Raw genomic sequence first — 112,711 nt, 5'->3', positions numbered from 1 at the left:
ATTCATGGACAAGGTCGGTATCGGCATCATCGGATGCGGCAATATTTCGGGCGCCTATCTCACGGCGATGGCATCCTTTCCCATTCTCGACATCCGCGGCGTGGCCGACCTCAACCGGGAACTGGCGGAAGCGAAGGCTGCCGAATTCAATGTTCCCGCAAGGACAGTCGAGGAGCTCTTCGCCGACCCCAAGGTCGAGATCATCGTCAATCTGACCATCCCGAAAGCCCATGTCGCGGTCGCGATGCAGGCGCTTGATGCCGGCAAACACACCTACTCCGAAAAGCCGCTCGGGATTAATTTCGCGGAAGGGAAAAAATTGGCCGAGGCTGCCCGGGCAAAGAACCTGCGCATCGGCGCTGCACCCGATACCTTTCTCGGTGGCGGTCATCAAACCGCCCGCGCCTTGATCGATCAGGGCGTGATCGGTCAGCCGGTGGGCGGCTCGGCGACCTTCATGTGCCCTGGCCATGAGCGCTGGCATCCGAATCCGGCCTTCTACTACGAAGTCGGCGGCGGACCGATGCTCGATATGGGCCCTTACTATATTACCGATCTCGTCAATCTTCTCGGGCCGGTTTCTCAGGTGGCGGGTTTTGCGACGACGCCGCGCGCGGAGCGGCTGATATCAAGCGAACCGCGCAATGGCGAGCGCATTCCTGTCCACGTCCCTACCCATGTTGTCGGCATGATGGCCTTTGCAAACGGCGCCGTCGTGCAGACCGCCATGAGCTTCGACGTCGCCGGCCATAGACACGTGCCGCTCGAAGTCTACGGAACCGAGGGCACGCTCATCGTGCCCGATCCCAACAAGTTCGCCGGTCCTGTGGAATATCTGAAGATGGGCGGTGCGTTTGAGGACCAGCCGGTCACCGCGCCCTATGCCGAGGGCAATTTCCGCTCGCTCGGCGTCGCCGACATGGCCCATGCGATCCGTTCGAACCGCCCGCACCGCGCCAATGGCGACCTGGCACTACACGTGCTCGAAGTCATGGAAGCGTTCCACACAGCGTCCGAGACCGGCCGGATGATAACGATCACCACGGCGACGGAGCGCCCTGCCCCCTTGGCCGATTCCATTGTCGACGGCCGGCTGGCGAAATAAGTTTCAGGAGGAAAGAGAATGCGTGAAGCACTGATCGTTTGGGGCGGCTGGAGCGGCCATGAGCCGCAGGAATGCGCCGAAATCATCAAGACCATGCTCGAGGAAGACGGCTTCAAGGTCTATTCCGAGCACGGCACAGAGGCGCTTGCCGATCCTTCCGTTCATGACCTCAGCCTCGTCGTGCCGATCATGACCATGTCGAAGATCGAGAAGGAGGAGGTCAAAAACCTTGCCGCCGCGATCGAAAGCGGTGTCGGCATTGCCGGCTATCATGGCGGCGCGGGCGATGCCTTCCGCGATTCCGTCGACTATCAGTTCATCATCGGCGGCCAGTGGGTGGCCCACCCCGGCAACATTATCGACTACACCGTCAACATCACCCGGCCCGACGACCCGCTGATGGAAGGGATTGCCGATTTCCCCTACACGTCAGAGCAATACTACATGCATGTCGATCCCTCGAACGAGGTTCTGGCGACGACGAAATTCACCGGCGAGCACGCCTACTGGATCGATGGCGTCGTCATGCCCGTCGTCTGGAAGCGGAAATACGGCAAGGGCCGCGTCTTCTATTCCTCGCTCGGCCACCAGGCCAAGGAATTCGACGTCCCTCAGATGAAAACCATCTTCCGCCGGGGCGCCAACTGGGCTGCACGGTAGAGCGAATGAACGGGAGCTGGATGAGACCCAGCTCCCGGCTTCAGCGAATGAGCAAGGCCGTGCCGTAGAGTCCCAGCGCGAAAACCGTGTGGGCGACGAGGTTGAGAAACCGTACCTTGTTGGGGGTCGGGTGCTTGGAGGCGGCCCAGCCGATGCCGAGGCCCGGCTGCAGCAGGAACCATCCTGCGCCTACGGTGACGATACCGAAGATCCAGGCAGGAAGAAATGCCGGCGCAGCCAACCACCCCGCCCCCATGATGATTGCAAAAAACAGGCCATAGAGAATGCCGACGGCGTAGTGGCTGATCCAGCCGAGCGCCAACTCATGCGCATAGGGCTCGGCGTCGGCAATGGCCTTATGGAACACCTTGCCGCGGCCGAGGTGCCAGAACCACCGGCCGACCGGCGCCCAATTGGCCGGCGGCTGGTGGAAGACCTTTGCGAGGACGACCGCCCAGAGGTCCATAAGAATGGTTGCGCCGGCGCCGATCACGAGGCCGCGCCAGAGAATCTCGAACATTGAAAATCACCGGAAAGCGTTGAATTGCAGGAGCCTTACCAAACCACTGTAAACGCGCCGGCGCAATACTCCGGTGAAGGCATTCACCGTACATCAATGCTACGGATGCACGTCGCATAACCGAGACGGCTGTCGCTCGCCCTCACCCGCTCTCTCCCTTCGTTTCAGACGCGCCCGTCATGCTGCTATGGATATCGCCGCTGATATCGTTTGCGAACTTTCGCATGAGCCGCGCCAGTTCGTTGAAGTCGTGGTCGTCCCAGGTCGCAAAGATCGCGCGGCCCATCCGCTCGCGGGCGGCGTCGATGCGATCGGTCATCGCCTTGCCCTTCGGGCTGATGACCGCTTCGCGCACGCGCCGGTCGGCAGGACTTCCGCGGCGCTCCACCAAGTCGAGGCTCTCAAGCTTGGCGACCTGGCGGCTGACGGTGGTGTAGTCGCGCCCAGCGCGGTCGGCGAGCTCGACTACCCCGATGGGGCCAAGGCGTTCCACCATGACCAGCAGCGGAAACAGCGCGCGATCGAGCGAGATACCCGCCTCGCGGACCATCTGCTCATCGCGCTGCGGGCGATTCATGACGCTGACAATTTCGATCAATGCCCCGTGAAGTTCACGCAGTTGATTGCTGATATGTGTATTTTGCACATTCTTTATTGACATTATCATTCCCACCCTTCAATTATGTGCATAATACACACATAGAGGCGACAATGACAGAAAATTCTACGGTTGACGTACTGATTTGCGGCGCCGGCGCGGCCGGCCTGACGATGGCGATCGAATTGGCGCGCCGCGGCGTGTCCTTTCGTTTGATCGAGAAATTGAACGGTCCGTTTCGCGGCTCCCGCGGCAAGGGAATTCAACCGCGGACACAGGAGGTCTTCGAGGATCTCGGCATCCTCGACCGGATCGTGGCAGTGGGCGGCGCCTATCCCAAGCAGCGGAAATATCGCGACGACGGGAGCTTCACCGAAGCAGACGTCGTGGTGCATGAGCCTCCGACGCCCGCCGAGCCCTATCATCTTCCCCTGATGGTGCCGCAGTTCCTGACCGAAGGCGTCATGCGCGAGCGGCTGCTCGAATTGGGGCATCGCCCCGAATTTGGATGCGAACTCACCGGTTTCGAGCAGGACGAGACGGGTGTGACCGCTCGGCTCAATTACCAAACCGGCGAAGAGACAATCCGCGTGCGCTGGCTCATTGGGGCGGACGGAGGCCGCAGCTTCGTGCGTCGTGCGCTCGATATCGGTTTTCCAGGCAAGACGCTCGGCGTACGGGCCATTGTTGCAGATGTCATCCTAACCGGGCTGCCGCGCGATGCGTGGCATCGCTTTAGCGAGGGCGATATGGAGAAGCAGATTTCCGTGTGCCCGCTCGCCGGGACGGAGATGTTCCAGATTCAGGGGCCAATTCCGCTCGAGGGCGACATCGATCTTTCCGCCGAGGGCCTGAACGCCCTGGTGGCGGAGCGCAGCGGCCGCCGAGACATTACCATCCATTCGGTGTCCTGGGCATCGGCCTTCAACATGAACGCACGGCTTGCCGACCGCTACCGGCACGGCCATGTATTCCTGATCGGCGATGCCGCGCATACGCATCCACCGACCGGCGGACAGGGCCTCAATACCAGCGTTCAGGATGCCTATAATCTCGGGTGGAAACTGGCGGCGGTTGCTGCAGGCGCGTCCGACACGCTGCTCGACAGCTACGAGGAAGAGCGACGTCCGATCGCAGCCGCAATGCTCGGGCTCGCCACAACGTTGCTCGACGCGCTGAAGCGCGGCGAGATGCGGCGCGGTCGCGAGGTCCATCAACTCGACCTCGGCTATCCGGAATCCTCTTTCGCGCTGGAAAACCCGGAACGAAGCGGCGGCCTGCTTGCGGGAGACCGCGCGCCTGATGCGCCCCTGAAGGGCGCCGCCGGCCAGTCGACACGTCTGTTCGAACTGTTCAAAGGGGCGCACTGGACGCTGCTGGGCTACGAGGTCGAGCAAGCGGCGGTGCTGCCGCGCCCGGGGCTGCACATCCATAAGATCGGCTCGCGCGGAGATATGCTGGATGAAGGCGGGTATTTTCGCGATGCCTACGCCCTAGCGCCGGGAGACTGGGTACTCGTGCGTCCTGACGGTTATGTTGGCGCCATCGTCTCGTCCGCCTATGCCTGGGTGCTTGAGGCTTACTTCACCAAGATCGGCCTTGGCCCGACTCCGGGACAATCGGCGTGACGAATTGGGTTCAGGAGACCGTAAGGCCAATCGCCGCCCCTCGATATTGACAGGCGACGACGCTGCCCTGGTATTCAGAGAACGTCCCGCTCATATCGCGGCTTCCATCCGCGCGTCATGCCGCGGCTCATCGCCCTCTCCGCCAACGCCAGTTGCTGGCGGAGATGTTTACAGTCATCGAGAAGCGAACGTATCGCCGCTTTGGCATTGTCGTCATGCCAGGCAAGCACGGCTTCGACTTCCCAGGCGTGATCGGACAGAGCCTGATCATGCCCCGGCAGATTGGCCTCATTCAAATCGGATGAAGCCTGACCGGGTTCCAAGGTCTTTGCCGGTTGCATCAGTTCAGCGCCAACGGCAATTGAACCGGGCGCGGCAAGGGCGGCAGCGGCCGGTTGAGTTCGACCTTTTTCTGCCAGGCAGCGCGCCGCAACTGATCCCGCTCGCGCGCCGCGCGGGACGCTTCGACAAGGGCTAGGGCGTTGGCGATCACCTGTTCCGTATGCGTCATGATCATCTCCAATGTTCCTGTTTTGTTCTAATTTAAAACTTTGGCGGAGGAAGTCAAGCGCCGCGACGATATTGTCGCTTAAAGCAAGCGGCAAACCCGATGCATCGATTGTCAAACCGGAGGTTTTGATGGTGAAATCGGGGACTGAAGTATGGCTGGCATTCAGCCCGCAGCTTCTATCACGGCAATGCCGGCCTCCTGCGCAGCCCTGATGAACGCCACCCTAACGCACTCCGGGGAGAGATCGCCGACAATGGCATCGAGACACGCCTTCACGGCTTCGAAGTATTCCTCGCCATCGTCGACAGGCCAGTCGTGGAGGAGCGCGCGCGCGGCATCCCATACAGAGTTAACAACGGCATAATGAGCAAGCCCCACAGAGGCCAAGCCGACCGGTCGAAAGTTTGCCGCCTGTCTCACTTTGCTACAGCTTTTCCCAATTTCCGTGAGCCCATCAGTATCTTTGCAATTTCCGTGCCGGATGGGAAGCGATGTCGAAGCTTCGGAGCCTGGCGATATTCATTTTGATCGGTGATAGCGGCAGGCACGATTCCAGTTCCCTATAGACCCTTGTCGTCGGCACTCGAGAAAGCATGGGCGATGCGTGGAACGCCTTCGTCATGCTTCGGGTTCCATGCTCGATAGACGCTTTCTGATTAAAATTCAGGCTTTCATCCAGAGCTTGCGACAACTCACGGATCAGCCCTGTATCAATCCACTCAAGGTCGCATTTCGCATGTAGTTCATCGGCGAACGCGAAGAACTCCCTGCAGGCACCCCCGTGCTATTTGCTTCGCAGAATAGACCTCCCATAGTTCAATATTATTACTCGACTGTACCAGAGGTGGACGGAATAGCCTCCGGTCCGTACAATACCGCATGTCCACACGCGGCGGATCTGGGAGGAACGCGCGATGCCCATCTTCATGGACCGGCACTATCTTGAGGGAACGTCAGCCGCCGAGGTTGCTCAGGCGCATCGCATGGACCTCGATATTCAGGATCGCTACGGCGTCAAATTCCTCACCTATTGGTTCGATCAACGGCGTGGTACCGCCTTTTGTCTCGTGGATGCACCAGACAAGGAAACCGCACAGTGCGTCCATCGCGAGGCCCACGGTTTCGTCGCCAACGAGATCGTCGAAGTCGCTTTGTCGGCCGTCGAAGCTTTTCTAGGCCGAATTCACGATCCTGACCCGGGGCCCGGCCAATCCTCGGGTGAAGTCGATCCCGGCCACCGGGCGATCCTCTTTACCGATATCGTCGGGTCGACCGAGATGACATCGCGCCTCGGCGACCGCATGGCGACCGAACTCGTTCGGGCGCACGACGCCGTGGTGCGCCGATGCCTCAGCCACAATTCAGGCCGCGAAGTGAAGCACACCGGCGACGGCATCATGGCGGCCTTTGCCGACACGACTGCGGCGGTCGAATGCGCCATGGCGATCCAGAAGGAATTCAAGCATTACAACGGCGGCAATGCCGAGCCCATTCATATCCGCATCGGATTGGATTGCGGCGAGCCGGTCGAGGACAGCAACGACCTCTTCGGCTCGACCGTGCAACTTGCCGCGCGTCTCTGTGCCGCCGCCTCCAGCGACCAGATCCTCGTCTCCGAGAATGTTTTCCGGGAATACGGCGCCGCCGATCTATTTGCCCATGCGACGCGCCGGCGGCTCAAGGGATTTTCCAAGCCTATGCTGGTCTTCCAATGCGACTGGGCCGGCGCCGGCCTCAGCTAGGCGCCCGTCGAGATCGATACCTATCGTCATGCGGCAATGGTGGAATGCAAGCTGCGCGCAAGTGGTTCCGGGCCACGAGTGACAGATCTGCCGTCAACTGGCCCGGAAGCCGCCTTTCTCAGGCATTGCCGATATTCTGATCGCTGAGCACTCGATCGAATTTGGGGCCGCCCTCCAGCACACCCGACATCTTCAGAAAACGCCGGAAATTTTCGCGCGCGGCGCTGAGCGGGAAACGGCCATTCGCCGTGTCCCTGCACGCCTTCAACAGCGTGTCATATGCCAAGCCTCGTTTGTCCTCCGGCCATTCATCCAGAACATCGAAAATTTCATCGAGACACGTGATCTGATCGATGAAATGTTTTCTATGAAGAAAAACCGGGTCGAACCGAGCTTCTGACATAGTATCCTCCCATTTATAATACTTTTTATGCTATAAATTTACTGAAAAAACGTGATTTATTCAACAAAAAATTGGTTACAACAGATCGCCGTCACTATTGAAATCACTTCCACAGCGAGAGAATAACCCCATTAGATTATTGAAACGATTCATCTTGGCCGCATTCCCAGGCAGCACCAGTTGAACTGATCAATGTGCGGCTGTTTCGGATCAAATGAGCATGATCAACGCATGCCGCCGGTTTTCGTGTAGGTTTGTGATTCCATGGTCTCGCACCACTCTTCAAGGAGAGGCTGAAATGAACCGCTTTCTCACATTGGTCGTCGCCGGAACACTGCTCGGTGCGTCCGCGCTTACTTCTGCCTGTACCTCGCCTGCAAAGCACGACCATGAGGATTTTCAGTATCAACGCGATACCTCGATAAATCCGGCATGCGCGGACGGGTTCAGACCCAGCAACGCCCGCTCATGCAGCTATTGAAAAATTCGCGACGCCGATGCGGCGGTATTTGCTGCTTCGTGAGATCGTCGCCTGCTCTCATTTGGCCGAGTATGAACCTCAAGCATTTCATCGAAAAGCGGGCCTGACCGGCCAATCCGTTCGGATGGACCAGCCCTAAAAGGCTAGGTACGGCCGGATTTGCGAGAGGAGTCGGGCTGCGGCAATTGCTTGATCGGGAACCTCAAGCCCTGCGCCGCAGTTAGTCATCGGGCCACGGATGGCCCAATCGAACGGGAGAACGGTTTCCATGAACAACTTGATCTGGCTTGTCGGCGCTGTCGTTATTGTCCTCGCGATTCTGAGTTTCTTCGGCTTTCGCTGAGTGCAGAGTTTGCCGAAGCAAATTCAGCCGCGCCTTCCATTTACGGCGCACGGATAGAGGCGCCGAATTTCGATATCCCAGGTTGCTGCTCGACGGGTTGGAACTCCGAGCTGACCGGGGTGCGCAAGGCGGCAGACTTATGAGTTTCGCGGCGTTACGTTGCGCAATCCTGGTTTGGTCGCCACATGGCTGGTGTCAATATTTCCGTGAAGGTTGTTCAGGTGACCCGCCACTTACGGAACGATCGGTGCCGGATCTGGTTTTACCTATATTGTCGTCCCTCTGGCGGAGGCCACCATGTGGGCAATCCTGACTGGCGCCGCTCTTATCATCGGCGGACTTCTCTTTCTGTTTTCCTCGGCGCTTGGTCGAAAACCGAGCAATCCGCATCAAACGCCGCAAGGCGGCAGCACGCTCGAACCAAGGCATCAAGGCCTCAGGTTCCTGGGCTTATCTCGAAACTGGCCAGCCCTGTCCCTTATCGCGGTCGGCGCACTTCTATTGGCTTTCGGTGGATATTCATGAGATCCGACAGCGCTTGACCGTTCCAAGACGTTTTCATTGCCGCCCATCCATCCGCGCATCGCGGCTGGTTGACGTCGTTCAGAAAAGTGAATTTAGATTATGGTGAGAGCGTCGGGGTTCGAACCCGAGACCTACTGATTAAAAGTCAGTTGCTCTACCGGCTGAGCTACGCTCTCCCTCTCCGCGGGTGTGACGCACCCCGGCTGGAAGTGGGCGGAACATAGGCAGGCGACCCATTGCGGTCAACCGAAAAATTTGTCTTTTCCAAACGTTCGGCACATTTCTTGCGGGGCAACGGCGCATTTCCGCCAAGCTCAAAAAGGTGATTGGCAATGTTGAGCCCGCAAAGCTAGGAAGACCAAGCTGATTGCAGCTGGAGAGAATGCGTGTCGATTGCCGATATTTCCCTGTGGAGTGCGCTGATTGCCGGGGCGCTTTCCTTTCTGTCGCCTTGCGTGCTTCCCCTCGTCCCGCCCTATCTCTGCTACATGGCCGGCATTTCCGTGGAGCAGTTCCGCGGCGGCGGCGCGGTTGCGGTGGCGCCCGACATCAGGCGCGGCGTCCTGTTCTCCGCGCTGCTCTTCACGCTCGGATTCGCCACCGTCTTCGTGGCGCTCGGGGCCGGTGCTTCCAGCATCGGCATGGCGCTCCGCCAGCATCTCGACCTTTTGTCCAAGATCGGCGGGCTGATCATCATCGTCATGGGGCTGAATTTCCTCGGTCTCTTCCGAATCGGGCTGCTTGCCCGCGAGGCGCGTTTCCAAGGCGGCGGCAAGCCGGCGACGCTGACGGGCGCTTATGTCATGGGTCTTGCCTTCGCCTTCGGCTGGACGCCTTGTATCGGCCCGGTGCTCGGCGCGATCCTCGGCGTTGCCGCCTCGCGCGAGACGGTCGGCTCCGGCGCCGGGCTGCTTGCCATCTATTCGCTCGGGCTTGCCATTCCCTTCTGGATCGCCGCCGGCTTTTCCGGCGCCTTCATGCGGTTCCTGTCGCGCTTCCGCCGCCATCTCGGCACTGTGGAAAAGGTGATGGGTGTCTTCCTCGTGCTGACCGGCCTCGCCTTCCTGTTCGGATGGGTCAGCGATGTAGCGATCTGGTTCCAGCAGACCTTTCCGATTCTGATGCAGATCGGTTAGTTGAATTCGCTGCCTCTGATCGATTGCTTCCGCGCTCAGCACGCCATGGCGAAGAAAAGGGACCGGGACCTATGCCCTGGTATGGCTCGCCCTGTCCCTCGGCCCCACCCGCCTCTATCCCTCGACCCAATCGATCGCGAACACGCCTCCATGTAGCGTCGGCACTGCCGTGTTTAGGGCGGCGGTCAGAAGGAGACGAACATGAACGTTGAGACAAAGATGAGTCTGGAAAACACCGGACACCCCGGCAAACCTCGGCTCGACGAGCTGGTTCCGTCGCGCTACGCGCTTAATATCGGCGAGATTGAGGTGCTGGTGGTCAGTGATGGAGTGCTGCCGCTCCCAACCGCGATGCTGGGCCACAACGCCGATCCGGCCGTTCGGGCGGCCTGGCTGAAAGAAATGTACCTGCCGCAGGAGGCTTTCGACTGGGCGCTGAACGTCGTCGTGGTGCGCAGCGGCGGCCAGACGATACTCCTCGACGCCGGGCTGGGGATCGATCCGGACTTGCACCTGCCGCGAGCCGGGCAGTTGATCAAGCGACTGGAGGCCGCCGGCATCGATCTTGCGTCGGTGACCGACGTGGTGCTGACCCACATGCACATGGACCACATTGGCGGGCTGCTCGTCGACGGAGTGAAGGACCAGCTGCGTCCGGACCTCCGGATCCACGTGGCGGCCGCCGAAGTCAAGTTCTGGGAGGCGCCCGACTTCTCCCACGTCTCCATGCCGCCGGGGTTCCCGGACGCGCTTCGGGCAACTGCCAAGCGGTTCGCGAAAGAGTACAGCGGCTATCTCAGGCTGTTCGACGAGGAGTACGAAGTGGCGCCTGGTGTGGTCGTCCATCGCACTGGCGGCCACACCCCCGGGCACAGCGTCATCCGCATAGCGTCCGGCGGGGACCGGCTGATGTTTGCCGGCGACGCCGTGTTCGCCGTCGGGTTTGAACACCCCGACTGGTACAACGGCTTCGAACACGACCCCGAGGAGGCGGCCCGCGTTCGAGTTCGTCTTTTGCGTGAACTGGCGGAGACCGGCGAGCAACTGGTGGCCACGCACCTGCCGTTCCCGTCCGTCGGCCGGGTCGCTGTCGACGGCGATGCCTTTCGGTGGGTAGCAGCCTTCTGGGACTACTGACCGCTATCGGGTCAGAGCCGCAATAGAATTAGAGCGTTTCCGTCTTTCTTCGAATGATGAAAACGCTCTATCTCTTTGTTTTCACCGGATTCCAGCAAAACCGCTGTGCACTTTTGCTGGAATTGCTTTAAGTCAGGTCCCTACCCGCCTTTCACCTCCGTGCACTGGAAGACACTTGGCCGATATCGTCAGCCTGCTATTACCATTCTTCGGCCTGATCCTGATCGGTTACATCGCCGCCAAGGCGACCAAGCAGCCAGCTGAAGCGCTCGGCTGGCTGAACATCTTCATCATCTACGCCGCCCTGCCCGCCTTGTTCTTCAAGCTCGTTTCACGGACGCCGATCGAAGAACTGACGCGCGTCGATTTCATCGTCACCGATATCGCGGCGACCTATGCAGTCTTCATCCTGCTGTTCGCCATCGGCCGGATCTGGCGGGGCAATTCGCTCGCCGATTGCACCATCCAGTCCTTTGCCGGCGCTTACGGCAATATCGGCTATATGGGACCCGGTCTGGCGCTCTTGGCGCTCGGTGAAGGTGCGGCCGTGCCGGTGGCGCTGATCATTTGCTTCGAGAACGCGCTGCACTTCATCGTGGCGCCGGCATTGATGGCCGCAGCCGGTGACGACAAGCGGTCAGCCGGCCAGCTAACCGCCGATATCGTGCGGAAAGTGGCTCTGCATCCCTTCATCCTGTCGACGGCGGCAGGCTTTGCCGTTGCCGCCCTGCATATCGACCAGCCGCTGGCGTTTCAGCGCCTCGGCGACTATCTCGCCCAGGCGGCGGCTCCCTGCGCTCTCTTTGCCATGGGCGTGACGCTGGCGCTTCGGCCGCTGAAGCGTATCCCTGCGGAGATCTCATATATCGTGCCGGCGAAGCTGATCCTGCACCCGATCGCGGTCTGCGTTGCGCTCACAGCGGTCGGCGGTTTCGACGCGGTGTGGATCCACGCCGCCGTGCTGCTCGCCTCGCTGCCGACGGCGACCAATGTCTTTGTCATCGGTCAGCAATATGGCGTCTGGCAGGAGCGCGCCTCGGCGACGATCCTGATTACAACGGTGCTTTCGGTGGTGAGCGTTTCGCTCTGGCTGATCCTGCTGCGGTCAGGCCTTCTTCCGCTTCAGCTTTTCCCGTAGGGCACCGGGAATATCGCGGAATCCGCCGCCCGGCTCGATTCCTTCGCGCATGACGATGTTGCGCAGAGGCGGAATGGCCGAGAGTATATGCAGGCCAGCGGCGCGCAGCATCTGCACAGGCAGGAAATCCGATAGCAGCGAGCGGTTGAGAAGGTCGACGCTCGCCGTGCGCGTCATGATATCGGCGCGGCGGCTGCGATCGAAACTGTCGCCGGCATCGGCCGGCACCGGCAGTTCGGCCCTATCGCAGAGGATATCGGTCAGCGCCATGATATCGCGCAGGCTCAGATTCAGCCCCTGTGCCCCGATCGGCGGGAAGACGTGGGCCGCCTCGCCGATCAGCGCGATGCGGCCCTTGCCGAAACGATGCGCCATCATGCCGGAGAGCGGCCAGACCTGGACGCCCTCTTCGACACTCACCTTACCGAGCATGGACTGCATCTGAGCCTCGACAAGGCTGTCGAGTTCAGCGAGTGGCAATTCCACGCGGGCCGCCGCCTCTGCGGGATCCTGCACCCAAACGAGGCTGGAGCGGCTTCCCGGCAGCGGCACCTGAGTAAGGGGGCCGTGCTTGGTATGGAATTCCGTCGAGATGTTCTGGTGCGGCAGGGAATGGGCGAAATTCAGCACCATGGCCGATTGCGGATAGGACCAGTTGCGCACGCCGATACCTGCCGTCTCGCGCAGCTTCGAGCCGCGGCCGTCGGCGCCGACGGCAAAATCGGCCGAGAGCGCCTCACCGCCGGCAAGCGTGATCGAAATCGCCTCGCCTGAGACCTCGATCGATTCGGCCATGTCCGTGAAGCGGGTGATATTGCCCTCGCCAGCAGCGGCCTCTTCGAGGATGTCGACCATCACCTTGTTGGGAAAATTGTAGCCGAAGGCATCGAGGCCCACTTCGGCCGCGCGGAAGGTCGTCGTTGGCGCACGCAGCAGCCGGTCGGTGCCGTCGATGATGCGCATACTGTTGAGAGGAGCGGCTGCAGGACGCAGCCTTTCCCAGAGCGTCAGGCGGTCGAGGAAGCGGATCGACTGATCCATCAGCGCCGTGGTGCGCCGATCTTCCTTCGCCGCGACGGGCGCTATCAGCGCAACGCTGCGGCCGCCGCGGCCAAGCGCGATTGCGGCGATCATGCCGGCGAGACCGCCACCGATTACCGCCACTTCGAATGTCTTCATGCTACTGTTCCGCCATCGTAAAAAGACGGAGTGGTCGCTTATGCGGCCGGCTTCGCCTGACGACGCCAACTATAGCCTTTGCCGGCGTCGGCGTCACGCACCGCCGGCTGATAATGATGGGGAATGGCCGGAAGACGGTTTTCGGAAAGCCGCTTCAGGGCGGTGACGTTGCTGACCGAAAAGCTGTCGATGCCGACGCGCAGCATCAGCGGGATCTGGTCGATCAGCACGTCGCCGACGGCGCGCAATTCGGTGGTATAACCCAGGCGCTGGCGCAGCAGCGAGGCGTGGCTGAAAGCGCGGCCGTCGTTGAACGCCGGAAAGGCGACGGCGACGACTGCGAGGCGATCGAGATAGGGCTCGAGTTTCCGAACATCGTCGGCCGGCTTGATCAGCACGCCAAGGCCGATATCGTTGCTTTCATCGGCCTTGGCGATCAGTTCGTCGAGGCTGAGCAGCGGTTTCTGCTCTCCGGTCGCCTTCACCTCGTCGGTTTCGATCACCCAGGGATCGTTTTCGACAAAACCGGTTTCTCTCCAGATCTTCGTCATCATCCCCTCCTTATGCCGCTTCGGCGGCCGAGCCGTAGAGCGCGGTCTTGAAAGGCTGCGGTCCGACGCGGCGATAGGCGGCGAGGAAGGTTTCGGAATGATCGAGGCGCAGGCCGAGATAGGTATCGACGATCGTCTCGATCGCATCGGTCACCCGGTCAGGCTCGAAGCCGCGGCCGATGATCTCGCCGATCGAGGTATGTTCGTCGCCGGAGCCGCCGAGCGTGATCTGATACAGCTCGGCGCCTTTCTTCTCCACACCAAGCAGGCCGATATGGCCGACATGGTGATGGCCGCAGGCGTTGATGCAGCCGGAGATCTTGATCTTCAGCTCGCCGATCTCGGCCTGGCGCTCGGCATTGCCGAAGCGCCGGGAGATCTCCTGCGCCAGCGGGATGGAGCGCGCATTGGCAAGCGCGCAGTAGTCCAGCCCCGGACAGGCAATGATGTCGGTGATGAGACCGGCATTGGCTTCCGCCAGACTAATGGCGACGAGGCCGCGATAGACGGCTTCAAGATCGGCAAGCGCAACATGCGGCAGAATGAGGTTCTGCTCGTGGCTGACGCGGATTTCGTCGAAGCCATATTCCTCGGCGAGATCGGCGATCGCATCCATCTGCGCATCCGAGGCATCGCCCGGAATGCCGCCGATCGGCTTCAGAGAGATCGTCACCATGCCGTAATCGGGGTTCTTGTGCGGCTGCACGTTCTGCTGCACCCAGCGGGCGAAGCCGGCATCGGCCTTCTTCCAGCGGGCGAGATTCTCCCAGCCTTCGGCACGCTCCGGCAGAGCAGGCGGCGCGAAATAGGCGGAAATCGCCTCGACATCGGCGACCGGCAGCTTGAGTTCGCCATCCTTCAGCGCGGCGAATTCGGCTTCCACCTGGCGCGTCAGTTCCTCGGTGCCGGTTTCGTGCACGAGGATCTTGATGCGGGCCTTGTACTTGTTGTCACGGCGGCCATGCAGATTGTACACGCGCACGATCGCCGTGGTGTAGGAGAGCAGGTCTTCCTCGGGTAGGAAGTCGCGGATCAGCTTGGCGATCATCGGCGTGCGGCCCTGGCCGCCGCCGACGTAGACGGCAAAGCCAAGCTCGCCCTTGTCGTTCTTCTTCAGGTGCAGGCCGATGTCATGGACCTGGATCGCGGCGCGGTCGCGCTCGGCACCGGTGACGGCGATCTTGAACTTGCGCGGCAGGAAGGAGAATTCCGGGTGGACCGACGACCACTGACGCAGGATCTCGGCGTAAGGTCTGGGATCAGCGACCTCGTCGGCGGCAGCACCGGCGAAGTGATCGGCCGTGACGTTCCTGATGCAGTTGCCCGAGGTCTGCAGCGCGTGCATCTCGACGCTCGCAAGATCGGCAAGCGCATCGGGAATGTCCGACAATTTCGGCCAGTTGAACTGCAGGTTCTGGCGCGTGGTGAAGTGGCCGTAGCCGCGGTCATAGGTGCGGGCGATATGGGCGAGCATGCGCAGCTGGCGTGCGCTCAGCGTGCCATAGGGAATGGCGATGCGCAGCATGTAGGCGTGGAGCTGCAGGTAGACGCCGTTCATCAGGCGCAGCGGCTTGAATGCATCCTCGGCCAGCTCGCCGGAAAGGCGGCGCTGGACCTGGTCGCGGAACTGCTCGACGCGCTCGGTGACAAAGGCATGATCAAATTCGTCGTAACGGTACATCGTCTTCCTCAGACTGCAATGAATTCGGGATCGGCAGGAGCGTAGCCCGGGGCGTATTCCATGGTCGGACCCTGTGCGCGGATGCGCTCACGAAGGCGAAGCGGCCAAAGAACGCCGTTGGTTTCCTGAACTTCGACAACAGCGACGTCAACGACCTCGTTGTCGGCATAGGATTTCTTGCCGATCGCTTCCAGCGCCGCAACGGCTTCGGCATGGCGGGCAACGAGCGCCTCCTGCAGCGAGGTGGACCACTTCCCGTTCGCATCCAGCCAGACGGCAATGCCGTCCGTCAGCCGGTTGGCGGTCAGAACCTTGTCTACCATATTCAGCTCCTTGCATGTTCCGCGAGCCGGGCGTTCGCACGCACCAGCGGCTCGGACAGTTCGAAATTGGCGCCGGCGACAGCATCGCCGATAATGACCATGACCGGTCCGGTCAACTCGTCGCGGTGCTGCAGATCGGGCAGATCTTGCAGGGTGCCATGCAGCAGGCGGCGGTCGGCACGGCTGGCATTCTCGATGACGGCGACGGTCGTCTCTGAGGGAAGACCGGCCTGCATCAGCCGCTCGGCGACCGAAGCGGCAACCGTGCGGCCCATGTAGACGGCGATCGTTGCGCCGGAAACGGCAAGGCTTGCCCAATCAGGCAGCACGTCGCCGGTCAGATCGTGGCCGGTGGTGAAAACCAGCGAGGAGGCGACACCGCGCAGGGTCAGCGGCAGCTCGAAATCGGCAGCGGCGGCGAAGGCCGAGGTGATGCCGGGCACGACCTCATAGGTGATGCCGGCAGCGCGCAGCGCCGCCATCTCTTCCCCTGCCCGGCCATAGACCAGCGGATCGCCTGACTTCAGCCGGACGACGCGCTTGCCCTGGCGGCCGAGATCGACCAGCAGATCGTTGATTTCTTCCTGAGACTTCGAATGGCAGCCCTTGCGCTTGCCGACAGAAAGCCGCTCAGCGTCACGGCGGCCCATATCGACGATCGCCTGCGGCACAAGCGCATCATAGACGATGACGTCGGCCTCCATCATCACGCGCTGGGCACGCAACGTCAGCAGATCCTCGGCACCCGGACCGGCGCCGACCAGCCAGACGTGGCCTGCGACCTTATCCATCCCGCCTAACAGCCGATCGGCGGCATGGCGGGCCTGCGGCAGGTTGCCGTTGGCGACCGCATCGGCAACGGGACCGGAGAAAAAGCGGCGCCAGAAGACCCGGCGGGAGACGCCGCGCGGAACGAGTTGTTCGACGGCCTTGCGATAGCTCGTCGCGAGCGCCGCAAGCCGGCCGAGCGAGGGCGAAAGAAGCTGGTCGATCTGCGCACGGATCATCTGCGCCAGAACCGGCCCCGCCCCTTCGGTGCCGATGGCAACGGCGACGGGGGCGCGGTTGACCAGCGCCGGTGTGAAGAAATCGCAGTAATCGGGCTGGTCGACGGCATTGGCCGGAATTCTGCAAGCGCGAGCGGCATCGACGATATCGCGGTCGTCCGCGTCATTGCCGGTTGCGGCGAAGATCAGCGCTGCCCCCTCGACCTGTTCGGCGGAAAAGGCGGAACGCACGGTTTCGATGTGGTTGGCAATCAGGAAGGCGTGGTAATCGGCTTCCGGCCGGTCGGCATACGCGACAATCCGAGCCCGCGTGTTCAGCAGCAGACGCACCTTGGCGAAAGCTTCGTCGCCATTGCCGAAGACAGCCGTCTTCTGGCCTTCCACGCGAAAGAAGGCGGGAAATACCGAAAGCTGTTCAGTCTTGGGAGGCATCGTCAATCCACTTCGAAGTAGCCAGAATATGCCCTTGTTCGGCAAGGGGTTGAAGGAACAGAAATTCGAAAGCCCAAGCAAGCGCGTATTCTTTTGCTCGCGCCATCCAAGATTTGAGAAAAGTCACCCATGCTGACCAAAACAGCACATCCTCAGCATTTGCTGCAGCGCACTATAAAGCCTGTGGCAAAGGGCGTCCACCGGCGACTCACGCATTTCACTTGCGCCGCCAAAGCGATAGACTGAAAGAAAACCGGAGATATCAATGCCTGACAAGACCATCGCCTCCCGCCTTCTGTCGGTCCTTGAAGATGATATCCTACCGCTGACGGAGCGCGGCGTTTCGCTGGGGAATAAGGTGTTCGGTGCGGCGATCCTAAAGAAATCCGATCTTTCACTCGTCGTCGCCGAAACCAACAACGAATTGGAAAACCCGCTCTGGCACGGCGAAGTGCACACGCTGAAGCGCTTCTACGAGTTGGGCGAGAAGCCCGCGACCAAGGATCTGATCTTCCTTTCGACGCACGAACCCTGCAGCATGTGCATGTCGGCGATCACCTGGGCGGGCTTCGACAATTTCTATTATTTCTTCAGCCACGAGGATTCCCGCGATGCCTTCGCCATTCCGCATGACCTGAAGATCCTGAAGGAGGTCTTCGGGCTTGAACCCGGCGGCTACCGAAGGCAGAACGCCTTCTGGAACAGCTTCGCCATCGCCGATCTCGTCGAGACCGAAGAGGTTCCGTTGAAGACCGCGCTGAAGGCGCAGACCACCCGCATCAAGGCGCGCTACGACGCGCTATCGGCCACCTACCAGTCGTCGAAAAGCGCCAACGACATTCCGCTCAATTGAGGCCGCTAAACTGAGGTAACATGGAACCTTCCAAAGACATTTCGCGGCTGATCGAGATCATGGCGGCGTTGCGCCATCCCGAGACCGGCTGCCCCTGGGACATCGAGCAGAATTTCGAGACGATCAAGCCCTATACGATCGAGGAGGCCTATGAGGTCTCCGACGCGATCGAGCGCGGCGACATGGACGATCTCTGCGATGAGTTGGGCGACCTGCTGCTGCAAGTGGTCTTTCACGCGCGCATGGCCGAGGAGGCCGGCGAATTCTCCTTCGGCGACGTGGTCAATGCCATCACGACCAAGATGATCCGCCGGCACCCGCATGTCTTTGCCCGCTCGGCGGCCGATACGCCCGATGCGGTGAAGAGACAGTGGGACGAGATCAAGCAGGCGGAGAAACGCGAACGCGCAGAGCACCGGACAAGGCGCGGGATCACCGAGGATTTCAAGGGCGGATTCCTCGGTTCTGTTCAGCGCAGCTTCCCGGCCTTGACGGAGGCGCTGAAGCTCCAGGAGCGCGCTGCCAAGGTCGGCTTCGACTGGTCTGCACCCGAGCCTATCCTCGACAAGATCGAGGAGGAGATCGGCGAATTGCGGGTAGCGCTAAAGGAAGGCGATCGAGCGAAGGTCAGCGACGAGCTCGGCGATTTGATCTTCGCGGTCGTCAATATCGGCCGGCATGTGAAGGCCGATCCGGAACAGGCGCTGCGCGGAACGAATACCAAATTCCGGCGTCGATTCAATCACATCGAGCACGTTCTTAAAGCGGAAGGCGAAACGCTGGAGGCGGCCAGCCTTGAGCGTATGGAAGAAATCTGGCAGGCGGCAAAGGCGATTGAAAGAGCTATCGTGGTTGGGACGGAGTGAGCTATTGCTATCCGTTCGCTGATATCCCCTCACCCTAACCCTCTCCCCGTAAACGGGTAGAGGGAACGTGCCATGCGCGTGAGGGGTGCAGGGATTGGAAAGGTCGCGGCTTGTCCCGTCGCCCCGTTTACGGGGAGAAGGTGGCGGCGGCCGGATGAGGCGCTAGTGTCGCCGCCCTCACCGCTCCCAATCTTCCTTGTCGGGCTTCGGGCCGTTGCCGATGCGGCGCTCGAGTTCGGCGGCTTCGGTTTCAGACAGACGCAGGTCGAGGGTGATCGAGCCGTCTTCATTGTCCTCGCGGCTGTCGACGATCGCGTGATCGTAGAGCCACGGCAGCAACGCCAGCTTGTCGACGGCAAGGCGTATCGTCGTTTCGGTCATCACGCCTGACAGTCTGCGGCTGATCTCTTCCATCAGCGTGTCGACGCCCTCGCCGCTGACGGCGGAAACTGCGACGACGTTGCTGGCGCCGGCGGATTTCTGGACCATAGCGTCATGGACTTCAGGCTCCAACCGATCGATCTTGTTCCAGACCTCGATCAGCCGCTTGCCGGCTTCGGCCTCGTCGATGCCGAGGTCGTTCAGGATGCGCATCACATCGGAGCTTTGGGCCTGATTGTCGGCATCGGACATGTCGCGGACATGCAGGATGAGATCGGCTTCCAGCACCTCTTCCAGTGTCGCCCGGAAGGCGGCGACGAGATGGGTCGGCAGATCGGAGATGAAACCGACGGTGTCGGACAGGATGACGGTGCGGCCGTGCGGCAGCTTCATGCGCCGAAGCGTCGGGTCGAGCGTGGCAAAGAGCATGTCTTCGGCCAGGACGCCCGCACCGGTGATGCGGTTGAAGAGCGTCGATTTGCCGGCATTGGTATAGCCGACGAGCGCCACGATCGGGTGCGGCACCTTGCGGCGCTTGGCGCGGTGGAGCTGGCGGGTGCGCACGACCTGCTCCAGCTCCCGTTCGAGTTTGATGATGCGGTCCTGCAAGAGCCGTCGGTCGGCTTCGATCTGGGTTTCGCCGGGACCGCCCATGAAGCCGCCGCCGCCGCGCTGGCGTTCAAGGTGGGTCCAGCTTCTGACCAGGCGGCCCTTCTGATAGTTCAAGTGGGCGAGATCGACCTGCAGCGTACCTTCCTTGGTGGAGGCGCGGCGGCCGAAGATTTCGAGGATAAGGCCCGTCCGGTCGATGACCTTGGCGTTCCATTCCTTTTCCAGATTGCGCTGCTGCACCGGGGTCAGCGGATGATCGACGATGACGAGACCGGAATCGCGCTCGTCAAGTAGCGCCTTGATCTCCTCGATCTTGCCGGTGCCGAGCAGTGTCGCCGGCCTTGGATCGTTGACCGGGACGACCTGGCCGTTGACGACATCAAGGTCGATCGCCTGCGCAAGGCCCGTCGCTTCCTCGAGCCGGCTTTCCGGCGTACGGGTGGACGCCGATTCGGTCTGGCCGCCGCGACTGCGCGATTTCAGAACCGGCACGACGACGGTCGCGCGCATGTCGTCCCTATGCTTGGCGGCTTCAGGGATGATCGAATCGTTCTTGGTATCGCGTGTCGAAATGACGGCTGATCCTGTTAGGACGCGGCTTCTTCGCTCTCGAACATCTGCATGGGCTGGCCCGGCATGATCGTCGAGATCGCATGTTTATACACGAGCTGCGAGTGGCCGTCACGGCGAAGAAGAACACAGAAATTGTCGAAAGACGTAACAACACCCGTGAGTTTCACGCCGTTGATCAGAAAGATTGTCAGGGAAATCTTTTGTTTGCGAACAGTATTGAGAAATAAGTCCTGCAGATTCTGAGAACGTTCCGCCATCGCGCCGCTTCTTTCTTTATTGCCGGCCTGATCTGGCCGGTAGAATATCAATCAAGCTCTCCATGCAAGACCGGCGGCACCCTCATTCCACCAGTCCAGCAAATCTTGGTATCAAATCGCAATCTTTTCCGCAACGTCGAAAAAGGCTTCGCGGATTTTCTGCGAGACGCTGCCCGGATGACCGTTGGCGATGCTCTGGCCATCGACGGAAACGACCGGAAAACAAATACTTGTGGCTGCGGTCAGGAAGACCTCGCGGGCCGCGAGCATTTCGGAAACGGAGAAGTTCCGCTCCTTGATCTTCAAGCCAAGCTTGGCGCCGACATCCATCAAAGTGGTGCGGGTAATGCCGCGCAGGATGCCGTGTTCGGCCGGCCGCGTCACCAGCGCTCCCTCCGAATCGACGATCCAGACATTGGTCGCCGCCCCTTCCTTCACCATCCCGTCACTGTCGACATAGATCGCCTCCTGGGCGCCGGCTTCCTTAGCCTGCTGGCGGGCCATGGCGTTCGGCAACAGACCGACAGATTTGATGTCGACGCGGTCCCAACGGTTGTCGGCAACGGTAATCGCCTTGATGCCATTGGCATTCTTGGCGGCGATGATCCTTGGGTCGGTGCTCTTGGCTGTGATGACAAGGGACGACGGCGTTCCCTCGGCCGGGAAAACATGATCGCGTCGGGCGACGCCGCGTGTCACCTGCATATAGAAAAGCCCGTTGCGAACGTGGTTGCGGCGCAGCGTCTCGCGAATGACCTGCGTCAGCGCCGCCCGGCCCATCGGCCAAGCGATTCTGAGCTCACGGAGCGAGCGATCGAGACGGTTCAGATGGCGCGTGAGGTCGACGATAAAGCCGTGACGTACCTCGCAGACCTCGTAGACACCATCGGCAAACTGATAGCCGCGATCCTCGATATGCACGCTCGCATCGGAATGCTTGACGTAGCGGCCGTTCACATAGGCAATTCTCGGCATGGGAAACCTGATCTTCGGGGAGCAATGAGAGGGGCGCGACCACACCCGCGCCAGCAGGATCAGACGCCGAGCGACTTCAGCTTGCGGTGCAGCGCCGAACGCTCCATGCCGACGAATTCGGCGGTGCGCGAGATATTGCCGCCGAAACGGTTGATCTGTGCGATCAGATAATCCTTCTCGAACATTTCGCGGGCTTCGCGCAGCGGCAGCGTCATAATGTGATAGTCGTTCTTGGCGGAAACCTTTGGCAGCATGTCGCCGAGGTCGGTCGGCAGCATGTCGGCGGTGATCGGCGCATCCGGCCCATCGGTGCGGGCCAGAATCATCAAGCGCTCGATGTTGTTGCGCAACTGGCGGATATTGCCCGGCCAATCGTGTGCCTGCAGCACGGCCATGGCGTCGTCGCCGATGCGGCGCGGACGAATGCCGGCCTGCTCGGAAATCTGGCGCATCAGCTGGTCGACGAGGAAGGGAATGTCCTCCCGCCGCTCCGCAAGCGCCGGCACGCGCACCGGCACGACCGCGAGGCGATGATAGAGATCCTCACGGAACCAGCCTTCGGCAATGCGGCTTTCCAGATTATAGGCCGTCGAGGAAATGATGCGGACATCGACCTTGACGCGCTTGGAGCCGCCTACCCGTTCGAACTGCTGATCGACGAGCACGCGCAGGATCTTATTCTGCGTCTCGCGCGGCATCTCGCCGACCTCGTCGAGATAAAGGATGCCGCGATGAGCCTCCTCGAGCGCGCCGATCTTGCGCGCCTGGCCGGGCGTACCCTCGGTGCCGAAGAGCGCGACTTCCATGCGGTCAGGCGTAATATTGGCAGCATTCAGCGCGACGAAGGGGCCGTTGGCGCGGCTCGACTTCTTGTGGATCATCCGCGCCACCAGCTCCTTGCCGGAGCCCGACGCGCCGAGGATCATGATGCGGCTGTTGGTCGGAGAAACCTTTTCGATCGTCTGGCGCAGCTGTGAAACGGCAACCGAGGTGCCGATCAGTTCCAGTGCGTCACCGGTGCGGCGCTTCAGCTCGGATACCTCGCGCTTGAGCTTGGAATTTTCCAGCGCGCGTTCGGCGATGAGGATCAGCCGGTCGGCCTTGAAAGGTTTCTCGATGAAATCGAAGGCGCCGCGCTTGATCGCCGAGACAGCGGTCTCGATGTTGCCATGACCAGAAATCATCACGATAGGCAGATCAGGATGGCGGGTCTTGATTTCGTCGAGCAGCGACAGACCGTCGAGCTTGCTGCCTTGCATCCAGATATCGAGGAAGATCAGCCGCGGCACGCGATCGGAAATCGCCGCAAGCGCGCTGTCGCTGTCATGGGCCGTGCGCGTCTCATGGCCCTCGTCCGAGAGGATGCCGGAAACGATCTCGCGAATATCGTGCTCGTCATCGACGACGAGAATATCAGAGGCCATAAACGCTTTCCTTGTCACTGGCTGAGGGGGTGGCGGGCGTCGGATCCCGGCGTGGCAGATGCACGCGGATCATGGCCCCTCTTCCCCGGTCAAAATCGGCGGGCGCGTCGTGCAGCTCGAGCTGCCCGCCATGTTCCTCGATGATCTTCTTGACGATGGCGAGACCGAGGCCCGTGCCCTTCTCGCGCATCGTCATATAGGGTTCCAGAATGCTGTGGCGGTTTTCCACCGGCAGGCCGCGGCCATTGTCGATCACATCGACGGTGAAGCGGTCGCGGCCGGTATCGAGTGCTGCGCGCACGAGAACCTTGCGTTCGTCGCGTTCTTCGCTCGGAACGGCCTCGAGCGATTCCACCGCATTCTTGATGAGATTGCCGAAAGCCTGGCCGAGCATGCGGCTGTCAAACAGGCCTTCCAGCGGCTGGTCGCCGAATTCCTGCGCAAAGGTGACGTGATGGTTTCCCATCTCGCGCAAGAAGATCGCATCGCGCAGGATATCGCGCAGGTCGCTCGGCTCCTTGGTCGGTTTGGGCATGCGGGCGAAGGCGGAGAATTCATCGACCATGCGGCCGATATCGCCGACCTGGCGGATGATGGTGTCCGTGCACTGGTCGAAGACGGCCCGGTCCCCCTGGTCGATCTGCTTGCCGTAGCGGCGCTGGATCTCGCTCGGCGGAAAGCTGGATCGGCGTCAGCGGGTTCTTGATTTCATGGGCGATGCGCCTTGCGACGTCCCCCCAGGCGGTCGAGCGCTGAGCGATGACGAGATCGGTAATGTCGTCGAGCGTGATCACGTAGGATTCGCTCATATCCCGCACTTCCTCGCGGGTAACCTGGACGCTCAGCGTCCTGACCGTACCGCCGCGCACCAGCGCAATCTGCTTGCGGAAATCGCCGCGATGGCGCGCCGCCGCTTCGGTCAGTACCTGATCGACTTCAGGCGCGATATCGGCCAGTTGCTTGCCGAGCATCTCGTCGGCCGACAACGCCATCAATGTCTCGGCCGAACTGTTGACGATCGCAATGCGCCGGTCCTGCTCGACACCGATGACGGCGGCGGTAACGCCCGACAGCACCGCTTCGATAAAGCGGCGGCGGTCGTCAACCTCGTCCTTGGCTTCAAGGATCTCATCACGCTGGGTGCGGATTTCAGAAATCATCTTGTTGAAGGTGCGCGAGAGATTGGCGACGTCGCCATCGACGGCATGCACTGGCACGACAATGTCCATATTGCCCGATGCAACGCTGTCGGCCGCCGTGATCAACAGCCGGATCGGCCGGACGATGCGGTCGGCGACGGCAATCGCCGTCCAGATCGCCGCCAGCAGCACGATCAGCGCGAAGCCGATGTAGAGAACGGCGAAGGCGATCTGCAGCGAGAAGCGGTTAGCCTCCATCGAGCGGTATTCGGTGGCATTTTCCTCCATCATGCGCATGGCGCCCATGACCTTGGGATCGACGGCGCGCACCGTATAAAGGAATGTGCCCTGGATGGCGTCGAGCTTGATAATGGCACCGACGAGGTTGGTGACACCAGGCGGGATCAGCGTCGGCTGGCCGGCGGCGGCCTTTTCCAGTGCGTCCTGCGGAATGGCCGGCAGCGGCTTTTCGGTGGCGATATCAGCCTGCACGATCACCGAGCCGTCACGCTCGACGAGGAAGGAGCCGAGCAGACCGCGGCCCCTCGCCTGGCGCGTCATCAGCTCGGCGAAACCTGTCCTGTCGAGACTGTAAAGGGCGCGGTTGCGCTCCAGGTCGTTGGCCATGGAGACCGTCTGTCCCTGCAGGTAGCTCGCATTCTCCATCATGTAGGCTTGGCCGATATTGCGCGACGAACTGACGATCGACTGTGTGCGCAGCGCAAACCATCGGTCGAGGCCGGCGTTCAGCGTGATGCTGGCGAAGATGGCGACGAGGATCGCCGGCGTAATCGCGACGATCGAGAAGAGCACGACAATGCGGATGTGAAGGCGTGCCGCCGCGCGGCCTCGGGTGCGCGCCTTGAGAAGCCTTGCCACCTCACGGCCGATCAGGGCAATCAACGTCAGGACGAAGAAGGAGTTGACGATCACCGAGGTGATGACGACATGTGACGTCGGCGCGATCGGCGTCAGGCCAAGCAGCACGAAAAGCGTGATCGTAGCACAGAGAAGCGCGCCGCCGGCGAGCACGAGGCCAGGCACGGCAAAAAGGGCACGGCGGTCGGTCACCGTCGTCACCGCCTCGCCCGCCGCCGCCGGCGATACCCCATCCTGCGTCATTCGGCCTCTCTTCAGACGGCGCTTGCCGCCTTCGCCTTCCGATCGAAACCAATCAACGCCGGCTCAAGAAGCCAGCGCTGCAACGACTCGATCGGGAGCGAAATGTCCAAAACCCTTGCGTGACCTTTAAGCAACGCAATGTGGCGAAAATGCAACGCGCTTCGCCACATTGTCAAGCCGAACCGGCCTTCCGTTTGCGCCGGCCGGAAAGAAAAGGGCGCTCCCAGACTTCGCCGGAGCGCCCCGTAGCATGCGGTCGACAATGTTTGCGGCGGAGGTCGACAGCAGCAACGGCACAATGACGAGATTCGGAACGTATAGGCAACATGCGATCCGCTTTCGGAAGGTGTATCGCCCGCTGAAGACGGTGTCATCCACCTTATATCCACAGCTTATCCACAGGGAACGGCGACGATGAACGCAGCAACTTCAATGAGATTTGCCCGACAGCAAACCATAGCTCACAAGTGCTATGTGACCGTTGAATGACACTGCGCCTTTGTTTCTCGGCACAGATACAAATGGCGAGGCTGCTCGGATAGATTCAGTTCTGTTCCGGACCGTGGCGGCGGATGCTGGGGGAGATGGCGGTGGGCAAACACGAGGGGCCCGCCGCCTTTTCTCAGGCGGTGCGGGAGCTCCTGTAGACGGAGACGCCGAGTTCCCTGATCTTCTTGCGCAGGGTGTTGCGGTTGAGACCGAGAAGATCGGCCGCCTTGATCTGGTTGCCGCGTGTTGCCGTCAGAGCGGCGAGGATCAGCGGATATTCCATTTCCGTCAGCACACGATCGTAAAGGCCTGGCGGCGGCAGATTTTCGCCGAAGCCTGCGAAATAGGTGCGCATGTTCTCTTCGACCGCCTGGGCTATTGTCATCGAGCCGTTGCGGATCGGCCCCTTGTCGATCGGGCTGTCGGGCACGTCGGAACGCAGCTCGGCATCGATAATCTCGCGGGTGATGACGTCCTGCGGATAAAGTGCCATCAGGCGGCGGATGAGATTTTCCAGCTCGCGGACGTTGCCTGGCCAGGCATAGGCCTTCATCAGCTCCAGCGCCTCCTGATCGAAGCGCTTGGAACCGAGGCCTTCCTTTTCGGCCTGCTGGATGAAATGGCGCACGAGATCGGGAATATCCTCAGCGCGATCACGCAATGGCGGCAGGCGCAGCGGCACGACATTGAGGCGGTAATAGAGATCCTCGCGGAAGAGGCCCTGGTTGATCGCCTGCTTCAGGTCCTTGTTGGTGGCGGCGACGATGCGCACATCGGTTCGGATCGGCGTGCGGCCGCCAACAGTGGTGTATTCGCCCTGCTGCAGGACACGCAGAAGCCGGGTCTGTGCATCCATCGGCATGTCGCCGATTTCGTCGAGGAACAGGGTGCCGCCCTCGGCCTGCTCGAAACGGCCGGTCGAGCGGGTCTGCGCTCCGGTAAAAGCGCCCTTCTCGTGGCCGAAGAGCTCCGATTCGATCAGGTCGCGCGGGATCGCCGCCATGTTGATCGCAACGAACGGGCCGTTGCGGCGCTTGCCGTAATCATGGAGCGCGCGGGCGACAAGTTCCTTGCCGGTGCCGGATTCGCCGGTGATCATCAGCGTCAGGTCCGTCTGCATCAGGCGGGCGAGAACGCGATAGATTTCCTGCATTGCCGCCGAACGGCCGACGAGCGGCATACCGTCCTGCATGTCCTCCTCAAGCTTGGCTGGCTTGCGCTTCGGCTCGGCGAGCGCGCGGCCGATGATGCCAATCAGCTCGGTAAGATCGAATGGCTTCGGCAGATAGTCGTAGGCACCCTTCTCGGAAGCCTTGATGGCGGTCATGAAGGTATTCTGCGCGCTCATGACGAGGACCGGCAGGTCGGGGCGCGCTTTTTTGATGCGTGGCAGCAGGTCGAAGGCGTTCTCGTCGGGCATCACCACGTCGGTAACGACGAGATCGCCCTCTCCCGCCGAAATCCAGCGCCAGAGGGTAGCGGCGTTGGAGGTGATGCGAACGTCATAGCCGGCGCGGCTCAAAGCCTGGTTGAGCACGGTCCGGATGGCCGCATCATCATCTGCAACGAGGATCGTGGCTGTCATCGAGAAGGTCCTGTCGAGCTTGCGGTAGAGGCGTCTTCAAGCGAGGCATCCTTCGATGCCGGCATGAGGACGCGGAATGTCGTGCGGTTGGTCTGGCTGTCGCATTCGATGATGCCGCCGTGATCGCCGATGATCTTGGCGACCAGCGCCAGACCGAGGCCGCTGCCGTTCGTCTTGGTGGTGATGAAGGGATCGAAGAGATGCGGCAGCAGATCGGCGGGAACGCCGGGGCCATTATCGTGAACGCAGAATTCCAGGGGCAGCGAGATCTTTTCGCGCGTGCCGGCGACTGAAAGACGGATGCCCGGTCGATAGGCCGTCGTCAGCACGATCTCGCCATCCGGCCGGTCGCCGACCGCTTCGGCCGCGTTCTTCACCAGATTGAGAAAGACCTGAACGAGCTGGTCGCGGTTGGCAAAGACGGCCGGCAGCGACGGGTCGTAACTCTCGGTAATGCGGATGTTGCGGGCAAATCCCGCCTTGGCGACGGCCTTCACGTGATCGAGCACCGAATGGATATTGACCGGCATGCGGTCGACGGGACGCTCGTCGGAAAAGACTTCCATGCGGTCGACCAGCGAGACGATACGGTCGGTCTCGTCGCAGATCAGACGGGTCAGCGCCCGATCATCGTCAATGACGGACTGTTCGAGCAGCTGGGCGGCGCCGCGAATGCCGGAAAGCGGGTTCTTGATCTCATGCGCCAGCATCGAGGCGAGCCCGGTCACCGAGCGAGCGGCGGCGCGATGCGTCAGCTGCCGGTCGATCTTGTCGGCCATCGACCGCTCTTGGAAGACGATGACGACGGCGCCGGGCTCGCTCAGCACGGGTGCGACGTAGAGGTCGACGAGCTTATCCTGGCCGAGGCGAGGCGAACTCAGGTCGACGCGATATTCGTTGACCGGCGCCTTGCGTTCGCGCACCTGGTCGACGAGCGCCAACAGCGGGCTGCCGAAGGGAATGAAGGTCGAGATCTTGTAACGCGCCAGGTGCGAAGCACTGGCGCCGAAGAAGGCCTCCGCCTCCCAATTGGCAAAGACGACGAAGCCGGATTCGTCGACCATCACGACGGGGTTCTGAATGGCGTTCAATACGGCCATGGCGACGGTCCCGCCGGCCTGATCGGACGCAGATACCGTATCCTTCGTCATGCCGCCTCCCGGCTGTCGAGCGCACCTGCCGCTAGCGCATCGTAAAGGCGCGCGGCCACCTCACGCGGGTCGCGCGAGGTCATGATGTCAGCCTTTTCGCCGCCAGTAAGCGTCGGGGCGAAACGCTCCAAATACCAGCCAAGATGCTTGCGGGCATGGCGGATCGCCACCGCTTCGCCGTAGAAATCGAGCATCATCCGGTAATGTTCGACGACGATGGCGGCGATCTCGTGCGGCGGCGGCTCGGCGGCGCCTGCGATGACGCCGGCATGCCACGGCCTGCCCTGGCAGCCCCTGCCGATCATGACGGCATCGGCGCCTGAGCGGCGCAGTATTTCCTGTGCGTCCTGTGCCGTCTCCACATCGCCATTGGCGATCAGTGGAACGGAGATCACGTCGCGGACGGCGCGGATCGCGTCCCAATCGGCGCGGCCTTCGTAGAATTGCATGCGAGTGCGCCCGTGGATGGTGACGAGCTGGATGCCGGCGGCCTCGGCGCGGCGTGCAATGTCAGGCGCGTTGATGGAGTTTTCGTCCCATCCTAGGCGCATCTTCAACGTCACCGGAATATCGACGGCCTTGACCGTCGCCTCGATGAGGCCAAGCGCATGATCGGGATCGCGCATCAGCGCCGAACCGGAATAACCGCCGATCACTTTCTTTGCCGGGCACCCCATATTGATGTCGATAATATCCGCACCATGGTCGGCGGCGATCTTGGCCGCCTCCGCCATCCAATGCGCCTCGCGCCCGGCAAGCTGCACCATATGCGGCCGGAAGCCCGCAGCCCGCAGCCGCGACCAGGATTCAGCCGTGTCATTGACGAGCTCGCGGCTCGCCACCATTTCGGTGACGACGAGGCCAGCGCCGAAGCGCCACGCAAGCTCGCGGAAGGGCATGTCCGTGACGCCGGACATCGGCGCCAGCACAACGCGGTTCCGCACGGACACGGGACCGATTCGGAAAGGCGCTGCGAGGTCCTTGGAAATCAAATGATTATCTTTCAGGCACACGATAGAACTGCATTATTTTTAGCCATTGTTCTCTGGCTTGCCAAGAGGGCTAGGAGCGGAATCGATATTTTTCGGGCAGATGCTGGAAAAGGCCAAAGCAAGACGTTAGAGCACTCGGGGTCAGTTCCGGATAATTTGGGGATTTATGCTGCAAATGCCTTCCAAGCAACCGATATCGGCCGGAATTGTCATCGTCGCCGCCGGCCGCGGCGAGCGCGCTGGATCCTCCACGGAAGGCCCCAAGCAGTATCGCATGATCGGCGGCAAGCCGGTTATCGTGCATACGCTTGAAAACTTCATGACATGGGAGCCGGCAACACAGATCGTCGTCGTCATCCATCCCGATGACGAGGCGCTGTTTGCGAAAGCCTTCCGCCATATCATCTCGGCAATCCCGATCGAAACGGTGCATGGCGGTGCGACCAGGCAGGAATCCGTGCTCGCCGGCCTCAGATATCTCAAGGACAAACGTGTCAGCCACGTCCTGATCCATGATGCCGTGCGGCCGTTCTTCGACCATGTGCTTCTCGACCGCATCGCCGCGAACCTTAGCGACGGCGCACCAGCGGTCCTTCCCGCGATACCTGTCACCGACACGTTGAAACGCACCGACAGCGCCGGCACCGTACTCGCGACGGTCTCGCGCGAAAGCCTCTACGCGGCGCAGACGCCGCAATCCTTCGCCTTCGAAACGATTCTCGACGCACATGAGAAGGCGGCTGCGAGCGGACGCACCGATTTCACCGACGACGCCTCGATCGCCGAATGGCTCGGCATTCCGGTGACAATCGTCGAAGGCACGGCCGACAACGTCAAGCTGACCGTCAAGAGCGATATCGCCAAGGCCGACGACAAGCTGTCGGCATCGCTGCTTCCCGACGTGCGCACAGGCAACGGCTATGACGTGCACCAGCTCGAAGCCGGCGACGGCGTCACCCTTTGCGGCGTCTTCATTCCGCACGATCAGAAACTCAAGGGCCATTCCGACGCCGATGTGGCGCTGCACGCGCTCACCGATGCGCTGCTCGCCACCTGCGGCGCCGGCGATATCGGCGATCATTTCCCGCCGTCGGACCCGCAATGGAAGGGCGCGGCCTCGCGGATCTTCATCGAGCACGCCGCCCGGATCGTGCGCGAGCGCGGCGGCACGATCATGAATGCCGACGTTTCGCTGATCGCCGAGGCGCCGAAGGTCGGGCCGCATCGCGAGGCCATGCGGGAGAAGCTCTCGGACTATCTCGGCATCGATATCGAGCGCTGTTCGGTCAAGGCGACGACCAACGAGAAGATCGGCTTCGTCGGCCGGCGTGAAGGCATCGCCGCGATCGCCACGGCGACCGTCGTCTATCGCGGGACGAAGCGATGAGCCTTTTTCCCCAGGATATCCTTTCAGCGGCGGAGGCGATCATCCGTGACTTCACGGCGGCGGGGCTGATGGTCTCGACGGCAGAATCCTGCACGGGCGGACTGATATCAGGCGCATTGACCGAAATATCGGGCTCATCAGCCGTCGTCGATCGCGGCTTCGTCACCTATACCAATACCGCCAAGGTCGAGCTGCTCGGCGTGCAGGAGCAAACGCTGCTCACGTTCGGAGCTGTCTCCGAGGAGACCGCGCGGCAGATGGTGCACGGCGCCCTCTTCCGCTCGCGCGCCGACATCGCCGTCGCCGTCACCGGCATTGCCGGTCCGGGCGGGGGATCTGCCGAAAAACCCGTCGGCCTCGTGCATCTCGCCGCCAAGGCGCGCACCGGCACGCTCGTTCACCGGAAAATGCTCTACGGCGATATCGGCCGCGCCGAAGTGCGGCTGGCGACAGTCAGAACGGCACTGCAGATGATCGTTTCGCTCCGCTGACGACGTCAGGCCGTCGCATAGATCCTGCCGGCGCGCGTCTCGAAGGCCTCGGAGAACATGCGGAAGGCGCGGTCGAACATCGAGCCCATCAATGCGCCGAGGATACGGCTCTTGAACTCGTAATCGATGAAGAAATCCACGGTGCAGCCGCCAGTGGGCGTCTCGGCGAAGTGCCAACGGTTGTCGAGATATTTGAACGGACCGTCGATGTATTTGACCTCGATAACGCGCTCGGGGCGGTTCAACAGCACCTGTGTGGTGAAGGTCTCGCGGATCGCCTTGTATCCCACAGTCATATCGGCGACGAGCAGGATCTTGCCGTCGCGCTCCCGGCGGCTTTTGACGGAGAGCGCTTCGCAGAGCGGCAGGAATTCCGGATAGCGCTCGACATCGGCAACGAGGTCGAACATCTGGTCGGGCGTGTGCGGGACGGAACGGTGCGTTTCGAATTGCGGCATGCAGCGCAGTTAAGCCGGGACACCGAGAAGATCAAGAAGCGCGCGCATCTGGTGGCGGGATTTTAGCTGCAAAACCGGCACGTCAGGGCCATGCGTCGCAATCGCTGCGGTTACAAGCGGCGCGAATTTCTTTTCGAAAGTCCAGATATATTGCAGAAACTCCCAATCGACCTTCTCGATGCAACCAGGCGCCATTTCAGGTCGTGTGCGGCCGATGTGCTTCAACCAGCGTGTCAGGGCGCCCCAGAGGCAAAGCAGGCGGGGCATCCGCACCCAGATGACGATATCCGTGCGCGGGAGGCGAATATCGAAGGTGGAGGGATTGGTCCCGTCCATGATCCAGCGGTCCGCAGCAATCCTCTCCACGATCCGCTGGCGCTGCTCATCTTTGCTTCGCTCTACCCAACCCGGCAGCCAGCGAATATCTCGATCGATGGAGAGATAGGTCAGGCCGAAATGACGCGCCAACTTCTGTGCAAGCGTCGATTTGCCGCCGCCCGAACAGCCGATGACCATGATGCGCCTTGCACCTCGGATCTGCCCGGTGGCGAAGGCATCATCGACGTAGTTGATCGCCTCGTCTGGTTCTCGATGCACGACAAGCTCCCTCACCCGTTTACAACAGGCAAAAGGGAAAACAGTTCGTCGCTCTCCCGGAAGGACCTCAGCGTCAAGACTGGTATGCCGGCGCCGTGATGTGCCAGCACCGACTCGAACTGCGGCGCCTCCCTCCTTTCGAAGGTCCAGATGTAATGCAGGAATTGCAGGTCGATCTTTTCCGGGCAGCCCGGCGCCATTTCCGGCCGGGTCCGGCCACGATATTTCCACCAGCGTCCAAGCACGCCTCGAATGGCGACGCTGCGTGGCGGCCGGCGCCAGAGCACCATATCGGCGCGCGCAAGGCGGATCGCCAAGGTGCTCGGGCTATTGCCGTCCATGATCCAGCGGTCGCCGGCAACGGCATCGCGAATACGCTGGATGGCTTCCTCGCGTGAACGCAGCTTCCAGCCCGGAAGCCAGAAGATGTCGCGGTCCATGGACAGGTAAGTCAGCCCGAAACGCTGCGCGAGTGCCTGGGCAAGTGTCGACTTGCCGGTGCCGGAACATCCGAAAATTACGATGCGCTGAATATTGGGAAGGATATCGACCGCTTCTGCAATTGAGACCGCACGAATGGGTTCAGGCGGCGTCGTCACTTGATGCATGGCAAACTCGCTTTCGACAGGATCACCTTCGCAAAAGAGCCGCCCGGCAACGGGCGGCGTGCTGGCTAGCTGCTTCGCGTGACCTGATGACGACAGTGAATATCCAAAGAAAAACCGCGGCTAAGATGGCCGCGGTTCGATCACAAAGCAAGCCGCCGATCTTACTCGGCAGCCATCAGTAGCTTCTTTTCGCGCGCCGCACGCAGCCTTGCGAAATCGTCGCCGGCGTGGTGGGAGGAGCGGGTGAGCGGGCTGGAGGCCACCATCAGGAAGCCCTTGCTGTAGGCAACCGTCTCGTAGGACTTGAACTCGTCGGGCGTGACGAAGCTTTCGACCTTGTGGTGCTTGCGGGTCGGCTGCAGGTACTGGCCAATCGTCAGGAAGTCGACATCGGCGGTGCGCAGATCATCCATCAACTGCAGCACTTCGTTCCGCTCCTCGCCGAGGCCGACCATGATGCCCGATTTGGTGAACATGGTCGGATCGAGTTCCTTCACCCGCTGTAGCAGCCGGATGGAGTGAAAATAGCGGGCGCCGGGGCGAACCGTCAGATAGTTGCCGGCAACCGTTTCCATATTGTGGTTGAAGACGTCGGGCTTGGCGGCGACGACGCGCTCCAGCGCGCCCGGCTTCTTGAGGAAGTCGGGTGTCAGGATTTCGATGGTCGTGGTCGGCGAGGCAGCGCGGATTGCCCAGATCACCTTTTCGAAGTGTTCGGCGCCGCCGTCCTCCAGATCGTCACGGTCGACCGAGGTGATGACGACGTGGCTGAGGCCCATCTCCTTGACCGCCTTGGCGACGTTCTCGGGCTCGGCCATGTCGAGCGCATTCGGTTTGCCGGTTGAGACATTGCAGAAGGCGCAGGCGCGGGTGCAGATTTCGCCCATGATCATGAAGGTCGCGTGCTTCTTGTCCCAGCACTCGCCGATGTTAGGGCAGCCGGCCTCCTCGCAAACGGTGACGAGCTTGTGCTCCTTCACGATTGCGCGCGTTTCGGCATAACCCTTCGACGTCGGCGCCTTGACGCGGATCCAGTCCGGCTTGCGCATGACTTCCGTATCGGGCCGGTGCGCCTTCTCGGGATGGCGCACGCGTTTGGCGTCGGGATTGATCGTGTCGAGAATGGTCACCATTGCAGTATCAGCTTTCCGCCGCTCCTTAAGCGGCACAGTCTCTAAAGCGCGTCGCGACCCTAGCGCCGCACCAGCCGCGCAAGGAATATCAGCAGGCAGGCGCCGAGGAAACCCGTCACGAAATAGCCGAGCCGTCCACCGGCGAGTTCAACATGGAACTGGGCGAGAATGGCGGTGGCGACGACCGAGCCGACGATACCGAGCACGATGTTCAGGAAAATCCCGTATCGCGCTTCCATCAGCTTGCCGGCAAGCCAGCCTGCAAGACCACCGATGATGATTGCCGAAATCCAGCCGACGCCTTCCATTCCCTGCCCTTGCCCCTCAGTTACGCCTCAAGCGACCACCCTTGCGATCAGTACCACGATGATGGCGCCGACGGTGGCGTGGATGATCTGCACGACCAGCGCATTTTCAATGCCGAGTGAAATCCCCAGCGCGCTGAACAAATAGCCGCCGACGAAGGCGCCGATGATGCCGCTGAGCAGGCATCTGATCAAACCGCCGCCACCGACAACGAGACTGGCGAGGAAGCCTGCAACCAGACCGATCAGCAAAAATACCAGCAACGCCTGCGTCTCCATAGACATGATGATTTCCTTTCGTTTTTTCCACCCGCCTGAAATGGCTTTCCACTCCGGGCAAAATGGGCAGTCTCGGAAATTATCAAGCGTTCAGCACGCGGCCATAGGCATCGAGCACGGCTTCCTTCATCGTTTCGGACACGGTCGGATGCGGGAAGATCGTGTGCATCAGTTCTTCTTCGGTCGTTTCCAGGTTCATCGCGACGACGAAGCCTTGGATGAGCTCGGTGACTTCTGCGCCGACCATGTGGGCGCCGAGCAGCTCGCCGGTCTTCTTGTCGAAGATCACCTTCACCATGCCCTGGTCTTCGCCGAGCGCGATCGCCTTGCCGTTTGCGGCGAAGGAGAAGCGGCCGACGCGGATGTCGCGGCCCAGTTCCTTGGCCTTGGCCTCGGTGAGACCGACGGAGGCGACCTGCGGATTGCAGTAGGTGCAGCCCGGGACCTTGCCCTTGTCGGTGGGATGGACGTTGGGCAGGCCGGCGATCTTTTCGACGCAGACGACGCCTTCATGCTCGGCCTTGTGTGCCAGCATCGGCGGTCCGGCGACATCGCCGATCGCATAGATGCCTGCAACATTGGTCTTGCCGTAGCCATCGGCGATGACGCAGCCGCGGTCGGTCTTGATGCCGAGCGCCTCGAGGCCGAGATTTTCGATATTGCCCTGAACGCCGACGGCGGAGATCATCCGGTCGGCGGTGATCTGCTGCACCTTGCCGTCTGACGTCTCGACATGGGCGGTGATGCTGTTGGCGCCCTTCTCGACCTTGGTGACCTTGGCGCTCGTGAAGATCCTGAGGCCGCGCTTTTCCAGCTGCTTGCGAGCGATGGCGGTGATTTCAGCATCCTCGACCGGCATGATGGTCGGCATGACTTCGACAACAGTGACATCGACGCCCATCGAGCGATAGAAGCTGGCGAATTCGATGCCGATCGCGCCGGAACCCATGACGATCAGCGACTTCGGCAGCGCATCCGGCTTCAGCGCCTCGAAATAGGTCCAGATCAGCTTGCCATCGGGCTCGATGCCCGGCAGCGCGCGCGGACGGGCGCCGGTCGCGATGATGATGTGCTTGGCGGTATAGGTGCCCTCGCCCTTGACGTTCTTCGGCAGCGGGTGCTGCGGCTCGACCACGGGTTTCGACGACTTGCCGACGACGATCTCGCCGGGCTTGGTGATTTTTCCTTCGCCCCAGATGATATCGATCTTGTTCTTCTTCATCAAGAAGCCGACGCCGGCGTTGAGACGGGCCGAGACAGCGCGCGAGCGGCCAACGACGGCCTTGGCGTCCGGCTTGACGGTGCCTTCGAGAACGAGGCCGAAATCCTTGAAGTGATTGGCATGATCGAGGACCTCGGCCGAGCGCAGCAACGCCTTTGTGGGGATGCAGCCCCAGTTCAGGCAGATGCCGCCCATATGTTCGCGCTCGACGATCGCGGTCTTGAGACCGAGCTGGCTGGCGCGGATGGCGGCGACGTAGCCGCCGGGGCCGGAGCCGATGATGATGACGTCGTAGGATTCAGCCATGTGTTTCCTGCCCTTTTGTTACGCTGCGCTGCGGGTCATGAGCACCCACGCGTGCCTCTTGCTGTTTTCGAAGAGCGGCACGGCATTGGCGCGCGCAGCCTCCAGGAATCCGTTTCTTCCATAAAGCGACAAAGCCGCTTCGTTATCGCTTGCGGTGATCAGGCTGACGGGCCGCCGATCTGCCCTCTCGATCTGATCCTCCAGCAATCTGCGTCCGATGCCGATGCCGCGCAGGTGGCTGTAGACACCGAGACTGCCGATGAACCAGCTTCCCACAACCGTCTTCTGCAAGGCGAGCATCGGCTCGGTCGCCGACATCGTCGCCTCGATATCGCGTATGCTCTCGTTCAGCTCGTGGCCGATCGCCACACCTGCGACCTCGCCATAGGCCTCGGCAATGACGGCATCCCGCCAACCGCCGACGGTCGCCTCCTCGCTCATCTTCAGCCTGCCCCGCTCCAGCGGCGTGTCGCTTACGCCATTCGCCACATCGGCGAACCAGAGCCAGGAGGCGAAGCCATGCGAGGCGATATCCGCCAAAATCGCCAGCTCCGAAGCATCCCGCCGTGATGCCTGCCGCAGCGCGACGAAGGAGACCATCCTCAGATCCCCAGCATCATCCGCACGATCGATTCCAGCCCCCGCCCGAGCGCGCGCGTATTCTCCGCATCGAGATGGATGCCATCGAGCGGCGTGGTCCTGGCGACAGAATTGCCGTCGAAGAAACCACAACCGAGTTCGTCGGCAAGATCACGGTAAAGCGTTGCAAGCTTTGCCGATTCCTCGATGCCTCCCGGGAACGACGCGGCGAAGGGCACATTGCCCGTCGCGCAAATTGCAGGCGGCGCCACGATCAGGATATCCGGCCCGTCGAACTCGAAGGGCCAGGCATGATTGCGGATCAGCCGCACGAGCCTGCCGATCCCCTGGCATGCGGCAAAGGCCGAACCGGCGACGACCGGCTTCATGTCATTGGTGCCGAGCAGGAGGATGACGAGATCGAGCGGCGCGTGCGTCTGCAGGATCGTCGGCAAGACGCGCGCACCATTGCGGTCGCAATCGGCGAGATGGTCATCGAAGGCGGTGGTTCGGCCATTGAGGCCCTCGGGAATGATGCGGGCCTCGCTTCCGAGCGCTGCCTGAAGCACACTCGGCCAGCGATTCTGGTAGTCATGACGGCCGATCGTCTCGGCGTCATAACCCCAGGTCAGCGAGTCGCCATAGCAAAGAACGGTCTTGGTCATCTCCGCCTCCGCTTCGCTATCAGACGAGCATGCCCATCGGGTTTTCGATGTAGCCCTTGAAGGCCTGGAGCAGCTCGGCGCCGAGCGCACCGTCGACGCAACGATGGTCGGTCGAGAGCGTCACCGACATCACGGTGGCGATCGCCATTTCACCGTTCTTGACAATGACCCGCTGCTCGCCGGCGCCGACCGCGAGGATCGTTGCATGCGGCGGGTTGACGACGGCTGCGAAGTTCTTCACGCCCATCATGCCCATGTTCGAGACCGAGCTGGTGCCGCCCTGATATTCCTCGGGCTTCAGTTTGCGGTCCTTGGCCCGCTTGCCGAGATCGCGCATCTCGTTGGAGATAACAGACAGCGTCTTCTGCTCGGCCTTGCGGATGATCGGGGTGATCAGACCGCCAGGGATCGAGACGGCGACGCCGACATCGGCGTGCTTGTGCTTGACCATGTTGCTGTCGGTCCACGAGACGTTGGCGTCCGGAACATCGCGCAGCGCCAGCGCCATGGCCTTGATGACCATATCGTTGACCGAGAGCTTGTAGGCCGGGGCATTGTCCTTGCGCGGAGCCGCGTCGTTCAGCTGGGCGCGCAGCGCCATGAGAGCGTCGAGCTCGCAATCGACGCTAACGTAGAAATGCGGGATCGTCTGCTTGGATTCGACCAGGCGTCTGGCAATCGTCTTGCGCATGCCGTCATGCGGCACGAGCTCGTAGGAGCCGGGTTCGAAGAGCTTGAGCACGGCGTCATCCGAAGCGCCCTTCGGCGCTGCAGCCGGAGCAGCGGCCTGCGGAGCCGCGGCTGCGGCGGCCGGTGCGGGAGCAGCCTTGGCGCCTCCGCCGGCAACGGCAGCTTCGATGTCGCTCTTGACGACGCGGCCGTGCGGGCCGGAGCCTGCGACGGCTGAAAGATCGATACCGGCTTCCTTGGCCAGACGGCGTGCGAGCGGGGAAGAGAAGGTGCGATTGCCGCCTGCAGAAACAGACGCCGGCGCGCCGTTACCGACCCGCTCACCGTTGTTCGGCTTCTCAACGCTGGCAGGCGCAGGTGCGGCGGCTTCTGCCTTCGGGGCGGGTGCTGCCTCAGCCTTGGCCGGCGCAGCGGAACCCGCGCCGCTGGCGGCAGCGGAAACATCCTCGCCATCGGCGGCAAGAACCGCAATCAGCGCATTGACCTTGACGCCTTCGGTGCCGGCCGGAACGACCAGCTTGGCGACAGTGCCCTCATCGACGGCTTCGACCTCCATCGTCGCCTTGTCGGTCTCGATCTCGGCGATCACATCGCCAGACTTGACCGTATCGCCTTCCTTGACCAGCCACTTGGCAAGGTTGCCTTCCTCCATGGTCGGAGAGAGGGCGGGCATCGTGATATTGATCGGCATCGAAATACCCTCCCCTTATTTGTAGCAAACGGCTTTCACGGCATCGACAACTTCGCCGACGTTCGGAAGCGCCAGCTTTTCGAGATTGGCGGCGTAAGGCATCGGCACGTCCTTGCCGGCGACAGTCAGGATCGGCGCATCGAGATAGTCGAAGGCCTGCTGCATCACGCGGGTGGCGATTTCGGTGCCGACCGACGATTGCGGATAACCTTCTTCAACAGTGACGAGGCGGCCGGTCTTCTTCACCGATTTGATAACAGTCGGCAGATCCATCGGGCGGATGGTGCGAAGGTCGATCAGTTCGACGTCGATGCCGATCTTTTCGAGTTCGGCAGCGGCCTTCGTCGCATAGGTCATGCCGATGCCGAAGGAGACGACCGTGACATCCTTGCCCGGGCGATGGATGCGCGCCTTGCCGATCGGGAGCACGAAATTGTCGAGCTTCGGCACGTCGAAGTGCTGACCGTAAAGGATTTCGTTTTCGAGGAAGATGACCGGGTTCGGATCGCGGATCGCAGCCTTCAGAAGACCCTTCGCGTCAGATGCCGTGTATGGCATGACGACCTTGAGGCCGGGTATTGCGCTATACCAGGCGGCATAGTCCTGGCTGTGCTGGGCGCCGACGCGGGCCGCAGCACCGTTCGGACCGCGGAAGACGATCGGAGCGCCCATCTGGCCGCCCGACATATAGAGCGTCTTGGCAGCCGAGTTGATGATGTGGTCGATCGCCTGCATGGCGAAGTTGAAGGTCATGAACTCGACGATCGGGCGAAGGCCGGCCATGGCGGCGCCGACGCCGACGCCGGCAAAGCCGTGCTCGGTGATCGGCGTATCGATGACGCGGCGTGGACCGAATTCCTGCAGCAGTCCCTGCGTGACCTTGTAGGCGCCCTGATATTCGGCGACCTCCTCACCCATGACGAAAACATCGTCACTGGCGCGCATTTCCTCGGCCATGGCGTCGCGCAGCGCTTCGCGGACGGTCATCGACACCATTTCGGTGCCGGCCGGGATTTCGGGATCGTTCGGAACGACGGCCTTCGGCTCGGCCGGAAGCGGTGCGGCGGCGGAGCCGCTATTCGTCGATTTCGCTTCCTGAGCGACCACGGGGGCTGCGGCAGCGGCCGGCTTGGCAGCGGAAAGATCGGCGGCGGATTCGCCGTCCTGCAGCAGCACGGCGATCTTGGTGTTGACCTTGACGCCTTCGGTGCCGGCATCGACCAGCAGCTTGCCGATGATGCCTTCGTCGACGGCTTCGACTTCCATCGTCGCCTTGTCGGTTTCGATTTCGGCAATCACGTCGCCGGAGGTGACCTTGTCACCTTCCTGCTTGAGCCATTTGGACAGCGTGCCTTCTTCCATCGTCGGAGAGAGGGCGGGCATGAGGATATCGATAGGCATGGGTTCCCTCCCCGATTAGAGCAGAATGTCGGTGTAGAGCTCGGATGCATCCGGCTCCGGGTCGGCCTGGGCGAAGTCGGCGCTGTCGGCGACGATGTCGCGGACATCCTTGTCGATCGCCTTCAGATCGTCTTCGGAAGCCCAGCCCTTTTCGATGAGGCGTGCCTTCACCTGCTCGATCGGGTCCTGCTCGGAGCGCATCTTCTGAACTTCTTCCTTGGAGCGATACTTCGCCGGATCGGACATGGAGTGACCGCGATAACGATAGGTCAGCATTTCGAGAATGATCGGGCCTTTGCCGGAACGGCAGTGTTCGAGCGCCTCGTCAGCCGCGGCCTTAACGGCGCGAACGTCCATGCCGTCGACCTGAATGCCGGGGATGCCGAAGCCGGACCCGCGCAGGGAGTAGTTCGATTGCGCGGTGGCACGCGCCGTCGAAGTGCCCATGGCGTAACGGTTGTTTTCGACGATGTAGACGATCGGTAGCTTCCAGAGAGCCGCCATGTTAAAGCTTTCGTAGACCTGGCCCTGGTTGGCGGCACCGTCACCGAAATAGGCAATGGAGACATTGCCGTTGCCACGATAGTGGTTTGCGAAGGCAAGGCCTGTTCCAAGCGAAACCTGGGCGCCGACGATGCCGTGGCCGCCGTAGAAATGCTTCTCTTTGGAGAACATATGCATCGAGCCGCCCTTCCCGTGGGAATAGCCGCTGCGACGGCCGGTCAGCTCGGCCATGACGCCGCGCGCTTCCATGCCGGTCGCCAGCATATGGCCGTGGTCGCGATAGGCGGTGATGACCTGATCGCCTTCCTTCTGCGCCATCTGCATGCCGACGACGACAGCTTCCTGACCGATGTAGAGATGACAAAAGCCGCCGATGAAACCCATGCCGTAAAGCTGACCGGCCTTCTCCTCGAAGCGGCGGATCAGCAGCATCTCGCGATAGGCCTTGAGCTCTTCATCGCGGTCGAAGTCGGCTACCGGGCCGCCATTCGATGCTTTCGCTGTGGGTTTTGCTGCTGTCTTGCGGCTGGAAACCGTCGCGGTCTTTCGCGGCGCCATTCAACCCTCCCTATGGTTTGTCGGTTCTCGGTGCCGCGTACCATAGGCAAGAAATATGACCACAGCAATGCCATAATTGCATGGCTCATATTCTGAGTTAAATATCTGAAAAATATACAAAAATTCGAATTAACTTGATTTCAGTTAATTCGAATAGTGATTGAATATGACGATCTCGTCTGCGCGCGACATATTAAGCTGGTAACGCGCCTTTTCGTCCAGCATATCCTTGTCGAGCGAGCCGTCACTCAAGAGCGCGACCTGACTTTCCAGATGTTCGCGCTTCGCCTTCAACACTGCAAGCTCTTTTTCGCGCACAATACGCTGGCGCTCGAACGTCTCCGTCGCGCGCAGGCCGTAATCGCCATGGATGCAATGATAACCGAAATAGGAGAGGAAGGCGACCGTCATGGCCGGAATGACGAAGCGACCGATTCTTCTCTTCTTATGATGCTTTGTCCACATACACGCATGCTCTTGAACGCATTACCAATTCGTTCAATCTACCGCGCAGAGATTAACCGTTCGTTGACTCTAAAAAAGAGCAACAAAAAACCCGCGCCGATGGAAGGCGCGGGTCAAATCGCAGAAAATCAGATGCAATCAGCCGCGGATGATCGAACGGCCGGCATACTGGGCCTGAGGGCCGAGGCCTTCCTCGATACGGATCAGCTGATTGTACTTGGCAAGACGGTCGGAACGCGACAGCGAGCCGGTCTTGATCTGGCCGCAGTTGGTGGCAACCGCGAGATCGGCAATGGTCGAATCTTCCGTTTCGCCGGAACGGTGAGACATGACGGCCGTATAGGCAGCCTTGTGCGCCGTGTTGACCGCGTCGAGCGTTTCCGTCAGCGAGCCGATCTGGTTGACCTTGACGAGGATCGAGTTGGCCACGCCCATGCGGATGCCGTCGCGAAGGCGGGCAGAGTTGGTGACGAAGAGATCGTCGCCGACGAGCTGCGTCTTCTTGCCGATGAGGTCGGTCAGCGTCTTCCAGCCGTCCCAGTCGTCTTCGGCCATGCCGTCTTCGATCGAGATGATCGGGTACTTGGCGGCGAGTTCGGCCAGATATTCGGCCATGGCGCCCGGCTCGAGCGTGCGGCCTTCACCTTCGAGAACATACTTGCCGTCCTTGAAGAATTCTGTCGAGGCGCAATCGAGGCCGAGGTAGATGTCCTCGCCCGGCTTGTAGCCGGCTTTTTCGACCGACTTCACGATGAAGTCGAGGGCTTCCGAAGCGCTCTTCAGGCCTGGTGCGAAACCGCCTTCGTCGCCGACGTTGGTGTTGTGGCCCTGTGACGCAAGTTCCTTGCGGAGCGTGTGGAAGACTTCCGAACCCATGCGCACGGCTTCGGCGATCGTATCGGCGCCGACTGGCAGGATCATGAATTCCTGGAAGTCGATCGGATTGTCGGCATGAGCGCCGCCATTGATGATGTTCATCATCGGCACCGGCAGCAGGCTTGCGGAAGCGCCGCCGACATAACGATAGAGCGGCAGGCCGGAAGCCTGGGCGGCAGCCTTGGCGACAGCGAGCGAGACGCCGAGGATGGCGTTGGCGCCGAGGCGCGACTTGTTCGGCGTGCCGTCAAGCTCGATCATGATGCTGTCGATCTGGATCTGGTTTTCGGCGTCGATACCGCCGATCGCGTCGAAGATCTCGGTGTTGGCGGCATCGACCGCCTTCTGGACGCCCTTGCCGAGGTAGCGCTTGCCGCCGTCGCGCAGCTCGACCGCCTCATGCGCGCCCGTCGAAGCGCCCGAGGGAACCGCCGCGCGGCCCATGCTGCCGTCTTCGAGATAGACATCGACTTCGACGGTGGGGTTGCCACGGCTATCAAGAATCTCGCGGGCAATGATATCGGTGATTGCAGTCATGGGTTCTTCCTGCTCGGGTGGGTGATAAATCGTTCGAAACCTGTCTTAATCGAAGGTGCGCAAATTACAATGCTGCATGACGGCACCTTCGATTGCGTATCCAATCGTGGCTATAGCACGATCATGTCAGGCCTTTGACTGTCAGCTCTTGGCGACGGCGTCGAAGGCAAGCAGCTTTTCGAGGAGTCGCGGCATATCCTTGAGATAGACCATGTTCGGGCCATCGGAAGGCGCATTGTCCGGATCCTGATGAGTTTCGAGGAAGACGCCCGCGATGCCGGCAGCCACCGCCGCACGCGCCAGCGTTTCGACGAATTCCCGCTGACCGCCGGAGGAATCGCCCTGCCCGCCCGGCTGCGCCACGGAATGGGTGGCATCGAAAACCACAGGCGCGCCCATCGCCGCCATGATCGGCAGCGAACGCATGTCGGAGACCAGCGTGTTATAGCCGAAAGAAGCGCCGCGCTCACACAGAAGCACGTTCGGATTGCCGCTGGCGTTCAGCTTCTTCAGGACGTTCTTCATATCCCAGGGCGCGAGGAACTGGCCCTTCTTGACGTTGACGACGCGGCCGGTTTTAGCGGCGGCAATGAGAAGGTCGGTCTGCCGGCAGAGGAAGGCCGGGATCTGAAGGACGTCGACGGTCTTTGCCACCTCCGCGCATTGCTCGGCGGTATGGACGTCGGTCAGGACGGGAAAGCCGAATTCCTTCTTCAGGTCAGCAAAGATCTCCATGCCCTTTTCAAGCCCGATGCCGCGTTCGGCCGAGAGCGAGGTACGGTTCGCCTTGTCGAACGAGCTCTTGTAGACGAGGCCGATGCCGAGCTTTCCGCAAAGCTCCTTCAGCGTGCCCGCCACCATGAAGGCGTGATCGCGGCTCTCCATCTGGCAGGGCCCGGCGATCAGCGACAGGCGGCCGGTATTGGAAAAGGTGACCTGAGCGTCGCCTTGGCCGATCTTGACTTCGGAATTCGTATTGGTGCTCATCATCTTTCCTCGAAGGCGAAGAGCGTGCCCTGGCCGGGCGCGGGCTTCACCAGAATGCGATTGTTCTTGCGTGTGTAGGTCACCCCGTTAGCAGCCAAATGCGCTTCTGTCACGGCAAGATCGCCGACATTGAAGAGGATCGCCCGGCCGCGCAGCCCCCGCTCGGCGGGCGAGACGGCAATCTCGAAATAGGCTTCCAGCCCTTCCGGCGTCATCAGGCTGATTCTCGCATTCGACGCCGCGATCTTGACGCCAAAACCGGTTTTCTCAATTGCCGACTGCGCAGCGGCAAGGCTGACGAACGGGCCGAACGTGGCTGGTTCCGGCGCACAAAGCGCCACCTCGGCAATGCCGGTGACGCCATTGGCATGTTTCTCCAGCGCATCACGATCGGCGGGAAGCGGGTTGATGCGCTGACAGGTGAAGAGCAAGAGATCGGGCGCACGCAGATCGCCCGCGAAGGCCAATTTGAAGCTGCCGACGCTCTCGGAACCATCCGGCATCTTCATCGGCCGGCTGAACTCCAGCATCTCGCCGGCGCTCGATCCCGTGCTGGCGAACTTCTCATGGTCGCGGGCAGAATCTTCCGTGGCGAAGACGATTGCCGAAAGCCCCTCGTCTCCGCAGCGGAAGCGGAAGGCCTGGTTGCGGGCGGTGAAGACATTGCCTTTTCGCGCTGATGCGTCGCTCTCCTCGACGCTCGCGACGCCGAGCGGCTCCAGATAGGTTTTGTCGGCAAAGAAGACGCAGGCGTTTTCCGTCCCGAAGGGATGACGGGCATCGGCGGCGACGGTGAAGCCGAGCTTGCCGAGCCTCTCGCGCGCCAGGTCGATATTGACGACGGGAAGCACGACATGGTCCAGCGGGTGCGGCGTGGCGGAGCGCTCGTTCATGATATCCCTCTCCCTGAAATGGCTAGAGATGTGCAGCAGCGATCATCTGAATTCAAGATTGCCTGCCGATTGGGCTATGAAAATAAAAATCTCAACGAGTTGATGCGAAGTTTTACGGAAATTTAGCTACTTGCGGAACACATATGGAACATATAGTGTCCGTTCTGGATTTGTTTCAATCACGGGGTCTGACGTCGATGCTCACGCGCAAACAACAGGAGCTTCTCCTTTTCATTCATGAGCGCATGAAGGAATCCGGCGTTCCACCGTCTTTCGACGAGATGAAGGATGCCCTGGACCTGGCCTCCAAATCCGGCATCCACCGCCTGATTACCGCACTCGAGGAGCGAGGTTTCATTCGCCGCCTACCGAACCGTGCTCGCGCTCTCGAGGTCATCAAGCTTCCGGAAGCCTACAGCCCCAGCATTCAGCCCCGGCGCGGCTTTTCGCCGAGCGTCATCGAAGGCAGCCTCGGCAAGCCCCAGCCGGTCGCCGCTCCTGCTTCGGTAAAGCCCGTCGCCGACAATGGTAACTCGATCTCCGTGCCCGTCATGGGGCGAATCGCCGCCGGCGTTCCGATTTCGGCTATCCAGAACAACACGCATGACATCGTCGTTCCGGCCGACATGCTCGGTTCTGGCGAACATTATGCGCTGGAGGTCAAGGGCGATTCGATGATCGACGCCGGCATCTTCGACGGCGACACCGTGATCATCCGCAACGGCAGCACCGCCAGCCCCGGCGACATCGTCGTCGCTCTCGTCGACGACGAGGAAGCGACGCTCAAGCGCTTCCGCCGCAAGGGCGCCTCGATCGCACTGGAAGCGGCCAACCCGGCTTACGAGACCCGTATCTTCGGGCCGGATCGGGTCAAGGTTCAAGGCAAACTCGTCGGCCTTATCCGCCGCTATCATTGACATCGGCTGTGCCGGAATCGGTAAAGCTGTCGCTGCGCCAGTCATAGGCGCGATGGCGCATCCATGGCCTCGACAAGGTGTCGAATGCGGTCGCGACTTCAAGGCCGCCATCCGTAAAGCGCAGCTCGAGGGAGCCAGTCCTGCGCAGCGTTTCACCGGTGAAGAGTGATGCGCCTGTGCGGCAGCGATCGAAACGCAGCCGTACCGAAGTCACGATGATATCGGCGGCATCGCAGGCGGGGCCGAGATAGGCGGCATTGTCGATGACGGTCACGACTTTTCCATTGCCAAGTCGCGATACGCACCAGGCCTTCTTCACGCAGGAAAAGCGGTTTGTTTCACCACCGGTCGCCGCCGCCCGCATCGCGACCCTCGCTTCGTCCTGCTGATCGCCGGAAAGCCTGACGCGACGACCGTCTCCCTCGGGAATGGCGGGGCCGTCCAGCATCTTCGGCGGATAGTGGGTCGGCAGGACAAGTGCTCTCTGCCACTGGTCGAAGATGAAATCCGGCGGCCTTTCACGATTGGAGGCCAATGCCGCCCTCTCGGCGATCGCGACAAGTCCGCCATCTTCCGAAATCACCAGATCAGGCGATCGGGGGACCGGCAGGACGATCAGGGTCAGCGTCGAAGCCGCGATAATGGCGGTGCCGATATGGCGCAGCCGGGTGCGCAGCAGCATCATGAGCAGGAAGCCCGCAACCGCCACGGCGAAATACCAGCCGGGCAAGCGGCCGACGCCGATATCACCGCCCCAACCCGATACCGTCTTGGCGATCTTCATCACCAGCTCAAGGCCGAAGCCTGCGACCTGCCAAAACGGACCGTCGAGGCCAAAGGGCATCAGCAGCATCGCCATCATTCCGAATGGCATGACAATGCAGGAGATGACTGGCATGGCCGCAAGGTTCGCCGGAAGTCCATAGGCAGTCAGCCGATGGAAATGCTCGATCGAAAACAGTGCGGTCGATAGACCGCCAATGAGCGAGGTCAGGAAGATGCCGCCAAAGAAGCCTCCGACCACGAAGACGGGCTTCATGACCGGCAGCTTGGCAAACGCATTCTCCCGCATCGATCGCCTTTTCCAGAGATCGTAGCCGGCAACCAGGGCAAGCGTTGCCGCAAAGGACATCTGGAAGCTCGGTCCCAGCACTTCCGACGGCGAGATCGACAGGATTACGAGAGCTGATAGGGCCACGTTTCTCAGGCTGATCGACGGCCGGTCGAAGAATACGGCAATCAGCATGATCGCCATCATGATGAAGGCGCGTTCGGCAGAGACCGCGAAGCCGGAGATCAAATAGTAGGCTGTTACGGCGGCAAGCGCACCGGCTGCGGCGATTTTCTTTGTCGGCCAAGCCTGGGCAATGCTCGGAAGCAGGCTGAGGATGACGCGCAGTCCGACAAAGAAGATGCCGGCCGACAATGCCATGTTGAGACCAGAGATGGCAACGATATGGGCAAGGCCGGACTGCCGGAGCGCCTCCGTCGTCTCATCCGAGATCGCACGTCTCTCATCAGTGACAAGAGAGGCAGCAAAGGCGCCGGTATCGCCGGGCAAGACCAGCCGTATGCGGTCGCCGATGCCGCTGCGCAACCGGTATAGCCATTCGAGCAGAGCGTCCGATATCGATCCGGCGCTTTCCGGCTCCGCTTGCGCATCGACCTTCGTCGGCGCGCCGTAGAAGAAACCATTCGCGCCGATGCCATCGAAGTAGGCTCCGAAGGAGAAATCGTTGAGCTCGGGAAGCGCCGGGCCTGCCGGCGGTGTCAGCCGAGCCCTGCCTGATATGATGTCACCGATCTCGAAGGGAACATCCGCACCGCGGACGATCGCGGTTATGCGCTCCGGCGGCCGCTTCACCTCCGGTGCCTCGGTGTCGCTGACGGCAAGAATGTAGCGCCATCGCCCGCGACCATCGCCTTCGCGCCGCTCGACGCGGCCGGTCACGGTCGTCGTCACAGATGAATCGAGGATTACCGTCGAGGCTCGCCATGTCTCGAACTGCGCCGAGAGCATGCCGCAAATCACGAGCGCAAGCGCAAGCAGCGTCGCCCGCAATGCAACTCTGCTGCTGCCCACGACGAAGACCATGACCGTCAGGACCAGCAGGCAGACGAGCGAGGCGACCATCGGCATGTCCGATGCCGCCAGAAACCAGAAGGCTGCGCCTGCACCGATGAAAACCGGAGAGAACAGCAGCAGGCGACCATGATCCACCTCCTCGCCCAGCATACCAATGCCGGCACGCAGCGATCGCGAAGCTTCGACCGGCAGCCGGTAGCGCAAGGGCGTGGCCAACTGCGTTCTTGCCGGCTGCGTCGGCACGGCATGCGGAGAAAAGCCCAAGGAATCGGCAGCGCGGGCATCTGTTTCCGGCCTTATTTCGACTGTTGTCAATTCCTGCATGTGTCGCCCGAGATCTCCCGCGGAGGTAGCCAGAATGCAACCTCCAATCAAATCCGGCAAGAATAATCGATTGAAATATGAGGGAAAATCGGGAGCGCCAAAAATCCAGTTGAATCATCGGCTTCCGCTATGCGTGCGGCTCATCGCTGCAGTGCCTAAAAGGTGATGCCGCAATGCACAAAATGCCGTCACAGTAACTTGGCATTAGCTTCGCGATCATATAGCTATCGGTGAGGACGCTTAACCCCTATGGCGCTTTTAAGGCGCTACCGACATTTCGGAGGATCAGCATGACGGATCAAAGCGCTACAATAAAAATCGGTGACAAATCAGTCGACCTTGCCGTCAAAAGCGGCACGATCGGCCCAAGCGTCATCGATATCGGTGCCCTGTACAAGAACACCGCTTCCTTCACGTACGATCCGGGTTTCACCTCGACCGCATCCTGTGAATCGAAAATCACCTACATCGACGGCGACGAAGGCGTTCTGCTGCATCGCGGCTATCCGATCGAGCAGCTCGCCGAGCATGGCGACTTCCTCGAGGTCTGCTACCTGCTTCTCTACGGCGAACTGCCGACGGCCGCGCAGAAGAAGGATTTCGATTACCGCGTCACGCACCACACCATGGTGCACGAGCAGATGAGCCGCTTCTTCACCGGCTTCCGCCGCGATGCGCATCCGATGGCGGTCATGTGCGGCTGCGTCGGCGCGCTGTCGGCCTTCTATCACGACTCCACCGACATCACCGATCCGCACCAGCGCATGGTCGCCAGCCTGCGCATGATCGCCAAGATGCCGACGCTTGCCGCCATGGCCTACAAGTACCATATCGGCCAGCCCTTCGTTTACCCGAAGAACGACCTCGACTATGCGTCGAACTTCCTGCGCATGTGCTTTGCCGTTCCTTGCGAGGAATATGTGGTCAATCCGGTGCTTGCCCGCGCCATGGACCGCATCTTCATCCTGCATGCCGACCACGAGCAGAACGCCTCGACCTCGACCGTCCGCCTCGCCGGTTCGTCGGGCGCCAATCCGTTCGCCTGCATCGCCGCCGGCATCGCCTGCCTCTGGGGCCCCGCTCACGGTGGCGCCAATGAAGCAGCGCTCAACATGCTGAATGAGATCGGCACGGTCGACCACATTCCGGAATATATCGCCCGCGCCAAGGACAAGAACGATCCGTTCCGCCTGATGGGCTTCGGTCACCGCGTCTACAAGAACTACGATCCGCGCGCCAAGATCATGCAGAAGACGACGCATGAAGTGCTCGGCGAACTCGGTATCAAGGACGATCCGCTGCTCGAAGTGGCGATGGAGCTGGAGCGTATCGCGCTCACCGACGAATATTTCATCGAGAAGAAGCTCTATCCGAATATCGACTTCTATTCCGGCATCACGCTGAAGGCGCTGGGCTTCCCCACGACCATGTTCACCGTGCTCTTCGCGCTCGCCCGCACCGTCGGCTGGATCGCGCAGTGGAACGAGATGATCGAGGATCCGGAACAGCGCATCGGCCGTCCGCGCCAGCTCTATGTCGGCGAACCGAAGCGCGATTACATCCCGGTTTCGAAGCGCTAAGCGCTGAAACCAGACAAAAAGAAAACCCGGTCAGAAACGGCCGGGTTTTTTATTGGCAAGAACATCGAGCAAAATCTGCGCCGCATGCTCTCCAGGCGGTCTTTCCGTCTGCATCCGCTGCCAGATGAGCTCGTAGCCTTCCTTCATCGCCTTGAGTTGGTAAGTGTCTGTTGACAGTCTTTCCATCCAGCGCGCTAGGCTTGCGCCGCGAACGATATCGTTCAGATATTCGGGCACGATCGCGTAGTCGGCAATCAGGTTTGGCAGCGCACCGGTCCAGGTCTTGATGCTCGAGGTCAGCATACGCATGATCCAATCGACCTTGTAGGCGGAGACGACGGGAACCCCGGCAAGCGCCAGTTCGAGAATAACGGTTCCGGACGCCGCCATGGCTGCATCGGCTTCAGCGAAGGCTTTCCATTTTGCCTCCGCGCCGATAACGATCTCGGGCTTTACCGACCATCCCGCTGTCATTTCGCGGACAAGCGCCTGCTTGTGCGCCACCGTCGGCAGAATGAAGCGCATCGGTCCATTGCGGGCGACAAGCTCGTTGGTCGCGGCCTCGAAGTAAGGCAGGAGATTCTTGATCTCGGAGGAACGAGAGCCGGGAAGAAGAAGGATCGTGCCGTTTCCGGGCTGCCTGCCGGCCCGCAGGCGCCGGGTCTCCAGCAGCGCAGGGTCGGCGGTCAGGCGATGCCCCACATAGGTCGTTGCCGGTCCACCGAGCGTGCGCATCGTCGCCGGCTCGAAAGGAAGAACGGCGAGCACATGATCGACATAGCCGAGCATGCGCGTGGCGCGGTATTCCTTCCAGGCCCAGACGCTCGGGCAGACATAATTGACCACCGGCAGATCAGGCAGCGCGGTGCGAACCCGCTTGGCAACGCGATGGGTGAAATCCGGGCTATCGATGATGAGAAGAATATCCGGCCTTGCGGCGACGATATCAGCTGCCGTTCGACGGATCAGGCTAAACAGCCTCGGCAGCCGGCTCAGCACCTGAGTGATTCCCATGATCGACAGCTCGGAAAAGTCGAACAGAGATCGCAAGCCCTCGGCCTGCAGCCCCTCGCCGCCGACACCGACGAGTTCCACCGGCCCGCCATGAATACGCTTCAGAGCGGCGATGAGATCGGCGCCGAGCAGATCACCCGACACCTCACCGGCGATCACGGCGATCTTCAGCGGCGTTCCGCTCATTCGAGCCCCCATGCCGGCAGGCCGCGGTCGATGCCGCAGACGAAAAGCCCGGCCTCGTCGGCGGCCTTGATAACGCCGGCGCGATCGAGCACCAATGAACGGCCGGCTTCGATGGCGATGCCGCCAAGACCGGCCTTTCTTGCGTTCAAGACCGTGGAAACGCCGATCGCGGGCAGGTCGGCGCGAATATCCTGCTGCGGCTTGCAAAGCTTGACCAGCGCGCCCCGGCGGCGCGGCGAGATCCGCCCGGCTGCTCTGAGACCTGTCACGCGCTCCAGCATCTCGTCGGTGCCCTCGAGACCCTCCAGCGCAACGACGCGCCCGCCGATGCTAACGGCCCCCTGCCCGACATCGAGCCGGCCGAGCATTTCGGCGGCTTCTGCCGCACGGGTGATATCGCGCCGGTCTTCCTCGCCGGGCGCCACCGCGCCAAGCGGGCCGACGGCCGCAAGCAGATCGGGAGCAATCTCATGGGCGCCGACGACGCGCCGGCCGTTTCCCTCGATCAACCGGATCACCATCTGCAGAACTGTATCGTCGCCGCCGGACAACAGGGTGCGGATAGCAGCCGGCACCTTCATCAGGATACGCAACGTCGGGCGCACCTCGCGCCATTCCGGCCGGCGGCGCACGCTGCCCGACATCACGACACGACCGATGCCATAGCGATTGAACAATCCATCAAGGGCCGCGAAATCGCCGATACCGACGACGGCGTGGTCATACTCTTCCCAACACCGCTCGCTTTCGTCCTTCAGCGCGACGATGACGGGATTTTCGCCGGCGGCGCGGGCGGCTTCGGCGACATAGGAAGGCAGAAGGCCGCCGCCGGCGATGATCGCCAGCCGGCCCGCAGCGGTGTCGCCAGATAAAGCCACGGACTAGCCCTTCTGCCCCCGGGTGGGCGAAGACAGGGCGCGGTCGCTATCGGCAGCGATGAAATCGAGGATCTGGATCACCTCCACGCAATCTGCATATTCCTCGCGGATGGCGGCGGCGTTTTCACGAACGGAGGCCGTTCCTTCGAAGATCGCCTTGTAGGCGCGGCGCACTCTGTGGATGACGGCGCGGTCGACGCCGGCGCGCGTCATGCCGACGACATTGAGGCCGCTCAGCAGACCGGGATTGCCGTTCAGCATACCATAGGGAATGACATCGTAGCTCACCGCCGAAAGGCCGCCGACGAAGGCCTGGCGGCCGACGCGCGTGAACTGGTGAACGGCCGAGCCGCCACCCAGGATGACGCGATCCTCAATGACAACGTGGCCGGCAAGCATAACATTGTTCGACATGATCACGTGGTTGCCGACACGGCAATCATGCGCGACATGGGAATTGGCAAGGAAGAGGTTGTTGTCGCCGACGATCGTCTCACCGCCGAAATCGGCCGTGCCGGTGTTCATCGTCACGCCTTCCCGGATCGTGCAGTTAGCGCCGACCGTCAGCGTCGTTTCCTCGCCGCCGTGATGCACGCTCTGCGGATCGCCGCCGACGACAGCCATCGGGAAGATGCGCGTGCCCTTGCCGATCGTGGTGCGGCCGGTGACGACCGCATGCGCGAGAAGCTCGACATTCGCATGCAGGACGACGTGCGGCCCGACATGGCAGAAGGGACCGATTTTGACGCCCTCATCGATAACAGCCCCGTCTTCGACAACGGCCATCGGATGAATACGGGCGCTTTCGGCGATATTGCTCATGCCTGATCCCTATGAACGATCATCGCGCCGATATCGGCTTCGGCGACAAGCGCGCCATCGACTTTGGCGTCGCAATGGAATTTCCAGATATTGCCGCGCTGCTTGTGCTTCTTGACATGGAATTCGACACGATCACCGGGCACCACGGGCTTGCGGAAGCGCGCATTCTCGATGGTCATGAAGTAGACGAGATTGCCGGGCTGACCTTCCTTCTTGGCGCAGATTGCGCCTGCCGTCTGAGCCATGCCCTCGATCAGCAGGACCCCCGGCATGATCGGAGAATCCGGAAAATGGCCCGTGAAATGCGGTTCGTTCACAGTCACATTCTTGATGCCGATCGCCGAATTGTCACCGTCGATCTCAATGATCTTGTCGACCATGAGAAATGGGTAACGATGCGGCAGCAGCTTCATGATTTCGATAATGTCAGCCGAAGAAAGCGTTGTCGTGGCTTCCTCAGTCATCTTGCTTGCCTCCAGGGTTCCTTCCGCGCAGCTTGCTCTTCGAGACTTGCTGCGCGGCCTCTCTCAGATAGTCTTTTAGCGGACGTGCCGGGACACCGCCATATTGTCCGCCGGCGGCAAGGTCGGTCATGATACCGCTTTTGGCGGCGATCTGCACGCCGTCACCGATCGTCACATGCCCCTTGATGCCGACCTGGCCACCAATCTGCACGCCATTGCCGATCTTCGTACTTCCAGCGATGCCAACCTGGGCGACGATGGCACAATGGCGGCCGATCTGCACGTTGTGGCCAATCTGCACCTGGTTGTCGATCTTGGTGCCCTCGCCGATGACCGTGTCATCCATGGCGCCGCGGTCGATCGTGGTATTCGCGCCGATCTCGACATTGTCCTGGATGATCACCCGGCCGATCTGGACGATCTTGATCATGCCGCGAGGACCCGGCGCATAACCGAAACCATCCTGGCCGATGCGCACACCATTGTGGATGATGACGCCATTGCCGATCAGCGCGCAGAGAACGCTCGCGCCGGCAGCGATCGAGCTATCCCGACCGATCTTGACATTCGGGCCGATGATGGCGTGCGCGCCGATGCGCGTGCCTTCGCCGATCTCGGCATGCGCACCGATCACGGCCAACGGCTCGACAATCACGCCTTTTTCAAGCTTGGCGGTCGGATCGATCACCGCGCTCGGCGCGATCTCGGTTTCGTCTGAAAGGCGAACGGGACGCAGCGCCGCGGGGTAGAACAGGCCGCCGGCCATTGCGAATGCCGCATGCGGATTGGACGACAGAATGACCGGAATATGCGAAGGCACGAGATCGGCGAGCGCCTTGTCGCAGATCACCGCCGAGGCCTCACATGTCGTCAGTTCATCGCGGTTACGACGCGACAGGATATAACAGACATCCCCCGCCCGCGCCCGGCTGATAGGGGCCACGGACCTAACAATGACATTGGCATGGTCGGAATTGGCAAGTTCCGCCCCAAGAAACTCTGCCAGCTCAATGAGCTTCAGACCTTCATGGGGCAGAAAAAAAACGTTTTGCTCCATCGGCAATGCTCCAGAACGGAATTGAGTCTTACAGTTCCGGACTGCCGATATCAGAATTGGTTGTTGATGCCAAACTTGAAGTTTTGCGTCTTGTCGAAGTCTTCCTTGAGAACCGGGATTGCGTAATCCAGGCGCAATGCACCGAAGGGAGACTGCCAGACGACGCCGACACCGACAGAAGCGCGCAGGGAGGCATCTTCGCCATCAATGCCGTCGCCCCTCAGGTCAACGTCGTTGCCGAACAACGTGCCGGCGTCGGCGAAGACCGCGCCGCGCAGGTTGAAATCGCGCGGGAAGCCGGGCATCGGGAAGGTCGCTTCAGCCGATGCCGTGAAATAGGTCGTGCCGCCCAGCGGATCATCTTTGCTGCCCGAAACACGCGGGCCAATGCCCTTGTTTTCAAAGCCACGAATATCGCCGTTGGTCAGAGTGAACTGGTCGAAGACATTCAGGTGATCACCGAAGCCGACGACGTAACCTGCCGAGGCCGAAACAGAGCCAATGATATCGGCATCGTCGGCGAGCAGGCGGTAATACCGTGCCTTGCCGTAGATCTTATAGAATTGCGAGTCGCCGCCGAGGCCGGCAATTTCCTGCGTCGCCGTCGCATAGATGCCTTCGCGCGGCAGGACCATATCGTCAAGCGTGTTGTAGGTCAGCGTCTGCGAGACGGAGGAACGCGTCCACGGGCTATCCTCGACGAGGTGCTGATATGGAGCGGACAGATCGGCAAGATCACTGTTGCTCGCATCATACTTCATCTGCTTGTAGTTATAACGGAAGGTCGTCGCCAGATCCTCGGTGATCGGCGCAGTGACGCGCAGGACGACACTGGTTTCCTCATAGTCGTAATTGCTGTTGCTCGACGTTTCGCTGCGATTGACGTCGAAGCCTGCCGCGAGACGATAGCCAAGGAAATAGGGCTCGGTGAAGCTCACGCCGTAGCTGCGCGAACCTTCTTCGCCGCCGCCGGCAGAGATGCGGATGTACTGGCCGCGGCCGAGGAAGTTCTTTTCCTCGATCGATGCTTCGAGCAGCAGGCCGTCGCCACCGGCCGCATAACCCGCACCGACGCCGAACGAACCGGTCGACTGATCCTGCACGTCAACGACCACAACAACACGGTCCGGCGAACTGCCAGGCTGAGTGGTGATGTTGACGGAAGAGAAGTAGCCGAGCGCTTCAAGGCGACGCTTGGCCTTAGTAATCATCTGCTGATTGAAGGCATCGCCTTCGCTCATGTCGAATTCGCGGCGGATAACGTAGTCGCGCGTGCGGCTGTTTCCGCGAATTTCGATACGCTCGACATAGGCGCGCTCGCCCTGGTCTACCAGATATTCGACGCCAATCGTGTTGTTGTTAAGGTCGCGATTGCCGCGCGGCGTTACGCGCGCAAAGGGATAGCCGGCAGAGGCCACCTGATCGGAGATCGCTTCGATCGACTTCTGTACTTCCTTGGCGCTGTAGAGCTGGCCTTCCTTCGTGCGCACCAGCGGCTGCAACTGATCCGAGCCGACGCCTTCGACGGTCGATTGGACGGTCACCGGCCCGAAATCGTAACGCTGGCCTTCCTCGATGTTGAAGGTAAGCGTGTATTTGTTGGTCGCCTCGTCGAACGTGGCATCGGAAGAAATGATGCGCATGTCGGCATAACCGCGATTGTAATAGAACTGCCGCAGCGCTTCTTCGTCGGCATGGAGCTTGTCTTCGTTGTAGACGTCCTTGCGGGTCAGGAACGAAAGGAAGTTCGAGCGCTTGGTCTGGATGACGGCAGCCAGGCGGCCGGCGCTGTAGGCATTGTTGCCGACGAAATTGATCGCGTCGATCTTGGTGCGGTCACCCTCGTTGATGACGAAAGCGAGGTTAACGCGACCTTCGCCGAGCGGCACGACCTGCGTCGTCACTTCGACTTCGCTGCGGCCGGTGGCGGCATAGGCATCCTTGATCGCCTGAATGTCGGACTGAATCTGAGTGTCGCTATAGGGGCCGGCAGCATGGGTCTGGACGAGCGTCGCGAGCTTGTCGTCCTTGATCTTGCGGTTACCGTTGAAGACGACCTGATTGACGAGCTGGGCTTCCTGAACGTTGACGACGAGCGTGCTTCCGGAAACCGAGATCTTCACATCTGAGAAGTAACCCGTTCCGTAGAGCTGCTTCACGGAGTTATCGATATCGGTGTTCGAAAAACTTTTGCCGGGCGCGATGGTGAGGTTCGACCGGACGGCTTCCGCGCCGACACGGCTTGCGCCGCGCACATCGATGCGCTGGATAACCGCGGCCTCAGCGGCCGTAGCAGAAACGAACGTCAAAGCACCTGCGCCCGAAGCAACAACACTAGCAGACAGCGCAACCGCCGATACTGCGTTCAAAAACTTTGAACCAGCCTTCATTTCACCTATTACCTTTTTTCCCTCGTCCCCGTCCCCGGGAGAACCCGATTCCGGTCACGTGTGTCGTTTTACCCGCTTTTGACATACAAGCAAGGGAGGTCGTTAATTTCTGTTTACTTCATTTCCAAGCGTGACCCATTCGCCACTACAGCCTTGAAACATCGTAAATAAATAGTAATTACCTCACCTTGCGCGTTTATCCTATGAGCGCGCTAATGTCGTTCCAAGTCGCAAAAACCATCAGTGTCAGTACCATCGCCAGGCCGATGCGAAATGCAATTTCCTGGGCCGCGGAGCCGAGCGGTTTCCCCCTCACGGCCTCCACCGCATAGAACATCAGGTGGCCGCCATCAAGTACCGGAACCGGCATCAGGTTAAGCAATCCTATCGAAACCGAAAGCACCGCAGCGAGCTGCAGCACGGCACCTATTCCAAGCGTAGCCATCTGGCCCGAAGCTTGCGCCACGCGGATCGGTCCGCCCAATTGATCGGCCCGCATCGATCCGGTCAGAAGATTGCCGATATATTTGAAGGTGCCGGTCACGATATCCCGGGTCTGGATCACGCCTTCGCGCAGCGCCTGGAGCGGCGTATAGGTCTGAAGACGGAAGTGGCCGACTTCCTGATTGGTGACGATCCCGATCAGCCCCACCTCGATCTTGTTGCCGAACTGGTCCGTCATATCGGTGCGTTGCGGCACCATCGGCAGGTCGAGTTTCTGGCCGCTACGCTCGATCGTCACGACGATCTTCTGGTTCGGGCGGATGCTGACATACCGGCGCACGTCGTCGAACGTCTCAACCTTGCCGCCGTCGATGGCGACCAGCAGATCGCCGGGAAGGATGCCGGCGGCCGACGCGGCGCTATCCGGCTTGACCTCGGCCACGACGGGATCGGCGACGGTGCGGCCATAGACCGCAAAAAGAATGGTGAAGATGGCGATCGCCAGCAGGAAATTGGCGATCGGGCCGGCCGCGACGGTTGCCGCACGTTTCCACAGCTTTGCGCCGGCAAAGGAACGTGCCCTGTCCTCCTCGGACATGGCAGCGAGCTTGTCGGCGTCGGGTTTGCTCGAGGCATCCTCGTCGCCGAAGAACCGGACGTAGCCGCCGAGCGGGATCAGCGAAATCTTCCAGCGCGTTCCGTGGCGGTCGGTGAAGCCGAAAATTTCAGGACCGAAGCCGACCGAAAAGGCGAGGATGCGGATTCCGCTCCAGCGCCCGACGAGATAGTGGCCCATCTCATGCACGAAGACGAGCAGCGAGAGCACGAGGACGAACGGAACGATATAGCCCGTCAAAAATCCGAATATGCCGGTCACCGCTTCCATGGGGTCCTTCCGTCAGGCTGCCGCGTCGTTAGAGGCCGAACAACGCCGCACCGAGCGACGTCATTCCGTTTCCCTTTATCACGGAAAAAAGCCCAGCAAGCAAGAACGCCGAAAAGCAGGCGAAAATCAGTCCATCGACCCGGTCCATGACGCCGCCATGCCCCGGAATGAGACGGCTCGAATCCTTCACGCCGAATTTCCGCTTGATGAACGATTCAAAAAGATCACCCGACTGGCTGCAAACCGACAAAACAAGCGCCACGCAAGCGGCGATGATTTCAGCGCCGGGAAGAAGAAAATGCACGAGAAAGACGCCGGCCGCGACCGCTGAAACGGCGCCGCCTATTGCGCCTGACCATGTCTTTCCTGGTGAGATCGAAGGCGCCAGCTTCGGACCGCCAAGCGCCCGGCCGACGAAATAGGCCAGGATATCGGTTGCCCAAACGACGGCGAAGACGAAGAGCATGGCGTATAGGCCCGGCCGATCGTCACTTCTGATCGCGGCAAGGGCCAGGCCGGTGGCACCTGCATAAAACAGACCTGCCGGAAACCAGCGGCTCGCGCCATGTACGATAATCAGAGCGATGCCGACGGCGGTGACGCCGACCAGCATGCCGGCGGCAAATTCGAAATTGCCGACAAGCACGAGAAAAGCAATCGCCGCCTCGCCGATCCAGCCGACGGCATTGACGACCCAGTCACGCGCGACGCCCGTAATCCTGGACCATTCATAGTAGATCAGCAGGCCGATTACCGCCGCCAGGGCGCGGAAGGCAAGGCCGCCGTACCAGGTGGCCGCAAGAACAATGACAGCAAGAATCAGTCCCGAAACGATGCGGAGCTTCAATTCCCTCTGCATCAGGTGCCGACCGCAGCTGCTTGCGACGACAGGCCACCGAAGCGCCGGTCGCGAGAGGCGAATTTTTCGAGCGCAGAGCGAAAGACATCGGGGCTGAAATCCGGCCAATATTCCGGAAGAAAGACGAATTCCGAATAGGCGGCCTGCCAAAGAAGGAAATTGGAAAGCCGCTCCTCGCCGCTGGTGCGGATGATAAGATCGGGATCGGGGATACCGGCCGTGTCGAGCCGGGCGTTGATCAGCGCGGGCGTAATGTCCTGCGCCCTCAGCCGGCCCTCTTCGACATCTCTAGCCAAGCTCACCACGGCGCGTGAAATCTCGTCACGCGAGCCGTAGTTGAAGGCGATGACGAGCGTCAGCGCGCTATTCTCTTTGGTCGTTTCCTCCGCCTCCAGCAGCAGGCCGAGAATGTCGCTTCGCAGGGTGTGGCGGTCGCCGATGACCTTGATACGCACGTTCTGGCGATGAAGTTCGGCAAGGTCGCGCCGAATGAAGGCCTTGAGCAGGCCGAGCAGATCGGAGACCTCGGCCTCGGGCCGTCGCCAGTTCTCCGAGGAGAAGGCAAAGAGGGTCAGATATTTGATGCCCGCGGCGGCGGCGGCGCGCACCGTCTCGCGCACCGTCTCGACACCCTTGCGATGACCCATCGTGCGCGGCAGACCGCGCTGCTTGGCCCAACGGCCGTTGCCGTCCATGATAATGGCAACATGCTCTGGCACAGTTACAAATGCAGCTTCCGACATTTCCCGTCCGGTCTTTCCAGGCAAAGGCACAGATCCCTTAGACCTGCATGATTTCCTTTTCCTTCTCAGCAAGCAAGCGGTCGATGTCGGAAATCGTCTCGTCCGTCATCTTCTGTACGCGCTCCGACTGCGCCCTGCCCTCGTCCTGGCCGATCACGCCATCCTTTTCGGCCTTCTTGAGGCCGTCCATGCCGTCGCGGCGGACGTGACGAATCGCAACCTTGCTCTTTTCGGCGTAATCATGGGCCACCTTGACGAGCGACTTGCGGCGCTCCTCGTTCAGTTCCGGCAGCGGGATACGCAGGTTCTGGCCATCAACGATCGGGTTGAGGCCGAGATTGGATTCGCGGATGCCACGATCGACTGCGCCGACCATCGACTTGTCCCAGACGGAAACAGTCAGCATGCGGGGCTCGGGTACGGTGATGTTGGCAACCTGGTTCAGCGGCATGCGCGAACCATAGGCCTCGATCGTCACCGGGTCGAGAATATTGGCCGAGGCGCGGCCGGTGCGCAGCGATGCAATGTCGCTCTTGAACGCGGAAACCGCGCCGTCCATGCGGCGCTTCAGTTCCTTGATGTCGATACCTTCACTCATGTCGATACTCCCGTCTGGAGAGGACTGCGCCGAATACGCGGCGCAGCTCTTATCAATTGTCGGAGACGATGGTCTTGAGGCCACCGCCCGTCAAGATTTCAGCAAAACCGCCTTTCTCGTGGATCGAGAAGACGATGATCGGAATGGAATTTTCCCTGGCAAGCGCCACGGCGGCAACATCCATGACCGCAAGTCCCCTGTCCAGAACTTCCTGGTGGGTCAGGCGATCGAAGCGGGTCGCATCGGGATATTTCTTGGGATCGGCAGTATAGATGCCGTCCACCTGGGTGCCCTTGAAGATTGCTTCCGCGCCCATTTCGGCGGCGCGCAGTGCTGCGGCAGAATCGGTGGTGAAGAAGGGATTTCCGGTGCCGCCAGCAAAGATCACCACGCGACCCATCGACAGATGATAGAGAGTTGCGCGCTGCGAGAAGCTCTCGCAGATCTCAGGCATGGAGATGGCTGAAAGCACCACCGTATCGATGTTCAGCTTGCGCAGCGAGGTCGCCAGCGCGAGCGCGTTGATGATGGTGCCGAGCATGCCCATATGGTCGCCGGTCACCCGATCGCCGCCCTTGGACGCTACCGCGACGCCGCGGAAAATGTTGCCGCCACCGACGACGACGCCGACTTCCACGCCCATATGCCTCGCTTCGGCGATATCAGATGCTATGCGGTCCGCCACCGTGACATCAATCCCGAAACCCTGGCCACCCATGAGCGCTTCGCCGGAAGCCTTGAGTAGAACGCGTTTATAGACAGGCTCTAAAGACATCTTGGCTCCTCGTAAATTGCCGTGAATGCCCGATACACGAAGGGCATCGCGTTGTCACGCGATGCCCTGGCGTTTTCCAAATTATGGCTGGAAGATCAGCCCTTGACGGCAGCCGCAACTTCGGCTGCGAAATCGGTCTCTTCCTTCTCGACGCCTTCGCCGAGCAGAAGGCGGGCCATGCCGGCGACTTCGATCGGCGCGCCAACGGCCTTTTCAGCTTCCTTGATAGCAGCAGCAACCGTCAGGTCAGGATTGATGACGAAAGCCTGCGAGAGAAGTGCGACTTCTTCGAAGAACTTGCGCATGCGGCCTTCGACCATCTTCTCGATGATGTTGTCGGGCTTGCCGGAAGCGCGCGACTGCTCGATGAAGACGTTGCGCTCGCGCTCGGCGACGGCGGCATCGACTTCCTCAGGGCGGATCGCCAGCGGCGCGGTCGCAGCGATATGCATGGCCACCTGGCGGCCGATCGCGTTCAGGGCTTCCTTGTCGCCGGTCGACTTCAGCGCAACGAGAACGCCGAGCTTGCCGAGGCCGTCGGAAACGGCATTGTGGATATAGGTTGCGACGACACCGTCTTCGACGGAAAGCGCAGCCGAACGGCGCAGGTTCATGTTCTCGCCGATCGTTGCGACCGCGTCCTTGATCGTGTCGGAGACGGACTTGCCGGATGCCGGGTAGGTCGCAGCGGCAATGGCATCGACGGTGCCGTCGGTGGATACGGCGACCTTGGCGATGCCGCGGACGAGATCCTGGAAGGCGTCGTTACGAGCGACGAAGTCGGTTTCCGAGTTGACTTCGACGACGACGGCCTTGGTGCCGGCGCTCGCCACGCCGATGAGGCCTTCGGCAGCGGTACGGCCAGACTTCTTGTCGGCCTTGGCGATGCCCTTGGCGCGCAGCCAGTCGATCGCCGCTTCCATGTCGCCGCTGGTTTCAGCAAGAGCCTTCTTGCAGTCCATCATGCCTGCGCCGGTCTTCTCGCGCAGTTCCTTCACCATTGCAGCCGTAATCTCGCTCATTAGCTTCCTCTTGTCGGTTCATACGGTGGGCCGCAAAGCGCGGCGCGGCACCGGATTGACGCACGAAATGTACCTGTATGTATGACAGCGTGATGAAGACGCGTCATATCGAAACTTATCTGGCGAAGCGCCTGATGCCTTCGCCCTGAAACAGGCAAGGCCGCCGAACTTCGATGAGTCGCGAGCGGCCTTTCCCAGTCTCTGCAAGCTTTGGCGGATTTTTCGGTCCGCCCGCTTTCATCAGCCTTCGGCTGCTTCCTCGAGAGCCGGCTCGACCGGAACTTCGGAGGATGCGCCGAGATCGCGGCCGGAAGAGCTCTGCTGACGCGCGATGCCATCGATGGCGGCGCGGGAGATCAGCTCGCAGTAAAGAGCGATCGCACGCGATGCGTCGTCGTTGCCCGGGATCGGATAGTCGATCAGGTCAGGGTCGCAGTTCGAATCGATGATGGCGACGACCGGGATGCCGAGGCGCTTGGCTTCGTCGATCGCGATCTTTTCCTTGTTGGTGTCGATGATGAACATCAGGTCGGGAGTGCCGCCCATATCGCGGATACCGCCGAGAGCCTTGTCGAGCTTTTCACGCTCGCGCTCGAGGTTCAGACGTTCCTTCTTGGTGAAGCCCTGGGCTTCGCCGCCGAGGATTTCGTCGAGCTTACGCAGGCGCTGGATCGAGTTGGAGATCGTCTTCCAGTTCGTCATCATGCCGCCGAGCCAGCGCGAGTTGACGTAATACTGGGCCGAGCGCTTGGCGCTATCGGCGATGATCTCGGACGCCTGGCGCTTGGTGCCGACGAAGAGAACGCGGCCGCCGCGAGCAACGGTGTCGCTGACGACCTGAAGGGCGCGCGACAGCATCGGAACGGTCTGGGCCAGGTCGATGATGTGGATGTTGTTACGGTCGCCGAAGATATACGGCTTCATCTTCGGGTTCCAGCGGTGCGTCTGGTGGCCGAAGTGGACGCCTGCTTCGAGAAGCTGGCGCATAGAGAAATCGGGCAATGCCATGCCTTTTTATCCTTTTCCGGTTGAACCTCCGCAAGGCGAACAGCACCCTCTTCGAGGATGCCACCGGGCGGAACAGCCCGGATTTCTCCCGGACGATCCCATGCCTTACGTGTGGAATGGTGGTGCCCATACATTCGATTTGGCGCAAAAGCAAGGCTTATGCCAAAAAATCCGACCTCATTCGCCTCAGCTTGCCAACATCGACAGCAGCGACAGCATGACACCGGCGTCGGGCGTCGGGAGGACGGCATCGATCTCGGCCGGCAGCAGGCCCGATACGGCGCTGTCTGCATTACCCGTAGCTGTCCCGAGCGGACCGCGGAACCCATGCTTCGTCCAGGCAAGCTCCTGCAGCCTTGGGCTGGTCAAGGCCTCGATCAGTCGGTTGGCGGTCTCTTCGACGACGATCAGCGGATGCGCGGAATAGACGGTCGGGCGCGGATAGAGCACCACCGGCTTTGCGCCTGCGCTCGCCTTGATGCGCTCCCAGCGCGCGGGATCGGCGAGGATCCACTCGACCAGCTGATTCTCATAGCCGACGATCATCGGCTCGCCGCCGAGGCCGCCAGCCAGATACTGATCGAAAAGCTTGCCTGATGACGGCGACTTGAATCCCATGTTGCGGAAAATGGCCTGCACTTTGCTGCTGAACGTGGCAAGATCGGTTGAAGTCGCGACATTGCCGCTGAAAAGGCTGAGCACGAGGCCTGCGAACATGAAACCGGAATTGGAGCGGTTCGGATCGGTCGAGACAATGCGAGCACGGCCGTAGAGCGAATTGACGCCAAGTTTCGACCAGTCGGCACCGGCAAGGATGGCATCGAGCAGCGCCCTGAGATCGAGCTGGTGATGCCCTTCGTTCGTCACCGTTACCAATCCTGCTTTCATCAGTCCGTCGACGACGGGCTGCCAGGAATAGACGACAACAGGCGTGTTCAGCACGACGCGGTCGTTGCGGATGCCAAGGCCGTTCTGCCTGGCGATATCGACCATGATCGAGGAGGACGGCCAGAGAAATTGCGGATGCTGCGACAGCAGCGCCTGTTCGCGCACCATTTCCACCGAGCCGGCCACCCGGCTGTCAACCGTCAAGCCATATCCGCCGAGCGCCCTGATGACATCCGGATCGGCCAAGAAGGCCTCCTTCTCCCCGCCCACGAAGCCGAACAGCGTCGTGCGGCTACCGAGCAGGCCCTTTAGTTCCGGCCGATCACGCACGGCGAAATAACCGCCCGTGCCGACGACACCGGCTCCGAGCAATCCCACCCCAAAGGCGCGACGAGAAAGGGCCATCAGCGTCCGATATCCTCTTTGAGCGATGCCTGAATGAGGCGCAGATCAGTGTCGAGCGTGCCGAGCGACTCATCGACCAGGCTATCGGCATAATGGACGAAGGCGTCTTCGAGCTTTACCAGCACGGCGCGGACGTCTTCCAGCTGCTTGGGGTCGGGAGCGCGCTTGGCCTCGATGACGGCAAAACCTTCCGCCACCTCAGCAGCGCGCGGCAGATAATAGGAAAGGAACCGCCGCACAGCGTTCGCGCTTTCGGGTTTGGCCTCAACCTTGCCAAAGACATCGGCAGCGATTTCGGCAAGATGGCGAACAGCGATTGCGGTCTGACGATCGCTGATCGTGTCGGCGGCGGTCTCCAGCCGCTGCGCAAAGGGAACGGCGGCCTCCAGCAGATCGCGGGCGAAGGCGATGCGTCCGCTGCCGATGCTCCTGATATCGAGGCCTTCGAACAGCCGGCGCGGCGCCAGCAGAATAACGAGACCGGCAAAGACCAAAGCGGCGATGATGGCAGCGATCCAATAGGGCATGCCGGCAGCAAAGCTCAGAAGGGGCACGATAATTGCCGCCGCCAGCCCCGCCACGATCCAGTTACCGTCATTGCCGAGCCAGTTACGCATGCCCGTCCTAATTATAACCGCGCGCGGTGCGGAAGGCGGCAGCGAGATCCGAACCGCCGTCGAATACGCGCGCCGAGGTCTGCTTTGCAAGTGCGTCGAGCTGGGTCTTGTCGGCGTCGCCGAAGGTGATGCCGAAGATCGGTACATGCGGCTCGGTCGCGTTCCATTCGCTCATGAAAGCCTGGCTTTGATCATCGGACTTGCCATCGGTCATGATGACGATCGCCGGCAGATAAGTCGAGAGCCTGTCGGTTCTGGCGATCTGCTGCAGAGCTCGCTCGGCACAAGCATACATATTCGTGCCGCCATTCGCCCTTTGCCGGGAAATCTCGTTCAGCAGGCCTTCCTGCTCCAATGGATTTCCGCTCGCCATGAAGGTGCTGCGCACCGTTCCATCGAAGGGAATGACGATGATCTGGTCGGCAGGCGACCATTGCACCAGCACCTTGCTCGCCTCGTCGGGCGTCAACAGGAAGCGCATCGCCTGCTGCAACTGGTCCTCGCCATTGCCCTGCATGGAGCCTGAAAAATCCAGGCACAGCGCAGTCAGCGACGGCTTGCGTAGCGCCGCCTGATAAAGAGTGAGCGCCTGGCGGATGACGCCCGCCTCCGGCATACGGATGGCGGTCACGAGCCGGGAGGGATCGAAATTCCAGTTCGGTTCCGGTTTTGCCGCAACGCCGGTCAGCGGGATGCGCCGGCCGGTATCAGCAATGCGTTGCTGTACGGGAGCCGAACGGAGGTAGGCGAGCAGATCGTTGAAGAAGGTCTGGACTTCCGCACCGCGGCCGTGATCGACGAAGCCGATCGGCGAATCCGCCATGGCGACGCCATCGGCCGGATAGATCGCGTAAAGCGGCTCCTGCGAGAGGGCGGCGAGCTTATCGTTGGTCTCCTTCAGCACCGCTTCGTAGTTCCACATCGCATCGTAGAGCTTACCCTTGCGGGCGGAATCGACATAGAGGTCGGCGAGCCAGCCGGAAGAGCCTGACGAACGCTCTACCCCTGAAAGCAGCGCCCGGACGCTTTCCTGGACGTTTTTGTCGTCGAGATCGCCGGGTTCGATCACCGGCTTGTTGCCGAGCGCGCTCGACAGCATGGCGAGATAGGCGCTGGCGCCCGAGTTGGATTGCGTCGCCGAGGTCATCAGGAATTTCAGCGATCCACTTTCGACCGCGGCAAGAATGTCCTTCATGAAGACGTCCTTGCCGATCCAGCCGAGCTGTTGCGCCTTCGACTTGCGCACGCCCAACACCACCGGCGTCTGCGCGATCGAAGTGAGGCTCTTGACGCGGCGCCTGGTGTCAAACATCTCGACCCACACGCTGGAAGCCGGCCAGACAGCATCCTGCTCGACGCCCTGGTCGCTTTGCAGCGCCAGGCCGATATCGAGCGTGCCTTCATATTTGAAGGTGCAAGTGGCGTTCTTCTGCTTGCAGAATTCCTCGACGATCGGCTGCAGGACGGTATTTTCCGATCCCGATACGATCGAGAAATCCGGCCCCCTGCCGAAGGGATCGCAGCCCGAAAGAATGAGAGCGGCAAGAAGTGCCAGGCTCGAAAACAGCGCTCGCATCGTCATGTTGCCGATCACGCCTGGGTCATCGCCTTCTTGAGCTCGATCGTCATCTGCTCCATCTGCTGCTCGGCGAGCGCCCGCTTCCGGCGCCCCTCTTCCTGAACCTGAAGCACGCCCGATATGGTGTCGATCAGATCCTTGTTCGCCTTGGCAAGCGTGTCGATATCAACGATTCCGCGCTGCGATTGCTGTTCGATAGCGATCGCCTGGTCCTTCATCATCTCCGACGCCTGACGGATCATGTCATTGGTGGCGTCGGTCACCGCCTTCTGAAGATCGAGCGCCGATTTCTGCCGCGTCAGGCCGAGCAGGATGACCATCTTCTGCTTCCAGGCCGGCACTGTTAGCGCCGAGGTCGCCTGCAGGTTCTCGATCAGAGTCTCGTCGCCCGCCTGGACGATGCGGATCTGCGGCAATTGCTGGATGCCGAGCTGACGGGCCTGCTGCAGATAGAACACCCGCTTCTCCAGCCGGTCGAGCGCCTGCAGGCTGTCCTGATAGGTTTGCGCTTCCAGTATGCCGCCGCCGGGACCGGTCGCTGCTGCTTCGGCCTCAGCCTTCAGCTTCGGCAGCTCGACGCTGCGGAAATGCTCGGCGAAATTCTTACCGGCCTGCACATAGGCGTCGAGCCGTGTGATCGACTGCCTGGTTTCCTCGTGAAGGTCGTCGAGCAACGCGATGTCGCGTCTCAGCGTATCCTTGTGACGGTCGAGCTCGAGGCCGATCCGATCGATTTGGCCGGCCACATCCTCGAACGCCTCCTTGAAGCGTTCGAGCCGCGCTTTGGCGGAGAGGAACATGCGGCTGAGGAAACCCTGCTCCTTCAGCGATGCCGGATCGAGGCTCTTCGACTTGAGGATGATGTCGGTCAGCAGGCGGCCCACGTCGCCGAGATCCTTGTTGCGAACCTCGCGCAGGATCCTGTCGGCATAGTCGCTGACAGTCTGCTGGGCACGGTCGCCATAGACCGAGATACCGGCGCGGTCGCTGATGTTGATGTTATCGGAAATGCGGGCAATTTCCGCCGGATCGGCGGCGACGACCGGCAGGGCGGCGTTCTGAACAGTCGCGAGGTCCGTGTCGGCCATAGGTCGGGCTTTCCAAGCTTGCAGCGCAGGATGGTCTTCAAGGCCTATCTTCGAACAAACAGGCTTGATCGCAATGGCTTGGTAGCAAGGATCGCGGCTCGAAGAGCACGACGACGCGCCGGCGACTCAGCCATTGCCGGTCGCCGAACCATAGTGAATTTTATGATACAGTTTTATGACGGCTGAGAAATCCTGCGCTTACTTGCAGGCCTCGGCCTTACGATCGAGCAGCTCCAGCTTGGCGAGCTTTCCGGTCAGGACGAAATCGCCGTAATCCATCGTGAGATCGCGGGTGATGCCGTTCTCATAGAGCTTGAAGGACATGCGGTAGACAGGCAGCGCGTCCGATTTCGCATTCTCATTGAAATAGGCGATGGTCACCGGCCAGAAGGCGGCCTTGGAGAAGGCGCCTGCATTGCCGGAATCGGCCTCCTCGGCAACAGGGATTTCCTGTTTGCCGACGATCGTCGTCGTTACCAGCGACTTGTCGCCGTCATCAGAGCCGTCGAAGACGCGGGCCTCGAAGAAGCGCTTGCCGTCCTTGGCATGCTGGATCACGTCGAGCATGTGCTCTGTGGGAAAACGGCTTTCGGCAAGCTGAAGCTCACGGCTTGCCGGCTGCGTGAGATCGACCTTCACGCCATCGGGCTGATCCTGGGCAGCACCGTTGACCTCCTTGTCGAGTTGGTCGTCGGTGAAGGATTTGGTATCGAAGGTGAACTTACCATCCTTCAGATTTTCGAAGGTCTTCGTCTGCTGGTCGCTGACGCGCACGCTGTCGCCGGTGTTGATCTGCGTCACGAAGCGGAAATTGGTGGTAAAGCCCTGACAATAGTTGCCGTCGAATTCATAGACCATGCGACCGTACATGCCGGCGATGCCAGAGCGGTCCGAGGCGTCCTTCAGTTCCAGATCGTAGACGGCGCGATGGGCGACGAGGCCGGTCGCGATCGCCGCGCTCACCGCAGGCGCGGCCGCCCATGCATTGGCGGAAGCGCTGACGAGAAGCAGAGCGGCAAGACTCGATCGGAACATTCATTAACTCCTGTTGGACTCGGCCGCGATGTTATAAGAACTCTTTCGGCCAAATCGAGGCTCGAAGCTGTCATATTAAAGATTCTAGTCTTGATGCATAATTTTTGAAACATTGACAACAAAAGCGGAGACGAAAATGTCCGATGAAATTGCAGCGCGCCTGACTGAGATGGGGATAACCCTGCCTGAAGCTGCGGCACCCGCCGCAAACTACGTTCCCTATGTCATCAGCGGCAATCTTCTCTACATCTCCGGACAGCTGCCGCTCGAAGGCGGCAAGGTCGCCGTATCAGGCCATCTCGGCAAGACGGTCGACGTTGCGGGCGGCCAGCGCGGCGCCGAACTCTGCGCCATCAATATCCTTGCCCAGGCGAAGGCGGCACTTGGCGGCGATCTCCGCCGCATCCGTCGCGTCATCAAGCTGAATGGCTTCGTCGCTTCCGCGCCCGACTTCATCGAGCAGCATCTCGTCATCAACGGTGCTTCGAACCTGATTGCTGGTGTGCTCGGCGAGGCCGGCAAACATGCGCGCGCTGCCGTCGGCATGGCCGCCCTGCCGCTGAACGCCGCCGTCGAAATTGACGCTATCATGGAAATCGCAGAATGACCAATGCCGACTGGATCAAGGACGTGCCGGTCGCCCATCGCGGCTATCACGACCTCAACAAGCATGTCTGGGAAAACACGCTTTCGGCCTTCTCGCGCGCCGTCGAAGCCGGCTTTGCGATCGAATGTGACCTGCATTATGCCTCCGACGGCGTGCCGATCATCTTTCATGACGAGGATCTGCAGCGCCTGTGCAACCTCAACGGCGACATTCGCGAACGCACGTCGAGGGAACTCGGCCTGATCGCCGTCGGCGGCACTGGTGACAAGGTACCGACGCTCAGCCAACTCCTCGAGCTCGTCAAGGGCAAGGTCCCGTTGGTGCTGGAGCTCAAGGGCCGCGAGGCCGATGACGAGGGCTTTGCCGAATCCGTGCTCGAAGTGCTCGACGGCTATGAGGGCAAAGTCGCCCTGATGAGCTTCGACCATTGGCTGCTGCGCGATCTGAAGGCGCTCGGCTCGCCCTACCCGCTCGGCCTGACCGCTAACGGCAACACGCCGGAGGAGTTCGAGACCCATGCGAAGGCAATGGAGATCGGCCTTGATTTCATCTCCTATTATTATGGCGACCTCCCGAACGCGTTTATCACAGGCGAACGCGAAAAGGATATTCCGGTCATTACCTGGACGGTGCGCGATGAAGAAGCTCGTCGGCGTACTTTCGAAAATGCCGACCAGATGACCTTCGAGGGCTTCGACCCGCGTGTGGCGGTTTGACGCTCGCTTTTTGGCCAAGATCATGCGCAGACTGAGGTAGAGCCGAACCGTCCCCTCCCCACAGGCTTCGCATTTGCCCCATGACCGATGAACTATCCATTCGCGTAGAACGCTCCTTCACCGCGATTTCCCCGGAGAGCTGGTCCAGGCTTTCCGGGGCGTCGAAGGCCGGCAGCACGATTGCCTACAATCCGTTCGTTTCCCACGCTTTTCTATCGTCGCTGGAGGAATCCGGTTCGGCCACCGCCGAGACCGGCTGGCTCGGCCATCACCTGCTGCTCGAGACCGATCGCGGCGAACTGATCGGCGCCCTGCCCGGCTATCTGAAGAACCACAGCCAGGGCGAATACGTCTTCGACCATGGCTGGGCCGATGCCTTCGAACGGGCCGGCGGACGCTATTATCCCAAACTGCAATGCTCGATCCCCTTTACCCCGGCCACGGGCCCGCGTCTTCTCGTCGCCGAGGGGTTGCAGCGGCTGCCGATCCAGAACGCGATCGCCGAAAGCCTGAAGGAGGTCGTGCGAAGGCTCGGCATCTCCTCGGCCCACATCACCTTCGTGCCTGATGAGGAGATCGGCATCTTCGAGATGGACGGCTATCTGCACCGCACAGACCAGCAGTTCCATTTCATCAATGACGGCTATGCCAATCACGAGGAGTTTCTCGAAACGCTCGCCTCGCGCAAACGCAAGGCATTGCGCAAAGAGCGGCGCGCCGCTCTCGAAAACGGCATCAGCGTCGACTGGCTGACCGGCCGCGATCTCACGGAACGCATCTGGGACCAGTTCTTCAAATTCTACATGGATACCGGAGGCCGCAAATGGGGCCGGCCCTATCTCACCCGCAAGTTCTACTCGCTGATTGGCGAGCGCATGGCCGACGACATCCTGCTCGTCATGGCCAAGCGTGACGGGCGCTATATCGCCGGCGCGATCAATTTCATTGGCGGCGATACGCTTTACGGCCGTCACTGGGGGTGTATCGAGGATCACCCCTTTCTGCATTTCGAGGTCTGCTATCACCAGGCGATCGACTTCGCTCTTTCAAAGGGATTGAAACGGGTCGAGGCGGGGGCGCAGGGCGAACATAAGCTCGCCCGCGGCTACCTGCCGGTGACGACGCATTCCGCCCACTATGTCGCCCATGCCGGCCTTCGCCGGGCGATCGGCGACTATCTCGCGCGCGAGCGTGCCGATGTCGAACAGATGAGCGAACTGCTGAGCGAGCACAGCCCATTCCGCAAAGGCGAGCGTCAGCAGGAGGATTGACGCCGCCCTGCCGGCCGCGCTACCCGATCAACAGGAACTGAGGAGATTTCGCGATGACCAGCCCGGCAGCCTATGACGACAACAATATTTTCGCAAAGATCCTGCGCGGCGAAATTCCCTCGCACCGAGTCTACGAGGACCAACATACAGTCGCCTTCATGGATGTGATGCCACAGGCGCCGGGACACGTGCTCGTCGTTCCGAAGACGCCTTCTCGCAATATCCTCGATGCCGATCCCATCACCCTGACCCATGCCATTACCGTCGTCCAGAAGGTCGCCAAGGCGCTTGAGGAGGTCTTCGACGCCGATGGCGTATTCATCGCACAGTTCAACGAACCGGCCGCTGGGCAAACGGTGTTCCATCTGCATTTCCACATCATCCCTCGCCATGAGGGCGTGCCGCTCAAGCCGCATTCCGGCAAGATGGAGGATGGCACCGTGCTTGCCGCCAATGCCGAAAAGATCAGGGCAGCGCTCGCTTAACACCGGTTCTGCTGATGCACCAAAACAAAAAGGCCGCTGTCGAGCGGCCTTTTCCAGTTCAGTGATCAGATCTCACTTCTTGCGCGGAACCTTGGGAACCGTGCTTCCCTTTTTCGGAGCGTCGCGGACCTCCGGCTCGGCCTGCGGGACCGTCTTGGCGCGGGTCTTGCGGGCCGTCTTCGTCTTCAGTTCGCCGTCATCCTCGTCGTCGACTTCGGGATGAGCGACCTCGGCTTCCGGCTTCGGCTTGATCGGGGCCGTATCCGGAATGGCTTCCAGCACGATGCCGGGCTTGCCGTCTTCCTTCGGGCCGACGGTGACGTTGACGACGCCGCCTTTCTTCAGCTTGCCGAAGAGGATTTCGTTGGCAAGCGGCTTCTTGATCGTGTCCTGGATCACGCGGGCAAGCGGGCGGGCGCCCATCTTCTCGTCGTAACCCTTTTCCGCCAGCCAGGCGATCGCGTCCTCATGCAGGTCGAAGGTGACGTTCCTTTCGGAAAGCTGAGCCTCCAACTGCATGATGAATTTCTGCACGACCTTGTGGATAACAGCCGTCGGCAGCGCCGCGAAGGGAATGATCGCGTCAAGACGGTTGCGGAATTCCGGCGTGAACAGACGGGTCAGCGCCTCCTCATCCTCGCCGGTGCGCTTGGACGAGCCGAAGCCGATCGCGGCCTTGGCCATTTCCGAAGCGCCCGCATTGGTAGTCATGATCAGAATGACGTTGCGGAAGTCGATCTTCTTGCCGTTATGGTCGGTCAGCGTGCCGTGATCCATGACCTGCAGCAGGATATTGTAGATGTCGGGGTGTGCCTTCTCGATTTCGTCGAGAAGAACCACGCAATGCGGGTGCTGATCGACGCCATCGGTCAGGAGACCGCCCTGATCGAAACCGACATAGCCGGGAGGTGCACCGAGCAGGCGCGAAACCGTGTGCCGCTCCATGTATTCGGACATGTCGAAGCGCAGAAGCTCGACGCCAAGCGACGACGCCAACTGCTTCGCCACCTCGGTCTTGCCGACGCCGGTCGGACCGGAGAAGACATAGGAGCCGATCGGCTTGTTCGGTTCACGAAGGCCGGCACGCGCCAGCTTGATCGAGGTCGACAGGGCTTCGATCGCAATATCCTGGCCGTAGACGACCGAACGCAGTTCCTGCTCGAGATTGGCAAGTACCGCTTCGTCGTCCTTGGAGACGGTCTTCGGCGGAATGCGGGCCATCGTGGCGATCGTTGCCTCGATCTCCTTTTCCGTGATCAGCTTGCGGCGCTTCGAGGGCGGCAGCAGCATCTGCGCCGCACCCGTTTCGTCGATCACGTCGATCGCCTTATCGGGCAGCTTGCGGTCGGAGATGTAGCGGGCCGACAATTCGACGGCCGACTTGATAGCGTCGTTCGAGTAGCGCAGATGGTGATACTCTTCGAAATAGGGCTTCAGGCCCTTCATGATTTCGATCGCATCGTCGATCGACGGTTCGCTGACGTCGATCTTCTGGAAACGACGGACCAGCGCCCTGTCCTTCTCGAAGAACTGGCGGTATTCCTTGTAGGTGGTCGAACCGATGCAGCGGATCGCGCCTGACGACAGGGCCGGCTTCAACAGGTTCGATGCATCCATCGCGCCGCCTGACGTGGCGCCCGCACCGATCACAGTGTGGATTTCGTCGATAAACAACACCGCACCCGGATATTCCTCGAGCTCCTTGACGACCTGCTTCAGGCGTTCCTCGAAATCGCCGCGATAGCGGGTGCCGGCGAGCAGCGTACCCATGTCGAGCGAGAAGATCGTCGCATCGGCGAGCGCTTCCGGAACCTTGCCTTCGACGATACGCTTGGCAAGACCTTCAGCGATCGCCGTCTTGCCGACGCCGGGATCACCGACATAGAGTGGATTGTTCTTCGAACGCCGGCACAGGATCTGGATCGTGCGGCTCACCTCGGCGTGACGACCGATCAGCGGATCGATCTTGCCGCCCTTGGCCTTCTCGTTGAGATTGACGCAATAGGCCTTGAGCGCATCCTGCTGCTTCTTGGGGCCGCTTTCCTCCTCGCCGCCACGGGCCGTCGGCTTGCTTTCCGATTCCTCCTCGACGCCGCGCGGCGTGCGAGCCTCCGAAGCGCCTGGCCGCTTGCCGATGCCGTGAGAGATATAGTTGACGGCATCGTAGCGGGTCATCTCCTGCTCTTGCAGGAAATAGGCGGCATGGCTCTCGCGCTCGGCAAAGATCGCGACGAGCACGTTGGCGCCGGTCACCTCCTCGCGGCCGGAAGACTGCACGTGGATGACGGCGCGCTGGATGACTCGCTGGAAGCCGGAGGTCGGTTTGGAATCCTCGTCGTAACCCGTGATCAGATTGGAAAGTTCGTTATCGACATATTCGACGAGCGTCTTGCGCAGCGCGTCGAGATCGACATTGCAGGCGCCCATGACCGCGGCCGCATCGGCATCGTCGATCAGGGCGAGCAGCAGATGCTCGAGCGTGGCATATTCGTGGTGCCGCTCGTTGGCAAAGGTCAGTGCCTGATGGAGCGCCTTCTCTAAGCTAGGCGAAAATGTTGGCACGTTCAGATCCTCACTTCTTTTCCATGACGCATTGCAGCGGATGCTGGTGCTGCCGGGCGAAGTCCATCACCTGGCTGACCTTCGTTTCCGCTACCTCGTATGTGAATATTCCGCATTCCCCGACGCCGTGATTGTGGACATGGAGCATGATGCGGGTGGCACTTTCACGATCCTTCTGAAAAAAACGCTCCAGAATATGAATGACGAATTCCATGGGTGTGTAGTCGTCATTCAAAAGCAGCACGCGATACAGGTTGGGCTTCTTGGTCTTCGGCTTCGTGCGTGTAATGACCGAGGTTCCGCGATTTCCGTTATCCCCGTTCCTTTCGCTGTCGTTCTGCATCCGGATCGGCTTTGCGATCATTTTCATTCATTCCTCGATCAATCCGGCGGAGCATGGGAGGGTGCTTTTCCCGCCGAATATCTGAAACACTAACTTAGTTCATAATAGGCCGATTTTAAGCCCCCTGTCAGACACTGCAATCAAGAAATGGCCGGCATTCACGGGAAAGACCAAAAAAGTCCCTGGCCAATTCCACGCAGGCGCTGCAGCAAAAGCGGAAACAAAAAAGACCGGCCACAGATGCGTAGCCGGTCCTTGTTTTTCAATATGTAGCGCAGGTTGCGCTATCGAAGTCGCTTTATGCGGCGACGGATGCCGCAGGCTGCGCCGACTTCGGCGTCTTGGCGACGGCCGCGGCGATCGGAGCCTCATAGGGCTTGTAGGCTGACTTAGCGAGATCGGCGTACATTTCGCCGAGCTTCGTCGTTTCGGAGACGAAGTTCTCATAGGCGGATTTGACATAGCTGGTCTGGAGTTCGAAAGCGGCCTCGAAGCTCTTGGCGCCGGCCAGCGTTTCGAAATGCGTCACCGCGTCCTGAAAGGATTTCTTCGAATATTCAGCGGCTTCGGCAGCGATGGCCTGAAAACCCCTGGCCGTCTCAGAATAAGTTTTCAGCGCCGTGTCGACGGCTTCCTTGCTCTTCTTGTTGGCATCGTCAAAGTTGAACATGGCCGTCCTCCGTTGGGGCTGTTGGTGGCGGCAGGGTAGCTGCAATGCACAAATAGTCAAGTAGTCTTGTGCGCCGCAAAACATCCATTGGTTGCATTACAATTAGATAACAAAGCATGCGCGCCGGGGCACGTACGTCTTTAATTGATTTTGCTAATATATATCACAATGCCGCAACCGCAGGCTTTAAAAAATTTTCGCTCGAGCAGCAGAAAAACAAAAAAGACCGGGCGGATTGCGCCGCCCGGTCCCCTTGAAGCTTTCGGATGCGATCAAAGATCGACGTCGAGGATCGCCATCGAAAAGTTGTAAGAGCGGTCGCCGTCCTCGTCATCGACATAGACAACGCCCAGAAATTCTTCGCCAAGATAAACTTCCGCAGAATCGTTCTTGCGCGGACGCGCCTTGACGACGATCTGCGGGTTGAGCGTACGTTTGAAATAGGCGTCGAGCTTCTTGATTTCTTCTGGCTTCACTCTGTCATCTCCGTGAGCGGTCTTGATTGGCCGCTTCTTGCACAGGAAAAGCAGCGGTGTAAAGGCAAGGTTGCCACTTGGCGTGGTCTGTCCCCGCCCCGTTCCTGCCGACCTTTCCTATCCTATACCTCATAAGCGCTCAGATATCGGCGCCGATTACCTGGTCCATGTTGCGCGACGGCTCCGAACAACCGGCCTCGCCGACGACCTTGGCCGGAACGCCTGCCACCGTCTTCTTCGGCGGCACCGCCTTCAAGACGACAGAACCGGCGGCAACACGCGAGCAGTAGCCGATCTCGATATTGCCGAGGATTTTCGCGCCGGCGCCGATCATGACGCCGCTGCCAATCTTCGGGTGACGGTCGGCACCCTCTTTGCCCGTGCCGCCGAGCGTGACGCCATGCAGGATCGAGACATTGTCGCCGATGACGGCCGTCTCGCCGACGACAAGGCCGGTCGCATGGTCGAGGAAGATGCCTTTGCCGATGCGGGCGGCCGGATTGATGTCGGTCTGGAAGACGCTGGAGGAGCGGCTCTGCAGATAGAGCGCGAAATCACGCCGGCCGCGATTCAGCAGCCAGTGGGCCAGACGGTGCGTTTGCAGTGCATGAAAGCCCTTGAAATAGAGCACCGCTTCCATGAAACGAAGGCAGGCGGGATCGCGATCGTAGATCGCCTGGATATCGACGCGCAGGATAGAACTCCATTCCGGCCAGTCGAGGAGCATTTCCTCGAAGGTCTGACGAAGCAGGTTCGCTTGCATATCGGGATGATCGAGGCGCTCGCAAATGCGGTGAATGACGCATTCCTCAAGCGAATGGTAGTTGATCACCGTCGAGTAGAGGAAGGCGGCGAGAACAGGGTCTTGTTCGGCGGCGATCCGCGCTTCCTCGCGCAGGCTATCCCAGATGGGATCCATCGCCTTTACGGGATGGCCTGTCTCAAAAGCACGAATGTCTGTCTTTGCGACCATTGCCGCTCTCCTCGCTGCCTTCAGGAATGCCGGTTTCGGAATGCCGATATATAGAGGAAAACGGCAATAACATAAATGGGTGCCGCCGCCATGGTTTTTTAGCATGGCTTTTCGGCATCACGATTTTGTCACCGGCTGGAGATCTTTCCGTAGAAAGCCAGCACCGCCTGTTTGAAAACCTTGTCGCCGACCGCGAGCATATGATCGCGGCCCGGAATATCGAGAGCTTCGGCATTGGGCATCAGCGCCGCCAATTCCTGCGGCGAACCGGCAATATCGTCCTTGGTGCCAACGCCGATCAAAGTCGGCATGTCGAGCTTGCCCATATCCGCGCGCGCGACGAGATCGCGCGAGCCACGGATACAATCGGCAAGGGCGACGCGGTCGCTCTTCGTCTGGTCGGCGAACGCCCGGAACATCCGGCCTCGGGCATGCGTCACCTCATCCAGCGAGGGAGCAAGCAGCGCATCGGCAATCGGGTCCCAATCCCCGACACCATCGGTCATGCCGATGCCGAGGCCGCCGAGCACCAGTGAACGGACACGATGCGGATTGGCGAGTGCCGCAAAGACGGAAATGCGCGCGCCCATGGAATAGCCCATGACATTGGCTTCCGGAATGCCGAGATGATCGAGCAGCGCGATCGCGTCGCCGGCCATGATCCATGGACGATAGGCTTCGGCATCGTGCGGCTTGTCGCTTGCACCGTGGCCGCGATTGTCGATGGCGATCACCCGGTAGCCGGCGTCGCCCAGCGTCTTCAACCAGCCCGGATGCACCCAGTTTACGTTTGCCGTCGAGGCAAAGCCGTGGATCAGCAGGACCGGCACGCCGGACGGATCGCCTTCGTCGAAAAAGGCAAGCTGCAATCCGTCATGGGTGAAGCTTGAAAATGCTGGTGTATTCAGGTTCATCGGCCCTTCCTTTTTGGCGCGACCATAATGGAGCCGCCCGTCAGCGTGAAGCCAAAAACTGTGGCTAAAAACTGTGTCTGGCGCGGCGCTTTGGCTCTACACATTTGCAGCGAAGGCTTATAAGGTCCGCGCACGTTTCAAAGCATTCGGAGAGCGACATGGCCGGCCACAACATTCCCCACTTCCAGAACGACGGCGGTCACCGCGTCATCGAAGTCGGTGTCAAGGAATTCATGTGCACCGGCGCTTCGGCTCCCTTCGACCATCCGCATATCTTCATCGACATGGGTGACGACAACGAGAAGGTCTGTTCCTACTGCTCGACGCTTTACCGCTTCAATTCTTCGCTCAAGCCGAGCCAGACCAATCCGGCCGGTTGCGTTTTCCACGTGAAGGCGGCGTAACCCGTCCAGGATCGGACGGATAATGCCGGTCGAACATGCCGCCATCATCGGCGCCGGAATTGCCGGGCTGACCGCTGCCCTTTCGCTTTCGCGTCGCGGCATCAGCTCGGAGATTTTCGAGCAGGCAGGCGAACTCACCGAGGTGGGCGCCGGATTGCAGGTGTCGCCGAACGCCTCCCGCATCCTTGCCGAACTCGGCATCCTGGAAAGGCTGTCGACGGTTTGGCTGGAACCGGACGCGATCCGGCTGATATCAGGTAGTTCGCTCCGCCAGCTCGCGGCCGTCCCGGCAGGAAAATTCGCGCGGGAACGCTGGGGCGCTCCCTACGGCGTCCTGCATCGCACCACATTGCAGAAGGCCCTTCTGGCCGCCGTCGAGGCCGATCCGCTCTGCCGGCTTCACCTCGGCGTGCGGATGGAATCCGGCCTGCCGTCTTTCGAGCGCGCGGCCGATCTGGTCATCGGCGCGGACGGCGTCTGGTCGAAGCTCCGTGCATCCATTCCCGGCAGCCCCTCGCCGCGTTTTTCCGGCAATGTCGCCTATCGCTTCACTATTGACGAAGATGAGGCGCCCGGTTTTCTCGACCGGACAAGCGTTTCCGCCTTCCTCGGCGGGGCGGCGCATCTCGTCTGCTATCCCTTGAAAGAGACGAGAAGCTTCAACATGGTTGCGATCACGGCCGGCAACCTTGCGCCGCAGGCCTGGCAAAGCGAACCGACGACCGAGCAGCGCGCGCAGTTGCGGACGCGCCTTTCCGGCTGGAACGCCGCAATCCTTTCACTGTTCGAAAAACAGGGAAGATTGACTTTCTGGCCGTTGTTCGAAACCACAGCGGGCGTCTGGCAGGACGGCCGCAAGACGGTTCTGATCGGCGATGCCGCACATGCGATGATGCCCTTTGCCGCGCAGGGAGCGGCCATGGCGATCGAAGACGCTTACGAGCTTGCCGCATTTCTTTCGAACCGCTCCGCAGCGGAAGCGCTGCCGCTCTTCGAGAAGCATCGCGCGCCGCGTATCGCCAGGCTTCGCCAGCGTGGTGCCTTCAACCGGTTTGCCTATCATGCGAAAGGGCCGATCCGGATCGGCCGCGATCTCGTCCTCGGCCTCAAGCCGCCGCAAAGCCTCGCGGCGGATCTCGACTGGATCTACGGCTATCGGGCTCTGCATCTGCCGTAAGGCGTCGCAAGCGGTGGCAGCACCCTGCCCGTCCGCTTAGACCGCGCTTGCGGCGGCAAAGCCCCGTTCGATATCGGCCTTGAGGTCGGCCACGTCCTCGATGCCGATTTGCAGGCGGATGACCGGGCCGTCGGTCGGGGCTTTGGCGACCGTACGATCTTTGAGATTCGCATTCAGGGCAAGGCTTTCAAAGCCGCCCCAGGAATAGCCGAGACCGAAAATTCTCAGCGCATCGAGGAAAGCATGCGCCTTTGCCTTGAACTTGTCGGGGCTGTCTGCCGCGAGCACGAAGGAGAAGATGCCGCTGGCACCCTTGAAATCGCGCTTCCAGATATGGTGAGAGGGGAAACTCGGCAAGGCCGGATGGAGGACACGCGCGACATCCTCCCTGCCCTCCAGCCACTCCGCAATCGCCAGCGCGCTTTCGTAGTGCCGCTCGAGGCGCAGGCCCATGGTGCGCAGTCCGCGCAAGATCTGGTAGGCATCGTCAGGCGCGCCGCAAATGCCGAGTACACCGTTTGCCTCCTTCAGCCTCGGCCAATGTTCGGCATTGGCCGAAACCGTCCCGAGCAGAATGTCGGAATGGCCGGAAGGATATTTGGTCGATGCATGGATGGAGATGTCGACGCCATGATCGAGCGGCTTGAAATAGAGCGGCGTCGCCCAGGTATTGTCCATCATGACGACGGCGCCGTGGCGGTGCGCAACCGCCGAGATCGCCGGAATATCCTGCATTTCGAAGGTATTGGAGCCGGGAGCCTCGGTATGGACGAGCTTGGTATTCGGCCGGAACAGCGCTTCGATGCCGGCGCCGATCCCCGGATCGTAATATTCGACCTCGACCCGAGGCGCTTCAGCATCGTATCGCAGAAATGGCGCGTCGGGCCGTAGACCGAATCGACGACGAGCGCATGATCGCCGGCGGCGACGAAACCCAGGAACGGAATGGTGACAGCCGCAAGCCCCGAGGGCACGAGGATCGTGCCGGCCGAACCTTCGAGCGCGTCGATCGCCTCGCAGAGCGCGTCCGTCGTCGGGGTGCCCCGCGTTCCGTAGGTATATTTCTGTGCGTGCGTCTCCATCGTCCGCGCATTCGGAAACAGCACCGTCGAAGCATGCACGACCGGCGGATTGACGAAGCCGTGATAATCGAACGGGTCATTGCCGATATGGGTCAGGCGGGTATTGATGCCGGCGTTCTCAAGCAAGCTGTCTTTGTCTTTCATGTCGGAAATAGCCTTTGGCGAAGGGTCGCGAAACCAAACCTTTGGACGCCCGGCCCGCTCCGGTCAACCCCTCGGCGATGGCTGGCATGCGGCGGAATTTTATGATTTTCGCGTTATTTTTCCGCAACCGGACGCCTATTTCGTAGCCAGTCGCCCAGGAATGCAGCCCAATCTGCCAAAATTCTGAATTTTGCCGCAATTATTGATGGCGACACTTGACCATAGTGACATTTGCGACTGTGATAGACCTACTCGCGCCGGGAGGGTGTCGAGGCACATGGGGGCGGCAGGTTTTTCCGCCGGGACTCCCCACAAGAAAATATAAGACAACGGAAAAGGTTGGGAAAAAATGACGAACAAGCTTCTGTCCGCCGCTCTCGGCGCAGCAGTTTTGGCACTTGGCGCCTCGGCCGCCTCGGCCACCACTCTCGGAGACGTCAAAGCAAAGGGTTTCATCCAGTGCGGCGTCAATACGGGCCTGGCCGGCTTTGCCGCGCCTGACGCTTCCGGCAATTGGGCCGGCTTCGACGTCGACTTCTGCAAGGCAGTCTCTGCGGCCGTCTTCGGCGACCCCACCAAGGTAAAATTCACCCCCCTCAGCGCCGCCAATCGCTTCCCGGCCCTTCAATCTGGTGAGATCGATGTGCTCGCCCGTAATACGACCTGGTCGATCAACCGCGATACGGCACTCGGCCTGAACTTTCGCTTCGTCAACTACTATGACGGCCAGGGCTTCATGGTCCGCAAGAGCCTGAACGTGAAGTCGGCGCTCGAACTCTCCGGCGCGTCCGTTTGTGTGCAGTCGGGCACGACCACCGAGCTCAACCTCGCTGACTACTTCAAGGCAAACAACCTTCAGTACAATCCGGTCGTCTTCGAAAAGCTGGACGAGGTCAATGCCGCCTATGATGCCGGCCGCTGCGACGTCTATACGACCGACCAGTCGGGTCTCTATTCGCTGCGTCTGACGCTGAAGAACCCGGACGAACATGCGATCCTGCCGGAAATCATCTCCAAGGAGCCGCTCGCCCCGGCCGTTCGCCAGGGTGACGACCAGTGGTTCGATATCGTCAGCTGGGTTGGCTATGCCATGATCAACGCTGAAGAATTCGGCATCACTCAGGCGAATGTCGACGAGATGAAGAACTCGCCGAACCCTGACATCAAGCGCTTCCTTGGCGTCGAAGCCGATACCAAGATCGGCACCGATCTCGGCCTGACCAACGACTGGGCCTACAACATCGTCAAGAACGTCGGCAATTACGGCGAAGTCTTCGAGCGCAACATCGGCCAGGGCAGCCCACTCAAGATCGCTCGCGGCCTCAACGCCCTGTGGAACAAGGGCGGCATTCAGTACGCTCCGCCGGTTCGCTGAGCGGCATCACGCATGAAGCCGGAAAGGCGGGCGACCGCCTTTCCTCCTCCAAATAAAAAAGCTCCGAAAAGGAGCGCATAACGGGGAATTGGCCAAGCATGACGCATCAGGCTTTGGATTCGACACGTTTATCCAAGAGCGGCTGGAGCCTTCAGTCCGCCCTCTACGACCCGATGATCCGGGGCATTTTCTTCCAGGTTATCACCATCGTACTACTGGTCACATTCGTCTGGTGGGTGGCGCACAACACCGCCGTCAATCTGGCGCGTGCCAATATCGCATCGGGCTTCGGCTTTCTGAACGGCCGCGCCGGCTTCGAGGTCGGCCAGTCGCTGATCGCCTACTCCAGCGATTCGACCTATGGCCGCGCGCTGGTCGTCGGCCTTCTGAATACGCTGCTGATCGCCGTTACCGGCATCATCACGGCCACCATCATCGGCTTCATCGTCGGCATTGGCCGCCTCTCGCGGAACTGGCTGATTGCCAAACTATGCACGGTTTATGTCGAAGTCTTCCGCAATATCCCGCCGCTGCTTGTGATCTTCTTCTGGTATTCGGGCGTTCTCGCGGTTCTGCCCAACGCACGCGAATCGCTGCACCTGCCGCTCGGCTCGTTTCTCAACAATCGCGGCCTTTCCTTCCCCAAGCCGATCTTCGGTGAAGGTTTCTGGCTCGTCGGCGTCGCCTTCGTCATCGCGATCATCGCCGTCATCGCGACGGCCCGATGGGCGCATCGCCGACAGGCAGCGACCGGTCAGCCGTTCCACACGATCTGGGTTTCGATCGGCTTGCTCATCGGCCTGCCGCTCGTTGCTTTCCTGATCGCTGGGGCACCGCTCTCCTTCGATTATCCGATCGCCGGCAAATTCAACCTCACCGGCGGCTCCGTCGTCGGGCCGGAGTTCATGTCCCTCTTCCTGGCGCTTTCATTCTATACCGCAGCCTTCATCGCCGAGATCGTGCGTGCGGGCATTCGCGGCGTGCCGAAGGGGCAGACGGAAGCTGCAGCCGCACTTGGGCTTCATCCCTCGTCGATCACCCGCCTGGTCGTCATTCCGCAGGCGTTCCGCATCATCATTCCACCGCTGAGCAGCCAGTATCTCAATCTCACCAAGAACTCGTCTCTGGCGATCGCCATCGGTTTTGCCGATCTCGTCGCCGTCGGCAGCACGACGCTGAACCAGACCGGCCAGTCCGTGGAGGTGATCCTGATCTGGATGGTCGTCTATCTCAGCCTCAGTATCGTGACCTCGCTGTTCATGAACTGGTTCAATGCCAAGATGGCGCTGGTGGAGAGATAAGATGAGCAACAGTTTCGTCAGAACCGCGATACTGGCGCCGGAGCCTCCTCCCTCGGGAGAAAAAGGCGCGGTTGCCTGGCTTCACCGTAACCTGCTTGCGACGCCAAAGGACATAATCCTTACAATCCTGGCGCTGGTCTTTCTCGCCTGGGCTCTGTTCCACGCGATCGACTGGCTGTTCGTGAAGGCCGTCTGGAGCGGGCCGGACCGCACCTTCTGCGCAACGACAGTTCAGGGCGGCATCCAGCCGGACGGCTGGAGCGGTGCCTGCTGGGCCTTCATCAACGCAAAGTTCGACCAGATCATCTACGGAAACTACACAGTCGACCAGCGCTGGCGGCCGACGCTGGTCGGCATTCTCTTCGTACTCCTGCTCGTGCCGATGCTCATCCCTTCCGCGCCGCGCAAGGGCCTGAACGCCATCCTGCTCTTCGGCGTGCTGCCGATCATTTCCATCTTTCTGCTTTACGGCGGATTTGGCCTGGAAATCGTCGAGACTCCGCGCTGGGGCGGACTGATGGTGACGCTGGTACTATCCTTCGTCGGCATCGCGGTCTCCTTCCCGCTCGGCATTGTCCTGGCGCTCGGCAGGCGCTCGCACATGCCTGTTATCCGCACGGTCTGCGTCATCTTCATCGAAGTCGTTCGCGGCGTGCCGCTGATCACGGTGCTCTTCATGGCGAGCGTCATGCTGCCGCTGTTCCTGCCGGCCGGCTGGACAGTCGACAAGCTGCTGCGCGCAATCGTCGGCGTATCGATCTTCGCCTCCGCCTATATGGCCGAGGTCATTCGCGGCGGCCTGCAGGCAATTCCGAAGGGGCAATTCGAAGGCGCCGATTCGCTCGGCCTCGGGTATTGGCAGAAGATGCGGCTGATCATCCTGCCGCAGGCGATCAAGCTGGTGATCCCCGGTATCGTCAATACCTGCATCGGCATGTTCAAGGACACGTCGCTGGTGTCGATCATCAGCATGTACGACCTGCTCGGCATCGTTCGTTTCCTCTTCACCGATCCGAACTGGGCCAGCGCGGTAACACCTCTGACGGGCTTGATTTTCGCCGGCTTCTCCTTCTGGCTGTTCTGCTTCGGCATGTCCCGCTATTCAGCATTCATGGAACGTCACCTCGATACCGGCCACAAAAGATAAGAAAAGGAACACACAATGGCAGAAGCACAGACAAAGAAGATGGCCGTGTCGGCAACCGAGGTCGCCATCGAGATCATCAACATGAACAAGTGGTACGGCGATTTTCACGTGCTGCGCGACATCAACCTCAAGGTCATGCGCGGCGAGCGCATCGTCATCGCCGGTCCGTCGGGCTCAGGCAAATCGACGATGATCCGCTGCATCAACCGGCTGGAGGAACATCAGAAGGGCAAGATCATCGTCGACGGCACGGAGCTTACCAACGATCTGAAGAAGATCGATGAGGTCAGGCGCGAAGTCGGCATGGTGTTTCAGCACTTCAACCTCTTCCCGCACCTGACGATCCTGGAAAACTGCACGCTGGCGCCGATCTGGGTGCGCAAGATGCCGAAGGCGCAGGCGGAAGAGATCGCCATGCACTTCCTGAAGCGCGTCAAGATCCCGGAGCAGGCCAACAAATATCCGGGCCAGCTCTCCGGCGGCCAGCAGCAGCGTGTGGCGATCGCCCGCTCGCTCTGCATGAACCCGAAGATCATGCTGTTCGACGAGCCGACCTCGGCGCTCGACCCCGAAATGATCAAGGAAGTGCTCGACACTATGGTGGGTCTCGCCGAAGAAGGCATGACCATGCTCTGCGTCACCCATGAAATGGGCTTCGCCCGCCAGGTCGCGAACCGCGTGATCTTTATGGACCAGGGCCAGATCGTCGAGCAGAATTCGCCCGCCGAGTTCTTCGACAATCCGCAGCACGAACGCACCAAGCTGTTCCTCAGCCAGATTCTGCACTGAGAGCGGTGCGAGCTTCTTGAAGACCCGCCGAGCGATGCTCGGCGGGTCTTTTTTTGTTCATAGGCGCATTCAGCGGGAGGCCGTCGTCCGCAGGAGCTGGCAGAGACCGGCAAGACCGGCGTCGGAGCCACCCGAGGCGGAGATATCGACGCAACGGATGAGGATCTTGCGTCGCTGATCGGCCGGCATGCTGCGGAAGGCCTCGAGGGTGCGAGCCTCAACCGGATCGGCCGCGGTATCCGGCGCAGCTGCCGTTGCCCCCTCACCTTTCGCACCACCGATAGCGAGATTGGCGTTGATGCCGTTAACGCCGCCAACCGAAGCCGTGGCTTGGGCATCGATCCCGCGGGAACGGCCTGTGCGTGCGTTGATATCGGCATTGAGCCCACGCCCACCGCCAAGCCTGGCCTTGGCGTTCGCCCCGAGAGCATCGCTGCCGCCGACACTGGCATTGACATCGGCATCGATACCTTGACCGCTGCCAGCACTGACAGTCGCATCGGCATTGAAGCCGTTCGAGCCGCCGACGGATGCATTGGCCGTTGCATCAGCGCCGCTTCTGACGCCGAGCGAGGCCCCGACATCGGCGCTGACGGCATTGCCTGCATTCACTGACACGCCGACATCGATCGCGAGTGCCTGACCTGCCGGCATCACTAGGACAGAACAGGCGGATGCAAACAGGGCAAGCGGCAGTCTGAGGTGCATATAAGTCATGATCTTCCTCCGTTTCTGGGCCGAACGACCGGTCCGGCAGCTGAAAATCGAGGAACGCGCGTACCTTCGATCGATTGGGCGCCTGCAGCGGCAGGACGCTCATGCAAAAGCAACGTCACGGGATTACGAATGTTTCCCCTCTCAGCGCGGCAACAGGGTTCCGCGGCCGACAATGATGTCTGATGGTTATCGCCATGTCAGTGGCGGCAGGCCCGACTGTGCCAAAGCCGAGCATTCGGCCGATCGCGCTGCCGTTGGATTTCGGTTTTCTGTCTTCGATGGAGGAGCAGAAATAACCTTCTCCCGCCGGCTCTGTGACGTCACGGGGCGGCTTGCCTGAAAGCGCGGGAAGCAATAATCTCGCATCGATTACTTCGGATAATCGACCATGGGAGATTGGCATCCAATGAGATTGATGGCGGTAGTAGGTCTTGTACTGAGTGTAGGCTGCATTTCGGCGGCGGAAGCCCCCTCGAACTATCAATCCTACCATGGCGGCATCCGGGTCGATACCGATCCGCTCCTCCTAGCCCGATACGATAGAGCGCTTCAGCGCTGCGTGCCGGAAGCCAACTCGTGGTTCAGAGGCTCGCCGGACCCGCAAAGCCTCCAATACAACGCGGCTCTCAGAAGCTGCCTCAACAGGTACAGCTTCCTCGACAGAGGGGTCCACGCCTATCCGATCCCTAAGGTCTACTTCGATCATTTCCTGGATCGCTGAGAAGAGTAGCAAAGAATTTCCGACGGCGAGGATGCGAAGCATTATCCCGCGGGCGCTTTGGCACGGCTGTTGGGAGGTGGAATGAAGATGTTGCAGCAGCACCGCTTCACGCCGAAGACGGCATGCAAACCATCGACAACCCGTTCGGCACGCGGTCGTCATTCATGCCTTACGTATGTTTCGTTACCGTTGCGGGCCATATCGACGACAGCCCTGGCGAAGCCGATGCTTGTCGGATCACATCGTCGTTGCGGCGACCGTCGATAACCTTCTACACAACGTCGCGAGCAAAATCAGGGACCCCTGCGGGCGTCCGATTTATACGATAAATATGGTGCATGCATCTCCCGCACCGGGTCGATTCAGGCCGAATCAGCCGACGGAGCACGCTCGATTCCTAGGCTCACGCCCTCCCGTAATAGCAATAATTAAGCCGAAAGTGGACAAAATAGCCAATTTCGGAAAAAAAAGTCGATTCCGCCTTTAGCGGGGGAATCCACTTATGCCCGCCGTGTTTTTCTAATGTTTTCAATGGGCATGCGTCGCTATGGTTGTAGAAAGAATAATTCTCGGCACGCGAGATATATATTCCGCCCCATTTTGGGCGACTCGAAATTCACCAAGTATTTCAAAATGTAACTTCGGATACATTTGGATAATGTGGCAGCAATATGGCTATGATTCTCAAGCACTTACTGTCGCGTTGCTGTTGCGCCCTCCAGAACCTAGTCCTATAACCCGTCGCCGTAACGACTGATTAGCTAAAATTAGTGATTGGTTAAATACAACGCTAAGGTTGAGGAACAAGACCATGACGACATACTACGTATCGGCGAGCAGCAGCGGCAGCGGTAACGGCAGTGCCTCGTCTCCTTTTCACACGATCAGCGAGGCAATGTCGGCGAACCTTAAGGCGGGCGACGAGGTCGTGGTGAAGCCAGGGACGTACAACGAGAGCATCAACTTCGACAAGGGCGGCTCGGCGGCAGCCGACATCACGCTACGCTCGGAAGTGCCCGGCGCAGCACTGATCCGGCCGCCCGCAGGCTCGTACACCGGGATCAGTGTCAACGCCAACTACGTGACAATCGACGGCTTCGACATTAAGGGCGGCACCGGTGACGGCATCGAAGCGAACAACGTCCATCACGTCTCAGTTCTGAACAACAAGGTCCACGACAGCGGGGAGTCGGGCATTCAGTTCAACTATTCGGACTTCATCAAAGTCGAAGGGAACGAGACCTACAATAACGCGTCGTCCGGCTGGTTCTCGGGCATCTCGCTCTACGAGAACCGGAACATCACCGGCGATACCTCGACGACCGGCTACCGGAATATCGTACAAAACAACATCTCGCACGACAACATCACGAAGTCGGGTGCGCACACCGATGGCAACGGCATCATCATCGACGATTTCCAGAGCACACAGACGGATGGTCATCCGAACTATACGTTCAAGACCCTTGTCGACAACAACCTGGTCTACGAGAACGGCGGCAAGGGCATCCAGGTAACCTGGAGCGACTCCGTCACGGTGACGAACAACACCGCCTACCACAACAATCAGGACGCACAGAACACCGGCACCTGGCGCGGCGAGCTCAGCAACTCGGCGTCGAACAACAACACCTGGGCCAACAACATCGCCGTAGCGGACCCATCGCTGAACAAGAACAACACTGCGATCGATAACACCTCGACCGACGGCCCCAACAGCAACGTCGTCTGGGCCAACAACATCACCTACAACGGCACGGCCGGCCAGGCCTCGGTCAAGACCGACGGCGGCAACGCAATGCCAAGCACGACGAACGGCAACCAGCTCGGCATCGACCCGAAATTCCTGGGGGCAGCGACCGGCAACTTCCACCTCGCCTCCGGCTCGGCGGCGATCGACCACGGTACCACCCAGTATGGCGTTGATACGGTCGATTTGGACGGCCACGCTCGCGTCGTAGGAACTGTCGATGTCGGTGCCTACGAATCCGGCTCCAGCTCTGCACCGGGAACCCCAACCACGCCGACGCAGCCGGGGACGCCAACCACCCCCACGCAGCCTGGGACGCCAACCACGCCCACGCAGCCGGGAACGCCGACTACACCGACGCAACCGGGTACACCTACCACGCCGACGAAAGAATACATCGGCACCAACGGCAACGACATCATGCCACACACCGGTCAGTCCAACGGCGGCAATGAAACCTTCAAGGGTCTCGGCGGTAATGACGTAGTGAAGGGCGGCGCCGGCGCGGACGTGCTCGACGGTGGCACCGGCAACGACACGGCCACTTATGAAGGCTCCTCCAGCGCGGTCAACGTTAACCTGGCGACTGGGGCCGCATCGGGCGGGCATGCCGCCGGTGACAAGATCGTCAGCATCGAAAACCTGACTGGCTCCAGCTACGACGACGTGCTGACCGGCGGCAATGGCGGCAGCAATATTCTCCATGGCGGGGCCGGCGCGGACAAGCTGAACGGCGGTGCCGGCGGGGACGTGCTCGACGGCGGTACCGGCAACGACACGGCCAGCTATGAGGGCTCCTCCAGCGCGGTCAAGGTCAACTTGGCGACTGGGGCCGCATCGGGCGGGTATGCCACCGGCGACAAGTTCATGAGCATCGAAAACCTGACTGGCTCCAGCTACAACGATGTGCTGACCGGCAATAGCGGCAGCAACGTTCTCCATGGCGGGGATGGAAAGGACATCCTGACCGGTGGCGCCAGCTCTGATACGTTCGCCTTCAATACACCGGCGGAAGCCGGGTCCGGCACGAACCGCGACATCATCACCGACTTCCAGAAAGGCATCGATAAGATCGACTTCTCGGCGATGGATGCGAATGGCTCCTTGCAGGGCACTGGAACCTTCCATTTCCAGGCGCAGGAGAATGCCCTTTTCGACCATAAGGCTGGCGCGCTCGCTTGGCACTATGACGACAAGGCCGGTGCTACCGTTATCCAGGGCGACCTGAACGGCGACGGCATTCATGACTTCGAGGTTCAACTGCATGGCCACGTCCAGCTGGCCGCAAGCGATCTGATCCTCTAACTATGTCAGTTGCGGCGGTCGTCCGATCGCCGCAACAATCGTACTAACGGCGCGCGGATGATCCCGCCGGGAGGGCTTGGCCCCACCGGCGGGATCATCCGCGCGCTGCGATTTTCGACAGGTGTCAGCCGGCGTTTCGTGGCGCAGCTTTGCGCGGGGCGGTAGCTGTCGCAGTTTGGTGTCGCCCGGGAGCGCCAGTCAGGCGCTCGGATCCCAAGGTCTCCGTCTATTCGTCGAACGGAGGGTCGTGGTGATCAAGGTGGCACGTCGTTCGTAGTGTTGAGAGATCAGTTCGAACAACAATTCCGCACCGGTCTAGCGGCCCGTGCTCCGTTTCCAAAAACAGATGGCCGGCTGCAAGCTGCTGATGGTCGACAAACCTCGAGAGCGGTATGAAGCCACTGGTCAGCCATATGATGGATGTCCGTGACGGCGCGCCGGCCGGCTGCGGTACGCGGAGTTGGCCGGACAGCGGTCGAAATGTGAACGCCCCGTGGCCGGCCTCTTCGGACTGGTCACGGGGAGTGGCAGGAAGCGAAGGAGAAGAGCGAGGCGGATGGAGCGATCGTCGCCAACATCGCCAGTTCGCTGCTGCAGCCGACACGATTCTACCGCGGCTTCTCCAAACCGTCGGAATAGCGGCTACGGCCGGCTGAACCCCATGACCATGCCCGACACCGCCGCCCTCCTCGAAGACGCCGCCGATCGGATCGCCGATATCTCACGAGCGGTCTTCAGATCATGCTCCGCCGCGCCGCCCTGCTCGTGCGCAACTCCGGCTCGATTGCCTTCGACGACGACATTGAAGAAGCCTTCCGGGTCTGTATTCGGTCTTTTTTCATTCTGAATAGCAGTTTGCTGAACGTTCCGGAAACGCCCTCCATCGGCGCCTGGGCGAGATAGCGAAGTGGATGGGGACTGCTCGATTGTTTGTCGGTATTTAATCGGCGATGGCCTTGGACACAAAACGATCGACAGCTTCGTGAACCTGGGGCGCCCGTTGCCGGATATCGCATGGCAATGCATGGCTTCCGAGTTTCCTCATAACTGCTATTGTGCCCCGCATGGTATTTCACTGCTGGCATACCGGAATGAGATAAATGGCTACAGATCACTATATCCCACAAAGCGTCCTGAGGCGTTTCGTCGAACGGGGCAGCCGCAACCTAAATGTTTTGGACAAATTGTCGGGAGTGATGTTCCACCCTACGGTCAAGGACTTCGGTATTGAGAACTACAACACGCTCTCAAACGACATGCGAACAGAGTTCCAAGGCGAGGATTTGCCGAACATTGAAACCACATTGAATTTAGAGTTCGAGGATCCGGCCGCTCCGCTATTTGAAAGGGTGGTGGAGAATTCATCGCTGGATAGTCTCACCCCAGATGAACGACAGGTCATCATTCGGTTTGTTGCGCTGCAATGGGTGCGCGCGCCGGGCAGAATCTTCGACATGCGTACACATCTTGCCAGGTCGTTTGGACGTGAAGAACCGAAGAGAAATCTCAAAGTTTTTGGAACGCCAAGCATCCCAGATCCGATACGTGACGTCGGGCTGTTGGGCATTCCGGTCGATACTGAAGGTTTAGCCAACGTACTGCGCCGCGCCCACTTGGCGCTGGCATTAGCGCCGGGTGACATCGCCGTAGTTGGTGACAATCCCGTTATCGCCCTATCCACTCTCGAATTCCCTGAATTTCTCTATGCTGCATTTTTGGTATCCGCTCCGGGTAGCGATGCGTTTCTACCAATATCGCCTCGCCACATCCTCTATCTTCACACTGACGTGGACGCCATCACAGGTACCTGCGGAAAGACGCTTCCGACGCCGCTTGGGCTTTCGATTGACGCAATGAACTATCTAAATGGCCTCCAGGGCAAAAACGCCGTGAAGTTCGTGGTGTTGCCACGCAAGGACCAGATAGAGACGTTAAAGGTCGAAATTGCCGAGGAACAAGCGCTACGATTTAATTTCAAGCGCGCCTTCGACTGATGTTGTGGCCTAACTCACTCGACCTCAAAAACCTCGGCATTATCCTTCACCTCGCTAAGCCCTCTGTAAGACGCGTGGCGAAGCTTCCCGTCATGCGTCCAGGCCCGATACTCGATTCGCGATCTCGGGCGCCGCGAAACTGAACAAGAACAGCCTACCCCCTCAAACCAAATCCGATGAGGGTTTCAGGTCGAAAAGCGAAACAAAAACAACGATCTAAAAAAAATGGTGGCGACCCCTGCAGGAATCGAACCTGCGACAACCTGCTTAGAAGGCAGGTGCTCTATCCAGCTGAGCTAAGGGGCCGTCTGCTCATCGCACTTAGCAGTGCGATCGGATGCGGCATATGTGGACGAGAAATGTCAGTGCGTCCAGGGCTGCGTGCGGGTATAGCGGAAATTATCCGGATAGGCCACGACCTGACGAGCCGGGTCCTTCGGCGCGATCACACGATATTCGATGCCATTGCGCTGGGCATAGGCTTCGGCGAGCGCCTGCGTTTCGAAAGTGAGCTTCACCTGCTGGCGCATGTCGCCGGAGGAGGTATAGCCCATGATCGGATCGATCTTGCGCGGCGACTCCTGATCGAATTCGAGAACCCAGAGGTGGGTCTTGGCCTTGCCGGACTGCATGGCGGTCTTGGCAGGACGATAGATCTTGGCAGACATGACTGCGGCGTCTCCGAATATATGGTCTCAATCCCGTCACCGGGCCTTTGCTCCGTCCGAGGATAAAGCAAAGAGATGAATTTTGCTTATCCGCGAATCCCCCGCTTTTCAAGAAAAAAGGCGGCGCATGCGGCCGCTGCCGGCTTCAGGCTCGAGAGGAGCGATAGTGTATGGAAACAGCGAAATCGACGATCAGGGCGGCTGTGGACATCCCCTCGCCCGACCAGCTTCACCGCGGTTTGAAATCGAAGCTATTTTTCGTCTGGGTTGCGCAATGTTACCGATTGTCTCATGTTGTGATTGCAACCTGATTGCCGCATGTCGCGCTCGGCACTAGTTTACGGCCCAATCAAGTTCAGTGGATTTGCACTCATGATGAGACGTTCGGCAGAGTTCAATGCCATTGTGATCGGGGCGGGCATTACGGCTTTCTTCTACGTTGCCATCAGCTACGCCCAATATATCGGCCTGCTCGGCCAGGGCTGAAGCAGCGCTCGTCCTCGCGCCTAGTTGCGCTCGGCGGGACGAACTGTCGGCAAATCAAGTTTTATGGATGTATCCACATACCAGGCGAGGAATCTCCTGCCAGGGCCAGATTATGGGGTTGCGAGGGCGAAGTGAACCGTGTATTCCCCCTGCCATTCACGGCACGGAGTGTAGCGCAGTCTGGTAGCGCATCTGGTTTGGGACCAGAGGGTCGGGAGTTCGAATCTCTCCACTCCGACCATTCAATATCCCGATAATTTTTAATTCATTGAGATCGGCACGATCGACCGCGGGCTCGGACTCTGCCGGCGTCACTTCGCCTTGCTTGTCGTTGTGGCGCTGACGATCCTGTCGCCCGGCTTGATTCCGAGCTTGCCGGCGATGCCGGCGTTGAGTTCCACGACATATTTCACATCACCCATCGAATCGATGATGTCGCGCGAATAGGGCTTGGCGTTTTCCTTGATGTGGTGGATCGTGCCGGTGTCGTCGGCAAAAAGCATGTCGAGCGGCAGGATGGTATTTTCCATCCACATGGCGACGCGCCTGGATTCGCCGAAATCGAAGATCATGCCGGCATCGTCGGCCATCGTCTTGCGAAACATCAGTCCGCGGGCCCGCTGGGCCTCGGTTGAGGCGATCTCAACGGTGAAATGCAGCATCTTGCCAGTTGCGGTCTGAATGAGCAGCGGCTCCTTGTCGAAGCGCATCTGCTCCTCGGCCAAAGCAGGCAGAGCGACCATGAAAAAAAGCGCCAGGACGGCGCTTCTCATCGCATGAAACAGGACGAGGCCGCGCATATCAGTGCGACCGGCTTGCCGGACTCGGAACATCTGGATGGATCTCTGCAGCCATCAGGCCCTTTTCGCCGTCGCCGAAGCGAACGAGGACGACCTGGCCAGGGCGCAACTCCGTCAGGCCGAAGCGGCGGAGCGTTTCCATGTGTACGAAGATATCTTCCGTACCCTCGCCGCGCGTCAGGAAGCCGAAGCCCTTGGTGCGATTGAACCACTTGACGAGGGCGCGCTCGAGCCCGCTCGTCGCGGTGACCTGCACATGCGTGCGCACCGGCGGCAGCTGCGAGGGATGAACCGCCGTCGACTGATCCATCGAGAGGATCTTGAAGGCCTGGTAGCCGCGCTCGCGGCGCTGGACGAGCGCGACGATGCGCGTTCCCTCAAGGATCGTCTGATAACCGTCGCGGCGCAGGCACGTCACATGTAGAAGAACATCCTGCATGCCGTTGTCGGGTACGATGAAGCCGAAACCCTTGGCGACGTCGAACCACTTGACGACGCCGGTGATTTCAACAAGATCGACCGCCTCTGCCGACAGCTCGTCGAGATCGGAGTATTCGTTCGATGAAATCCTATCAGCCATTTCGCCAGCCCCTCGAATACGCGTCACACTGTTACGGTTAACTGATTCTTGAAATCAAGATTAACATCTTGGTAACGGATAAGCGCAAGTCCTAGTTTTCGGTTATTCCCAGCTGCCCATTTTATAAAGATGACTTGCCCGAAGCTGACCTCGGCTCGCCGGAAAAAGCTAGCCCCAATAAAGGAGTAGATAGAATGCGTTATCTCCACACAATGGTTCGCGTCAAAGACCTGGACGCTTCACTCGCCTTTTATACCACGCTGTTCGGCCTGGAGGAGATTCGCCGCCACGAAAACGAGAAGGGCCGCTTCACCCTGGTTTTCCTGGCCGCCCGCGATGATCTCGACCGCGCGCGCAGCGAAAAGGCTCCTTGCCTCGAGCTTACCTACAACTGGGATACCGAGGATTATAGCGGAGGGCGCAATTTCGGCCACCTCGCCTATGAAGTGGACGACATCTATGCAACCTGCCAGAATCTGATGGACAACGGCATCACCATCAACCGGCCGCCGCGCGACGGAAACATGGCCTTCGTGCGCTCGCCGGACGGTATCTCGATCGAGATCCTGCAGAAGGGCAGCGCCCTTCCGGCTGCCGAGCCTTGGGCTTCCATGGGCAATACCGGCACCTGGTAAGGCTTTTCGCCGCAAGGCTTTTGCGAAGCTTGCGGCTTTTGCGATTTCGGGTCCGGCCGGCGCCTTGGCGCTTGCCGCGATCCGGGCTCGCAGGCAATCTCCACCCGACTCGAAGCGGAATATGGCTTTTTGCCCGTTTTCCGCGTCCACTGGAGACTGCTCGCTTGCGTAATACTGAGCTGCGGATGCCCCTGGCGGGCGCTTTGCTGATCGCCTCCTCGGTGTTGGGGCTGTCCGGCTGCGTATCGGACAAAAAGACACTCGATTCCGCCGCGGCAACTCCGGCGGCACAGGCTGCAACGTCTCCGACATCTGAGCTCGCAACGGCTGCACCCGCAAAATCCGCCCCGCGCTCGGTCTATAGCGACCCGCAAGTCGTCAATGTTTCCGGCGCCCAAGCCGCGCCTCAGGTTGTCGCGCAAAACCCGAACGCCGCCTCGTCGGCAGATCCCGCAACTGCAGCGCCCGCCAATATCGGTGGGCTCGTCATGCAATCGACCCGGATCAACGCACAGGCGATGAGCATCTTTTCGGATCATCAACCCGCACCGCAGAACAACAGCACATCCACCATCATTCAGCCGCAGGCCTATGCGCCGGTGGGAGGTGCCGCACCTGGAAGAAGCAGCGTCTACAGCCAGCCTACCGCCCCAGCGCAGCCAACGGAACCGGTGCTGCCGCAGCAATCCTCGCAGAATACCAGCACGCAGGTTGCACCGATTCAAACCGCATCGCTGGCGACCGGCAGCATTCCGACCTCGACCGTGAATGCGCTCTACAGCGCTCCGAAGCAGAATTTGCTCGACAGCCTTTCCGGCCTCTTGCACAAGGCGGCCCTTCCCGGCATGACGCGCATCGCGCCGAACGGGCTGCATCTTCAGAACGACAATGTCGAGGTCGGCTGCTTCAAGCCCGACCTGTTGAAAGTGATCAAGACGGTCGAAACCCATTTCGGCCGGCCCGTCGTTGTCACCTCGGGCTATCGCGACGAGGAGCATAACCGCCTGGTCGGCGGCGCTGACGAATCGATGCACAAGAGCTGTGAGGCGGCCGACATCCAGATCGACGGCGTCTCGAAATGGGATATCGCCACCTATATCCGCTCGCTGCCGGACCGCGGTGGCGTTGGCACCTATTGCCACACGGATTCGGTCCATCTCGACACCGGCAAAACGCGCGACTGGAACTGGGGCTGCGGCGGCAAACGCGCGCCGATAGCGACTGCAAGAGCGATCTGATCCCAGAGGAATGGAAGGGCTAACGCAACGTCAGCCCTGTCTCATGGGCCTGCGGCAACTCCCACAAACTGTTGATTCGGCTATCCTAATCCCGAAAAATGTACCAGCCGAAATATATGTCATTTTTTTGAAAAAAATCGAATTTGCCGCTTGCGGGATCGGAAGTGCCTGACTATAAGGGCGCCACCACGAAGGAAGCGCCCTTCGTCTATCGGTTAGGACACCAGATTTTCATTCTGGGAAGAGGGGTTCGACTCCCCTAGGGCGTGCCACTTTCTCTCCCCACGGAAACCATCGCATCCGCTTGCAGAAGCTTATGCACGCTCCTATTTTAACGAAGTTGGCTTGCGCCCTTCGTCTATCGGTTAGGACGACAGATTCTCATTCTGTAAAGAGGGGTTCGACTCCCCTAGGGCGTACCATCTCGCCTGTGTAAACCTGTCAAATCTGTGCAGTGCGCTTGGCCTTTTTCAGTTTCGCCGCATGGCGAAACCATGATTTTCCACAGCAGCAAAAAAATCGGCGAAAACGATGATTTTTTCGCATCTTGGCGCTTGCGGCTTTCGAAGGTGCTGACTATAAGGGCGCCACCACGAAGGAAGCGCCCTTCGTCTATCGGTTAGGACACCAGATTTTCATTCTGGGAAGAGGGGTTCGACTCCCCTAGGGCGTGCCACTTCTTCTCTCTAAATCCCATATCTTTCAGATGCTTGCGTGACGATCCTATTTCGCAGGCGCTGCATCGCAGACGCGCAGCTGGATGCGGCGTGCGCCCTGGTAATGATCGGCGCCCAGGGAGCCTGCGACATGGAGACTTGCGCCTCGCGAATTGAGCAGCAGACCTCCGAGAGCCGTATCGGCGGCGCGAAAGGCGATGCCATCCAGCCGCGATCCGTCCATTGCCTCCAGCGTTACCTTCACATGCTTCTCGCCGACCAGGCGCGCGTCGCGCACGCGATGGGCCGGCACGGCAAAGAGCGGTTGTGCGTGGCCTGAGCCGTAGGGGCCGGCAGCCTCCAGACGATCGATAAGTTCGAGGGTTGCACCGCTCGCGCCGATCGCACCATCGATCTTGAGCGTCTCGTTGGCGACAAGGTTTGCCACCGTTCTTTCGGCCTTCTCCGTGAAAAAAGTCCTCAGCCGGCCGAGATGGTCGCGCTCGACCGTCAATCCCGCGGCCATGGCATGCCCGCCGCCCTTGACGAGTATTCCCTCGTCGACCGCCGCCCGCACCATCCTGCCCATGTCGAAGCCGTTGATGGAGCGGCCCGAGCCGGTGCCGCGGCCGGAAGGATCGAAGGCGATCGCGAAGGCCGGCCGTTTGAACTTTTCCTTCAACCGTGCGGCGATCAGCCCGACGATACCGGGATGCCATTTCTCATGGGCCGTGACGATGACGGACGCGCCCTCGCCGTCGCCATATTCGGCGAGCGCTTCGGCTTCCGCCTCCTGCAGCATCATCGCCTCCATCGCCTGACGCTCACGGTTGAGTTCGTCGAGGCGCTGCGCGATCATTTCAGCCTCTCCCGCATCGTCAAGCGTCAGCAGGCGGCTTCCGAGCGCCGCGTCGCCGATCCGCCCCCCGGCATTGATGCGCGGGCCAATGAGGAAGCCGAAATGATAGGGCGTGACAGGGCCGGCAAGCCCAGCCTTGCGGAAGAGTGCGGCAAGGCCGGCATTGCTCTGGTGCCGGGCGGCAACCAGCCCCTTCACGACATAAGCGCGGTTGAGGCCCTTCAAGGGCACGACATCGCAGACCGTCGCAAGCGCCACGATGTCAAGCCATTGCAGCAAGTCGAGCGCCAGGATGCGCTTGTTCCCGGCCGCGCGCAGCAGCCGCAATGTCGCGACCAGCACCATGAAGACGACGCCCGCAGCACAAAGATGCCCCTGCCCCGAGAGATCATCCTCACGATTCGGATTGACGAGCGCATGGCAGGGCGGCAGCTCATGTGTCACCTGGTGGTGATCAATGACGACGACATCGATATTGCGCGCGGCAGCGGCTGCAAGCGCCTCGTGACTGGTGGAGCCGCAATCGACGGTGACGATCAGTTGAGCGCCATTGTCGATCAACTGATTGATTGCCGCCGGATTGGGGCCGTAGCCTTCGAAGATGCGGTCGGGAATATAGATGTTCGCCTTGACGCCGAAATGGCTGAGAAAGCGGAACATCAGCGCCGACGAGGCCGCACCATCGACGTCGTAGTCGCCGAAGATTGCGACATTCTCCCCGCGCTCGATCGCGCGCACGAGACGGACGGCCGCCTTTTCGCAATCGGTCAGTGTATGGGGATCGGGCATCAGGCCGCGGATCGTCGGATCGAGAAACTCGATCGCCTCGTCCACCGTCACGCCGCGCCCCGCCAATACGCGGGCGATCAGATCCGGCAATCCGTGAATCTGCGACATGGCCAGCGCGCGATTCTGCCCGGCCTGATCGAGCCGCGCGACCCAGCGATTGTCGAGCGCGGATTTCTCCACGCCGAGAAACGCGCGCTGTACGGGATCGACGAGATCTGCCATGCCAAACTCCGCTGACTTTATCTGCTCTTTCTACAGGAGCAGCGGAGATAACATAGCGAGGAGTTCGCAGACACGGATTTTTACCAGAACACGGCCCAGACGATCAGGGCGATGCCGGCGAGTTGCACCAGCAGGACCGAAAACAGCGTCAGCAAAATGGCCCAGTTGCGGCCTGGCGTGTATTCGTCGCCGTCAAGCTCATCTTGAGGATCTTTGCGAATCTCACTGTGGATCGGCTCGAGGATTTGCTCAAGCATATTGGGATGGTCTGGCGGCGCCTCGCCCGGGCGGCCATACCCCTTCCCGGCATGGCTGTCCTTGCTCATGAAACTCTCCCGCCGACGACTCACCATCTCCGGTTTTATTTATATCAATATTTCGGTATCTGTTAATATAGACTTCCGTAAGGGAATGTTAAACAGATAACAGAAAAAACCGCCCTGCCAGAGACAGGGCGGCATCCGTCCCACTTCAGGATAAGGGCTCAGCCTTCCTCTTTGGGCCGCTCGATGCGAATAACCTGCGGCTCGCCGAAAAGATAACCCTCCGACTTGATCGAGGCGACGGCTTTGCGCACCGACTCTTCCGTCGTCGCGTGAGTGACGAGAATGATCGTCTGATGGTGCGAAGGCGCCAGATGCTGCTTGGAGCGCTGGACGATCGATTCCAGCGAGATGTGGTTTTCGGCCATGCGGGTTGCGACGCTTGCGAAGACGCCGGTGCGGTCGAGCACGGTGAGACGGATGAAATAGCCGCCCTCGTGGCTCTGCATCCGTGCCTTGCGGTAGGGCTCCAGCGCCGCTGCGGGATGGCCGAGCACCGGTACGCGCTGGGCGCCCGGCTGGCTCTTGGCAATGTCGGCGATATCGCCGAGGACCGAAGAAGCCGTCGCATTGCCGCCGGCGCCGGGGCCGACCATCAACAGTTCGCCGAGCACATCGGATTCGATCGCCACCGCATTGGTGACGCCGTCGACCTGGGCGATGACCGAATCGACCGGTACCATGGTTGGATGCACACGCTGCTCGATGCCGGTATCGGTGCGCTGGGCGACGCCGAGCAGCTTGATGCGATAGCCGAGCTCGGCGGCGGCGTGGATGTCCTCGATCGAGATATTGGTGATGCCTTCGAGATAGATGTCGTCGGCCGCAATGCGGTTGCCGAAGGCGAGCGTCGTCAGGATGGCAAGCTTATGGGCGGTATCGTTGCCCTCGATGTCGAAGGCGGGATCGGCTTCGGCATAACCCAGCCGCTGCGCTTCCTTGAGGCATTCTGCGAAGGGAAGCCCTTCCTTCTCCATCTTGGTCAGGATGTAATTGCAGGTGCCGTTCATGATGCCGTAGATGCGCGAGACGGCATTGCCTGTCAGCGATTCGCGCAGCGCCTTGATGACGGGGATACCGCCGGCGACCGCCGCTTCGAAATTCAGTAGCGAGCCCTTCTCTTCCGCGATCATCGCAAGCTCGACGCCGTGATAGGCAAGCAGCGCCTTGTTGGCTGTCACCACATGGAGACCACGCTGGAGCGCTGTTCGCACCGAGACGTTGGCGGCCCCTTCGGCCCCGCCCATCAGCTCGACGAAGACGTCGATATCGCCCTTTTCGGCCAGATCCTCAGGCCGATCGAACCAGGTGACAGCGGAGAGATCGACGCCTCGGTCCCGCGTTTTGTCGCGCGCGGAAACCGCGGTGATCGTAATCGGACGCCCGCAGGTGACGGCAAGCTCGTTGCTCTTCTGCTGAATGATGCGGACGAGTGAAGCGCCAACGGTGCCCAAGCCCGCAATGCCGATTTTGAGGGCATCTGCCATGGATCGATCCTGAAATGTGGTGAGAGACAGCCGCAGATCTGCGGCTGTCTTCGAGGTTGGAATTAACGGTGTGCGTTGAGCGAGATGACGTTGTGCATCGTCTCGTCCGCCGTCGACATGAACTTCTTGATGTTGCGCGCGGCCTGGCGGATGCGGTGTTCGTTCTCGACAAGCGCCAGACGGACGTAGTCGTCGCCCATCTCGCCGAAGCCGATGCCCGGGGCAACGGCGACGTCGGCCTTCTCGACCAGCAGCTTGGAGAACTCAAGCGAACCGAGATGACGGAACTTTTCCGGGATCTTCGCCCAGGCGAACATGGTGGCGGCCGGCGGCGGCACTTCGAAGCCTGATTTGCCGAAGCTCTCGACCATGACGTCGCGGCGACGCTTATAGACGTTGCGGACTTCCGCAATGTCGGAGCCATCGCCGTTCAGAGCGTGCGTCGCCGCCACCTGGATCGGCGTAAAGGCGCCGTAGTCGAGGTAGGACTTCACGCGCGTCAGGGCGGCGATCAGCCGCTCGTTGCCGACGGCAAAGCCCATGCGCCATCCGGGCATGGAGAAAGTCTTCGACATCGAGGTGAACTCGACGGTCACATCCATTGCACCCGGCACTTCGAGAACCGACGGCGGCGGAGCGCCGTCGAAGTAGATCTCGGAATAGGCAAGGTCCGACAGCACGATGATGTCGTGCTTCTTGGCGAAGGCGACAACGTCCTTGTAGAAATCGAGCGTCGCGACGAAAGCCGTCGGGTTCGAAGGGTAGTTGAGAATCAATGCCAAGGGCTTCGGGATCGAATGGCGGACCGCGCGTTCAAGCGGCGGGAAAAAGCTCTCGTCCGGCTCGACCGACATGGAGCGGATCACGCCGCCGGCCATCAGGAAGCCGAAGGCATGGATCGGATAGGTCGGGTTCGGGCAGAGGATCACGTCGCCCGGCGCAGTGATCGCCTGCGCCATGTTGGCGAAGCCTTCCTTGGAACCAAGGGTCGCGACAACCTGCGTGTCCGGGTTGAGCTTCACGCCGAATCGGCGGGCATAGTAAGCAGCCTGGGCGCGGCGCAGACCGGGAATGCCCTTGGAGGACGAATAGCGGTGAGTGCGCGGGTCCTGCACGACTTCACAGAGCTTATCGACGATCGCCTGAGGGGTCGGAAGGTCAGGGTTTCCCATGCCGAGATCGATGATATCGGCGCCGCCCGCTCGCGCGCTTGCCTTCAAACGGTTGACCTGTTCGAAAACATAAGGCGGCAAACGCCGGACTTTGTGAAACTCTTCCATTTCATTCCCCATGGAAAGGCGGCTTTTCGGCCGCGATCGAAGTTCGTTCCGTCTTCCGGCGGCTGCGACACGAACTTCAGAATCGCAGCGCCGTATTCATCAGACCCAAGCCACACGGCAAATCTTTGACGGAAACGCCGCGCAGCGCGCATTCTCAGGAAAAATGCATCTTCCGATCCATCCGGAAGGCTTTGCGTCCAAATTGCCTGAAAGGCAAGGTTTATTTGGAGATTTCAGAGAGCGTTTGCGCACCATGCTCGGCGGCAATGCGGCGCATTTCGGCGACTTTGGCCTGGTATTCGGCTTCCGTGATCGTGCCGGCCTTGCGCTGGCCGGCAAGCGCGGTCAGCTGATGCTGCAGTTCGGCTGCCTGTTCGTCGCTCATCTGAACGTTGGCGGCCGTCAGCGGCGCACCGAAATTCGGATAGCCGTCCGGGTATTTCGTAAGGCCACCTTCGACCGCCTCGCCCTTGGTGGCCGGCATGACAACGGCGGTCGGCGCCGCTCGCTTGGCGGCGGCGGCAGCCTTCTGCTCTGCCGTCAGATTGCATCCGGCAAGGGCCATCGCCGCCGCGGCGCAGATCAATGCGGTGCGGTTGAAGGTTGCGATGCGCCGAATGCCGTTCTTCGTCATGCCTCAAAATCCAGTTCTGACTGCTTCGACTGTTAAATTTGTCGCCGCCACAAAGCAATAGCATGAGCCGATGCGGGTGGAACTTGTTTTCTCGTTCGGTCACGATGTACAACGAATGGATAAAAAGAGTGCTGCCGCCGGAGGAAATGGTGACCGACAGCAAGCAGGAGAATGGCGGCCAGAAAAATGGCGGCAAAGCCGGTTTCGACGCGACCGATCTCGATCCTTATCTGTTGAAGGATCCCGAGGCCATGACGGTGAATTTTGCCCGGGCGCTCGAAAATCTCGGGAAAGCCGCCTCGGCCTGGCTTGCGCCGCGCGAACGCGGCGAGATCACCGACACAGTCGTCGATCCGATGACCGATATGGTCAAGACGCTATCCAAGGTCACCGAATACTGGATCGCCGATCCGCGCCGCACCTTCGAGGCGCAGACGCAGCTGATGTCCTCGTTCTTCGGCATCTGGATGCGCTCGATGCAGCGCATGCAGGGCGAGCCGACGCCTGCCGAGCCGGATATCCGCAAGGACAAGCGCTTTTCGGACGAAGACTGGCAGAAGAATCCCTTCTTCGATTTTCTGCGCCAGGTTTATTTCGTCACATCAGACTGGGCCGATAAGCTCGTGTCGGAGACCGATGGCCTCGACGAGCACACCAAGCATAAGGCCGGCTTCTACGTGAAGCAGATCACGGCAGCGCTTTCACCAAGCAATTTTGTCGCCACCAATCCGCAGCTCTACCGCGAGACGATCGCAACCAGCGGCGAAAACCTGGTGCGGGGCATGAAGATGCTGGCCGAGGACATCGCTGCCGGAAAGGGCGATCTTCGCCTGCGCCAGACCGACATGACGAAATTCGCCGTCGGCCGCGACATGGCACTGACACCGGGCAAGGTGATTGCCCAGAATGACATCTGCCAGATCATCCAATACGAAGCGTCGACAGAAACGGTGCTTAAACGGCCGCTGCTGATCTGCCCGCCCTGGATCAACAAGTTCTATATTCTCGACCTCAACCCGCAGAAATCCTTCATCAAATGGTGTGTCGACCAGGGTCAGACGGTCTTCGTCATTTCGTGGGTCAACCCGGATGCGCGCCATGCCGAGAAGGACTGGGCCGCCTATGCCCGCGAGGGCATCGATTTTGCGCTTGCAACGATCGAGAAGGCAACTGGCGAGAAGGAAGTCAACGCCGTCGGCTACTGCGTCGGCGGCACGCTGCTGGCGGCAACATTGGCTCTGCATGCCAAGGAAAAAAACAAGCGCATCAAGACCGCGACGCTTTTTACCACACAGGTCGATTTCACCCATGCCGGCGACCTCAAGGTCTTCGTCGATGAGGAGCAGCTTGCAGCGCTCGAGGAGCATATGCAGGCGGCGGGCTACCTCGACGGCTCGAAGATGTCGATGGCCTTCAACATGCTGCGCGCCTCGGAGCTGATCTGGCCTTATTTCGTCAACAGCTACCTCAAGGGCCAGGAGCCCCTGCCCTTCGACCTGTTGTTCTGGAACGCCGATTCGACGCGCATGGCGGCGGCAAACCACGCTTTTTACCTGCGCAACTGCTATCTCCGGAATGCGCTGACGCGCAACGAGATGATCCTCGACGGCAAAGCGGTGTCGCTGAAGGACGTGAAGATCCCGATCTATAACCTCGCCACCCGCGAGGATCACATCGCGCCTGCCAAATCCGTTTTCCTCGGCAGCCAGTTCTTCGGCGGCAAGGTGGAATTCGTTGTCACCGGCTCAGGACATATCGCCGGCGTCGTCAACCCGCCCGACAAGAAGAAATATCAATACTGGACGGGCGGCCCAGCCAAGGGCGAATACGAGGCCTGGATCGAGCAGGCAAGCGAGACGCCGGGATCGTGGTGGCCGCATTGGCAGACCTGGATCGAAACGCATGACGGCAGACGCGTGCCGGCGCGCAAACCCGGCGGCGACGCGCTGAACGCGATCGAGGAAGCGCCAGGAAGTTATGTGATGGAACGCGCCTGAGAGGGCCGCACGCCTCTCTTTTTGGGACATCCAGAAAAAGAGCAACGGCGCGTAAACAAATTAGAAACCATAATTCGTCATCCTTGTGAAACAGCCTGAAGTCGCGCTTGGTCCAAATTCGGCCCATTTGCGCCTTTACCGGCCCCGGCGAAGTTTAGTCAGTCAGTGCCGCCGGCCTGCGTAGCGAGTTTGAAAGACGAGTGTAGTATGGCGTTAGCGGTAGGGACGTTCGATGACGTCACCCCTCTTGGCGGGTCTGCTTTGCGTTTGCGCAGATCTCGCGGTTTTCTTTACGGTGTCGTCGGCGCCGGACTTCTGACCTCCACATGGCTGGTCGCGACCTTCGCGACGATGCATTCGATCGCCGCACCCGCTTCCCCGTCCGACGGCTTCACGCAAGTGGCACCGGCGCCGAAACTCAAGCCGGCGACGAACCACGAACGGTTGATCCATGTCGGCAAGGCTGACCGGCTGGCCGCTTTCGATGCCAAGCCGGTCGTGGCCCTGACGGCCGACCTCATTCATTCGCATGCGAAAAAGACAAATGCCGCCGCAATGGCGACGCTTGCGCTCGCGAAGAACAACCGCCTTGGAGTGGCGGTTGCAGCCGCAACGCCGGCCGCTCTCGCCGACAGCGCAAAGTTCGCCAAGGACGATATCGTCACGCCTTCGGCCGAGGTTGCTCAAATCGACGCGGACGAGGAAAACCAAGACCGCATCATCATTCCCTCCAAGGAAGCCGTCGCGGCCGTCCAACTCCCTGCCCTGCTGGCGCTCGCCGATGCCGGACCGCAACAGATTGCTCCAGGACCTGTCGAGCCGGCTGCCGCCACAATGAAAACGGCGTCGGCGCCTGCAGAAAAATCGGCGCCTATGGTCGTTGCAGAGGCTGAAGAGCAACAGCCCTTCGATCTCGTTCTGGCGCCGGACGCGGATTCGGTGCCGCTGCCGATGGCGCGGCCTGACGGCCTCGTCGGCAAACCTGCTCCGGCTTCCAAGGGGGAACAGCGCGCGGCCGAGCCAGTCCTTGCCTATGCGAAGCCGAACTCGCCGATCGAGGATGACGAGGACGATGCCGTGCCGCGCTACGACAAGCCGGTCTTCTCGCCCAAGCTGCGCGCAGGTGTCGCGATCTACGATATCGAGAACAGCACCGTCTATCTGCCGAACGGCGAACGGCTGGAAGCTCACTCCGGTCTCGGCAAGATGCGTGACAATCCGCGCTATGTGAACCAGAAGATGCGCGGACCGACGCCGCCGCACACCTATATCCTCACCATGCGCGAGAGCCTTTTCCATGGCGTCGCGGCAATCCGGCTGACGCCGGTCGAGGGCGCGGACGCCATCTATGACCGTGTCGGCCTGCTGGCCCATACCTATATGCTCGGCAAGAACGGCGATTCCAACGGCTGCGTATCTTTCAAGGATTACAAACGCTTCCTCGCAGCCTACAGGCGCGGGGATATCAGGCAGCTCGTTGTGGTGCCGCGGCTGAACGGCAAACCGGCTTCGACGCTCGCCTCGCTGTTTTCGTCGCGAAGCTGAGCGACGGATGGGCAAGCAGCCGCTTGCCCCCTACTACTTCAACCAGACTGCTATTCGCTCCACCGCCTCGGCGATCTCTGTTTGCGAACCCGCATAGGACAGACGCAAGGTTCGATGTCCCTCCAGCGGATCGAAATCCAGGCCTGGTGTTGCCGCGACGTTGATTTCTGCAAGCATCCGTTTGGCAAAACCCATGCTGTCATTGGTGAAGCGCGAAACATCGACATAGGCATAGAAAGCGCCATCCATCGGCGAAGCGGGTGCAAGGCCGATCTTGGGCAGTCGGTCGAGCAGCAGCTCGCGATTTGCGGCATAACTTGCCTTGACGCGATCCAGCTCGTCGCTTGCTCCGAGAGCGGCCGTGGCAGCAATCTGGGAGAGCTCGGGTGGCGAGATATAGAGGCTCTGCGCCACACGCTCGACCGGCCGCACCAGGCGTTCCGGCAGCACCATCCAGCCGATCTGCCAGCCGGTCATGCAGTAATATTTGGAGAAGGAGTTGATGACGATCGCCTCGTCGGTCAGCTCCAGCGCGCTCGCCTCCTCGCCAGCGAAAGTCAGTCCGTGGTAGATCTCATCCGAGATGAAGGCGATGGAATGGGCCGCACAATAATCCGCCAGCGCCTTCAGCCCGTCGCGGCCGGTCACCGTGCCAGTCGGATTGGCGGGGCTGGCGAGCAGTACGCCTTTCAGCCTCAAGCCGCTTTCCTTCTGCGCCGCCTCCAGGCTTTCCGGCGTCAGGGTGAAATGGGTATCCGCCGTGACCGGCACCTCGAGAACCTTCAGCCCCAGCGCGCCGAGGATATTGCGGTAGGCGGGATAGCCGGGCCTTGCGATCGCCACGGCATCGCCGGCATCGAAAAGCGTGAGGAAAGCGAGATTGAAACCCGCCGAAGACCCCGTCGTGACGGCGATGCGCGCCGGATCAATCTTTAGGCCATGCCGGTCCCTGTAGTGCTGGGCAAGCGCCGATTTCAGCCGTGCCGTCCCCAGTGCATCAGTATAGCCGATCCTGCCTTCGGAAAGCGCTTCGCGAGCTGCTTTCAGGGCGGCCTCGGGGGCCGGATGCGAAGGCTGACCCACAGCCATGGAGATAACAGGATGTCCGGCCGCGCGCCGCTTCGTCGCCTCCGCCAATACGTCCATGGCGTGAAAAGGCTCGACTTCACTGCGTTTCGATATGGAAAACAAGATCGCTTCTCGCTCGGCTTCTGAATGGTGGCCCGACAATTGCCGCAATAATCGGCTCATCACAATCCCGCGAGGGTCGCGCTGGGATGAAAAATCCTGTTTGAGGAGAAGAGAACGCGCCGTACCTTGACGCGAAGCATTCAAGTCCATTAACCCGGCGACGTCTCGACACCGAGACGATCATACCGCCGATGACGAGGATATCATGGCATTCATCCCGAAAACCTTCACCGCACTGGCGCTTGCCGCATCAATCGCTCTTCCGCTTCCGGCAGCAGCGCTCGACGATCAGCAGAAGAAGGAGTTCGGCGAGTTCATCAAGCAATATCTGATCGAGAACCCCGAGATCATGCTCGACGTTCAGGATGCGTTGCAGAAGAAGCAGGAAGCCGCGCGGCTGGTGAAAGCCAATATGGCGATCGAGGAAAACAGCAACAACATATTCGAGTCGAAGGATGACATCACGCTCGGCAATCCCAAAGGCGATGTGACGGTCGTCGAATTCTTCGATTATAACTGCACCTACTGCCGGCATGCGCTTCCCGACATGCAGGCGATGCTGAAGAAAGACAAGAACGTCCGCTTCGTGCTGAAGGAATTCCCCATCCTCGGACCGGATTCGGTCGCTGCCCATAAGGTGGCCGATGCCTTCCGCAGGCTGGCGCCCGAGAAATATGCCGATTTCCACGTTGCTCTTCTCAGCAACGAAGGCCGCGCCTCTGAAGAAAGCGCGATCGCGGTAGCAAACTCTCTCGGCGTCAAGGAAGACAAGCTTCGCGCCGAAATGGCCAAGAGCCCGAATGACGGAATCGTTCAGGCGACATACCAGCTTGCCTCCAGTCTCGGCATCAGCGGCACGCCCTCCTATGTGATCGGCAACGAATTGGTGCCGGGCGCCGTCGGGTTCGACGAGCTCGAAGCCAAGGTCAAGAATATGCGTAGCTGCGGCAAGACCGCCTGCTGAGCCGCGGGCGGTCAACCGGGCCGCTCACCAATTCGCCAAAATCGAAACGTTTCAGCCATGTGGACAAATGTGGCGCGATTCCTGCCGGCCAATCCGTAAGGGCTTTCATTCAGCCCTCGCGGAGTCTATAGGTTGCCGTCGTGCATTTTACGGAACATTCGATGACGCAAACAATTTTTGTCCTGAACGGCCCCAACCTGAACATGCTGGGCAAGCGAGAGCCCGGCATCTATGGCGGCAAGACGCTCAAGGACATCGAGGCGGACTGCAAAGCGGCCGGCCGCGAGCTCGGTTTCGATATCGATTTCCGCCAGAGCAACCACGAGGGCACGCTTGTGGACTGGTTCCACGAGGCGGACGAAAAAGCCGTCGGCGTTGCCATCAATGCAGGCGCCTATACGCATACATCGATCGCGCTGCATGATGCGATCCGCGCCATATCAATTCCCGTCATCGAGCTCCACATATCGAACGTGCACGCACGGGAAGAATTCCGCCACAAGTCGATGATCGCGCCGGCATGCAAGGGCGTGATCTGCGGCTTTGGGCCTCACAGCTACATCCTGGCGCTCCACGCGCTGAAGAACATCACGGCATAAGAAGAAGACAGGGCAACACCATGGCTGAAAAGAAATCGGGTATCGATCAGGCACTGATCCGCGATCTCGCCAACATCCTCAACGATACGGATCTGACGGAGATCGAGGTCGAGCAGGACGACCTGCGTATCCGCGTTTCGCGCGCCGGCGCGATGCAGTATGTTCAGGCGCCGATCGCAGCGCCGGCTTTTGCCGCGCCTGCAGCCGCCGCACCGGCAGCAGCCGCTGCCGCCTCGGCCGCAGCTCCCAGCCGCAACCCCGCCAACGTCGTCAATGCGCCGATGGTCGGCACCGTCTACATGGCCCCGGCCCCGGGCGCGCGTCCCTTCATTGAGATCGGCGCGACCGTCAAGGAAGGCCAGACGCTTATCATCATCGAAGCGATGAAGACGATGAACCAGATCCCCTCGCCGAAGTCGGGCAAGGTGACCGAGATCCTCGTCGATGACGGACATCCCGTCGAATACGGCCAAGCCCTCGTCGTCATCGAATAGGCCGATGCCCATGATTTCGAAAATCCTCATCGCCAATCGCGGGGAAATCGCCCTTCGCGTGCTTCGGGCCTGCAAGGAGCTCGGCATCGCCTGCGTCGTGGTTCATTCCACCGCCGACGCCGATGCCATGCATGTGCGCCTTGCCGACGAAAGCGTGTGCATCGGCCCGCCTTCTTCCCGCGAGAGCTACCTGAACATTCACCAGATCGTCGCCGCCTGCGAGATCACCGGCGCCGACGCCGTGCATCCGGGCTACGGCTTCCTGTCCGAGAATGCCAAATTCGCCGATATTCTCGAAGCCCATGGTATCACTTTCATCGGGCCGACGGCGGATCACATTCGCATCATGGGCGACAAGATCACCGCCAAGACGACGGCCTTGGAACTCGGCATTCCGGTGGTTCCGGGCTCGGACGGCGAAGTGAAGACCGAAGAGGACGCGATCAGGACAGCGGCTGAAATCGGCTATCCCGTGCTGATCAAGGCGACGGCCGGCGGCGGCGGGCGCGGCATGAAGGTCGCCAAGAGCGAGGCTGACCTGATCGAAGCCTGGTCGACGGCGCGCACGGAAGCGGCGGCGGCCTTCGGCAACGACGCCGTCTACATGGAAAAATACCTCGGCAAGCCGCGACACATCGAAATCCAGGTGTTCGGCGACGGCGAAGGCAATGCCATCCATCTCGGCGAGCGCGACTGCTCGCTGCAGCGCCGCCACCAGAAGGTCTGGGAAGAGGCGAATTCGCCGGCGCTCAACGTCGAGCAGCGCATGAAGATCGGCCAGATCTGCGCCGACGCCATGAAGAAGCTGAAATATCGCGGCGCCGGCACGATCGAATTCCTCTACGAGAACGGCGAGTTCTATTTCATCGAAATGAACACCCGCCTGCAGGTGGAGCATCCGATCACCGAAGCGATCACCGGCATCGACCTCGTGCACGAGCAGATCCGCGTCGCTTCCGGCGGCGGTCTGTCGGTGACGCAGGACGAGGTACATTTTTCCGGTCATGCCATCGAATGCCGCATCAATGCAGAACACCCGCGCACCTTCGTGCCCTCGCCCGGCACGATCACGCATTTCCACGCGCCGGGCGGCCTTGGCGTGCGCATCGATTCCGGCGCTTATCAGGGCTATAAAATCCCGCCCTATTACGACAGCCTCATCGGCAAGCTGATCGTGCACGGCCGCACCCGCGTCGAATGCATGATGCGCCTGCGCCGGGCGCTCGACGAGTTCGTGGTCGACGGCATCAATACGACGCTGCCGCTGTTCCAGGATCTCGTCTCCAACCAGGATATCGCCAACGGCGATTACGACATCCACTGGCTGGAACACCATCTCGCCAACACGCCGGCGGCATAGGACAGGAATGGCAGGATCGCGCAGGAAGTCACCAGGCATTACCCCTGAAATTCTCCTGCGCGCCTATTCCATCGGGCTCTTCCCGATGGCCGAATCCGCCGACGACCCGGAGATCTTCTGGGTCGAACCGGAATTGCGCGGCGTGCTGCCGCTTGATGATTTCCACATATCGAAAAGTCTCGCCAAGACGGTTCGCCGGAAGCCGTTCGAAATCCGTTTCGACCATGCTTTCGATGCGGTCATCGCCGCCTGCGCGGAAGAGACATCGGGCCGCCCCAGTACCTGGATCAACACAACGATCAGATCGCTCTATTCGACGCTTTTCGACATGGGCCATGCCCATACCGTCGAGGCCTGGGATGGCGACGAATTGGTCGGCGGCCTCTACGGCGTCTCGCTCGGATCGGCCTTCTTCGGCGAAAGCATGTTTTCGCGGCGGACGGATGCCTCGAAGATCTGCTTAGTGCATCTGGTCGGCCGGCTGCGGAAAAGCGGCTTCACCCTACTCGACACGCAATTCACCACCGAGCACCTGAAGACATTCGGAGCAATCGACGTTCCGAAGGCCGATTATGCCGTAATGCTGGCCGCGGCGATGGAATCGCCACACCTTCAGTTCTAAGCCGTTGCATTGATGGCGTCTATTCGACAGCCCCGCCTTAGCGAGTGGGCGCCTTGGCGTTATCGGGAGCCGGAACGTCCGAGGTCGTCTTGCAGTCTTTCAGCCAGACGTCGTAGATCGGGTGCTCGACGGCGTTGAGGCCGGGGCTATCGGCGAACATCCAGCCGGTGAAGATGCGGCGGATCTTGCGGTCGAGAGTGATTTCGTCGACTTCGACAAAACCATCGATCTTCTGTGCTTCGGTTTGATCGCGCGAGTAGCAGGCCTTCGGCGTCACTTGCAGCGCACCGAACTGTACCGTCTCGTTGACATAGACATCGAAAGTGGTGATGCGGCCGGTGATCTTGTCGAGACCGGAGAAGACAGCAACCGGATTGTCGATGCGGGCGGCATTTGCCGTTACCGTCGGAAGCAGAGCCGAGAGCGCCAGCAGCGATCCGGCGGCACGCAGGACCATGTTCCGCGTGAAGAGCTTCATGTACCCGTCTCCAGAATTTTCAACTACGGCCGCAGTCAAGCGCGGCCAACCTGCGGGTAAAGGTCAATTGTGGCCAAAAGCCGGGCTTGGGATCGCCCGGTCTGGCCGTCTCAGTTGCCCGGCGTCCAGGCGTCGTAATCGCCGGTGACGCGCGGCCGCTCGCCAGAAGCAGCAAGGGAACCCGGCGGGCGGTAGGCCTGCGGCGAACCCGTGAAGTTGGGACGGTGCGGCCGCTGCCATTCCTTGGCGGTGTAATTTTCCTTGGACGGCGGAACATCAGTGCGATGATGCATCCAGCCGTGCCAGCCCGGCGGGATCGCGGAGGCCTCGGCATAACCTTTGTAGATCACCCAGCGCTTCGCCAGCCCGTAGGAGGAAAGGCCGCCTTCGTAGTAGACATTGCCGAACTCGTCTTCACCAACGCGCTTGAAGCCGCGAAGGGCAAACAGCGTACCGAGAGTGTAGTTGTTCCACCAGGTGAAGGTGTGCAGCAGGAACTTGATCATGTCTTTTCCTCGTGGCCGCAGGACGCGGACGAAAGCAGAAAGGCTTTTTTCGCTTATGCCGCCGCCACGCCGAATTGTCCAGTGATTCCCGCCGAAACGACGGTCATTTCAGGGCCATCTTGAAACCGAGATGCGATGGCTTGAAGCCCCGCCTTTCGTAGAAACGGTGGGCATCCCTGCGCACTACATTCGATGTCAGTTGGACGAGCCTGATCCCGCGACCTTTCGCCTCGGCAATGGCGAATTCAATCATCAACGCGCCGATCCCCTGCCGGCGCATATCGGCGCGGGTCTGCACCGCTTCGATGATCATCGCCGAGGAGCCGCGGCCAGTGAGCGAGGTCGTCACCATCGTCTGGAAGGTGCCGACGACCTCGCCGCCGTGCTCTGCGACGTATAGCGTCTGATCGGGAGAAGCCTCGATAGCGGCAAAGGCCCTGACATACTCGGGAAAAGCCTCGGGATCCGTCGTGTCGCGGTGGCCGCCAAGCGCATCGGCGGCAAACAACGCCACAAGTGCCGGCAAATCATCCCTGCGCGCCCCTCGAATGAGAAGGTC

At 60.6% G+C, this 112,711-nt stretch carries 108 protein-coding genes, 6 tRNA genes and 6 pseudogenes (1 of these 120 only partly in view); 42 read left to right on the top strand and 78 right to left on the bottom strand.

Features of this window, described 5'->3' with window-relative positions; genetic code table 11:
- Positions 1–4 precede the first annotated feature (4 nt).
- Positions 5–1,105 (top strand): Gfo/Idh/MocA family protein, encoded by a 1,101-nt coding sequence (locus NE852_RS10045; protein WP_258156467.1) that lies wholly within the window; start codon positions 5–7, stop codon positions 1,103–1,105.
- Positions 1,106–1,123: 18 nt separating this feature from the next.
- Entirely contained in the window at positions 1,124–1,765 is a 642-nt protein-coding gene (locus NE852_RS10040) for a ThuA domain-containing protein (RefSeq protein ID WP_008526754.1), read from the top strand.
- Positions 1,766–1,805: 40 nt separating this feature from the next.
- Here the strand turns inward: NE852_RS10040 and NE852_RS10035 are convergent, their stop codons facing one another.
- Together NE852_RS10035 and NE852_RS10030 are read right to left on the bottom strand one after the other, a co-directional pair.
- Positions 1,806–2,285, bottom strand: a complete 480-nt coding sequence (locus NE852_RS10035; RefSeq protein WP_008526755.1) for a DUF2938 domain-containing protein — start codon at positions 2,283–2,285, stop codon at positions 1,806–1,808.
- 142 nt (positions 2,286–2,427) lie between these two features.
- A complete protein-coding gene (locus NE852_RS10030) occupies positions 2,428–2,949 on the bottom strand; it encodes a MarR family winged helix-turn-helix transcriptional regulator (protein ID WP_037171474.1) in 522 nt (173 codons plus the stop codon).
- A 47-nt stretch (positions 2,950–2,996) separates the two neighbouring features.
- Between NE852_RS10030 and NE852_RS10025 the strand changes: the two genes are divergently transcribed.
- Positions 2,997–4,511: an FAD-dependent oxidoreductase gene (locus tag NE852_RS10025; RefSeq protein ID WP_258156466.1), complete on the top strand. Its 1,515-nt coding sequence runs from the start codon at positions 2,997–2,999 to the stop codon at positions 4,509–4,511.
- A gap of 74 nt (positions 4,512–4,585) precedes the next feature.
- Here the strand turns inward: NE852_RS10025 and NE852_RS10020 are convergent, their stop codons facing one another.
- From NE852_RS10020 to NE852_RS10010, 3 genes are all read right to left on the bottom strand, one after another.
- Entirely contained in the window at positions 4,586–4,852 is a 267-nt protein-coding gene (locus NE852_RS10020; RefSeq protein WP_008526759.1) for a hypothetical protein, read from the bottom strand.
- Complete coding sequence (locus NE852_RS10015) at positions 4,852–5,022, bottom strand: hypothetical protein (RefSeq protein ID WP_164841423.1); 171 nt, start codon at positions 5,020–5,022, stop codon at positions 4,852–4,854. The genes NE852_RS10020 and NE852_RS10015 overlap by 1 nt, the downstream gene beginning before the upstream one ends.
- Positions 5,023–5,184: 162 nt before the next feature.
- Positions 5,185–5,442 carry a DUF982 domain-containing protein gene (locus NE852_RS10010; protein WP_008526763.1) on the bottom strand — a complete coding sequence of 86 codons (258 nt, stop codon included), beginning with the start codon at positions 5,440–5,442 and terminating at the stop codon, positions 5,185–5,187.
- Between the two features lie 494 nt (positions 5,443–5,936).
- On the opposite strand from NE852_RS10010, the gene NE852_RS10005 reads away from it, so the two are divergent.
- The gene (locus NE852_RS10005; RefSeq protein WP_008526765.1) at positions 5,937–6,764 is read left to right on the top strand and encodes a nickel-binding protein; all 828 of its coding nucleotides are present in this window, start codon (positions 5,937–5,939) and stop codon (positions 6,762–6,764) included.
- Positions 6,765–6,882: 118 nt separating this feature from the next.
- Here NE852_RS10005 and NE852_RS10000 read toward each other — a convergent pair whose 3' ends face one another.
- Positions 6,883–7,167 carry a DUF982 domain-containing protein gene (locus NE852_RS10000; RefSeq protein WP_008526766.1) on the bottom strand — a complete coding sequence of 95 codons (285 nt, stop codon included), beginning with the start codon at positions 7,165–7,167 and terminating at the stop codon, positions 6,883–6,885.
- A 1,121-nt stretch (positions 7,168–8,288) separates the two neighbouring features.
- On the opposite strand from NE852_RS10000, the gene NE852_RS09995 reads away from it, so the two are divergent.
- Entirely contained in the window at positions 8,289–8,516 is a 228-nt protein-coding gene (locus NE852_RS09995; RefSeq protein WP_128623540.1) for a hypothetical protein, read from the top strand.
- 100 nt (positions 8,517–8,616) lie between these two features.
- Here NE852_RS09995 and NE852_RS09990 read toward each other — a convergent pair.
- Positions 8,617–8,692, bottom strand: a tRNA-Lys gene (locus NE852_RS09990).
- Positions 8,693–8,902: 210 nt separating this feature from the next.
- Here NE852_RS09990 and NE852_RS09985 point away from each other — a divergent pair.
- The 3 genes from NE852_RS09985 to NE852_RS09975 all read left to right on the top strand — a co-directional run bounded on the left by NE852_RS09985 (position 8,903) and on the right by NE852_RS09975 (position 11,927).
- Positions 8,903–9,652, top strand: coding sequence for a cytochrome c biogenesis CcdA family protein (locus NE852_RS09985; protein WP_258156465.1), 750 nt, complete (start codon positions 8,903–8,905; stop codon positions 9,650–9,652).
- Positions 9,653–9,853: 201 nt separating this feature from the next.
- Positions 9,854–10,789 (top strand): MBL fold metallo-hydrolase, encoded by a 936-nt coding sequence (locus NE852_RS09980; RefSeq protein ID WP_037171480.1) that lies wholly within the window; start codon positions 9,854–9,856, stop codon positions 10,787–10,789.
- Positions 10,790–10,964: 175 nt separating this feature from the next.
- Complete coding sequence (locus NE852_RS09975; RefSeq protein ID WP_258156464.1) at positions 10,965–11,927, top strand: AEC family transporter; 963 nt, start codon at positions 10,965–10,967, stop codon at positions 11,925–11,927.
- On the opposite strand, the gene NE852_RS09970 is transcribed toward NE852_RS09975, so the two are convergent.
- Genes NE852_RS09970 through cysG form a run of 5 tightly spaced genes read right to left on the bottom strand, consistent with a single transcriptional unit; the run spans position 11,895 to position 17,100 of the window.
- Positions 11,895–13,106, bottom strand: coding sequence for a UbiH/UbiF family hydroxylase (locus NE852_RS09970; RefSeq protein ID WP_008526788.1), 1,212 nt, complete (start codon positions 13,104–13,106; stop codon positions 11,895–11,897). The genes NE852_RS09975 and NE852_RS09970 overlap by 33 nt on opposite strands.
- 38 nt (positions 13,107–13,144) lie before the next feature.
- Complete coding sequence (locus NE852_RS09965; RefSeq protein WP_258156463.1) at positions 13,145–13,657, bottom strand: DUF934 domain-containing protein; 513 nt, start codon at positions 13,655–13,657, stop codon at positions 13,145–13,147.
- A 10-nt stretch (positions 13,658–13,667) separates the two neighbouring features.
- On the bottom strand, positions 13,668–15,338 hold the full coding sequence (locus NE852_RS09960; RefSeq protein WP_008526792.1) for a nitrite/sulfite reductase: 1,671 nt from the start codon (positions 15,336–15,338) through the stop codon (positions 13,668–13,670).
- Positions 15,339–15,346: 8 nt separating this feature from the next.
- Entirely contained in the window at positions 15,347–15,661 is a 315-nt protein-coding gene (locus NE852_RS09955) for a DUF2849 domain-containing protein (protein ID WP_008526793.1), read from the bottom strand.
- A gap of 2 nt (positions 15,662–15,663) precedes the next feature.
- Positions 15,664–17,100 (bottom strand): siroheme synthase CysG, encoded by a 1,437-nt coding sequence (gene cysG, locus NE852_RS09950; RefSeq protein WP_008526794.1) that lies wholly within the window; start codon positions 17,098–17,100, stop codon positions 15,664–15,666.
- A gap of 265 nt (positions 17,101–17,365) precedes the next feature.
- Between cysG and NE852_RS09945 the strand changes: the two genes are divergently transcribed.
- Complete coding sequence (locus NE852_RS09945; RefSeq protein WP_008526796.1) at positions 17,366–17,953, top strand: deaminase; 588 nt, start codon at positions 17,366–17,368, stop codon at positions 17,951–17,953.
- 20 nt (positions 17,954–17,973) lie between these two features.
- A complete protein-coding gene (gene mazG / locus NE852_RS09940) occupies positions 17,974–18,819 on the top strand; it encodes a nucleoside triphosphate pyrophosphohydrolase (protein ID WP_008526797.1) in 846 nt (281 codons plus the stop codon).
- Between the two features lie 177 nt (positions 18,820–18,996).
- On the opposite strand, the gene hflX is transcribed toward mazG, so the two are convergent.
- The 8 genes and pseudogenes from hflX to dusB all read right to left on the bottom strand — a co-directional run bounded on the left by hflX (position 18,997) and on the right by dusB (position 29,540).
- Positions 18,997–20,322 carry a GTPase HflX gene (gene hflX / locus NE852_RS09935; protein ID WP_258156462.1) on the bottom strand — a complete coding sequence of 442 codons (1,326 nt, stop codon included), beginning with the start codon at positions 20,320–20,322 and terminating at the stop codon, positions 18,997–18,999.
- Positions 20,323–20,399: 77 nt separating this feature from the next.
- On the bottom strand, positions 20,400–20,642 hold the full coding sequence (hfq, locus tag NE852_RS09930) for an RNA chaperone Hfq (protein ID WP_003539403.1): 243 nt from the start codon (positions 20,640–20,642) through the stop codon (positions 20,400–20,402).
- Positions 20,643–20,753: 111 nt separating this feature from the next.
- Positions 20,754–21,617: a D-amino-acid transaminase gene (locus NE852_RS09925; protein ID WP_008526810.1), complete on the bottom strand. Its 864-nt coding sequence runs from the start codon at positions 21,615–21,617 to the stop codon at positions 20,754–20,756.
- Between the two features lie 59 nt (positions 21,618–21,676).
- The gene (locus NE852_RS09920; protein ID WP_258156461.1) at positions 21,677–23,041 is read right to left on the bottom strand and encodes a sigma-54 dependent transcriptional regulator; all 1,365 of its coding nucleotides are present in this window, start codon (positions 23,039–23,041) and stop codon (positions 21,677–21,679) included.
- A pseudogene (locus NE852_RS09915) lies at positions 23,031–25,302 on the bottom strand (ATP-binding protein). Before NE852_RS09915 ends, NE852_RS09920 begins: the two are co-directional and overlap by 11 nt.
- A gap of 622 nt (positions 25,303–25,924) precedes the next feature.
- On the bottom strand, positions 25,925–27,376 hold the full coding sequence (ntrC, locus tag NE852_RS09910; RefSeq protein ID WP_012483696.1) for a nitrogen regulation protein NR(I): 1,452 nt from the start codon (positions 27,374–27,376) through the stop codon (positions 25,925–25,927).
- A complete protein-coding gene (locus NE852_RS09905) occupies positions 27,373–28,527 on the bottom strand; it encodes a nitrogen regulation protein NR(II) (RefSeq protein ID WP_258156460.1) in 1,155 nt (384 codons plus the stop codon). Before NE852_RS09905 ends, ntrC begins: the two co-directional genes overlap by 4 nt.
- Complete coding sequence (gene dusB / locus NE852_RS09900) at positions 28,524–29,540, bottom strand: tRNA dihydrouridine synthase DusB (RefSeq protein WP_258156459.1); 1,017 nt, start codon at positions 29,538–29,540, stop codon at positions 28,524–28,526. The genes NE852_RS09905 and dusB overlap by 4 nt, the downstream gene beginning before the upstream one ends.
- 145 nt (positions 29,541–29,685) lie before the next feature.
- Between dusB and NE852_RS09895 the strand changes: the two genes are divergently transcribed.
- Together NE852_RS09895 and NE852_RS09890 are read left to right on the top strand one after the other, a co-directional pair.
- Positions 29,686–30,906, top strand: a complete 1,221-nt coding sequence (locus tag NE852_RS09895) for a bifunctional 2-C-methyl-D-erythritol 4-phosphate cytidylyltransferase/2-C-methyl-D-erythritol 2,4-cyclodiphosphate synthase (protein ID WP_008526828.1) — start codon at positions 29,686–29,688, stop codon at positions 30,904–30,906.
- Positions 30,903–31,397, top strand: a complete 495-nt coding sequence (locus NE852_RS09890) for a CinA family protein (RefSeq protein ID WP_008526829.1) — start codon at positions 30,903–30,905, stop codon at positions 31,395–31,397. The genes NE852_RS09895 and NE852_RS09890 overlap by 4 nt, the downstream gene beginning before the upstream one ends.
- 5 nt (positions 31,398–31,402) lie before the next feature.
- Here the strand turns inward: NE852_RS09890 and NE852_RS09885 are convergent, their stop codons facing one another.
- From NE852_RS09885 to NE852_RS09810, 16 genes are all read right to left on the bottom strand, one after another.
- Complete coding sequence (locus NE852_RS09885) at positions 31,403–31,855, bottom strand: type II toxin-antitoxin system RatA family toxin (RefSeq protein WP_008526830.1); 453 nt, start codon at positions 31,853–31,855, stop codon at positions 31,403–31,405.
- Positions 31,856–31,864: 9 nt separating this feature from the next.
- Complete coding sequence (locus NE852_RS09880; protein ID WP_374992007.1) at positions 31,865–32,428, bottom strand: AAA family ATPase; 564 nt, start codon at positions 32,426–32,428, stop codon at positions 31,865–31,867.
- A gap of 35 nt (positions 32,429–32,463) precedes the next feature.
- Complete coding sequence (locus tag NE852_RS09875) at positions 32,464–33,060, bottom strand: AAA family ATPase (protein WP_008526834.1); 597 nt, start codon at positions 33,058–33,060, stop codon at positions 32,464–32,466.
- 161 nt (positions 33,061–33,221) lie between these two features.
- Complete coding sequence (gene lipA / locus NE852_RS09870) at positions 33,222–34,193, bottom strand: lipoyl synthase (RefSeq protein ID WP_008526835.1); 972 nt, start codon at positions 34,191–34,193, stop codon at positions 33,222–33,224.
- 59 nt (positions 34,194–34,252) lie between these two features.
- Positions 34,253–34,501, bottom strand: coding sequence for a GlsB/YeaQ/YmgE family stress response membrane protein (locus NE852_RS09865; protein WP_008526837.1), 249 nt, complete (start codon positions 34,499–34,501; stop codon positions 34,253–34,255).
- Positions 34,502–34,528: 27 nt separating this feature from the next.
- Positions 34,529–34,783, bottom strand: coding sequence for a GlsB/YeaQ/YmgE family stress response membrane protein (locus NE852_RS09860; protein ID WP_037171493.1), 255 nt, complete (start codon positions 34,781–34,783; stop codon positions 34,529–34,531).
- A gap of 76 nt (positions 34,784–34,859) precedes the next feature.
- Positions 34,860–36,305, bottom strand: a complete 1,446-nt coding sequence (gene lpdA / locus NE852_RS09855; RefSeq protein WP_258156457.1) for a dihydrolipoyl dehydrogenase — start codon at positions 36,303–36,305, stop codon at positions 34,860–34,862.
- Between the two features lie 18 nt (positions 36,306–36,323).
- Positions 36,324–36,905, bottom strand: a complete 582-nt coding sequence (locus NE852_RS09850) for a GNAT family N-acetyltransferase (RefSeq protein ID WP_008526842.1) — start codon at positions 36,903–36,905, stop codon at positions 36,324–36,326.
- 2 nt (positions 36,906–36,907) lie between these two features.
- Positions 36,908–37,549: an SGNH/GDSL hydrolase family protein gene (locus tag NE852_RS09845; RefSeq protein ID WP_008526843.1), complete on the bottom strand. Its 642-nt coding sequence runs from the start codon at positions 37,547–37,549 to the stop codon at positions 36,908–36,910.
- A gap of 19 nt (positions 37,550–37,568) precedes the next feature.
- Complete coding sequence (locus NE852_RS09840; protein WP_008526845.1) at positions 37,569–38,930, bottom strand: pyruvate dehydrogenase complex dihydrolipoamide acetyltransferase; 1,362 nt, start codon at positions 38,928–38,930, stop codon at positions 37,569–37,571.
- Positions 38,931–38,945: 15 nt separating this feature from the next.
- Positions 38,946–40,331 carry a pyruvate dehydrogenase complex E1 component subunit beta gene (locus NE852_RS09835; protein WP_008526846.1) on the bottom strand — a complete coding sequence of 462 codons (1,386 nt, stop codon included), beginning with the start codon at positions 40,329–40,331 and terminating at the stop codon, positions 38,946–38,948.
- A 15-nt stretch (positions 40,332–40,346) separates the two neighbouring features.
- A complete protein-coding gene (gene pdhA / locus NE852_RS09830; protein WP_126921056.1) occupies positions 40,347–41,393 on the bottom strand; it encodes a pyruvate dehydrogenase (acetyl-transferring) E1 component subunit alpha in 1,047 nt (348 codons plus the stop codon).
- A gap of 144 nt (positions 41,394–41,537) precedes the next feature.
- Positions 41,538–41,858 (bottom strand): septum formation initiator family protein, encoded by a 321-nt coding sequence (locus NE852_RS09825; RefSeq protein WP_008526849.1) that lies wholly within the window; start codon positions 41,856–41,858, stop codon positions 41,538–41,540.
- Positions 41,859–41,996: 138 nt separating this feature from the next.
- Positions 41,997–43,271: a phosphopyruvate hydratase gene (gene eno / locus NE852_RS09820; protein WP_008526850.1), complete on the bottom strand. Its 1,275-nt coding sequence runs from the start codon at positions 43,269–43,271 to the stop codon at positions 41,997–41,999.
- Positions 43,272–43,412: 141 nt separating this feature from the next.
- Positions 43,413–44,258, bottom strand: a complete 846-nt coding sequence (kdsA, locus tag NE852_RS09815; protein ID WP_008526851.1) for a 3-deoxy-8-phosphooctulonate synthase — start codon at positions 44,256–44,258, stop codon at positions 43,413–43,415.
- Positions 44,258–45,151 carry a VOC family protein gene (locus tag NE852_RS09810; protein ID WP_258156456.1) on the bottom strand — a complete coding sequence of 298 codons (894 nt, stop codon included), beginning with the start codon at positions 45,149–45,151 and terminating at the stop codon, positions 44,258–44,260. The genes kdsA and NE852_RS09810 overlap by 1 nt, the downstream gene beginning before the upstream one ends.
- A 197-nt stretch (positions 45,152–45,348) precedes the next feature.
- Here NE852_RS09810 and lexA point away from each other — a divergent pair, with 197 nt between their 5' ends.
- Positions 45,349–46,068, top strand: a complete 720-nt coding sequence (gene lexA / locus NE852_RS09805) for a transcriptional repressor LexA (protein WP_008526852.1) — start codon at positions 45,349–45,351, stop codon at positions 46,066–46,068.
- Here the strand turns inward: lexA and NE852_RS09800 are convergent.
- Positions 46,049–48,478: a ComEC/Rec2 family competence protein gene (locus NE852_RS09800; protein ID WP_258156455.1), complete on the bottom strand. Its 2,430-nt coding sequence runs from the start codon at positions 48,476–48,478 to the stop codon at positions 46,049–46,051. The genes lexA and NE852_RS09800 overlap by 20 nt on opposite strands.
- Positions 48,479–48,768: 290 nt before the next feature.
- Between NE852_RS09800 and gltA the strand changes: the two genes are divergently transcribed.
- Positions 48,769–50,058, top strand: a complete 1,290-nt coding sequence (gene gltA, locus NE852_RS09795) for a citrate synthase (RefSeq protein ID WP_008526864.1) — start codon at positions 48,769–48,771, stop codon at positions 50,056–50,058.
- Positions 50,059–50,088: 30 nt separating this feature from the next.
- Here gltA and lpxB read toward each other — a convergent pair whose 3' ends face one another.
- The 18 genes from lpxB to NE852_RS09705 form a co-directional block, all read right to left on the bottom strand.
- On the bottom strand, positions 50,089–51,258 hold the full coding sequence (gene lpxB / locus NE852_RS09790; RefSeq protein WP_008526866.1) for a lipid-A-disaccharide synthase: 1,170 nt from the start codon (positions 51,256–51,258) through the stop codon (positions 50,089–50,091).
- Positions 51,255–52,136: an LpxI family protein gene (locus tag NE852_RS09785; RefSeq protein WP_258156454.1), complete on the bottom strand. Its 882-nt coding sequence runs from the start codon at positions 52,134–52,136 to the stop codon at positions 51,255–51,257. The genes lpxB and NE852_RS09785 overlap by 4 nt, the downstream gene beginning before the upstream one ends.
- Before the next feature lie 3 nt (positions 52,137–52,139).
- A complete protein-coding gene (gene lpxA, locus NE852_RS09780; protein ID WP_008526873.1) occupies positions 52,140–52,958 on the bottom strand; it encodes an acyl-ACP--UDP-N-acetylglucosamine O-acyltransferase in 819 nt (272 codons plus the stop codon).
- Positions 52,955–53,422, bottom strand: a complete 468-nt coding sequence (fabZ, locus tag NE852_RS09775; RefSeq protein WP_008526874.1) for a 3-hydroxyacyl-ACP dehydratase FabZ — start codon at positions 53,420–53,422, stop codon at positions 52,955–52,957. The genes lpxA and fabZ overlap by 4 nt, the downstream gene beginning before the upstream one ends.
- Complete coding sequence (gene lpxD / locus NE852_RS09770; protein WP_258156453.1) at positions 53,415–54,479, bottom strand: UDP-3-O-(3-hydroxymyristoyl)glucosamine N-acyltransferase; 1,065 nt, start codon at positions 54,477–54,479, stop codon at positions 53,415–53,417. Before lpxD ends, fabZ begins: the two co-directional genes overlap by 8 nt.
- Before the next feature lie 50 nt (positions 54,480–54,529).
- Positions 54,530–56,869 (bottom strand): outer membrane protein assembly factor BamA, encoded by a 2,340-nt coding sequence (gene bamA / locus NE852_RS09765; RefSeq protein WP_008526884.1) that lies wholly within the window; start codon positions 56,867–56,869, stop codon positions 54,530–54,532.
- Between the two features lie 196 nt (positions 56,870–57,065).
- Positions 57,066–58,199, bottom strand: a complete 1,134-nt coding sequence (gene rseP / locus NE852_RS09760) for an RIP metalloprotease RseP (RefSeq protein ID WP_008526886.1) — start codon at positions 58,197–58,199, stop codon at positions 57,066–57,068.
- 28 nt (positions 58,200–58,227) lie between these two features.
- Positions 58,228–59,058: a phosphatidate cytidylyltransferase gene (locus NE852_RS09755; protein ID WP_008526888.1), complete on the bottom strand. Its 831-nt coding sequence runs from the start codon at positions 59,056–59,058 to the stop codon at positions 58,228–58,230.
- Positions 59,058–59,801 (bottom strand): isoprenyl transferase, encoded by a 744-nt coding sequence (locus NE852_RS09750; protein WP_008526889.1) that lies wholly within the window; start codon positions 59,799–59,801, stop codon positions 59,058–59,060. Before NE852_RS09750 ends, NE852_RS09755 begins: the two co-directional genes overlap by 1 nt.
- Before the next feature lie 37 nt (positions 59,802–59,838).
- On the bottom strand, positions 59,839–60,399 hold the full coding sequence (gene frr, locus NE852_RS09745; RefSeq protein ID WP_008526891.1) for a ribosome recycling factor: 561 nt from the start codon (positions 60,397–60,399) through the stop codon (positions 59,839–59,841).
- A 52-nt stretch (positions 60,400–60,451) separates the two neighbouring features.
- Complete coding sequence (pyrH, locus tag NE852_RS09740) at positions 60,452–61,174, bottom strand: UMP kinase (RefSeq protein ID WP_008526892.1); 723 nt, start codon at positions 61,172–61,174, stop codon at positions 60,452–60,454.
- A 95-nt stretch (positions 61,175–61,269) separates the two neighbouring features.
- Positions 61,270–62,196: a translation elongation factor Ts gene (gene tsf, locus NE852_RS09735; protein ID WP_258156452.1), complete on the bottom strand. Its 927-nt coding sequence runs from the start codon at positions 62,194–62,196 to the stop codon at positions 61,270–61,272.
- A gap of 240 nt (positions 62,197–62,436) precedes the next feature.
- Complete coding sequence (rpsB, locus tag NE852_RS09730; RefSeq protein ID WP_008526906.1) at positions 62,437–63,204, bottom strand: 30S ribosomal protein S2; 768 nt, start codon at positions 63,202–63,204, stop codon at positions 62,437–62,439.
- Between the two features lie 186 nt (positions 63,205–63,390).
- Positions 63,391–64,497 carry a substrate-binding domain-containing protein gene (locus NE852_RS09725; protein WP_008526912.1) on the bottom strand — a complete coding sequence of 369 codons (1,107 nt, stop codon included), beginning with the start codon at positions 64,495–64,497 and terminating at the stop codon, positions 63,391–63,393.
- The gene (locus tag NE852_RS09720; RefSeq protein ID WP_008526914.1) at positions 64,497–65,114 is read right to left on the bottom strand and encodes a 5-bromo-4-chloroindolyl phosphate hydrolysis family protein; all 618 of its coding nucleotides are present in this window, start codon (positions 65,112–65,114) and stop codon (positions 64,497–64,499) included. Before NE852_RS09720 ends, NE852_RS09725 begins: the two co-directional genes overlap by 1 nt.
- Positions 65,115–65,121: 7 nt before the next feature.
- Positions 65,122–66,690: a substrate-binding domain-containing protein gene (locus tag NE852_RS09715; protein WP_037171508.1), complete on the bottom strand. Its 1,569-nt coding sequence runs from the start codon at positions 66,688–66,690 to the stop codon at positions 65,122–65,124.
- Between the two features lie 14 nt (positions 66,691–66,704).
- Positions 66,705–67,781, bottom strand: coding sequence for a toxic anion resistance protein (locus NE852_RS09710; protein WP_258156451.1), 1,077 nt, complete (start codon positions 67,779–67,781; stop codon positions 66,705–66,707).
- A 198-nt stretch (positions 67,782–67,979) separates the two neighbouring features.
- The gene (locus NE852_RS09705) at positions 67,980–68,816 is read right to left on the bottom strand and encodes a cell envelope integrity EipB family protein (RefSeq protein WP_008526919.1); all 837 of its coding nucleotides are present in this window, start codon (positions 68,814–68,816) and stop codon (positions 67,980–67,982) included.
- A 136-nt stretch (positions 68,817–68,952) separates the two neighbouring features.
- Between NE852_RS09705 and NE852_RS09700 the strand changes: the two genes are divergently transcribed.
- The 4 genes from NE852_RS09700 (at position 68,953) to NE852_RS09685 (ending at position 71,895) form a co-directional block, all read left to right on the top strand.
- Positions 68,953–69,423, top strand: a complete 471-nt coding sequence (locus tag NE852_RS09700; RefSeq protein WP_008526921.1) for a RidA family protein — start codon at positions 68,953–68,955, stop codon at positions 69,421–69,423.
- The gene (locus NE852_RS09695) at positions 69,420–70,139 is read left to right on the top strand and encodes a glycerophosphodiester phosphodiesterase (RefSeq protein ID WP_008526923.1); all 720 of its coding nucleotides are present in this window, start codon (positions 69,420–69,422) and stop codon (positions 70,137–70,139) included. Before NE852_RS09700 ends, NE852_RS09695 begins: the two co-directional genes overlap by 4 nt.
- 80 nt (positions 70,140–70,219) lie before the next feature.
- Positions 70,220–71,410, top strand: a complete 1,191-nt coding sequence (locus tag NE852_RS09690; RefSeq protein ID WP_008526926.1) for a GNAT family N-acetyltransferase — start codon at positions 70,220–70,222, stop codon at positions 71,408–71,410.
- A gap of 53 nt (positions 71,411–71,463) precedes the next feature.
- Positions 71,464–71,895, top strand: coding sequence for an HIT family protein (locus tag NE852_RS09685; RefSeq protein ID WP_008526927.1), 432 nt, complete (start codon positions 71,464–71,466; stop codon positions 71,893–71,895).
- A gap of 72 nt (positions 71,896–71,967) precedes the next feature.
- Here NE852_RS09685 and clpA read toward each other — a convergent pair whose 3' ends face one another.
- From clpA to NE852_RS09655, 6 genes are all read right to left on the bottom strand, one after another.
- Positions 71,968–74,457 (bottom strand): ATP-dependent Clp protease ATP-binding subunit ClpA, encoded by a 2,490-nt coding sequence (clpA, locus tag NE852_RS09680; protein WP_258156450.1) that lies wholly within the window; start codon positions 74,455–74,457, stop codon positions 71,968–71,970.
- 10 nt (positions 74,458–74,467) lie between these two features.
- Complete coding sequence (gene clpS / locus NE852_RS09675) at positions 74,468–74,821, bottom strand: ATP-dependent Clp protease adapter ClpS (protein WP_008526939.1); 354 nt, start codon at positions 74,819–74,821, stop codon at positions 74,468–74,470.
- A gap of 277 nt (positions 74,822–75,098) precedes the next feature.
- Entirely contained in the window at positions 75,099–75,470 is a 372-nt protein-coding gene (locus NE852_RS09670) for a phasin family protein (protein WP_008526941.1), read from the bottom strand.
- A 272-nt stretch (positions 75,471–75,742) separates the two neighbouring features.
- Entirely contained in the window at positions 75,743–75,946 is a 204-nt protein-coding gene (locus NE852_RS09665) for a DUF3126 family protein (RefSeq protein ID WP_008526943.1), read from the bottom strand.
- Positions 75,947–76,085: 139 nt separating this feature from the next.
- Positions 76,086–76,919, bottom strand: coding sequence for a serine O-acetyltransferase (cysE, locus tag NE852_RS09660; RefSeq protein ID WP_008526945.1), 834 nt, complete (start codon positions 76,917–76,919; stop codon positions 76,086–76,088).
- Positions 76,920–77,047: 128 nt separating this feature from the next.
- Positions 77,048–77,833, bottom strand: coding sequence for an alpha/beta fold hydrolase (locus NE852_RS09655; protein ID WP_008526947.1), 786 nt, complete (start codon positions 77,831–77,833; stop codon positions 77,048–77,050).
- 158 nt (positions 77,834–77,991) lie between these two features.
- Here NE852_RS09655 and NE852_RS09650 point away from each other — a divergent pair, with 158 nt between their 5' ends.
- Positions 77,992–78,237 (top strand): zinc-finger domain-containing protein, encoded by a 246-nt coding sequence (locus NE852_RS09650; RefSeq protein ID WP_008526950.1) that lies wholly within the window; start codon positions 77,992–77,994, stop codon positions 78,235–78,237.
- Positions 78,238–78,259: 22 nt separating this feature from the next.
- Positions 78,260–79,414, top strand: coding sequence for an FAD-dependent monooxygenase (locus tag NE852_RS09645; protein WP_008526953.1), 1,155 nt, complete (start codon positions 78,260–78,262; stop codon positions 79,412–79,414).
- Positions 79,415–79,450: 36 nt separating this feature from the next.
- Here NE852_RS09645 and NE852_RS09640 read toward each other — a convergent pair.
- Positions 79,451–80,640: pseudogene (locus NE852_RS09640) on the bottom strand (cystathionine beta-lyase).
- A gap of 349 nt (positions 80,641–80,989) precedes the next feature.
- Here NE852_RS09640 and NE852_RS09635 point away from each other — a divergent pair.
- The 4 genes from NE852_RS09635 to NE852_RS09620 all read left to right on the top strand — a co-directional run bounded on the left by NE852_RS09635 (position 80,990) and on the right by NE852_RS09620 (position 85,252).
- Complete coding sequence (locus tag NE852_RS09635; protein WP_008526957.1) at positions 80,990–82,015, top strand: amino acid ABC transporter substrate-binding protein; 1,026 nt, start codon at positions 80,990–80,992, stop codon at positions 82,013–82,015.
- Between the two features lie 98 nt (positions 82,016–82,113).
- Complete coding sequence (locus NE852_RS09630; RefSeq protein WP_008526959.1) at positions 82,114–83,316, top strand: amino acid ABC transporter permease; 1,203 nt, start codon at positions 82,114–82,116, stop codon at positions 83,314–83,316.
- Position 83,317: 1 nt separating this feature from the next.
- On the top strand, positions 83,318–84,463 hold the full coding sequence (locus tag NE852_RS09625) for an amino acid ABC transporter permease (protein ID WP_008526961.1): 1,146 nt from the start codon (positions 83,318–83,320) through the stop codon (positions 84,461–84,463).
- Positions 84,464–84,478: 15 nt separating this feature from the next.
- The gene (locus NE852_RS09620) at positions 84,479–85,252 is read left to right on the top strand and encodes an amino acid ABC transporter ATP-binding protein (protein ID WP_008526963.1); all 774 of its coding nucleotides are present in this window, start codon (positions 84,479–84,481) and stop codon (positions 85,250–85,252) included.
- A 69-nt stretch (positions 85,253–85,321) separates the two neighbouring features.
- On the opposite strand, the gene NE852_RS09615 is transcribed toward NE852_RS09620, so the two are convergent.
- A complete protein-coding gene (locus NE852_RS09615; protein ID WP_258156449.1) occupies positions 85,322–85,969 on the bottom strand; it encodes a hypothetical protein in 648 nt (215 codons plus the stop codon).
- 406 nt (positions 85,970–86,375) lie between these two features.
- Between NE852_RS09615 and NE852_RS09610 the strand changes: the two genes are divergently transcribed.
- Together NE852_RS09610 and NE852_RS09605 are read left to right on the top strand one after the other, a co-directional pair.
- A complete protein-coding gene (locus NE852_RS09610; RefSeq protein WP_008526967.1) occupies positions 86,376–86,690 on the top strand; it encodes a hypothetical protein in 315 nt (104 codons plus the stop codon).
- Between the two features lie 811 nt (positions 86,691–87,501).
- Complete coding sequence (locus NE852_RS09605; protein WP_008526977.1) at positions 87,502–89,745, top strand: M10 family metallopeptidase C-terminal domain-containing protein; 2,244 nt, start codon at positions 87,502–87,504, stop codon at positions 89,743–89,745.
- Positions 89,746–89,974: 229 nt separating this feature from the next.
- Here the strand turns inward: NE852_RS09605 and NE852_RS09600 are convergent.
- Positions 89,975–90,060: pseudogene (locus tag NE852_RS09600) on the bottom strand (AAA family ATPase); the annotation flags it as partial.
- Between the two features lie 207 nt (positions 90,061–90,267).
- Here NE852_RS09600 and NE852_RS09595 point away from each other — a divergent pair.
- The 3 genes and pseudogenes from NE852_RS09595 to NE852_RS09585 form a co-directional block, all read left to right on the top strand.
- A pseudogene (locus NE852_RS09595) lies at positions 90,268–90,384 on the top strand (NIPSNAP family protein); the annotation flags it as partial.
- 22 nt (positions 90,385–90,406) lie between these two features.
- Positions 90,407–90,564: pseudogene (locus tag NE852_RS09590) on the top strand (CopG family transcriptional regulator); the annotation flags it as partial.
- 281 nt (positions 90,565–90,845) lie between these two features.
- On the top strand, positions 90,846–91,739 hold the full coding sequence (locus tag NE852_RS09585) for a DUF4238 domain-containing protein (protein ID WP_008526981.1): 894 nt from the start codon (positions 90,846–90,848) through the stop codon (positions 91,737–91,739).
- Positions 91,740–91,753: 14 nt separating this feature from the next.
- On the opposite strand, the pseudogene NE852_RS09580 reads toward NE852_RS09585, so the two are convergent.
- From NE852_RS09580 to NE852_RS09570, 3 genes and pseudogenes are all read right to left on the bottom strand, one after another.
- Positions 91,754–91,861 (bottom strand): annotated as a pseudogene (locus tag NE852_RS09580) (ATP-dependent DNA ligase); the annotation flags it as partial.
- 107 nt (positions 91,862–91,968) lie between these two features.
- Positions 91,969–92,045: transfer RNA gene (locus NE852_RS09575), tRNA-Arg, on the bottom strand.
- Positions 92,046–92,101: 56 nt separating this feature from the next.
- A complete protein-coding gene (locus tag NE852_RS09570) occupies positions 92,102–92,407 on the bottom strand; it encodes an ETC complex I subunit (protein ID WP_008526983.1) in 306 nt (101 codons plus the stop codon).
- Positions 92,408–93,057: 650 nt separating this feature from the next.
- Here NE852_RS09570 and NE852_RS09565 point away from each other — a divergent pair.
- Positions 93,058–93,134 (top strand) — tRNA-Pro (locus tag NE852_RS09565).
- A 70-nt stretch (positions 93,135–93,204) separates the two neighbouring features.
- Here NE852_RS09565 and NE852_RS09560 read toward each other — a convergent pair.
- Positions 93,205–93,693 (bottom strand): DUF192 domain-containing protein, encoded by a 489-nt coding sequence (locus NE852_RS09560; RefSeq protein WP_008526996.1) that lies wholly within the window; start codon positions 93,691–93,693, stop codon positions 93,205–93,207.
- 1 nt (position 93,694) lies between these two features.
- Positions 93,695–94,273: a cold-shock protein gene (locus NE852_RS09555; RefSeq protein ID WP_008526998.1), complete on the bottom strand. Its 579-nt coding sequence runs from the start codon at positions 94,271–94,273 to the stop codon at positions 93,695–93,697.
- Positions 94,274–94,467: 194 nt separating this feature from the next.
- On the opposite strand from NE852_RS09555, the gene gloA reads away from it, so the two are divergent.
- The 5 genes from gloA (at position 94,468) to NE852_RS09530 (ending at position 96,822) form a co-directional block, all read left to right on the top strand.
- Entirely contained in the window at positions 94,468–94,908 is a 441-nt protein-coding gene (gene gloA / locus NE852_RS09550; protein ID WP_008527000.1) for a lactoylglutathione lyase, read from the top strand.
- A gap of 185 nt (positions 94,909–95,093) precedes the next feature.
- A complete protein-coding gene (locus NE852_RS09545) occupies positions 95,094–96,146 on the top strand; it encodes a D-Ala-D-Ala carboxypeptidase family metallohydrolase (RefSeq protein ID WP_008527002.1) in 1,053 nt (350 codons plus the stop codon).
- A gap of 197 nt (positions 96,147–96,343) precedes the next feature.
- A tRNA-Glu gene (locus NE852_RS09540) sits at positions 96,344–96,418 on the top strand.
- A gap of 75 nt (positions 96,419–96,493) precedes the next feature.
- Positions 96,494–96,568 (top strand) — tRNA-Glu (locus NE852_RS09535).
- A 179-nt stretch (positions 96,569–96,747) separates the two neighbouring features.
- A tRNA-Glu gene (locus NE852_RS09530) sits at positions 96,748–96,822 on the top strand.
- Positions 96,823–96,869: 47 nt separating this feature from the next.
- Here NE852_RS09530 and recJ read toward each other — a convergent pair.
- From recJ to NE852_RS09505, 5 genes are all read right to left on the bottom strand, one after another.
- The gene (gene recJ, locus NE852_RS09525; RefSeq protein WP_008527012.1) at positions 96,870–98,672 is read right to left on the bottom strand and encodes a single-stranded-DNA-specific exonuclease RecJ; all 1,803 of its coding nucleotides are present in this window, start codon (positions 98,670–98,672) and stop codon (positions 96,870–96,872) included.
- An 80-nt stretch (positions 98,673–98,752) separates the two neighbouring features.
- Positions 98,753–98,998, bottom strand: a complete 246-nt coding sequence (locus NE852_RS09520) for a hypothetical protein (protein WP_258156448.1) — start codon at positions 98,996–98,998, stop codon at positions 98,753–98,755.
- 158 nt (positions 98,999–99,156) lie between these two features.
- Positions 99,157–100,482 (bottom strand): homoserine dehydrogenase, encoded by a 1,326-nt coding sequence (locus NE852_RS09515; protein WP_258156447.1) that lies wholly within the window; start codon positions 100,480–100,482, stop codon positions 99,157–99,159.
- A gap of 62 nt (positions 100,483–100,544) precedes the next feature.
- Entirely contained in the window at positions 100,545–101,762 is a 1,218-nt protein-coding gene (locus tag NE852_RS09510; protein ID WP_008527026.1) for an LL-diaminopimelate aminotransferase, read from the bottom strand.
- A gap of 220 nt (positions 101,763–101,982) precedes the next feature.
- Positions 101,983–102,396, bottom strand: coding sequence for a hypothetical protein (locus NE852_RS09505; RefSeq protein WP_008527029.1), 414 nt, complete (start codon positions 102,394–102,396; stop codon positions 101,983–101,985).
- A 146-nt stretch (positions 102,397–102,542) separates the two neighbouring features.
- Between NE852_RS09505 and phaC the strand changes: the two genes are divergently transcribed.
- Both phaC and NE852_RS09495 read left to right on the top strand, forming a co-directional pair.
- Positions 102,543–104,393: a class I poly(R)-hydroxyalkanoic acid synthase gene (gene phaC, locus NE852_RS09500; protein ID WP_245270555.1), complete on the top strand. Its 1,851-nt coding sequence runs from the start codon at positions 102,543–102,545 to the stop codon at positions 104,391–104,393.
- Positions 104,394–104,600: 207 nt separating this feature from the next.
- Positions 104,601–105,938: a DUF2778 domain-containing protein gene (locus NE852_RS09495; RefSeq protein ID WP_008527034.1), complete on the top strand. Its 1,338-nt coding sequence runs from the start codon at positions 104,601–104,603 to the stop codon at positions 105,936–105,938.
- Positions 105,939–105,971: 33 nt separating this feature from the next.
- On the opposite strand, the gene NE852_RS09490 is transcribed toward NE852_RS09495, so the two are convergent.
- Positions 105,972–107,129 carry a pyridoxal phosphate-dependent aminotransferase gene (locus NE852_RS09490; RefSeq protein ID WP_258156446.1) on the bottom strand — a complete coding sequence of 386 codons (1,158 nt, stop codon included), beginning with the start codon at positions 107,127–107,129 and terminating at the stop codon, positions 105,972–105,974.
- 205 nt (positions 107,130–107,334) lie between these two features.
- Here NE852_RS09490 and NE852_RS09485 point away from each other — a divergent pair, with 205 nt between their 5' ends.
- The 5 genes from NE852_RS09485 to aat all read left to right on the top strand — a co-directional run bounded on the left by NE852_RS09485 (position 107,335) and on the right by aat (position 111,168).
- Complete coding sequence (locus tag NE852_RS09485; RefSeq protein WP_008527039.1) at positions 107,335–108,093, top strand: DsbA family protein; 759 nt, start codon at positions 107,335–107,337, stop codon at positions 108,091–108,093.
- 161 nt (positions 108,094–108,254) lie between these two features.
- Positions 108,255–108,692 (top strand): type II 3-dehydroquinate dehydratase, encoded by a 438-nt coding sequence (aroQ, locus tag NE852_RS09480; RefSeq protein WP_008527041.1) that lies wholly within the window; start codon positions 108,255–108,257, stop codon positions 108,690–108,692.
- Positions 108,693–108,712: 20 nt separating this feature from the next.
- Complete coding sequence (gene accB / locus NE852_RS09475) at positions 108,713–109,186, top strand: acetyl-CoA carboxylase biotin carboxyl carrier protein (protein ID WP_008527043.1); 474 nt, start codon at positions 108,713–108,715, stop codon at positions 109,184–109,186.
- Positions 109,187–109,190: 4 nt separating this feature from the next.
- The gene (accC, locus tag NE852_RS09470) at positions 109,191–110,546 is read left to right on the top strand and encodes an acetyl-CoA carboxylase biotin carboxylase subunit (RefSeq protein ID WP_258156445.1); all 1,356 of its coding nucleotides are present in this window, start codon (positions 109,191–109,193) and stop codon (positions 110,544–110,546) included.
- Between the two features lie 7 nt (positions 110,547–110,553).
- Positions 110,554–111,168: a leucyl/phenylalanyl-tRNA--protein transferase gene (gene aat / locus NE852_RS09465; RefSeq protein ID WP_008527055.1), complete on the top strand. Its 615-nt coding sequence runs from the start codon at positions 110,554–110,556 to the stop codon at positions 111,166–111,168.
- A 37-nt stretch (positions 111,169–111,205) separates the two neighbouring features.
- Here the strand turns inward: aat and NE852_RS09460 are convergent, their stop codons facing one another.
- From NE852_RS09460 to NE852_RS09450, 3 genes are all read right to left on the bottom strand, one after another.
- Positions 111,206–111,646, bottom strand: coding sequence for a DUF2155 domain-containing protein (locus NE852_RS09460; protein ID WP_008527058.1), 441 nt, complete (start codon positions 111,644–111,646; stop codon positions 111,206–111,208).
- Positions 111,647–111,756: 110 nt separating this feature from the next.
- Positions 111,757–112,152 carry an NADH:ubiquinone oxidoreductase subunit NDUFA12 gene (locus tag NE852_RS09455; protein WP_008527060.1) on the bottom strand — a complete coding sequence of 132 codons (396 nt, stop codon included), beginning with the start codon at positions 112,150–112,152 and terminating at the stop codon, positions 111,757–111,759.
- 103 nt (positions 112,153–112,255) lie between these two features.
- A protein-coding gene (locus NE852_RS09450; protein ID WP_037171531.1) for a GNAT family N-acetyltransferase crosses the window boundary here: on the bottom strand, positions 112,256–112,711 show its 3' portion. 18 nt of this gene lie beyond the right edge of the window; the window shows 456 of its 474 coding nt (coding positions 19–474); its start codon lies off the right edge, out of view — the gene reads right to left on this strand; its stop codon occupies positions 112,256–112,258.

Source organism: Rhizobium sp. Pop5 (assembly GCF_024721175.1).
Classification (GTDB): Bacteria; Pseudomonadota; Alphaproteobacteria; order Rhizobiales; family Rhizobiaceae; genus Rhizobium.
This window is presented reverse-complemented; position numbering and strand designations above follow the sequence as displayed.

Excerpts from the sequence above, each read along its gene's own strand:
- NE852_RS10045 (WP_258156467.1), top strand. The coding sequence starts at position 5 with ATGGACAAGGTCGGTATCGGCATCATCGGATGCGGCAATATTTCGGGC.
- NE852_RS10040 (WP_008526754.1), top strand. The coding sequence starts at position 1,124 with ATGCGTGAAGCACTGATCGTTTGGGGCGGCTGGAGCGGCCATGAGCCG.
- NE852_RS10035 (WP_008526755.1), bottom strand. The coding sequence starts at position 2,285 with ATGTTCGAGATTCTCTGGCGCGGCCTCGTGATCGGCGCCGGCGCAACC.
- NE852_RS10025 (WP_258156466.1), top strand. The coding sequence starts at position 2,997 with ATGACAGAAAATTCTACGGTTGACGTACTGATTTGCGGCGCCGGCGCG.
- NE852_RS10020 (WP_008526759.1), bottom strand. The coding sequence starts at position 4,852 with ATGCAACCGGCAAAGACCTTGGAACCCGGTCAGGCTTCATCCGATTTG.
- NE852_RS10015 (WP_164841423.1), bottom strand. The coding sequence starts at position 5,022 with ATGACGCATACGGAACAGGTGATCGCCAACGCCCTAGCCCTTGTCGAA.
- NE852_RS10005 (WP_008526765.1), top strand. The coding sequence starts at position 5,937 with ATGCCCATCTTCATGGACCGGCACTATCTTGAGGGAACGTCAGCCGCC.
- NE852_RS10000 (WP_008526766.1), bottom strand. The coding sequence starts at position 7,167 with ATGTCAGAAGCTCGGTTCGACCCGGTTTTTCTTCATAGAAAACATTTC.
- NE852_RS09995 (WP_128623540.1), top strand. The coding sequence starts at position 8,289 with ATGTGGGCAATCCTGACTGGCGCCGCTCTTATCATCGGCGGACTTCTC.
- NE852_RS09980 (WP_037171480.1), top strand. The coding sequence starts at position 9,854 with ATGAACGTTGAGACAAAGATGAGTCTGGAAAACACCGGACACCCCGGC.
- NE852_RS09970 (WP_008526788.1), bottom strand. The coding sequence starts at position 13,106 with ATGAAGACATTCGAAGTGGCGGTAATCGGTGGCGGTCTCGCCGGCATG.
- NE852_RS09965 (WP_258156463.1), bottom strand. The coding sequence starts at position 13,657 with ATGACGAAGATCTGGAGAGAAACCGGTTTTGTCGAAAACGATCCCTGG.
- NE852_RS09960 (WP_008526792.1), bottom strand. The coding sequence starts at position 15,338 with ATGTACCGTTACGACGAATTTGATCATGCCTTTGTCACCGAGCGCGTC.
- NE852_RS09955 (WP_008526793.1), bottom strand. The coding sequence starts at position 15,661 with ATGGTAGACAAGGTTCTGACCGCCAACCGGCTGACGGACGGCATTGCC.
- cysG (WP_008526794.1), bottom strand. The coding sequence starts at position 17,100 with ATGCCTCCCAAGACTGAACAGCTTTCGGTATTTCCCGCCTTCTTTCGC.
- NE852_RS09945 (WP_008526796.1), top strand. The coding sequence starts at position 17,366 with ATGCCTGACAAGACCATCGCCTCCCGCCTTCTGTCGGTCCTTGAAGAT.
- mazG (WP_008526797.1), top strand. The coding sequence starts at position 17,974 with ATGGAACCTTCCAAAGACATTTCGCGGCTGATCGAGATCATGGCGGCG.
- hflX (WP_258156462.1), bottom strand. The coding sequence starts at position 20,322 with ATGCGCGCGACCGTCGTCGTGCCGGTTCTGAAATCGCGCAGTCGCGGC.
- hfq (WP_003539403.1), bottom strand. The coding sequence starts at position 20,642 with ATGGCGGAACGTTCTCAGAATCTGCAGGACTTATTTCTCAATACTGTT.
- NE852_RS09925 (WP_008526810.1), bottom strand. The coding sequence starts at position 21,617 with ATGCCGAGAATTGCCTATGTGAACGGCCGCTACGTCAAGCATTCCGAT.
- NE852_RS09920 (WP_258156461.1), bottom strand. The coding sequence starts at position 23,041 with ATGGCCTCTGATATTCTCGTCGTCGATGACGAGCACGATATTCGCGAG.
- ntrC (WP_012483696.1), bottom strand. The coding sequence starts at position 27,376 with ATGACAGCCACGATCCTCGTTGCAGATGATGATGCGGCCATCCGGACC.
- NE852_RS09905 (WP_258156460.1), bottom strand. The coding sequence starts at position 28,527 with ATGACGAAGGATACGGTATCTGCGTCCGATCAGGCCGGCGGGACCGTC.
- NE852_RS09895 (WP_008526828.1), top strand. The coding sequence starts at position 29,686 with ATGCTGCAAATGCCTTCCAAGCAACCGATATCGGCCGGAATTGTCATC.
- NE852_RS09890 (WP_008526829.1), top strand. The coding sequence starts at position 30,903 with ATGAGCCTTTTTCCCCAGGATATCCTTTCAGCGGCGGAGGCGATCATC.
- NE852_RS09885 (WP_008526830.1), bottom strand. The coding sequence starts at position 31,855 with ATGCCGCAATTCGAAACGCACCGTTCCGTCCCGCACACGCCCGACCAG.
- NE852_RS09875 (WP_008526834.1), bottom strand. The coding sequence starts at position 33,060 with ATGCATCAAGTGACGACGCCGCCTGAACCCATTCGTGCGGTCTCAATT.
- lipA (WP_008526835.1), bottom strand. The coding sequence starts at position 34,193 with ATGGTGACCATTCTCGACACGATCAATCCCGACGCCAAACGCGTGCGC.
- NE852_RS09865 (WP_008526837.1), bottom strand. The coding sequence starts at position 34,501 with ATGGAAGGCGTCGGCTGGATTTCGGCAATCATCATCGGTGGTCTTGCA.
- NE852_RS09860 (WP_037171493.1), bottom strand. The coding sequence starts at position 34,783 with ATGTCTATGGAGACGCAGGCGTTGCTGGTATTTTTGCTGATCGGTCTG.
- lpdA (WP_258156457.1), bottom strand. The coding sequence starts at position 36,305 with ATGGCTGAATCCTACGACGTCATCATCATCGGCTCCGGCCCCGGCGGC.
- NE852_RS09850 (WP_008526842.1), bottom strand. The coding sequence starts at position 36,905 with ATGGTCTCCTTCGTCGCGCTGCGGCAGGCATCACGGCGGGATGCTTCG.
- NE852_RS09845 (WP_008526843.1), bottom strand. The coding sequence starts at position 37,549 with ATGACCAAGACCGTTCTTTGCTATGGCGACTCGCTGACCTGGGGTTAT.
- NE852_RS09840 (WP_008526845.1), bottom strand. The coding sequence starts at position 38,930 with ATGCCGATCAATATCACGATGCCCGCCCTCTCTCCGACCATGGAGGAA.
- NE852_RS09835 (WP_008526846.1), bottom strand. The coding sequence starts at position 40,331 with ATGCCTATCGATATCCTCATGCCCGCCCTCTCTCCGACGATGGAAGAA.
- pdhA (WP_126921056.1), bottom strand. The coding sequence starts at position 41,393 with ATGGCGCCGCGAAAGACCGCGACGGTTTCCAGCCGCAAGACAGCAGCA.
- NE852_RS09825 (WP_008526849.1), bottom strand. The coding sequence starts at position 41,858 with ATGTGGACAAAGCATCATAAGAAGAGAAGAATCGGTCGCTTCGTCATT.
- eno (WP_008526850.1), bottom strand. The coding sequence starts at position 43,271 with ATGACTGCAATCACCGATATCATTGCCCGCGAGATTCTTGATAGCCGT.
- kdsA (WP_008526851.1), bottom strand. The coding sequence starts at position 44,258 with ATGAGCACCAATACGAATTCCGAAGTCAAGATCGGCCAAGGCGACGCT.
- NE852_RS09810 (WP_258156456.1), bottom strand. The coding sequence starts at position 45,151 with ATGAACGAGCGCTCCGCCACGCCGCACCCGCTGGACCATGTCGTGCTT.
- lexA (WP_008526852.1), top strand. The coding sequence starts at position 45,349 with ATGCTCACGCGCAAACAACAGGAGCTTCTCCTTTTCATTCATGAGCGC.
- NE852_RS09800 (WP_258156455.1), bottom strand. The coding sequence starts at position 48,478 with ATGCAGGAATTGACAACAGTCGAAATAAGGCCGGAAACAGATGCCCGC.
- gltA (WP_008526864.1), top strand. The coding sequence starts at position 48,769 with ATGACGGATCAAAGCGCTACAATAAAAATCGGTGACAAATCAGTCGAC.
- lpxB (WP_008526866.1), bottom strand. The coding sequence starts at position 51,258 with ATGAGCGGAACGCCGCTGAAGATCGCCGTGATCGCCGGTGAGGTGTCG.
- lpxA (WP_008526873.1), bottom strand. The coding sequence starts at position 52,958 with ATGAGCAATATCGCCGAAAGCGCCCGTATTCATCCGATGGCCGTTGTC.
- fabZ (WP_008526874.1), bottom strand. The coding sequence starts at position 53,422 with ATGACTGAGGAAGCCACGACAACGCTTTCTTCGGCTGACATTATCGAA.
- lpxD (WP_258156453.1), bottom strand. The coding sequence starts at position 54,479 with ATGGAGCAAAACGTTTTTTTTCTGCCCCATGAAGGTCTGAAGCTCATT.
- bamA (WP_008526884.1), bottom strand. The coding sequence starts at position 56,869 with ATGAAGGCTGGTTCAAAGTTTTTGAACGCAGTATCGGCGGTTGCGCTG.
- rseP (WP_008526886.1), bottom strand. The coding sequence starts at position 58,199 with ATGGAAGCGGTGACCGGCATATTCGGATTTTTGACGGGCTATATCGTT.
- NE852_RS09755 (WP_008526888.1), bottom strand. The coding sequence starts at position 59,058 with ATGCAGAGGGAATTGAAGCTCCGCATCGTTTCGGGACTGATTCTTGCT.
- NE852_RS09750 (WP_008526889.1), bottom strand. The coding sequence starts at position 59,801 with ATGTCGGAAGCTGCATTTGTAACTGTGCCAGAGCATGTTGCCATTATC.
- frr (WP_008526891.1), bottom strand. The coding sequence starts at position 60,399 with ATGAGTGAAGGTATCGACATCAAGGAACTGAAGCGCCGCATGGACGGC.
- pyrH (WP_008526892.1), bottom strand. The coding sequence starts at position 61,174 with ATGTCTTTAGAGCCTGTCTATAAACGCGTTCTACTCAAGGCTTCCGGC.
- tsf (WP_258156452.1), bottom strand. The coding sequence starts at position 62,196 with ATGAGCGAGATTACGGCTGCAATGGTGAAGGAACTGCGCGAGAAGACC.
- rpsB (WP_008526906.1), bottom strand. The coding sequence starts at position 63,204 with ATGGCATTGCCCGATTTCTCTATGCGCCAGCTTCTCGAAGCAGGCGTC.
- NE852_RS09725 (WP_008526912.1), bottom strand. The coding sequence starts at position 64,497 with ATGGCCCTTTCTCGTCGCGCCTTTGGGGTGGGATTGCTCGGAGCCGGT.
- NE852_RS09720 (WP_008526914.1), bottom strand. The coding sequence starts at position 65,114 with ATGCGTAACTGGCTCGGCAATGACGGTAACTGGATCGTGGCGGGGCTG.
- NE852_RS09715 (WP_037171508.1), bottom strand. The coding sequence starts at position 66,690 with ATGCGAGCGCTGTTTTCGAGCCTGGCACTTCTTGCCGCTCTCATTCTT.
- NE852_RS09710 (WP_258156451.1), bottom strand. The coding sequence starts at position 67,781 with ATGGCCGACACGGACCTCGCGACTGTTCAGAACGCCGCCCTGCCGGTC.
- NE852_RS09705 (WP_008526919.1), bottom strand. The coding sequence starts at position 68,816 with ATGTTCCGATCGAGTCTTGCCGCTCTGCTTCTCGTCAGCGCTTCCGCC.
- NE852_RS09700 (WP_008526921.1), top strand. The coding sequence starts at position 68,953 with ATGTCCGATGAAATTGCAGCGCGCCTGACTGAGATGGGGATAACCCTG.
- NE852_RS09695 (WP_008526923.1), top strand. The coding sequence starts at position 69,420 with ATGACCAATGCCGACTGGATCAAGGACGTGCCGGTCGCCCATCGCGGC.
- NE852_RS09690 (WP_008526926.1), top strand. The coding sequence starts at position 70,220 with ATGACCGATGAACTATCCATTCGCGTAGAACGCTCCTTCACCGCGATT.
- NE852_RS09685 (WP_008526927.1), top strand. The coding sequence starts at position 71,464 with ATGACCAGCCCGGCAGCCTATGACGACAACAATATTTTCGCAAAGATC.
- clpS (WP_008526939.1), bottom strand. The coding sequence starts at position 74,821 with ATGATCGCAAAGCCGATCCGGATGCAGAACGACAGCGAAAGGAACGGG.
- NE852_RS09670 (WP_008526941.1), bottom strand. The coding sequence starts at position 75,470 with ATGTTCAACTTTGACGATGCCAACAAGAAGAGCAAGGAAGCCGTCGAC.
- cysE (WP_008526945.1), bottom strand. The coding sequence starts at position 76,919 with ATGGTCGCAAAGACAGACATTCGTGCTTTTGAGACAGGCCATCCCGTA.
- NE852_RS09655 (WP_008526947.1), bottom strand. The coding sequence starts at position 77,833 with ATGAACCTGAATACACCAGCATTTTCAAGCTTCACCCATGACGGATTG.
- NE852_RS09650 (WP_008526950.1), top strand. The coding sequence starts at position 77,992 with ATGGCCGGCCACAACATTCCCCACTTCCAGAACGACGGCGGTCACCGC.
- NE852_RS09645 (WP_008526953.1), top strand. The coding sequence starts at position 78,260 with ATGCCGGTCGAACATGCCGCCATCATCGGCGCCGGAATTGCCGGGCTG.
- NE852_RS09635 (WP_008526957.1), top strand. The coding sequence starts at position 80,990 with ATGACGAACAAGCTTCTGTCCGCCGCTCTCGGCGCAGCAGTTTTGGCA.
- NE852_RS09630 (WP_008526959.1), top strand. The coding sequence starts at position 82,114 with ATGACGCATCAGGCTTTGGATTCGACACGTTTATCCAAGAGCGGCTGG.
- NE852_RS09625 (WP_008526961.1), top strand. The coding sequence starts at position 83,318 with ATGAGCAACAGTTTCGTCAGAACCGCGATACTGGCGCCGGAGCCTCCT.
- NE852_RS09620 (WP_008526963.1), top strand. The coding sequence starts at position 84,479 with ATGGCAGAAGCACAGACAAAGAAGATGGCCGTGTCGGCAACCGAGGTC.
- NE852_RS09615 (WP_258156449.1), bottom strand. The coding sequence starts at position 85,969 with ATGACTTATATGCACCTCAGACTGCCGCTTGCCCTGTTTGCATCCGCC.
- NE852_RS09610 (WP_008526967.1), top strand. The coding sequence starts at position 86,376 with ATGAGATTGATGGCGGTAGTAGGTCTTGTACTGAGTGTAGGCTGCATT.
- NE852_RS09605 (WP_008526977.1), top strand. The coding sequence starts at position 87,502 with ATGACGACATACTACGTATCGGCGAGCAGCAGCGGCAGCGGTAACGGC.
- NE852_RS09585 (WP_008526981.1), top strand. The coding sequence starts at position 90,846 with ATGGCTACAGATCACTATATCCCACAAAGCGTCCTGAGGCGTTTCGTC.
- NE852_RS09570 (WP_008526983.1), bottom strand. The coding sequence starts at position 92,407 with ATGTCTGCCAAGATCTATCGTCCTGCCAAGACCGCCATGCAGTCCGGC.
- NE852_RS09560 (WP_008526996.1), bottom strand. The coding sequence starts at position 93,693 with ATGCGCGGCCTCGTCCTGTTTCATGCGATGAGAAGCGCCGTCCTGGCG.
- NE852_RS09555 (WP_008526998.1), bottom strand. The coding sequence starts at position 94,273 with ATGGCTGATAGGATTTCATCGAACGAATACTCCGATCTCGACGAGCTG.
- gloA (WP_008527000.1), top strand. The coding sequence starts at position 94,468 with ATGCGTTATCTCCACACAATGGTTCGCGTCAAAGACCTGGACGCTTCA.
- NE852_RS09545 (WP_008527002.1), top strand. The coding sequence starts at position 95,094 with ATGCCCCTGGCGGGCGCTTTGCTGATCGCCTCCTCGGTGTTGGGGCTG.
- recJ (WP_008527012.1), bottom strand. The coding sequence starts at position 98,672 with ATGGCAGATCTCGTCGATCCCGTACAGCGCGCGTTTCTCGGCGTGGAG.
- NE852_RS09520 (WP_258156448.1), bottom strand. The coding sequence starts at position 98,998 with ATGAGCAAGGACAGCCATGCCGGGAAGGGGTATGGCCGCCCGGGCGAG.
- NE852_RS09515 (WP_258156447.1), bottom strand. The coding sequence starts at position 100,482 with ATGGCAGATGCCCTCAAAATCGGCATTGCGGGCTTGGGCACCGTTGGC.
- NE852_RS09510 (WP_008527026.1), bottom strand. The coding sequence starts at position 101,762 with ATGGAAGAGTTTCACAAAGTCCGGCGTTTGCCGCCTTATGTTTTCGAA.
- NE852_RS09505 (WP_008527029.1), bottom strand. The coding sequence starts at position 102,396 with ATGACGAAGAACGGCATTCGGCGCATCGCAACCTTCAACCGCACCGCA.
- phaC (WP_245270555.1), top strand. The coding sequence starts at position 102,543 with ATGGTGACCGACAGCAAGCAGGAGAATGGCGGCCAGAAAAATGGCGGC.
- NE852_RS09495 (WP_008527034.1), top strand. The coding sequence starts at position 104,601 with ATGGCGTTAGCGGTAGGGACGTTCGATGACGTCACCCCTCTTGGCGGG.
- NE852_RS09485 (WP_008527039.1), top strand. The coding sequence starts at position 107,335 with ATGGCATTCATCCCGAAAACCTTCACCGCACTGGCGCTTGCCGCATCA.
- aroQ (WP_008527041.1), top strand. The coding sequence starts at position 108,255 with ATGACGCAAACAATTTTTGTCCTGAACGGCCCCAACCTGAACATGCTG.
- accB (WP_008527043.1), top strand. The coding sequence starts at position 108,713 with ATGGCTGAAAAGAAATCGGGTATCGATCAGGCACTGATCCGCGATCTC.
- accC (WP_258156445.1), top strand. The coding sequence starts at position 109,191 with ATGCCCATGATTTCGAAAATCCTCATCGCCAATCGCGGGGAAATCGCC.
- aat (WP_008527055.1), top strand. The coding sequence starts at position 110,554 with ATGGCAGGATCGCGCAGGAAGTCACCAGGCATTACCCCTGAAATTCTC.
- NE852_RS09460 (WP_008527058.1), bottom strand. The coding sequence starts at position 111,646 with ATGAAGCTCTTCACGCGGAACATGGTCCTGCGTGCCGCCGGATCGCTG.
- NE852_RS09455 (WP_008527060.1), bottom strand. The coding sequence starts at position 112,152 with ATGATCAAGTTCCTGCTGCACACCTTCACCTGGTGGAACAACTACACT.